Below are 115343 nucleotides of genomic sequence, written 5' to 3'. Positions count from 1 at the left end.
AAGCTGTTGATAATGAAGAACTTCATAGCGAACCTTTATCCTATCCTGCGTCTGAATTTAGTTTTGGCAGTTTCAAACATGTTTACAAGTGTTTTCCCCCAAATCGGGTAATTAATAAACCCCTTACTCGCGGCGGAGTATACGATCTAACACCATTTTTGCTTTCCACGTAGCCAAAAACTCAGCTTTAACTGCTTCTCGATCATAGGGACCATCAATCCATTCCAAGAATGTTAGTGGTGTTTCACCCTCTGGAGTCGCTTGTGCAAAATCAATATATTTTTGAAAAAAGAAGTCCAGCATCCCTGTTTTACCTTCCTTCACGTGTAGATATTTGAAGGAAAGTTGTTCAATCGCATCTTCAATAGATAGGCCTTGTCGAAAATGCATATAGAGCACTGACATAATGCCAGCGCGATCAGCTCCTGATTTACAGTGCATAAAGGCAGGATACTTTATTTTATCGAATAGTTCTTTCGCACCATGAATTTTTTCACGAGTTGGTGTGTCCCGGGAGAACATCTGAAAATCTACCAATTCGATTCCATTTTGTTCACACGCTTCTTTTTCAAGGACATAATAACCCTTGGGACTTGCACCTCGCAAATTTATGATCGTTTTGATTCCCTGCTCACTAGCATAAGCAGCTATCTGTTTAGGCGAAGGTTGATTCCCTCGATACATCTCGTCAGAAATTTTATGCAGATTGCGAAATCTCAACCTTAAGAACCCGTGATCACCCCACATCAGGTCTTTATTGGCCAGTTTTCTACCTTCAGGCGTTGAAATATCGCGTGGTTCTTTTAATTTTTTGCCCAAAGTAAGCCCTCACAGGTGTATTTTAGTTATTCCTACGCAAATACGCTCACCCTTAAGAGGAGTAAAGACTTGTATCTGAAGACAAACTAGATGATTGTCTCTTCCACTCTACGCAACCCAATAGCGACGAGCTGATATTTAAACCATGCTGAAGTCCATTTTTCGATCTCAAATCCTGCAGACCATTCTTGGCTGGATCTTATGGGCATACATGGCGTTGATGGTTAGAACTTCAAAATGGGAAATCGAAGGCGAAGAGATTTTAAAAGAGCATTTTGAAAACAATAAAGGTGCTATCCTAGCCGCATGGCATTCTCGTATTTTTGTCATGTCTGTTCTGCCAGCCAAAATCACATCTCGCTGGAAGAAAGCTGAAAATCCGATCTCTATGATTATCTCTCAATCTCGAGATGGAGCATTCATCACCCAAGCTGCTATTCATCTACACCTAAACCCAATTCGTGGGTCAGCAGCAAATAAGAAGAAAAAAGATAAAGATAAGGGTGGAACAGAAGCTCTTCGTCTGGCCACAAGAGCACTAAAAAAAGGTGGAGTCGTCTGCATGACCCCCGACGGCCCCCGCGGCCCACGCGAAGAAGCAGGCCTTGGTCCAATAAGGATAGCTCAACTCACAAACACTCCAATCATTCTTTGGGGCGTTTCAGCGGCCCCTTCAAAACGCGCCAAAACTTGGGATCGATTGGTGTTGCCTGGGTTATTCTCTAAAGGCGCTGTTGTTTTTGCAGGACCGATGGAAGTCCCTCGTTCTGCTAACGCAGACGAACTTCGGGCTGAACTTGAAAGACGACTTAGAGAAGCCACCCGACGCGCTGACGAATTGGCTGGTCTAAAGATTCTACCCTATCCTGAGCAACTAGATGAAGCTACACCTCAGCTACCCTCTTCATCTTCTCAACCAGCAACAGAATAATAGATATATGACACTCAGTCTTTTTGCATATTCTGCCGCGACTTGGATGCTGGAACCCTTTGCTGGAATTCTGCTAAAAAAGAGATTGAAAGCAGGCAAAGAACGCAAACAAAGACTACCTGAAAGATACGGTAGAACTAACAATAACCGTCCACCAGGAAAACTAATCTGGATGCATGGTGCCAGCGTTGGCGAAACATCCATGCTTTTGAATTTGTTTGATAAATTAAAGTCATCTTATGACGACCACCATTTATTGATTACCAGTCAAACACTAACGTCCGCAGACATGATATCTGTTAAAGCCGGAAAAAACGTCATCCATCAAATGGCTCCGATGGACGGCCCGCGGTCGGTGGATCGATTTCTATCTCATTGGCAACCTGATATCGCGATATTTGCTGAAGGTGAAATTTGGCCCAACCTCATTCGCAAAACAAACAAACGAAACACGCCTCTGTTTCTGATAAATGCTCGAATGACTCAAAAGACCCTAAACAATTGGAAGAGACGTTCAAACGCAGCAAAAAAAATCTTCAATTGCTTTTACTTTACCGGCGCTGCCGATGAACAAACAGCTCAAGGCATTAAAGATATTTTGGGTTATCCGCCCGATGCGATTGGAAATTTGAAGCGAGCGATAGAGCCCCCCAAGTGTGATCCTGCGGAACTTGAAAAGTGGCAAACCTCACTCGCGAATAGACAGTGCTTGCTCGCTGCTTCAACGCACGCTGGAGAAGAAGTTTTAGCGCTTTCAGCATTTCAAATTTTCAAACGAAAATATCCAGATGCATTATTAATTTTGGTACCACGTCACCCAGAACGCGCGCCGGAAATTATTGACCATATCAAATCATATAATTTGTCTTTTGAACAACGTTCATATGATAAACAAACAGCATGTGCTGCTTCTGTGTTATTTGCCGATACCATCGGCGAAATGGGGTTGTGGTTAAGATTAGCCAATTCAGTCTATCTTGGTGGAGCCAATAAACCTGATGTTGGCGGACATAATCCGATAGAACCACTGAAGTTACGAAAAACTGTTTTTTCTGGTCCCCACACCTTCAACTTTCAAGACTTAGTCACCGCACTTGCACCCAGTGCATCGATAACCATCGGAGACACCCCCGACGAACTCGCAGCATTCTGGATGCATGCACTTGATGGAAACAACAAACCTTCCGCAACGGAACCTGATTGGAATTATGTTGATTCTGTTTTTTCTACTGTTGATGAACCCCTAGCAGTCACGTTAAATGCGATCCGAACTAAGTTAGAGGAGTAGAGTATGCAAGAACCAACCTTCTGGCAGGAGAGAGACCGGACAAGCAAACATGCTGCTCCCCTTGTCAGATCCCTTCTTACTCCATTTTCAATGCTCTATGAATGGGTCGGAAAATACAAGCTAGACAAAACAGATCCCGAAACTGTTGGTATTCCAGTTGTTTGCGTAGGCAATCTAACAGTTGGAGGTGCTGGAAAAACACCTTTGACCACCTACATTCGAGACGTTTTGCTGGCAGATGAAAACATTCGAGCTGCCGTTCTGTCACGTGGATATGGAGGTAACCTCAAGGACCCTGTTCGTGTAGATACCGACCAACACTCTGCCCAAAACGTGGGTGACGAGCCGCTCATGATGGCACAAACAGGTGAAAACTGGATTGGAAAAGACCGTGTTTCAGCAGCAGAAGCAATGGAACATGCGGGCGTTGATTTAATTTTACTGGATGATGGATACCAAAACCCTTCCTTATCAAAGTCCACCTCTATTCTGGTTATAGATTCCTCAGCACCCTTTGGAAATGCATACGTTTTTCCTAAAGGGCCACTTAGAGAGCCTGTAGAACAAGGCATTCAAAGAGCAGACATTGTTGTCTTACTAGGTGATGGTCCAGTTCCAACAGAAATTGGTGGATTTGTAGGTCCCATAATGCGGGCCCGCATCGTCCCTCAATCTTCCCCTGCGCCTGGAAAATACATTGCGTTTGCAGGTATCGGTCGACCACAAAAATTCTTTGATACACTGGCTGCGTTTCCTGATGTAGAAATCATCGAAGAAATCCCGTTTCCAGATCACCACGTCTATTCCGACGGAGACCTCTCTTATCTTCGCCAGCTCGCAAGAACACGCGTTGCGACTCTAATAACAACGGACAAAGATTACATACGTCTCCCTGAAGCTCAGCGCGGTAAAATCAATACACTACCTGTGACCATATCATTCGACTCTTCGGAAGATGAAGCACGTCTCAAGGCGGCATTACTTGCGCACCTGCCCTCACAGAAATAATGAATAAATCCGCTTCCAATTCAGATGATGAAGTCGCTTACAAACGACGAACATTTATAGATAGCAGGGCTTCCCTCTTGGAGCGCATACAATGGCGCGTGGAAGCTTTTGGTTGGGACCATCTTTACTGGAACCGTTTCTCAAAAATGGACATAGACGAAGCTTCAGATAAAGGTGCAAAACTCGTCCGCCGTATAGGACCAATAATAGGAAAAAGCTCAGAGCGTACAGCTAGACGCAACATTTCTATGGTTTTCCCAGAATGGACAGAAGAACAAGTTCAAAACTGTATTCATAAAACTTGGGAAAATTTTGGTCGCATCGCTGGTGAAATGCCACACGTCCACAAAATTCGTACTGATGGACAAGACCCAAGACTGACTGTTATTGGTAGCGAGTACGTTGATGAAATCAATGATATGGGCATTCCTTGCGTCATTATCTCATGCCACATGGCAAATTGGGAAGTACTTGCTTATCCAATAACGTCTAAATTCAAAGATCCGGTGATAACCTACAGGTCAGCCAACAACCCATACATTGATAAGCGAATGGCCGATGTCAGAATCAAAAACTCAATTGGGACATTGGCGGCCAAAGGAACTGGAACTCGTGATTTAATGCGAGCTTTATCCTCAAAACGCTCCATCGGCTTAATGAATGATCAAAAATTCAACGAGGGAATAGCAGTTCCATTTTTTGGATATGATGCGATGACCGCACCTGGGCCAACGCGCATGGCACATCGATACAAAATCCCACTTCTTCCAATGTCAGTGAGACGCACCGGCCCGGCCCGCTATACCGTAACTTTTCATAAACCGATCTGGACTGACCCTGATACGGAAACGGATGTAGCGGTTCAAACCACTCTTCCAAAAATCAATCAATGGGTTGAGGACTGTATCAGACAAGCTCCCGAACAATGGTTTTGGCAGCATAATCGTTGGCCCAAAGAAGCTTGGCAAAAAGCTGGCGTAATGGAACTGAAGTAATTTTTCGTAAAAGCTCAAAATCTCAACAATAGACAAAAACAAAGCATAGACGACCAACAAACAAGCAATTAGGCGGAATATATAGCTTAGATTTTACAATTCACGAGATTTTTCTATTTACAAATTGGAAAATTTTGAACAAAGATACAGTCACGTGGTGACGCCTTGCTTTATTCAAGTAAGCCGAGACCGCATCGATATCGTTTGTTTTGTCCGAGGGGTCAGATGAAGCAAGTACACGATTATCGGGGATGATGTTGAGGTGTGTGTCATAATACCTTCAGCTTTTCGCGAGAAGTTTGGCTGGGCTGGCCGAGCTTCTCGCATACCTCTTTCGTTAAAATCAATTTTACGTCGAAATCGGATATTTTTCTTCCATAACCTGCAAACTTTCGACGCATATCTCTTCTAGTACAGCCAAATCCACATCCGATAATTTATTGATATATAAGCAAGATTTACCAATTTTGTGCTTACCTAATCTAGACAATGGTTCGCTCATGTCGCGATAACCCGGCATAATGTAGAGCACCATATTGGCTTTGCGAGGTGAGAAACCAATGCGCAAGGCATCTCCTTCTCTCCCACTTTCATATTTGTAGTGATACTGCCCAAAGCCAATTATACTGCCGCCCCACATAACGGGTGGATAACCGGAAATCCTGCTCATAAATTCCAGAAGAAACTCAGCATCAGCTTTCCGCGTCTTGTGCTCCAACGCGGCAATAAAGTCCTTTGGAGTGGTGTCATTGTTTGGAACAGTTTTATTCATGACAAATTCCTACTTGCTAGCTTCCCACTCGGGCAATTCTAGCACGATTGCAGGATCAATATAGAAATCCCCTTTGCGATCCTCTCGTGCAAGGTTCTGCCATTTGACGGACCAATGCAAATGCGGACCAGTGGTACGTCCGGTATTACCAGTTGCACCTAATCTTTCACCCGATTGAACAATCTGACCGGCTTTCACATCCACTTCAGACAAATGCATGAAAACAGATACCAAACCATATCCATGATCCAAAAAGATCGCACCACCTTCATAATATAAATCGGGGTCAGCTAAAGTCACCGTTCCTGCCATTGGTGCAAGCAACTCAGTTCCCACAGGTACAGCCATATCCAAACCGCGATGAACGCTCATTGACTCACACGGTTTACCAGTAACCTTGGATACACCGATATATTTGCGTGTTGGACCAAACGGGCTGGAATAAGGCCCATCAGACGGCTTAGAAAAGGCAATTATCGAAGACTTTGGAGAGTTCAAATTAGCGAAGGCTTCCACCTTTTTTACCCAAGATTCACCAGCATGTTTTTTTTGTTCTGGCGTTCGTGCATCAACCTTATCGCAATTAAAACCTTGGATTTCGCGATATTCATCCTTGCGCGGAAGCACGGGAACTTCGATCGTTCCCTTCTTACCAATACCATCGTCCCATGTGATGATCGCAGGTGTCGATTGTTGTTGCTTTAAACCAATTGTAGCAATTCCAGCTTCACCAACAATAGCAACTTTTACTCCCTCTAAAGATACTTCTGTTCCTACAGGTAGTTGGCAGATGATTAAGCCTCCCTGCTGGGCTTCTTTTGAACATTTAGGCTCAGGCGCTACATGTGTCGGAATGTCTTCTTCCACTATTACAACATCGACTTGTTCAACAATTGGCTGAACAGGTTGTGCTTCAATCACTTCAGCAGGTTCGTCGACCGTCTTCACATCATCAATTAAAATCTGTTCATCAGCGTCAGACACTGGGGCGCAAGCAATCAAAGCGGCCAAACAAGCCACATTGGATAGTAAAGAAAACTTTTTGAAATTCGTCACAATGTCATCTCGCAGATACAATAGTTGAGGCGTTTACAACCTTCATATTGCACAGCGATGAATTCAAAATTAAGGCGAGGCGCTAAGAGGTTGGGTGTTTTTCTTTCCAACGCTTCACTGCCGCTTCAGCGTCCACATATGGCTCTTGCAAGTCCACACTCCAGTATTTCAGGTCTTCAATCTCAATTTTTTCATTCGTTACCGCACAAATAACAAACTGACCCATTTTGATTATTTCAAAATCAGCATCGAGATATTTGATTTTCGCTTCGCCCGGCAATCCTGAAGACAACATAATACTTCCTTACAAACCTCTTTCATCGCGAGGCATTCATTTTTTATTGTGTAAAACAAGGCAATGCCAAGACACAATAGCTTATTAGAACAAATCACCCTGCCCACCATCTGAAGGCGGCGGCTTAATTACCTTTTTGGGAGGGGCGCTCGTAATTCCTCCCAATTTTACTGGTTGTTGTGGTTCTGCGTCGCGGCCTACAATACGAGGCACTTCAGCTGGTGCTTTAGTATCACTAGTGACCCTCACTTCATCATCGATAAATTGGAGCCTCAATCTTTCAGCGGATGTCACATCTGATGCATGCCGCACCAATTCTCCATTCATGCGCTGAACCAAAACAAATCCACGCGCCAATACATTTTCATGGGAAACGGACGACAGAAGACGATTTATTGATTCAAGATTGTCATGCTTTTTGCGAATAACACGTTCAACCGCAACAGTGGCCCTGTTGAATGCATTTTCAATAAGTATCTGACGTCGCCCCAGAGTATTTCTGGGGTCACGCGCTAGAAAACGTCCATATACGCCGTGAAGTCTCTGTGATCGATCACTAACATCTCGACGAAGCGCAAACTTAGCACGAGAGCCAAGCGTCTCGACTGCTGTTTGTCTTCTCAATAGTTCGCGTTGCAGTGCTATGGGTTGCAATCCACCAGCGGCTTTTTGAAAACGGCTACGCAATCGCGCTGCTACATCTTTCAAAGCAAATCCAAGTTTCTCACCTGCAAAATCCAGACGTTGCCTCGCGTTTTGAACCAAACTATCCGCACGCGGCAGACGCGCAGCAACAGCCTTTAATTCAACCCGATTACCTTCCAAACCTCTTTGTAAGGCGCGTAGATTTCGCGCGCCCAAAGCATCATTTGTCGCTATGAGTTCTGCGCGTACAGGAAGAGCAATTTCTGCTGCACCTGTGGGTGTTGGTGCACGCCTATCAGAAACAAAGTCTATTAGCGTCGTATCAGTTTCATGTCCCACCGCTGAGATAACAGGAATCTCACTTTCAAATACAGCCCGCACGATAGCTTCGTCGTTGAAAGGCCAAAGGTCTTCAACAGATCCACCTCCACGCGCAACAATAATCAAATCTGGACGCTTATATTTTCTTGAGTTCGGGCTAATTGCATTGAAACCACGAACTCCACCGGCCACTTGTTCTGCAGCATACTCTCCTTGCACTAGCGCCGGCCAAATCACCACATGAGTTGGAAACCGCTCTTTAACCCGATGTAAAATATCGCGTATCACAGCACCAGTTGGACTGGTAACAACCCCGATAGTCTCTGGGATAAAGGGAAGATCTTTTTTGTGTTCAGGATTGAACAAACCTTCTGCCGCCAGCTTTTTCTTGCGCTCTTCTAACAATTGCATCAGCGCACCAACTCCGGCGGGACGCATAGATTCAGCAATCATCTGATAGTTTGACCGGCCGGGGTATGTAGACAAACGCCCTTCCGCGATGACTTCTAAACCTTCTTCAGGTTTGAAAGGAAGTTTTGAAACCTGCCCTTTCCACATGATTGTGTTTAGAACTGCTTTGTCATCCTTCAGATCAACATAAAGATGACCTGATTTTGCTAGAGTGACACGCCCCATTTCACCTCTGACGCGCACGAAAGAATATGCATCTTCAACAGTGCGTTTCAAACGGTTGGATAGTTCAGATACTGATAATTCAGGAGAGTTTGAACCTCCCGCATTGTTATCAGAATTTTCTGATGTCGGGTTTGCAGAATTTCTTTGCGGATCGAATAGGTCAGCCATACAGAACTAGATAAAGAAAGCCTGCCTAGGGGTCAAACCTTGAATTGTTCAATTCACAGCTCAATAGACGTATTTTTTTGTAATTTTAATGCGGTAGACACACGAGCCAATTCAAAACCACCATCCAACAATATGGATTCGGTTGTTACATTCCATGTTCCAGTAATTCTCGTGTCGTTCTCTTCAATAACGCCTGAGTAACAAACTTCATAATCTGATAACCCAGGAATTTCATTGAAATGCTTATCAAAGGCGATTTGATCGCCCTTTCGTTTCCCATCAATGTCGCCAGCTAATTCTGCAAATTCAGACAGAACAAAAGTATTTGGTTCAAGGGTTATCCCTGAGACCACTTCCTGCTCTTCCAAGAAATGAGCAGAAAACGCAACAGTCGAAGGGATTTGCATACAAGATTTACTGTACCAGTATTTCCCCGACCAAAGGCCAGACACACCTTTTCCTGATACATGATTATCTGAATTATTTTCCGCCACAATTTCCCCCATCAAGCCGATTTTCATTATCTTTTTGATTTTGGTATTAAACCACATATTGCGTGGGCTGGAAATCGACATCTCCAACAAAGTTAGACACTTGTTCAAAACTCAAAGTATTTTCGAACATATCCAGCTTGTCTTCGAATTTTTGGTAAATCTTCTCTTGACGGTTGGGCGGCCAAGCGCCAATGAATTTTTCCCATGAAAATACTTATCGTCGGCGGCGGCGGCCGCGAACATGCGCTAGCTTGGAGACTTTCTCAAAGTCCCAAAGTCACATCAATCGTTTGTGCCCCAGGAAACCCTGGAATGGCCAATGTTGCTCGATGCATTCCTATAAAAGCGGAAGACATTGAAGGACAACTTCGTCTCGCAAAGGATGAACGCCCCCACCTTGTAATCGTTGGCCCTGAAGCACCTCTCGCGATGGGATTGGCAGACAAATTGAGATTGGCCGATATCCCTGTGTTTGGCCCCTCTCAAGCTGCGGCGCAATTAGAAAGCTCTAAAGGTTTTTCTAAAGACCTGATGAAAGCCTGCAATGTACCGACTGCTGAATACGGTCGTTTCACGAACGCCGACGAAGCAAAAGCATTCTTGGACAAGTTCTCTGCCCCATACGTCCTCAAGGCGGATGGCCTTGCTGCAGGTAAAGGTGTTGTCATCGCTGAAACCCGCGAGGAAGCTGAAACCTCCGTCGATGAAATGCTCGGTGGACAATTTGGCGATGCATCTGCAGAACTCGTCATCGAAGAATTCATGCAAGGCGAAGAAGCATCTTTCTTCGTTATGACAGACGGAAACACTGCTGTACCATTAGCCGGTGCACAGGATCATAAACGCGTCGGTGACGGAGATACAGGTCCAAACACTGGAGGCATGGGAGCCTACTCACCCGCTCCAATCCTTGACGAAGCGATGCAAGAACGCGTCATGGATGAGATCGTTAATCCCACGATCAAGGGAATGCGGGATATGGGAATGCCATATACAGGCGTCCTCTACGTAGGTTTGATGATTGGTCCCGAAGGTAATCCGCGAGTTGTTGAATACAATTGTCGCTTTGGTGACCCTGAATGCCAAGTCATTATGGCCCGCATGAAAGGTGAAATTTTGCCCCTTATGCTAGCGTGTGCCACTGGTTTTGACCTCGCTGACTGCAAGCGCCCAGAACGCTTTGAGGATGCTGCAGTTTGTGTTGTGATGGCGACTGAAGGCTATCCTGGGTCTTATGAAAAAGGATCAGTCATTAAAGGCTTCAAAGAAGCTGAAGCATCCAGTGATGGTGTTGTGGTTTTCCACGCTGGAACCAGCGAGAAAAATGGCGAAATAATCGCCAGCGGCGGACGAGTTTTGGGTGTTACAGCTCTTGCAGATACTGTTACTCATGCAATCGATAATGCTTATAAAGCTGTAAATGAAATCGATTGGCCTGAGGGCTTCAACCGAACAGATATTGGTTGGCGAGCAAAAGGCCGAGGTTAACAAAAGTTAACAAAAAGACATATTGAGTTAACGCTAAGGTAATGTCGTTAACCTTCCTATAGAGGCAGTCATATGACTGTCTCTATTCATTTACCATCTATAAAAGATGGAACTATTGGGAGGAAATCATGAAAAAATTCATTATGGCGACGGCAGTAGCAACTTTTATGTCAGCACCAGCTTTTGCAGCAAGCATGACAATCGAATTTGCCACTGAAGGCGAAGACAAAGTTACTCTAACATTGAACAAAGAAGATGGTTCTGTCACAGCTGGAGACAAAACAGGTTCTTACACTTGGGATGAAGCATCTAAGACATTGTGTGGCGACGAGCTAGTAGACAATGCTTGCGTAACATTTGATGAAATCGTCAAAACCGCAGGAAGCTCTACAGGTTACACTCGCAATGACGGTGCAAAAGGTACTGCAACGATCGTAAATGTAACAGAATAATTTCTCTGACATCCCGTACAAATGTAAGGCTCTGGATCTCCAGAGCCTTTTTTATTTAACGTCGACCACGCGGTTTGTTTGCTCTATCCGTTTTGGAGCTCGATCCACCCCGTCGTGCTGGCTTCACCCCTTGAGGTTTAGATGATTTACGTTTGGATGCAGATCTTTCTCTCCACGGCAGACCGCCATCATCCCGTTCCGTTCGTTCGGTCTTGATTACCGGTGCTTCAACCTGCTCCTTAGTTGGATGAACTTTATTCCCTTTGGCACGCGCTCGATCACGCCTAGACCCAGCGGTTTTAGCGCGCTGAGGCAATTCCTTTTTGGTTCCATCCGCATTTCGAACCCAAATTGAATCCATCTCATTAGCTGAAGGTTTTCGCCCCTTCTTTGCCATGCTGCTAGGTACTTTAGCTTCACCTGGGGATGCTGGTTTACTGAAATCGCGCTCCTCTGCCCCCTCTCTCAATGCAGCATATCTATGGGGTGAATTTCGTTTAAAGTTCCGATTTTCAGGTTCTTTAGTAACGCGTTTGTTTGAATTTTTTTCACCACGCAATGGTTTCAACTTACCAGTCGCTTTCTTGGCAGCAGACTTGTCTTCATCGCTGTCATTACGACCTTTGGGTTTGCGACGATTGTCAACAAACTCATAGGATTGCGGTAAACTGGATGGGTCTGGACGGCGCTTCCTTGAAATACTATCGCCAAACTCAGCCAACAATTCGCCTGCAGGAATTTCAGCTACGCCGCCTTCAGGTAACTCACCCAATTCAAACGGTCCGTAAGAAACACGAATTAATCGGTTTACGATCAGGCCGACACTTTCAAGAGCGCGACGCGCTTCCCGTTTCTTGCCTTCAGTCAGGATCATATCGATCCAGTTATTATCGCCCGTCGTCTTATCCAGTGTTGCAATGATTGAACGATAGACAATTCCTTCAAACATTACACCTTCTTGCAGACGGTCCAATTCAGCTTGTGTAATTTTTCCAAACGCACGTGCACGATAGCAACGCTTTAAGCCTGTTGTTGGCAGCTCGAGTGTACGCGCTAATTCACCATCATTTGTTAGAAGCAATAGACCTTCTGTATTAAGGTCCAAACGCCCTATTGTCATAACACGCGGAAGTTTTTTAGGTAGATGCTCAAATACTGTCGGACGGCCTTCAGGGTCCGAATTCGTCGTCACCAAACCTTTTGGCTTGTGAAATTTCCAGAGCCTAGTTTTTTCTGGTCCGCCGACACGACGCCCTTCAACAGTAATCTTTTCGCCGCCTGTCACCTTAAACGCAGCGCTCTTTAGCACTTCACCATTGACCGAGACAAGACCGTCTTCAATCATTCGTTCTGCTTCGCGACGAGAGCAAACACCTGCCGACGCAAGCCATTTGGCAATGCGCTCCCCTTTAGACCAATCCTGGGTCTGTGACGCTTTTGGGGACGTTTTATCTTTTTTGGGCTTGCGGCCCGTCTCGCGACGCTCCGACATGAGCAACTCCAATAGTAACTGAATTTTCAAGAGGAATGCCCATAGCAAATAACATGCATTTGCTCAAGCAAAGGATCATACAGTGCAACTGATAAAGAAATGCGGAGCTCAATCTGCGCCCCGCATCAATCAGTTCTATGACATTACTCGATTTGAGAAAGAAGCTCTGGTGCAGTCACCAATTGACGAACACCGTGTGACTTTGTCTCATTGAAGACATTTCCACTCTCTGCCCATGCATGCAGTGAATTGATGTCCAATTTCGCACACTCAGGGCGAACATTCCAGGTTACTTGTGCTGGAGAACACTTAGCTTGTGTATAGCTTGGGCCAGTTGTTGACCCCAAGAAATTCACAGGAGTACCAGTGTCAGATGGGATAGACTTGGCTTGGTGCAATCCATCTACAACATTTCCACTATAGGTCATGTCCATGAAATTTAGTGCGTTCTCATCATTTACCACGAGGAATGTTTGAGCTTCCACACGTAATACTGGATCAGTACAACCTTCTGGAACACATGCACCTAGGCCCTCACCAGGCGTTGCATCACAACTAGTGTGAACCCAATGCACTTCAATTGTCTGACCAGATTTAACGCCTTTAAACGCGCCTTCAGATGGAGATAGTTCTGCTTCCGTTAAATCTGCTGTGCCATTACATGCGTAACCACCGTGATCGGACGCGTCGACAAAAACACTAAAGCCCGGACCTTTGTGTTCGGCATTTGTGTGAGTGTGAATATTACACAAGTTCATTTCAGACGCAGATGGAGCCTTCGAAAAAGTAACCGTGTTCAAACCAGTAAGAGAAGAAATATCGCGCGGTGTCTGAGGTCCTGCCCCAACACAAAGCTCTTCAGAAGCTGCCACTTCTTCCACGGCTTCTGCTTCGGACTTAACAACGTCTTTTGTCTGATCATTGTCTGTGGCCTGGTTATCATTTTGACAACCAGCAGCCAAACCAGCAGCTAATACCGATACAAATAATATGTTTTTCATATTCTCTCTCCCACAAAACCAACTTGATGAATCAAGTATTTACCTTGTACGATGTTTATCTGACAACAGATCAAAACTAAAATTTTCGTGAGAACCAGAGCTTTAAGTTCGTATCCGGCGCAGCATCCGAAACACCCGTCAGTATTCCTGTATAGACACTCCACTTTTCTTCGAATGGAATATTCGCGAAAATGCCGAATTGATGGTTTTGATCGTTGAAACTACCAAAATTTTCACTCGATCCATAACCGTTATGAAACTCGGCACCAATACCAATTGAATTAGGTAGTTTATATGTCAAGCTGGTTCGCGTTTGTACAAATATGCCATCACGCGCACCTGCTCCAACATCTTTGGAAGTCATAACTATTGCTCGCAGACTTAAATCATCAGAAAGAGCAAACTGATTCATCCAGTGTGCATTAAAGGCATTTGGCCGACTATCTGAACGCGCTCTTGCATCAAAGCGAACTCCCGTTTGCCAATGCGCGGCAATGTTGGGCAATTGCCAAAAAACAATTGCATCAACAAAATTCAAATCTAAATCGCTGTCATTGGTTTTTCTGGTTTGAACTGAGGCCCTTACCAAAATATCATCATTTAGAGACTGTTGATAATGAACACGCGTCGCCATCTGTTCACTATCGGGATCAATACCTAACCGTATTTGAGCAGATTTATGTCCAGCATTTACGACAGGACCAAAAACGCCTCCAACAGATTGAGCAAAAGCCGTGGGTTCCGCTAAACCGAGCAATACAGCCCCGACTATTGACCCTTTGATTACGTTCATTCCATCTTCCAATTTTACATTCTACCATTGAGAGCGCACTAACCGCCCACTCAAATGATATATCTTTTACGCAAGCTTACCATAGGTTAGATCGACAAAAATCTATCTAGTCTTTAACTCATATCCCAACATTCAGCGGAAGGATTCTCGATGGCGCTATCTGTATCACTGATAATTCTTGCAGCAACGCTGATCACCGCCTTCATTTCTGGTATATTCGGAATGGCTGGTGGTATGATTTTAATGGCCGTCTTATTGAGTGTTACAAGCATTGCTCAAGCCATGATCATTCATGGCGTCATCCAAATGGTCTCAAATGGATGGCGTGCTTACCTATTACGGTCACATGTGCATTGGCCTGTTATCAAGCGATACAGTATTGGTGCAATAGCTGCGGTCGGCGCGCTAAGCCTGATTGCTCTCACCCCTGATAAACGCACCATATATTTCATTTTGGGATGCCTTTGCTTTTTGGTCTGGATACCTAAACATTGGTTCCATCTTGATATCACGCGACCAAAGGAATGCTATGTAGCTGGTTTCATCGTTTGTGGTCTAAACACGATTGTTGGTGTGGTCGGGCCTCTTTTTGAGCTTTTCCTCGTACAAACAAAACTATCCAGGCAGGAAATGGTAGCGACAAAATCAGCCACGCAGATGATTGCTCATACTGTGAAAGTCTTCTTCTGGACTGGTCCTGCCCTCATGGCCTTGAACAATCAGTCATTCACTCCGACACTGTGGGTCTTAATCGTTGCCATTCCATGTTCCATGATGGGCACATGGCTAGGTGGCCTTGTACTTCACCGCATGAGTGACGTAAATTTCAAACGCTGGATGAAATGGATCGTCACCACAATTGGTGTCGTTTTCATTCTTCGTGCATTGGGCGTTATGTAATTATTTCTTGCGGCGCGACTTAAAAAAATCCTTGAGCAATTGGCCAGCCTCTTCAGCGCAATCTAAATCCTGCTCCCATTCGGGCCGCCAGTGACATGTGGGCTGTTCAAAGAATTTAGGTCCGTTCTTAATGGCCCCGCCTTTTATATCTTCTGCCGCAAACACCACTTTACCCAATCGCGCAAAACTAATGGCACCCGAGCACATCACACATGGCTCCAAGGTTACATAAAGCTCAAACTCAGGAAGACGATAATTCTCGACAGACGCGCAAGCCGCACGAATAGCAACAATCTCAGCATGCGCAGTTGGATCATGTCCCTCTATCGGGCCATTGCACCCCTCACCAACTATCTGCCCAGATGATGGATCAACCACCACAGCGCCCACAGGCACTTCACCTGCGTCTGCTGCTTGCTTTGCCAATTCCATTGCACGGGCCATAAATGACATTTGTTTAGCCTCTTTCATAAATTGCCCATTTCCAAATCACATCTGACAATGCTAACGCAAGTCTTATGAGAATTGTTAGCGGAAAACTTAAAGGTCGCGCCATCATCACACCGGAAGGTCGCGACACTCGTCCCACGTCTGATAGAGCACGTGAGGCTATTTTCAACATATTAGCACATGCGGAATGGGCCCCCCCAATTGAAGGTCGACGCGTGATAGATCTTTATGCCGGCTCTGGCGCGCTGGGGTTTGAAGCCCTTTCGCGCGGGGCTAGCTATTGCCTATTTGTCGAAACCCATGTGAAAGCACGCGGCGTCATACGTGAAAATATCGACAAATTTTCGCAATTTGGCACCACACGCATTCACCGTCGCTCAGCCGTTGATCTTGGTAAACGCCCTGCCGGCGCGGGTGAAAAATATGACATTGCGTTTATGGACCCGCCATATGGCTATGATCTTGTTGATCCGGCCATATCTGAACTTATAAAAGGAGATTGGCTCACTGATGATGCGATTATCGTGGCCGAAGTCTCCAAAGATGATCCAGAACCAAAATTTACAGGATGTGAAATCCTGCATGAAAAAAGCTATGGAGCCGCCCGTGTATACATGGCACGCATAGAACAATAGGATCGTTAGAAATGTTGAGAAATAGTATTTTTGCGATCATATATATGTTGACGTGTTTCACTCAATTAGCATGCTCTCAACAGTCCAATTCCGAACCTAAACAGAGCAAAGAAGAGCTTCTTAAGGAATACAACACGCAACTAGATGTGCCGGTTGATTTTATTCTTACATACCCTCAAACAGACAGGGAATTAACGCGCTTTTCTATCTCGAGTCAATTTATACGACCTGTAACTCTGGAAACAGTTGAGATGGTCAAATCAAATACATTAGATGCTTCATCTACTATCTACCTTCGAGGCATTTTGTTGGACAAAAAGATAGTCAAACCAATAGAAGCATTTGATGAAATTATTGAGGCGCAATTATCAATCACTCTTCATGCAAATCATGATAAATATGACCATTATATGAAGAGTGATTATGACTATTTATATAATCCAGATGCCAAGAAAAGACCCTCAGGAAAAGAAGTATATGGCTTGGTGGAAGCTCAAGATGAAGCAAATGCGAGCAAGAAAATTTTCTATATAGCCACAGATAGCGATTTTGAATGGCTGTTTTTTGATTGTCGCGGTGTTTCGAAAAATTATGTTGATTATGAATTTGGGAATGGGGCTTGTTTCGCCAAGTTTCGTATTGATGAAAATATAGCTATTAGCTTGGGATTTCCACATGCTTTGCTTGCTGAATGGCGGAACATAACAAAAGAAGTGGCGAATACTGTTAAGGGGTGGGAAAAATAGATGCCCTTCCGCCTGAAACGCTCCCAAGCAGATATAAAGCAAGCTTTGCTGGATCGCGGTGTGTCGGCGGAAGTTGCTGATTATGCACTAGACGAAGTTGAAGCTCCCCAAGCTTATGAGTTTATGACATGGCTTGTGGTTATGCTTTGGTTTGCAGGTATTTTTATCGGCGTACAATTTATTTGGCCAATAATGGTTGAATTCTCTAAAACCGCTGCTCACAACGCCGCAAAAACAACTGACGCCATTTTATTTGATTATAGCTTTGGCCCTGCACTCCTATTGGGAGCTGTTGCATGGGTATTTATCTGTCTTTCCATTCCCGGATTGGTTTTGGCGGCCAAACCAGAGCTCAGAAAGTCGCTCTTCACAGGATTAGTATCAGATAAAACAAATGGGTTCGTAGCCAAGCACTTCTTGAAGAAAGTAAATACCGAGGATGGTTCACGCCAACTTTCTCCCGAAGGCTTCATCAAAAGCTTTTTCTCGAAGGTCACCAGCTTTATGGAATGGCAAGCAATTTTACTGTCCCTGCTGACCGCTGGATTTGTTTATCTAGAGTTTCAAGCGCATACATTTGTATCCACCAAAGCTATCATTGAAGAAAACATCTTACCGTTTTTTCCTGCACAAACTCACAGTCTATCAAACGTATCTCATGTGGAATTGGGGTGCAATTACACCGATGAAGACATGAGCCATTTGAACTACACCATTCATTTTGAAGATGGTGCAAAAATAGATCTGGGAACCAATTTCGCAGTCTCTGGGAAATGGATAGATCAGGCCGAGAAGATAGATACAATTCTTGTGTCGCAAAACACTGAGTTTAAACGTTGGACTTGGCCGGGACGCACCTCCCTTCATCCTAAGTGCATTGATCGCTACGCCGCCAAATTTGGTGCCAATGGCTATGACCGCGTCAATCAGTTACTCCGCGTCGATCAACAACTCAAATAATCCTTACAAGCTATTTTCATTCTTCAACTTGCACATTTATATAACATGTTATATTTATATGCGTAAGCATATTTTTGAGGGGATGAATCATGGCACACGACATTCTTGAAGAATCCGGATATCTGGCTTTGGGCAGCCGATTGAAACGCTTAGCTGAACGTCTTCAAGCCGACGCAGCCAAACTCCACGAAATGCACGGTTTCAATATTCAGCCAAGCCAATTTCCTATGGTAAAAGCACTTGATGCTTATGGTTCGCTAACAGTCGCGCAAGCTGTTGATGCATTGGGCGTTAGCCAACCAGCTGTCACACGAACACTCAATTCACTTGTTCAATCAGGCATCGCGCAAACGCGGCCCGATGAACAGGATCAACGCGTAAAATGGATTGAACTCACTCCCAAAGGTGCTGAAGTTCTAGAAAGCATGAGAAACGATTTATGGCCGATGGTTCAAGAAGCGGCAAAAGAAGCAAGCTCATTCCCTACTGGTTCCTCGCCAGCCAGTTTGTTAGATGCGCTATCACGCTTGGAACAAAACCTTTCAGAATCATCCCTTGAACAACGCGTCACTGACAAACTAAACGGTCAGAATGTCGAGATTTTAGATTTCTCCGGCGAATTGGCTCAAGACTTCTACGACATCACTCAAGAATGGGTGTCGGATATGTTCAAGCTTGAAAAGAACGACATAGAGATTATCGAAAACCCTCAAAAACTGATTATTGATCGAGGTGGCATCATCCTGTTTGCCAAGACACCAAAACTTGGTGTTGTTGGTACATGTGCACTTATCAAAATAGAAGAAGGTGTTTTCGAACTCACAAAAATGGGCGTGAGGGATTCTGCACGCGGGCTTAAAATCGGTGAAAAACTACTTCAGGCAACTATTGCACGCGCACGCGAAATGAAAATTCGCAGTATGTATTTGCTTACAAATAAAAAATGTGAAGCAGCAATCCACCTTTACGAAAAGAATGGCTTTATTCACGACAGATATATTTTGAATAAGTACGCAGCCCGATATGAACGTTGTAACGTAGCTATGTCTTACCGTTTCTAGTTCAGTTTTATAGAATTTGGCATTCTTTCATGACGCCAAATATTCCCAACTAAAACGCCAGTTTCACTTGTGAAACTGGCGTCTTTTTCGACTAGGTTTATGCTTTCGTAGGTAGAGCAGGTATTCGCAAAACCTGGCCTGGGTAAATTTTGTCAGGATGTGTAAGCATTGGTTTATTCGCCTCAAAGATCATTGGGTACGTCATGGCATCGCCATACATTTCTTTGGCAATTTTGCTCAGCGTATCGCCTCTTTCAACGGTATATGTACGGGTCGAAGATACTTCCATTTTATCTTCAACGGCGTCCACACCTTCAACATTTCCAGCGACAAGAATTAGTTTTTCTTTTTCTTCTTGAGACAATGCCTTACCAGTTAGAACAACTTTATCGCCTTCAACCGCAACTTCAACTTCATCTGTCTTGAAGCCATGTTGTTCCATCTCATTTTTCAGATTTTTAGCGTCTTCGTCTTTGTCTTTACCAAAGCCAATTTTCGCACCAGCATCTTTAGCAAATTTTACAATACTTCCGAACATAGAAAAGCCCCTTCATTCTATAATACACATTCCTATTTACCATAGGGAATATGAATATAGCAAAACAACTTATTGCACTCACAAGGCGACTCATTTCATGCAATCCAAATGGAAAAACATCAGATCATTTGCGGCATAGACGAAGCAGGACGAGGCCCTTGGGCAGGTCCGGTATGTGCAGGTGCTGTCATCCTTGATCTAAACAATCCCATCGATGGATTGAATGATTCTAAGAAGCTCTCAGAAAAAAAACGCAACGCCCTACTTCCGCTAATAAAGGAAAAAGCTCTCGCTTGGTCTATTGGTTGGGCAAGCCCTCAAGAAATTGACGAATTGAATATTCGTCAGGCAAATCATCTTGCGATGAAACGCGCTTTTGACGGCTTATCGATTGCCCCATCATTGGCGCTAGTCGATGGAAATGATGCACCTCCGCTAGCTTGCAAAGTAGAAACGCTCATAGGCGGAGATGGCATTGAGGCTTGTATATCCGCTGCTTCAATTTTAGCTAAAACAGCTCGTGATGCTAAAATGATTGAGTATGATGAGGCATTTCCAGAATATGGTTTTGCCAAACACAAAGGATATGGCGTCAAAGCCCATTCAGAAGCTCTCAACAGATTAGGCCCCTGCTCGATACATCGTATGAGCTTTAAACCAGTTGCCAAAGCTGTTCACCAACATCGAGACAAAGCCCCCCTATAAACTGTGACGCAAAAAACACTACGTTTGGGTACATCAAACACAAACGGCAAGTGTCATTGTCAGTTCACAAAAGCGTTATCTCATCGTCACAAAAAATCGGCATGCCGTGCGGGAGTAAAATTCTGGAGCTGAATCATCAGCCCTCCAATACCTCTCCAAGGAGATTACGGGATCATGTCGAACCGTTTGAAAAACACTTTAATGCGTACAAGTTTGATTACAGCTGTACTGGGTTTAGCTACACCATCAGCCATTGCTGCAGTGGTCGAAGGAAAAGTCACAGCAGGTGGAGCTCCTGTTGAAGGCGCAATAATCACAACACAAAACGGTTTTTCAACTGCAACTGATTCAGATGGCACATACCGCTTTGATCGCCTATCCGAAGGTGAGCACACTCTAACTGTGACTTATGTTGGTACCGAGAGCAAATCAGCTACAATCACAACTTTCGACGCCACTCCAACGACATTCAACTTCACACTTGGTGACGACGAACGTGTGATGGAGAAAACACTTGTTGTAGGTCAACGCGGCTCTCTATTTGCAGGAATCAACCAGCAACGCGCTGCAGACAATCTTATCTCAGTTCTTTCAGCTGACGCTCTTGGCCAATTTCCAGACCAAAATGTTGCTGAAAGCGCTCGCCGCATCGCTGGTATCTCTGTTGCAAACGACCAAGGTGAAGGTCGCTTTGTCAACATTCGTGGACTTGATTCAGGTTTGAACCTAACATCCGTTAATGGCGTAAACATCCCTGCTCCTGAAGCTGAAACACGCGCAGTTGCACTTGATGTCATTGACGCGGACATCCTTGAAAGCATCACAATCTCCAAGTCTAAAACGCCAGACATGGATGGTGAAGGTCTTGGTGGAACTATCGACATCAAGACAATGTCTGCTTTTGATAAAGATGGACTATTCATTAAAGCCAAAGTTGACGGAATTTACTCTGAAAGCTCAGAAGAACTTACACCGAAAGTCTCTCTTACGGCTTCCCAAACGTTCCTAAACGACATATTGGGTGTGGCTGGTTCTATCGCATACAACAAGCGTGACTTCATCACAAACAATGTTGAAGGTGATGGTTGGGTATTCGACGATGGCGTTCTTTACCCAGAAGAATTAGAACTTCGTTTCTACGAAATCGAACGCGAGCGCATCTCGGGTGCACTAAACTTTGACTACCGCTTAGGCAACAACACTGAGCTTTACCTTCGTACTTTGTATAACACGTTTGACGACCAAGAAATTCGTCACCGTACAGAACTAAAAGCAAATGATGGTGATGTTGACACCCAATTATTATTCGCAAACGGCATTGCAACTTTCTCTGCTGGTCCAGAAGACTTCGACGCAGTAGAGGATGAAGAAGCGGTAATCGAAATCGACCGCGACATCAAAAACCGCCAAGAGACTCAACAAATTTGGTCAACTCAGCTTGGTGGTTCTACAGTTTGGGATAGATACACATTTGATTATCAAGTCGCCTACTCTCATGCTGAAGAAGAAGAGCCAGGTCGTTTGGACATAGACTTCCGCGAAAAGCTGAAAGGTGGAGACGACGAAACTTTCTCACTTGCTTATGACCTAAGTGATACTTCACTTCCAACTATCGCTTCCGCAAGCTCTGAAATCTATGATGCATCTAATTTCGAATTTGATGGTGCAGAAACAACTGATGGTTTGTCTGAAGAGAGCGAGTTTGCTGCACGTTTAGATCTTCGTCGTGATGGAAATGTGTTCGGCGTACCTGGCTTTGTTAAAGGTGGAGCTAAAGTTCGTATTCGCGACAAACAGACAAATGTTGCTTTCAAAGCATTTGATGGGTTTGACGATGGAAGCGACGAAGACCTAACACTTGCTCAATTTGAATCTGCTCCGGCTCACACACTTGAAAACTTTGGCCCATCTGGACAGCCAGGTCTTCTTAGAAACTTCTTCGATGCAAACTTCGCTAGCTTTGAAGAGGATGCTGAAGGCACAGCTATCGGATCGTTCGCTGGTCGGTTTAAAGCATTTGAGAACATTTATGCTGGCTACCTAATGGCTCAAATGGATTTCGGTAGCGCGCTGGTAACTTATGGTGCGCGTGTAGAAGCGACCGACTTTAACGGTAAAGGCTTCTTCACTGGTGTTGGACACGATGGGGAGTTTAATCTGGGTGGCGGTGTTGAAGCCGACTACTTATCAGATCGCAACACTTACGTTGATTTCCTACCAAGCTTGAACGCCAAATTTGACATCAACAAAAACCTCGTTGCTCGTGCAGCGTATTATGCTTCGATTGCTCGTCCAAGCTTAAAGCAAGCAACACCCGCAACAGAGTTTGAAAATGATGATGGCGAGCTAAAAGCTGACTTTATCGGCAATCCAGACTTAGACCGTCAACAAGCTCACAATTTCGACGCCGCTCTTGAGTTCTATCCTTCAAATACTGGTGTACTTTCTGTTGGTTTCTTCATGAAAGACATTGAAAAGCCAATCGCTGAAATCGTATCTGAAAACTACACAGCTTTTGGTTTGACTTTTGAAGAAGCTACACGCCGTGAAAACCTAGATGATGCTTCTGTTGTTGGTCTGGAGTTTAACTACCAACAATCATTTGAAGACATTCTTCCAGGTGCGCTTAGTGGTTTAATTCTTGGTGCGAACTACACACTATTGGACAGCCAAACAACTTACACCAACGAAGATGGAACAACTCGTTCAATTCCTCTTCCAAAAACTTCCGACAACATCGGAAACATAGTCATTGGTTATGACAAATACGGCTTAGATCTTCGTGCTGCGGTATCGTACCGCAGTGAATACTTAGACGAGATTTTCTCCGATGGCGCTGACCGCTACTACAAAGGTCGCTACCAACTTGATCTGACTGGTAAATATGCCGTGACAGATAACTTCAAAATTGTTGGTGAAGTCAGCAACATCACAGATGAGCCAGAGCACGCAGTGTTCAAAACACCTTATGGTGCAGCTCTTTCTCAATATGATGAGTATGGTTACACAGCCAAGCTTGGTGTGCGTTACACATACTAGTCTTACCTAAGTATTGCCAAATCTGGCCCACTAGTCACATTGGCTGGTGGGTCATTTTACTTTTCCATCTCGTCAAAATCGTATCGGAAAATCAAATGAAAATGAGAACTTCAATTCTTGCAGGTTCAGCTCTTCTGGCTATCGCGAGCTGTGCCACTGCTCCCCAATATGCATCTAATGAGGAACTGGGTGTCGCGTCCGTTTCAGCATTTGCTGAGACACCAGCTGTAGAAACAAATGAAGATGCAGCCGATGATCCTGCCATATGGGTGAACCCAAATGATCCCTCTAAATCGCTCATTCTTGGCACGAACAAACAATCAGGCATTTATGTTTACGACTTATCAGGCGCACAAAAACAGTTCTTGCCAGTTGGGCGTGTCAATAATGTTGATGTGCGCTCCGTCAATATAAATGGGGACGAGCGTCACATTGCAGCTGCCTCAAACCGGACTGCTAACACAATTACTGTCATGGAAATTGATGCAGAAACGACCGAGGTTAAAACCATTGGTGAGTTCCCCGTCAACGACCCGGAAGTGTATGGCTATTGTCTAGGTTTAGGTCAGGACGGCTCTCTTCTATCCTTTGTAAACACAAAATCTGCAAAGGTCTTCGTCCACCGCATTCATCTAGACACCTTCCGCGCGGAAGAAGTCGCAATTTGGTCATTTGGCAGCCAAATGGAAGGATGCGCCAATGATGATGACACCAACATCCTTTTCTTAGGTGAAGAAGAGCACGGCCTATGGCGTGTCATTCATGAAAACGGCGTTGAAATCAAACGAGAAATCATGGACACAATCGCAGACAATCAGGGTCTTGTTGCGGATGTTGAGGGTGTCGATATATGGGTTGGGCCGAATGATGAAGGCTATGTGATTGTGTCAGCTCAAGCTGCTGATCGCTATGTTGTATACAGCCGCACAGCACCGTATGAAAAAGTCGGCATCATCAACATCAAACCCAACGCAGACGGTACAGTTGATGGTGTTTCCCACACAGATGGTCTCACCGTTTCATCAGCATATCTAGGTGACAACCTTCCATCAGGCTTGTTGGTTGTTCAGGACGATGCCAACACAGAACCACGCGCAAATCAAAACTTCAAACTTGTTGATTGGCGCGAAGTAGAAAAAGCACTTGGATCAGCTCAATAACCAATTGAAAATATATTAAAAAGTCACGTAGGTATCGACCTGCGTGACTTAAAATTACTCTGTTTTGGGTATGATTTCAGGCTTAACCGGCACCCAAATATCAATCTCGCCTTCTGCTGTCTGTGCATTGTAGCGCTGATCATAAACTTCAAACTCAGGAGTCATTGCGAAAACTTCTACGATTTCCAGGCCCAAGCTTTTGGGATATTCAGCAAAAATCCAATTCCACGTATTTGCAATGTTGGCGACATCGCCTTCATGGGTCACAACAAGATAATTCTGATCGGGCACGACCATGCGATCAAAATCTTTATCCAAACCATCAAAACTCGTCACAGCGATACCAGCAAGATAATCGACGTCTCCGTCCGGATTACTTGCGCCTATCATACCGTAGCAAGCGTCTGTCACAGCATTTGAAACTTCGGATATCTGAGGACCAAATGCTCGCCAAAGTGCTGGAATACCTTCTATTTTTTCATTCCCGTCAAACTGTTTTCTAAGGCCAGCAACCTTAAAACCATCACGGCGTTCAAATCGGATCTTCGGTGTCATTATCTTCTTCCAAATAAGCGCTCAATGTCGGCGAGTTTAAGCTCCACATAAGTCGGTCGCCCATGATTACACTGTCCTGAATGGGGAGTATCTTCCATTTGCCGAAGAAGAGAATTCATTTCTTCTCCAGTTAAACGGCGCCCTGCTCGCACTGATCCGCGACACGCCATATTACCCATGACCTCTTCGAAATGCTCTTTCAAAGCAAGGCCCGCATCATATTCGACTAAATCATCAGCCAAATCTTTGATCAATCCCTGTGCATCCATTTCACCAAACAATGCAGGTGTTGCACGTACTGCAATGCAACCAACACCAAAAGGTTCTATCTCCAATCCCAACTCTTGCAATTCTTCTGCACGCGCTAGAACTCGCATTGCTTCATCTTCAGAAAGTTCAACAATTTCAGGTATTAACAAAGCTTGGCGTTTTACACCATCAAACTTCATTTGCTTCTTCATGCGTTCATAAACAAGACGCTCATGCGCTGCATGTTGATCAACAATGACGATGCCATCATCAGTTTGGGATACAATGTAGGTTTCATGCAATTGCGCCCGCGCGACGCCCAACGGAAAGCGGCTCAGCTCCCGTGCTTGCGGCGTTTCCATCTCATTGGGTTCGATGCGAGCAGACATATCTGCCGTGGCTTCAAAGGCACCTGACTGCCCCTCATAATGCGGCACTCCGCTTTCCTGAAAGCCAGCTCGTTGAGTTTCATTAATAGGCGGCCTCCAAGTTTCAGAACCAGAAGATCGTCCCATGGTAGATTGCAAAACACTTGTTCCAGCTTGATAAGCTGTAGCTTGAGAGGGTCCCGCCCCCTCGCTGCCTTCCATATGCAATTCTGCCTGTCGGGCTTGCGTTTCAGTTATGACACGGCCCAGAGCATCGCCTGCAACAGTAGTGGAAGCCCTATGCCCAGCAGCCGCCAAAGTGTGACGTAATGAGCCAATCAATAGACCGCGCACATTACCAGCATCTCGAAAACGTACTTCCGTTTTCGCTGGATGAACGTTCACATCCACCATCTCTGGATGCAAATCGACAAACAAGGCCGCCATTGGATGACGATCTCGCGCGAGGAAATCTTGATAGGCTGCACGGATCACACCTGTCAGCAATCTATCCTTCACCGGACGTCCATTTACAAACAAATATTGGTGCTGAGCATTCCCTCGATTGAGCGTTGGGAGTCCAGCAAAACCTGTAACGAAAACACCATCGCGCTCAGCATCAATCTCACATGCATTTTCGCGAAATTCTTTCCCCATAATTGCGCCAAGGCGCTTCAAGCGTGCTTCTTCAAAGGCACCTTGCTCAGGCGCAAGATTTATGACCTTCCTGCCATTAGATTCCAGCACAAAACCAATATCAGCATTCGCCATAGCCAGACGCTTCACAGTGTCGGTTAGCGCCATTGTTTCGGCACGCTCGGATTTCATAAATTTGAGACGCGCCGGAGTAGCGTAAAATAAGTCCCGAACTTCAATGCGGGTCCCACTTTCTGAAAGTCCTGTCCACGCTGCGGGCATTGGCCCTTCAACTACCCCTCCTTCAATGCGCAATTCATTTGCTTCATCAGCACCTTTTGCGCGGGACGTAATTGTCATCCGCGACACGGATCCGATGGATGGCAGCGCCTCTCCACGAAAACCCAAAGTGTGAATGTTTAAAAGGTCGATATGCCCTTCATCATCAGGTTGGAGCTTTGAAGTTGCATGACGCTCAATCGCGATTGGAAGTTCTTCAACTGTCATTCCTTTCCCGTCATCTTCAATGACCATTCGGGAAAGCCCGCCGCCCTCAATTAAAATACGAACATGCTTGGCACCTGCATCCAGTGCATTTTCTATCAGCTCTTTGGCCGCAGCTGCGGGCCGCTCAACTACTTCACCTGCCGCAATGCGATTCACGGCATCAGCTGGCAAACGACGAATGCAGGAAATTGGAGTATCTTTAATTAATTCAGACATAGCTAGAGCTTAACGCGCTAGATGATTCGCACCTAGCCCATAAGCTTCATTCAATAAGAGTAATTCTTAGTCTCGGCTGAATTCTCAATAATCCGACAATTTCATATCGGACTCATATTCGACGCCGGCGACTTCTTTTGTAATTGCCTGCGCACAAACAACAGTGCCATCAGGTTTACAGGTAACAGAAGGAGCTCCATTCAGCTCCCAGCCTTTATTCAATGCGGCTGTAATACGGTGGCAAAAAGCGCTGTCATCACCACCTGTAATCAATCGATAAAGCTTCACTGATTGATTCCTTTTAAAGTGCGAATGCTTTTAACTAGAGACAGAAAATAAGACTCTAAATAACAAACCATCAAATGACTGAAGATCAATTACAGAAATCCATCAGAACTCTTTACAGCCCTGGCAGTTTGCTCTCACCAGTTTTGCGTTCGATAACAACATCTCCACCGCCTGTAGCATTATCTATCAATTCTTTTTCAAGACGTTCTGCTTCATTTGTTGGGTTCAAAATTGTTGCTTTTTTGTCGTCGTTGAAAAACAAGATTTTGTCAGTCAGACTTTTGCTCTTCCGCAGTGTTCCAGTTGCATCAAAATCAACCTGAGCACGGATTTGAGGGTCAATCGCTTCAGCACCAGCTTTGCGAACTAATAGACGTTCACCCTCTGAAGCCTCAGATCCAATGCGCTCACCAAACAAAATAGCGCGCGCTTGATCATCAGACTGAAGTTCAATTGGAACCGCTTCACCTACAGCAGGTGGACGTAGATTGTATTCCGGAGGAACACTCAAAGGCGCTTTACGAACAACGCGAAATTCATCTGGAGCATTCGAACCGCCCGATGCACACCCTACGGCTGTCATCGCTGCCAAGCTAGCTGCAGTCATACCCAATACTGATTTTTTCATCTGTCACGCCTTTTAATACACGTCGTTTTCTAAGACCGAACCTAAACTTGATAGCTTTGGTTTCAAGCCTCAAATACACTTATATGCAGGTTAGCATTAATGCTAGCCCGATCAATCCTCTTTCGTGAGCAATTGATCAGCAATCAACAAAATTGCACCTAATGAAATTGCCATATCAGCAACATTGAACACATACGGGAACCCAAGCCCTAGCAATCCATCGCCATTGTAGAGGGTTTTATCTAGCCAAGCGAATGGTCCAGATTCTGCTCCGAAACGAATGCCAAACCATGGACCAGAGAAATCTAAAAAATCGACCACTGCTCCAAAACGCGCGCGGTCAATCATATTTCCAACGGCCCCGCCGATTACAAAAGCAAGAGACAATGCAGTCAACCAACGTTCGGCTTTCAACAACCAATTGGTAAAAGCAATGACGATCGCAAAGGTCACAGCAAACAGTATCCAACGGCCAATGCCTTCAGATTGCATCAATCCAAAGCTCATTCCATAATTCCACACCATGGAAAGATCAAAGCTTTGAGAAATCTCTATTTTTCCGCACTGAGGAATAGGTTGAAAGAGGCACCCTCGCGCATTGAAAACATCGTTTGCAAGGACCAATCCTTTAGTGATTTGATCCACAACGATTGAGAAAAGAGCAATTGGTCCTGCCCAGATCCAATATCTATTTTGCACCTGTATCATGCTCTTCCCTCAGATATTCCAACGCTTAAGCGCTTTTGTTCAGTTTTTCCCAAGCCATCACAGCTTTTGCGTCTCTTGGCGTAATGCCCGGGAAATCAGGCATAGCTGTGGCAGGATCGAAAATCTTCCATGATCTTGCACACTTAACACCTTCAGCCAATGCAGGAACAACCCCGACACCTTCAACTTCTTCCATTGTGAAGGCGTTTTCTGGTGCCGCATCAGATTTCAATACAACATCGGATGTGATGAAAATATCAGCTGCATTTTCACCATCAAAGGCGGCTAACAGATTTGCATCAGACACATAAACTTCTGGCGCAGCTTCCAATGAAGATCCAATACGCTTTTCGCGGCGCTCAATTTCAAGTGCACCAAGCACAACACGGCGAACCTTGAAAAGCTTTGCCCACTTCTCGGCCACTGCGGCATTTTTCCATGCCTCAGGAACTTCAGGGAATTGGCGCAAGTGAACCGAACCAGCTTCAGGGAAGCGAAGTCTCCACGCCTCTTCACATGTGAACACCATAATAGGTGCATACCAAGCAGTTAGGCACTTAAACAATTCATCCATCACAGTGCGGCAGGCGCGGCGACGAATATCATCTGGCGCATCACAATAAAGTGCATCTTTACGGATATCGAAATATACCGCCGATACATCATTATTTGTGAACACCTGAAGCTCTTTAAAAGCAGCTTGAAAATCATAAGCATCAAATGCCGCACGGATTTTAGCATCAACTTCGGTAAGTCGGTGCAACATCCATTGTTCTAGGCTTGGCATATCTTCAACAGCGACACGTTCATTATCTTCAAAGCCATGAAGCGCGCCAAGCAAATAACGCAATGTGTTGCGAAGCTTGCGATAGCTTTCAACATTGGCTGCTTGGACTTCTTTTCCGTAAGTTGGATCATCCGTACAGTCAGATGAAGCTACCCAGATGCGGATAATTTCAGCACCAACTGATTTGCTGATCTCTTCTGGCTCAATACCATTGCCTGATGATTTGGACATTTTCGTTCCATCATCAGCCAGTGTGAAGCCGTGTGTCAGAATGCCTTCATAAGGAGCACGTCCACGAGTCGCACAGCTCTCAAGCAAGGATGATTGGAACCAACCACGGTGCTGATCTGAACCTTCAAGATAAAGATCAGCTGGCCATTTTTTACCACGTTTTTCTAATGTGAATGAGTGAGTTGTTCCTGAGTCAAACCAGACATCCAAAATGTCGACGATTTTCTCATACTCTTCAGCATTGTATTTATCACCAAGGAAATCAGCGGCATCCGTGACAAACCAAGCGTCAGCTCCACCCTGCTCAACAGCTGCAACAACGCGGTCATTCACATCGCTATCGTTGAGAATTTCACCTGTTTCTTTGTTGACGAACAAAGTCAAAGGTACACCCCAAGCGCGTTGACGAGAGATCAACCAATCCGGACGTCCTTCCACCATGGACACAAGGCGCGCACGGCCTCGTTCTGGTGTAAACTGGGTTTCAGCAATCGCAGCCATTGCTTTATCGCGCAGCGTTTTGCCATTCTCATCCGCCTTATCCATCGGGATAAACCATTGCGGGGTCGCGCGGCGAATAACTGGTGCTTTTGAGCGCCAAGAGTGCGCATCACGCAAAGTCGTCATTCCACGGGCAAGTAGATTGCCCGCTTCAATAAGCTTATCCATCACGGCTTTGTTGGCTTTTCCATCCTGACCACGCTTTTTGCCGTCAATACGGATAACATCTAATCCTTCAAAGCCCGGGCATTCTTTTGTGTAGCAGCCAAAATCATCCAATGTTTCAGGAATGTCGGATGTGGAATACCCATTCGCCAACCAGACATTATAGTCGTCTTCACCATGAGATGGAGCCGTGTGTACAAAGCCTGTACCCGCGTCATCAGTTACATGATCACCAGCTATCAAAGGTACTGAGAAATCATAGCCACCTAAGTTAGCTTTTTCTAAAGGGTGCCTACAAGCAATTAATGCAAATGGGTCGATCTCTCTGACCTTTTTCCACTCTGCTGCTTTTGCCGCTTTAAACACGCTCTCTGCAAGTTTTTCTGCTAGAACCAACCTATCTCCTGGTGCGACCCAAGGAGTAAATGGCAAGTCCTCTTCCAGTGAAACACATTCATACAACCCGTATTCTATGTTTGGGTTATATGAAATTGCTCTATTGGCTGGGATTGTCCATGGAGTAGTTGTCCAAATGACTACGCTGGCATTTTTAAGATCATTTCGGAGATCCGTATCCAATTTCGGACCATCACCAATATTGACACCAGCCCAAGGAAACTTCACCCAAATAACATTCGCTTTGCGATCGTGATATTCCACTTCAGCTTCAGCAAGTGCAGTCTGCTCTACTGGAGACCACATAACCGGCTTTGACCCACGGCGCATTTGGCCGGACATGGCGACTTTCAGGAATTCTTCAACGATTGTCGCTTCAGAACCGTAATCCATTGTCAGGTATGGGTTATCCCAATCCCCGATTACACCTAGGCGTTTAAATTCATCACGCTGAATGCCGACCCATTTTTGGGCATATTCACGACAGGCCACACGGAAATCAGATGGATCAACATCGCGCTTTGCTTTGCCCTTTTGACGGAACTGTTCTTCAACTTTCCATTCAATGGGCAGACCGTGGCAATCCCAACCGGGAATGTAATCCGCATCAAACCCTGTCATTTGTTTTGTGCGGACAACAAGGTCTTTCAAAATCTTATTGAGTGCATGCCCTAAGTGAAGATGACCATTTGCATAAGGGGGCCCATCATGCAGCATAAATTCAGGACGACCTTTGGCATCTTCTCGTAGCGCTTCATAGAGGTTTTCACTGTCCCATTTTTCAAGCCATTTTGGCTCTGCTTTTGGCAACCCAGCCCGCATTGGGAAATCAGTTGTCGGTAAGAAAAGCGTTTCGCGGTAATCGCGGCCTTCAGGAGAATTTGTGTCGTTGGACATATTTTTTATCTTTTGAGAATTTAAAAGCAGAAGTTTGGTTAGCGAAATAACCCGGAACCGCTGTGTCGCACTTAAAACTGCGCCGTCTAGCGGACCGGGCCGATAATTCGACCTATAATGGCACCATCAATAAAAGCGCCTGCGCCTATGCGTATTATGTTCTGCATCATCATGCGCATTTCCATATCAGGCTAAATAGAATGAGGAAAGAGATAAGCTCTTCTCTCCTATCTTATTTTCGCGCGTTTTCTTAGATTAAAGGCTTATCGGCAACTGAAAGAATTTGTTTGGCTAAATCTGCGTCTTTGTTCATCTGCTCAACCAGAGCATTCATGTCGTCAAATTTTTCTTCTGGACGAAGATATTCAACAAAAGCAACTTCCAACTCTTTGTCATAAACATCATCATCGAAATCGAAGATATAGACTTCCAACAAAGGATCCCGCTCACCAGTTGTTGGAGTACGACCAAAATTTGCAACACCTTTACGCCAATCGCTTTCTCCAGCAATTTTTGTCCAGACAGCATAGATTCCATGTTTAGGGTGCTGATAATCAATCAGCTTCATATTGGCAGTTGGAAAACCAAGAGTGCGGCCTCGCTTTTCGCCATGTTCAACTATTGCTTCAATCACCCAATAGTCCTGCTTCAATAATTTGGCAGTCTTCATGTCACCTGCCGCAATTAATTCACGAATTTGCGTCGAAGAAGTCTTCAACACCTCCCCCTCGACATCAATCGCGGCACCTTGAGAAATTATTTTTTGGGCAACAAAAACATCGAAGCCGAATTTGTCGCCCAGAGCCTGAAGCGTATCAGTGTTCCCCATTCTCTTTTTACCAAAGCAAAAATCAAATCCAACAGAAACTGCTGAAACACCTAATCCCTTAACCAGAACTTGCTCGACGAACTCTGAATCCGTTCTATTTGCCATTTCTGCGTCGAAAGGTAGCGCCCAAACTATGTCTACACCGGCATTTTTTAAAATTTTAATGCGCCTTTTTAGGCTCATGATTCGTTTTGATGGTGAATCAGGTCTAAAAAAATTAAACGGAGTAGGGTCAAACATTAACACTCCAAGAGGTGTGTTTCTGGCGTTACACTCCTCTTTCAACTGCCGAATGACTCCAAGATGGCCTAAATGTAGGCCATCGAAATTTCCAATTGCAATGCCCGCTCCCCGAACATCATCGGGCAGATTTTCAAAGGTATGAAACAATTTCATTACGGGCTGCCAATCATCTTTATACGAATGATCTAGAAATTTATTTTTTTTCTGAAGATGGGACCATGACTTTGGCTTCACCCTGAATGACAGCTTTGCCATCCACAGAACATTTCACTGCCAAAGTCACACGATTACCACGCGGTTGCATTTCAGAAACTTCCGCTCTTACCAATACCTTAGAGCCGATTTTAACTGGTCGCTTAAAACGCATATTCATATCTGTGAAGATAGCGCCCGGCCCTGGCAAATCATTTCCAAGGATCGCAGAAATGTATGAAGCAGTCAGCGCACCATGCGCGACACGCGTTCCAAAAACTGTCGTTTTTGCATATTCCTCATCGACGTGAAGCGGATTAAAATCACCAGATATTTTGGCAAAATCCATAACATCCTGCTCTGTAACAGTGTGTTCCGTTTCGTGACTCATGCCGATTTCAAGTTCTTCGTAAGTCTTACCTGGTTTCATCTCAATTACTCCAATTCACCCCGCTAACCTACTTCCAAGAAGGTTAACGTAAATTCGTGAAATCTCTATTTCCTTTCACGGTTTATTTGCCTTGTTTGGATATGACTAGTCCCAACAGACAAAGTTTAGCCGCCCTAAAGGAGATTCCCATGGCTGTCGATATGTCGATGCCCGTTCTGGTCGTGGACGACTATAAAACGATGATTCGCATCATCACTAACCTTCTCAAGCAACTTGGCTTCGAGAACATTGAAGATGCTGCAGACGGCAAAGAAGCTTTTGCCAAAATGCAAAACAACAATTATGGCCTCGTCATCTCAGACTGGAACATGGAACCCATGACCGGCTATGAGCTGCTACGCGAAGTTCGCGCAGACGACAAGCTAAAAGCGACACCATTTATTATGGTTACCGCAGAATCTAAGACGGAAAACGTGATTGCCGCAAAAAAAGCCGGTGTAAACAACTACATTGTTAAGCCATTTAATGCTGCAACTCTAAAAGGCAAAATCACAGCTGTTCTTGGTGAGTTTTGATTTCCCTAGCGGGCAATAACCGATCTGGGAGGATTAGAATATGGTAGCCGCACCTACAGAAGTTGCTGATAAAGTTAAGGGCGCAATTACGTCTCTAAAAGAAAGCAATGTACGCGACCGCCCTTTGGTAGAAGTTCTCGAACTATCTCACCAATTGGCAGATGCAATGAAATTTTTCTTCGGGTCGCTCGATCAGACGATCCAAGGTGAATTTAAATATATCGCTGACTTCATTTCAAAGGCCAAAGATGAAATTTCAGACCTTTGTCCAAATGAAATCAGTGGTGAGCGCATCCCTGGTGCATCTCTAGAACTTGACGCAGTTGTTAAGGATACAGAGGAAGCGACAGAGACAATCATGACTGAAGCAGAAACTCTTATGTGTGCAGAGATCGATGATCCAGCCGCATATAAAGAGCAAGTTGATGCAGCCATGATGCGCATGATCGAAGCGTGTTCATTCCAAGACCTTACAGGTCAACGTGTGAACAAGGTTGTGACAACTCTTCGTCACATCGAAGAACGCGTTTCAGCATTCTCCGAAGCATTAGGGGTACAAGACAATGCTAGAGAAGAAACTGCTGAAGAGAAACGTGATCGTGAACAACTGCTAAATGGCCCCGCTATTGATGGCCCTGAAGTTGCTCAAGATGACATCGATGCTCTATTTGGTGACGCCGGAGACGACGTAAACCAAGACGACATCGACGCTCTGTTCGACTAAATCAAACCAAATTTATCTGAGTGTTCCAGTCATCTCTATTTTGCAGCGGCGAGCTGATATAGGGCTGGAATACCATTTTCATGACCAGACCTCACCAGATGAGTGCAGGCGCTGCATAAGCTGCGTCTGCATCGTCATTGGCAAGCAATTGCGCTGCATCTTCTAGAAAGCTCTCGCTTTCTTCTATTATTGCGCCGTGAATACCACCACCAATAAATAAACAGTCCAGTCCCTCTCGTACGGCTCCTCGAGCATCGGTGGCTGGTCCATCTCCAATTGCCAAAATAGCATCTGAAACCGGCTTATAGCCTAATATTTCAGTCAGTTTTTTGTATGCCAACTCATAAATTGGTGCACCGGGCTTTCCCGGACGAATAACGCGCCCACCTAGCTCTTCATAAATCTTGGCCAACGCCCCTGCTGATGGAATTAATTCGTCCCCATATTTAAAGACGAGATCAGGGTTTGCGCACAACATATCCAATTCACGTGCTGCAAGCTTGGATAATTCATCACGATAATTTTCAGGTTGGTCTTTTGGTATTTCTCTCAAACCTGTGCAGGAAATAAACGCTGCTTCTTCAATCTTGGTCGTGTATTCCATTGCAAGACCTTGATAGAGCGGATCATCATAATCTGGACCGATACAGTAAACGGGACCCGGCATTCGTTTTTCCAGCTCCGCACGTGTTGCATCACCTGAGGTCACGACTGCATCATAGCAATCATCCGGCACGCCTACCCGCTCTAAACTCATAAGAACACGCTCTTCAGGGACTGGTGCATTCGTTATCAGTACAACAGGACCATGGACTTCTCTGTATCGGCGCAACGCATCTACAGCTTCCCAAAAGACCTCTCGTCCATTGTGAATCACCCCCCACACATCACATAATATTGCCTCATACTCATCTGCGATTTGGTTCAAATGGACTAGGCTAGGAAGTGAGGTCATTTTCATACTCTTCAATTTTCAGAATCGTGCAGACGATAAGCACATCGATGAGACAAATCCATCAAAAAGAAAGGCTGGACAATTCTTCGCCCAGCCTGTTCCAATCAATTTTTTGCATATCTATTGGCTATGCACTCATATTTGAACCAACATTCACACGGCGTATAAATTCCGGTGGAGGAGCTGTTTCTTCAAGCAATGAACCTTTGATAGGACGCGGCGCACCAAACACATGCCCTTGTCCAAATGGAATCTCAAAGTCCAGCAATTCGATGACGGATTTTTCGTCCTCAACTTTTTCAACGATCAAATCTACACCATATCGCATAAAGACAGCGGAAACATCTTCAGGAGCAATCGAACGCACAATACCGGATACTGGTCTCTGACCGCCAGGAACTAACTCTGAAAGTAAACGGTCTCCGGATACTTTCACAAAGCGAACACCTGATGACTGTAATTCTGGAAGGTCGAAATCTAACCCTTCCCCTTTATCAAGGGAGAAACGGAAACCAAGTTCAGCAAGACGGCTCATATTCCGCGCTGCAATGTTCGAACGATTATTGAAGTTTCGAACACCGATTTCAAAAATCATGGCTCCGGCTAAGTCTTGGTTCTCTCGCATAAATTCTAAGAATTGCGGGAAATAGGTTTCATCTTCCAAAGAAGACATAGCCACGTTACAAAAAACACCTACTCGGCGATCACGCTCGGATAATCTGCGAACGATTTGTACACAGCGGAATAGAAGCATATTGTCCACAACACCGAGCAACCCTGCGCTTTCAGCCTCAGCCAAAAATTCACCCGGCATGATAACTTCACCGTCTGCACGTCTAAGCCTTGTGAAGCCTTCATAAAACCTTACACGGCGCTGTGGCAGCGTGACGATCGGTTGAAGGTGCAAATCAACACGGTTTTGACGAAGCGCATCTCTTACAGCTTCCAATGCGGAAGAACCAGTTGCATTCGCCATGTCACCACTTTGGCGTACATTACTTAATCGTGTCTCGAAACTATCTGACATTCGGGAAATCATGGACTCTAGGCCACGCATTTCAGTAACGAGTGTTTCTCTGCGATCAGCAATTTCGCGTTCGAATTCTTCGCGCAATTCATCCCCTCTGCGCTCAGTCTCTTCAACACGTTTAATCAGATTTTTGAGTTCATTTCTGAGGGTATCAAAGCGTTCTTCACGGTCTTTGACCGAGCTGCTACGCGTTAATACTGCGTGAAATTGCGTACAGGCTAAACCCGCTGCAGCAGCTATCAATCCAGCAATAGTCAGATCAATGCCTACATAACGATGCAGTGCAGCTCCCCCGACAATACATGCGGTGATATAAGTCAATGATAGCATGACATGCGCAAATATTGGCATGATCGCGTCCTAATTTCTTAACTGGCGGTGCATAACATCTGCTAGAATGAAGCCGACGCGTTTACAATCCGCTAACTTTACTACATTGAGGCTAAACTTATTAAAAAGAAAAGCTTTATCTACACTCAAGACCAAACTTTCCTCGTTTTAAAAGCCCCATATCTTCCCCAATTGCATTCGCTCACATGAATGTGCTTTGAACGCAACACTATTCCATCGAAATAGCACTGAAGCATTCCTAGGGCTAGACTCTCAATTGTAACCTAAGCTTAACTATCTCCAGCTGCTTGCAGGGGTGCATGCCAGCGATCCTTGTGGGCTTGATGAGAGAAGCGTCGCCTACAAGCTTTTGCGGGGGCAAAAGGGGAGCGCGGGGACTTGCTGGTGGGGATCAGCACGTCCCCGCAGCGCTTTCTATCAAAGTACTAGAAGGCCTTAATTGGCCAAGATTCGCTGTTTAAATTGCGAAAATCTTTCTTGTGAGTATTTATTGGGGATATGAATTAGACTGCCACATCTCACCAAACATCAAAGTCATCTGACTTTCTTCAGAATATTGTCTAGCTTCTGATTCCCATATTTTTTCTTCAGCGAGAGACAAAGGATATGGATAGAGTGGTGAAGCTATTACATTTTCAATACCCGTCGCGACAGCTAGATTTTGCAAGCCGCCTACCGTCAAGCATCGTTCAATCGGTGCAGTCGTAAATCTACTTTCCTTGTCAAACCCAGCATTTCTCGCTTGCTTGCGGATAATCTCTAACTGATTTTTTGAAGTAACTGGCAAAACCATAATTTTGTTGTTTGCAGCGCCCTCTTCTGCACTGACAATATCAGCTCTACGAACACCACAACCACCCACTATCAATGACTGGTCTTCATAATCAAAACGATAAAGAACCTCAGCCCCCATCAAAGTCGATTGAACCTGGAAAGCTGAAACTTGCAACACACCGGAATCAAATATTCCAACTTCATCTGGTTGCTCATCAACAATAAAAGCTTCTGCTTGAGCAATATCAAAGGGTAAAACGCCCTGCCCGTATCGAACAGAGCGATCTACATCTGACGTTTCCAACATCGCGTTTAGACCTTCAACAACCCGTTCAACACCAGAAGGTCCGTATATTTTCAACTTGGTACGACGACCAACTTCTAACGAGCGGTCTCTTAAACCTATCAAACCTTGAATTTGCGATGACCCCAAATCTGTCAGTAACACACCATCCAAATTCTCAGTAAGCAATCCACGTCTTAACAACCCCTCTGCAGAACTTGCGGACGCTCCAACCACGAATTCACGCCCCCCCGCTTGAATGAGCAAGCAAGTGTCGGGAGCACAAGGTGTAACCTGGATTTTGTTTAGTGGAGCCGCCTCGGGTTTTGTGCCTTGGAAATAACTAGCTTGAGCTTGTTCAAACTTTGACAATCTCACACCGGGTTGCCCTAGAATTAGCATTCCCAATCCCAGCAGGATTGCAGCCACAAATACGCTTATAATTACAAATCGACCCACAAATTGACTCACTGCTCAATCCTTCGCCAATGCCCGTTAAGCATGTTTTCAAGATGAAATAACACACTCTCCAGATTCGCGCATTATTTCTGCTGACATTGACCCAATTTTATCGATTTCCACCCGTACTCTGTCACCAACCTTCAAATATTTTGGAGGGCTGTACCCCTGCCCAACTCCTGCTGGTGTACCGGTGAAAACAATATCTCCCGGTTCAAGTGTCATTGCGGCTGTAAGATGCGCGATTTGTTTGTGGATAGAAAAAATCATATCGCCAACAACGCCGTCTTGTCGCTTTTCATCATTTACGAAACAACGAATACCCAATTGTGATACATCTTCAATCTCATCAGGAGTTACGACATAAGGCCCGATTGGCGCGTGGGTATCAAACCCTTTTCCCATAGTGAAATTGGAAACCGCCTTTTGCCAATCTCGAATAGTATAGTCGCATCCGCACATATACCCACCAATGATTTCATGAGCTCTTTCTTCGGGTACATGTCGACCATATTTTCCAATGACAACGACTAATTCAGCTTCATAATCCAATTGTTCAGACACGGTCGGCATCATAACTGGAGAGTTCGGAGAATTTATGGATGTAGGCTGTTTGCAAAACCAATTTTGCACCTCGCTCACTTCTCCTTTCATCTCAGCAGCATGAGCTGCATAATTTTTTGCAATTGCTAGAACTTTTGACGGTTTAGGTATTGGCGCATGCAACTCTACCGTGTTTACATCATAAGTCGGTGCCTCTTTTATAGCACGCAATAAAATTGTCCGTGTCTCATCCCAATTTCTTATGAGATCAATGATTGACGTAGACAAAAAAGGAGCGTTTTGTCTCACGTCTATAATCGTGTCGTTAACCACAACGCCAAGACGAATAGAACGGTCAGTTAAAGATGGGATTGAAAATAGAGCTAGCTTCATTGGGGGCCCTCTAAAGAAGTTCCTAGAATATTTGATACTTCTCTGCTTTGAGATTGTATCGATTGAGTTTGAGTCGCGTACGAGTGAGGTGAATAATGTCTCTTGGATTTAAAGCACAGGATATTACTGTGCGGGAATTATTTTCCGATTCCGATAGTCTTTTAATGCCTCCTTATCAACGAGGATACTCATGGACTGAAAAAGAAGCGCTTGAACTCATAGGCGACCTCCAAGATGCAATGGAACGCAATCGCCCCTATTTTCTAGGTGCTATTGTCGTCGTGCAAAACTCTGCAAAAGATCCTGTCGAAGTTGTCGACGGTCAGCAACGTTTGGCAACTCTTTCTATCTTATTCGCGATTTTACGTGATCTATCTCCTGCCAGAGACGAAGCAAACAAGCTCCATGAAATGTTGGAAACGAAAAGGACACTGACGCGTCCCTCACAATGGCGACTGACATTGAACAATGTTGATTCCCCTATATTTCGACAGGTCATCCAAAAACGCGGTGCAACCGAAGAAGCAGAACAATACGTCACCTCCAGTGGCACGCCTCAACACATTCTCAGCAACACCCAAGCGATGCGTGAAATGCTGAATGAAATGTCGACCAAAGAACGCTCTGCCCTTTCTCAATACATACTCAAAAGATGCGGGCTAGTCAGAGTAAAGGTTGAAGATCGCGATATGGGATATACTGTTTTCCGTGTTCTCAACACGCGCGGAAAGCAGATCAGCGCAAACGATATTCTGAAATCAGAGCTATTTGAGTTGGCAGGTTTCTCTGTCGATGAAGCCGCCACGCACTCGATCGCTTGGAACCAATTTGGTCGCCGCTTAAATGCAACTGGATTTGACGAACTTCTAAAATACATTTGGACCATTCACGGCAAACCCGGAGAAGATATTCTTTCTGGGTATCGAGACCATATTGTCCCTATCATGACCGCACGTGTCTTTTTGGAAGAATTACTTCCACGATATGTGGATGCTTATGAACTTATTTTAGGGCTGCGTGCACCAAGCCAAGGATTCCCGAAATTAGCATGGCATCACCTAATACACTTAAGAAGTCTGGAGCACTCTAGCTGGAGGATTCCAGTTCTTAAATACATGATTTCTGGTGATCTTGCTGAGGCACCGCTTACTCTATTCTTTAAGAGAATAGAGCGCTTGGCGTTTGCAATGCAATTTACGAAACCCGACAATAATTTCCGACTACGGCGCTATAATCGTATTTCAAAATCAATCGAAAATGGCGACGATTTATATACACCTGATGGTGATCTAGAACTAAACGCTGATGAAAGAGAAACATTGAGCGAAAGACTTGAGGGCCGTTTCGCAACCTATCGCCAAAGACGGGCTTTAAGCTTGCGGATTAACTCAATTCTCAATGAGGGAATTGCAACACCAGCTGAATTTGATGTTACTCTAGAGCATATTTTACCGAGAAATATGCCCGCAAAATCAGATTGGGCAAAACAATGGCCTTCAACCAATCAACACAGAGAACTTGTTGATAGTGTTGGAAATTTCACGTTATTGAACAACAAAGAAAACCAAGAAGCAGATCGCAAAGACTTTCATTCCAAAAAGGAACTAATCTTTCGCGAAGGTGAACCGAGCTTTGCAATGAGTTACGACATTAAAGAAATCGATCAATGGACACCAGAAACGGTAAAACAACGAGGAAAAAAACTCGCTGATTTACTCCGTATGGAATGGGAATTGAGCTAATCGTCTAAGATCTATTGATTTCAATCTGATTGCGAATGTTGTCGATGACAGCGTCAAAAATTCCAATATCTTCACATACCAGACTTGTAATCATTGAACCTTCGAGCATTGAGAAACTGGCTTTCGCCATACCAATAGAGTTTGAAAAGTTAAGCGCAGCGTATCGTTTCTCCAACCATATTATGCTCTGATCAAAAAAGATCCTCACTTCATCCACAACACTTGATGGTAATCCAGGTGCTTCCGCCCCCAACATTGCACATAGGCACACTAGCTTTTCGTCCACTAATTCTTCACGCAGCACATTAGTTAGCGCCAATATCTCCTCTGCCGGTGAAGCCCCCTGATCTAATTTGACCTCAAGCTTTTCAGAAAATTTTTCAGAATATCGTTTAACCAGAGCTGTTCCCAAGTCTTCTTTTTTAGGGAAATGATAATGTAGGCTCGCGCTCTTAATTCCCATTTCGCCTGCAATATCCCGAAAACTAACTGAGTTGTATCCAGCTATGCGCATGCGGCGCTCTGCTATATCGAGAATTTGGGAAACACTATCCATACTGCCGCTTATCAACTTTCTTTTATCTGATCAATCCTGAGTATTTTCATATTGCAATTATCATTCGATATGATATCTACCTATCAGTAGATAGATTATCATTAGGGTTTCTTTCAATGCGGATCAATGCAGATTTTTCAAAGAAAATTGCGATAGATACAAATAGGCTCCCTTGGGAGCCATCACCCATGCAAGGCGTTTACAGACGCAAACTCGACCGGATAGGTGACGAAGTTGCGCGCGCAACCACTCTCGTAAAATATGATCCTGACTCTTATTTTTCTTCGCATACTCACAATGGTGGAGAAGAGTTTCTTGTCCTTGAAGGCACATTTTCCGACGAGCATGGAGACTATCCAGCAGGAACATATGTTCGCAACCCTATCGGCACTTCACATAAGCCATTCACAAAAGATGGGTGTACGATTTTCGTTAAACTTCAGCAATTTGATGGATCTGACACGAATCAATTTTCTGTTGATACAAAGAAAGAAATCTTCCAACCGGGTTTAGTTGACGGATTAGCTGTCCTTCCCCTTCACACTTTTGGAACTGAAAATGTGGCGCTGGTTAGATGGGCACCTGACACATATTTCAATCCACACACTCATTTTGGTGGCGAAGAGATATTGGTTTTAGAAGGCGTATTTTCTGATGAATATGGCGACTACCCCGCTGGTAGTTGGATACGCAGCCCTCACATGTCACAGCACAAACCCTTCTCCAAAGAAGGCTGCTTGATTTACGTCAAAACAGGCCACCTTCCCATTGCAAACAACTAACCTTTAATTGCTCAACCTAAAAGGAAACTCCCATGATCGGATACTCAACAATCGGCGTGAAGGACATGAATGCCGCTAAGGATTTTTACTGCAAGCTTTTTGATGCCCAAGTGCAGATTGATGCCGGTCGCATAGCTTTTCTCGGCAAAGACAAAGAGCAACCAATGATTGCCATTTGTGAGCCATACAACAAAGAAGCTCCCCACCCAGGCAATGGAACAATGCTCGCTTTTCCAGGTGGCTCCAGAGATGGTGCTGCAGCGTTGTATGATAAAGCAATTAAATTAGGCGCAACATGCGATGGAGCACCAGGACAGCGCATAGAAGACATGTTTTATGGCGCATATGTTCGTGATGCAGACGGAAACAAACTTTGCTTCTACGACTTCAGCTAAGATAGTTTTTTTTCTAATTGGAAACCCACAATCATTAGCTGATTGTGGGTTTTTCATTCAGCAAAGCTATTTCAATAAGTATCTTGATGGACTTCGCTATGGAAGCGACATAAAAAGCACACCAAGGAGAACATCATGGACGCACAAACCAAACTTGAAATCGAAGCCGCTGCATTCCGCCGCCTTCAGCAACACCTGATGGAAGACCGCAAAGATGTTCAGAATATCGACATGATGAACCTTGCTGGTTTTTGTCGCAATTGCCTCAGCCGTTGGTATCAAGAGGCAGCGAATGAACGCGGAATTGATATGGATAAAGCCCAAGGTCGTGAAGCTTTCTATGGAATGCCGTTTGATGAATGGAAATCCAAGCACCAAACCGAAGCCACACCAGAACAAAAAGCCGCTTTTGAAAAGTCTCACAAAAACTGATTGAGCCATTCGAAAATATAGTTAAAAATCGCCACAACTTATCTGCGAATTGGAGCCTTCATGAAAACGCGCGCGGCAGTTGCTTTTGAAGCAAAGAAACCTCTTGAAATTGTTGAGCTTGATCTTGAAGGCCCAAAGGCTGGCGAAGTTCTCATCGAGGTTATGGCGACAGGCATCTGCCACACAGATGCTTACACCTTAGATGGGTTGGATTCGGAAGGAATCTTCCCTTCTATCCTTGGGCATGAAGGCGCAGGAATTGTCCGCGAAGTTGGCGCTGGCGTAACCACCGTTCAACCTGGCGATCATGTTATTCCGCTTTACACACCAGAATGTCGCCAGTGTAAGTCATGCCTTTCTGGGAAAACCAATTTATGTACGGCCATCCGCAATACTCAAGGCCAAGGCCTCATGCCTGATGGAACGTCGCGTTTCTCTTATAAAGGCCAAACAGTCTACCACTATATGGGCTGCTCCACTTTCTCAAACTACACAGTATTGCCAGAGATCGCTGTCGCTAAAATCCGCGATGACGCGCCATTTGATAAGGCCTGCTATATCGGATGTGGCGTGACGACCGGTGTGGGAGCAGTCACTAACACAGCCAAAGTTCAAGTTGGCGATAATGTTGTTGTCTTCGGCCTTGGTGGTATCGGCCTCAACGTGATCCAAGGCGCGCGTATGGTAGGGGCTGATAAAATCATTGGGGTCGACATAAATAACGACAAAGAGGAATGGGGCCGAAAATTCGGCATGACCCATTTTGTAAACCCCAAAGAAATTGAAGGCGACATTGTTCCTCATCTCGTAGACCTGACAGATGGCGGTGCAGATTACACATTCGACTGTACAGGTAATACTGAAGTGATGCGCCAAGCGCTGGAAGCCTGTCATCGTGGCTGGGGTGAAAGCATCATCATCGGTGTTGCAGAAGCTGGAAAAGAGATATCCACCCGCCCTTTCCAACTCGTCACAGGCCGTGTCTGGAAAGGTACCGCCTTTGGTGGTGCCAAAGGCCGTACGGATGTGCCAAAAATCGTTGATTGGTATATGGACGGCAAGATCGAGATCGACCCAATGATCACCCACACTTTTGGCCTCGAAGACATCAATAAAGCCTTTGACCTAATGCATGAAGGCAAGTCTATCCGGTCTGTAGTGGTGTTTTAGGTGACATCAGATAGCTATGCTTGGTTTCGTACTGATAGTTACATAGAATTACATGATGCCATTGAATTCACTCACGAGCATATAAGCCGCTTCCCAAATGATAGTGCATCTGTTCGATGGGCGATCATCGGGTCAGTTCTGGCCTTGCAATCAGCATGCATTTATCAACTAGACGGTCACGATTCGACAGGAACCAGTGTTCTAGACAATAAATCACAAATGAAAGTCTGTGATTGGCATAACTCAGATTGGTCCGAAAATTACCCTAAAAAGCGACTAGCTAGCTCGAAAGACCTGTTGGAACGCGTCCAAAAAACGAAAGAAACCACAACTGACTTTAGCCAATCTTGGACTAATGAAGATCATAAAAATTGCTTTTACTTAATCGATTTGAGGAATGAATTCATACACTTCATACCTCAAGGCTGGAGTCATGCCCTCAACGGTTTACCTGCCCAACTGTTATCTTGTTGGTCTATAATTGATCTACTAATCTCATCTCCAATTCTATATCAACATAGGATCTCTGCAGCTGTGTTATCTAAATCAAAAATGCGTGCAATCGCTACAGTAAACATACTACGGGACATGGATTTATAAATGTCACTTCAAACAATCTCCACAAACCGTGCACATAGTGGCACGCAACATGTTGTCTCCCATGCATCATCCAGCACGGGCACGGAGATGACATTCTCTGTGTTTGTGCCCGATCATGAAGACGGTACAAAACTGCCTGTCATCTGGTATCTATCTGGGCTCACATGCACACATGCCAACGTCACTGAGAAAGGCGAGTTTCGTAAAGCTTGCGCCAAACTGGGCGTCATCTTTGTAGCACCAGATACCTCTCCGCGTGGTGAAGGTGTGTCTGATGATACAGATGCCGCATATGATTTTGGTCTGGGTGCTGGTTTTTACGTCAACGCGACGCAAACCCCTTTTGATCAGCATTATAAAATGCGGGATTATATTGAAAAAGAATTGCCTGAGCTCGTCGCTACCAATTTCCCGGTCGACCTAAATCGTCAAGGCATAATGGGTCATTCAATGGGTGGTCATGGCGCGCTGACAATCGGCTTACGCAATCCAAGCATATATAAAGCTGTGTCGGCATTCTCGCCTATCGTTTCGCCGCTAAATTGCCCTTGGGGTGAGAAAGCCCTGACAGGTTATATTGGACCAAACCGCGATGCGTGGCGCGAATATGATGCTTGTGCATTGATAGAAGATGGTGCCCGATTGCCCGATATGCTGATTGATCAGGGTATTGCAGATAACTTCCTACAAGACCAACTCAAGCCGGAACTATTGCAGACAGCCTGTGAAAAAGTTGGCCAGAAACTCACGCTGCGGATGCATGCTGGATATGATCATTCCTATTATTTCATTTCCAGTTTCATGGAAGACCATCTGCGCTGGCATGCTGAGCGATTATAGTCGCTCGCTCCGCTTTTAAATTCTCCTTTCCGAAATGGAATTTTCAATTGCACATTCAGTTTTTAAATCCAGACGACCGCAATCAATGGCAAATTTTGTGGAACGGATATCTTGAGTTTTACAAATCAGAATTACCTGATGATATCACCAACCTCACGTGGAACAGACTACATGATCCGCTAGAGCCGATGTATGCTTTCGGCGCTTATGAAAACGGGAAGCTGATCGGATTTGCGCATGTCCTTCTCCAAAGATCTACATGGGCAAAAAATGGATATGCATATCTGGAAGACCTGTTTGTTGATCCAAATATTCGCGGCAAAGGCACAGGCTCAGAGTTGATAAAAGCCGTCTATGATTTTGCTGATGAAAAACAATTGGATCGCGTTTATTGGGCCACCCAAGCAGACAATCCAGCACGCAGACTGTATGATAAATACGCCAATGAAAGCGGATTTGTTCAATACCGCCGAAAATAAGATTTCAGTATCTTCACATTTTTTTTTGAAGTGTCCTTCTTGACGTTAGCACTCATAGCTCTTAACTGCCAAACATCGTTAGCAGCCACTCGTGCTGAGTGCTAAAATCAGCACAAGTGGTCAGCCTGACGAATTTAGAATTTGCAACCTTAATTGAAAGAGGTCTCATTATGGCATTTCGTCCACTTCACGACCGCGTTCTTGTACGTCGCGTAGAAGAAGAAGCTAAGACTAAAGGCGGGATCATCATCCCAGACACAGCAAAAGAAAAGCCTCAAGAAGGTGAAATCGTTGCTGTTGGTAACGGTGCTATCGGTGACGACAACGAGCGTGTAGCTCTTGAAGTTAAGCCTGGTGACCGCGTTCTTTTCGCTAAATGGGGCGGTACAGAAGTTACTGTTGATGGCGAAGAGCTAATCATCATGAAAGAATCTGACATCATGGGAATCGTTGAGTAAGACGCGCAGCCATTTGGCTCCCTACTCTCTTTTTCTACTTTCAGATTTTCCAATTTTTCAAATTAAAGGAATACGAACATGGCTGCTAAGCTAGTACACTTCGGTTCAGAAGCTCGCAACGAAATGCTCGAAGGTGTCGACATTCTTGCTAACGCTGTAAAAGTAACACTTGGTCCTAAAGGCCGTAACGTTGTTATCGATAAGTCTTTCGGCGCACCTCGCACAACAAAAGATGGTGTGACTGTTGCTAAAGAAATCGAACTAGAAAACAAGTTCCAGAACATGGGTGCTCAAATGGTGCGCGAAGTTGCATCTAAAGCAAACGATGTAGCTGGTGACGGTACAACAACAGCAACAGTTCTTGCTCAAGCAATCGTTCGCGAAGGCATGAAGCGCGTTGCTGCTGGCATGAACCCAATGGATCTTAAGCGCGGTATCGACAAAGCAGTTGCTGAAGTTGTTGCTACACTTGAGAAGAACTCTAAGAAAGTGAAAACTAACCAAGAGATCGCTCAAGTTGGTTCTATCTCAGCAAACGGTGAGAACGAAATTGGTGACATGATCGCTCAAGCGATGGAAAAAGTTGGCAATGAAGGTGTTATCACTGTTGAAGAAGCTAAAGCTTTGGACACAGAGCTAGACGTTGTTGAAGGTATGCAGTTTGACCGTGGTTACCTATCACCATACTTCATCACTGACGCTGAAAAAATGACAACTCAACTAGAAGACCCATTCATTCTTCTTCACGAGTCAAAACTTACTTCACTACAGCCAATGCTTCCAATTCTTGAAGCTGTTGTTCAATCTGGTAAGCCTCTTCTTATCATCGCTGAAGACATCGAAGGTGAAGCTCTTGCAACACTTGTTGTAAACAAACTTCGCGGTGGCTTGAAAATCGCTGCTGTTAAAGCTCCTGGTTTCGGTGACCGTCGTAAAGCAATGCTTGAAGACATCTCTGTTCTAACTGGTGGTACAGTGATTTCTGAAGACCTAGGCATCAAGCTGGAGAACGTTTCTCTTGAAATGCTTGGTACAGCTAAGCGCGTTTCTATCACTAAAGACGACACAGTGATCGTTGATGGTGCTGGCGCTAAAACAGACATCGAAGGCCGCGTAGCTCAAATCCGCGCGCAAATCGAAAACACATCTTCTGAGTACGACAAAGAGAAACTACAAGAGCGCCTAGCTAAGCTAGCTGGTGGTGTTGCAGTGATCAAAGTTGGTGGTGCAACTGAAGTTGAAGTTAAAGAACGTAAAGACCGTGTTGATGATGCACTAAACGCGACACGTGCTGCTGTTGAAGAAGGTATCGTCCCAGGTGGTGGTACAGCTCTTCTTCGTGCTTCTTCTTCATTGAAAGTAAAAGGCGCGAACGATGACGAACAAGCTGGTATCGACATCGTAACAAAAGCTCTTCAAGCTCCTCTACGTCAGATCGTTGAAAACGCTGGTGTTGAAGGTTCTGTTGTTGTGAACTCAATTCTTTCTGAAAAAGCAATCTCTTACGGATTTGACGCTCAGAAAGAAGAGTACACAGACCTAGTTGAGTCAGGTATCATCGACCCTGCGAAAGTTGTTCGTTCTTCACTACAGAACGCTGCTTCTATCGCTTCTTTGATCATCACAACTGAAGCGGCTATCACAGATGCACCAACTGAAGCATCTGCTGCTCCTGCAATGCCTGACATGGGCGGCATGGGTGGAATGGGCGGCATGGGCGGCGGAATGGGCTTCTAAGCTCAACGCTAACCAACGTCTAACCAGACAAAAAGAAACCGGTCTCCTTAATTGGAGGCCGGTTTTTTGATTATTTGCATTCGAAAGCTTCAACTGAGAAATGTTTTCTAACATACTTAATGTAATTGTCCCCTGTTTCTGGAAGCCTCTTTAGAAAATGTGTTTTTTCTATAATTTCAATCAAATGCTCATTTTTATCCCATAATGCGTATAGCCCAAACAACACCAATTTGTTTTGACTTGCAGTTGCACTGCATAAATCAACAAACTTGGTATTTCCTTTGAAATTTTCATCCGCATATAATACCGAACTCGCCAAAATCTGCATTAATGGCAAGATATCAATTTCTCCGCTAATCTTCCAATCAAACGTATTCAAATTTATCGAGTGACAACTCGAACGATCATAGACATTGTCTAATGCATTAGCACCTTCAACTTGTGTTAAATCACCACCAAACCTCGTATGAAATTTTAATCCCGCCTCTATTGTATCAATAGTGGACAACATTTGAAAAAATGTACTTTCGGCATCTCTCTTCAACGCTAATTCATTCTGTTTCCGAATATGATCAGATTGCTCTTGTGAAAGACTTTTAGTGCGCTCTAAATCTTCTCTAGCAATGCTCAATTGCTCTTGCTGTTGAATGATCGCGTAAATCAAACCAGCAAGCGCTAGCCCGGAGAAAATAGCATTGGACACACCAAACATATCTCCAAATGTTCCACGGTTCTCGTCGCCATTTTGTAGAAAATACCAATTCAATCCACAGACCAGCAAAACAATAAACACAGCACAAATCGCCCATATAATTGGCCAATTCTTGCTCTCTGATTTGGAATTTTCTTCAGTCATAATCCCCCCCCTTCGCCTAGATTAGGCTAAACCACAACATACTCCGTTGTCATCCCGAGCTCGACTCGGGATCCACTCATCAATTGAGACTAGCTTGTAGGATATTGCAAAATCGATGGAAACGGCACCCATTTCTTTTCTATCTAAAAGCCAGCCCTAAATGCAAAGTAGATCCCAAATCAAGTTTGGGATGACTCAGTCTCTGATTTGAAACGCAGCTAACCAATCTCCTACCTGTCATCCCCGATGAGCTTGCTCATCAGGGGATCCAACTCCCAAAATTGCAACACGGCATCGCTTTGAAACAATTGGAGATGGATCCCCTGACGCCCTTTGGTCGTCGGGTATGACCAACAGGACTGAACTAAGCCCCCTTCACATTCGCGTTAGCAGTCTTGTTTCATCTTGCCTTCCCTGAAAGCAATTGCTTTGCTGTTTGTATCAGCTGTTGAATGCGCAAAACGGGAGCACCACCATGTGCGATGAACACACGAGTAAAGAGTTTACCGAACATCAAAAACGAAATGGCATAAGCCGCCGAATATTTACAACAAGTAGCGCTGCCGCTTTTGTTGCTCTTGCAGCTTGTTCATCTGTCGCTGATGATGCCACAAATAGCACAGCAACAAGCCTGGATGTGACAGAGCGAGACATCACCATTAAAACTACCGACGGTGAAGCAGATTGTTATTGGGTCCACCCTACACAAGGCTCTCACGCTGCTGTTATCATGTGGCCAGACATTGTCGGGCTTCGTCCTGCATTTCGTGCAATGGGAAAACGCTTGGCTAAATCGGGTTATTCCGTGCTCGTGGTCAACCCATATTACCGCAACCTCAAAGGCCAACCTCTTCCCGAAGGCATGACGCTACAAAGCGATGGTGTTTGGGATATTTTACGTCCGCTCGCGCGCTCATTGAGCCCTGATACGGTGAGAACAGACAGCAAAGCTTTTGTCTCGTGGTTGGATGAACAAAGCGCTGTGGATACCAGCAAAGGTATCGGCACGGTTGGCTATTGTATGAGTGGTCCATTCACGCTGTTTACTGCTGCAACTGCACCAGAGCGTATCCGCGCTGTAGGAACATTCCACAGCGGTGCACTCATTACTGAGAAAGAAACGAGTGCACACTTGGTTATCCCTAAAATCAAAGCTGATGTATTGATAGCAACTGCGGCGGATGATCATGAAAAACGCCCTGAAGAGCAAGGCAAACTGATCGAGCTATTTTCCGCGAATAAACTAGATGCTGAAGTCAAAGTTTATGAAGGCGCAATGCATGGGTGGGTTCCGCCTGACATGCCGAGCTATGACAAAGAAAAGTCTGAAGCCGCATGGGCGCAGATGCTCTCCTTGTTTGAAAAGAGTCTCGTATAGAAAGCGTACTCCTAAATACAAAAAAGACGTGCAATCTCTTGCACGTCTTTTTTCATTCTAAATTTCATAAAAACCTAAGCTGAACGAACTTTTTTCAAGAAGTTCTCTACCTCGGCATTCAATACCGTTGTTTGGGATGCCATCTCATCAGTTGCATCTCGCACTCGATCTGCAGCCTGTCCAGTTTCAGTAGCTGCAACACTCACTTCACCAATATTTCCAGACACCATTTGCGTACCGCTTGAGGCTTCCTGAATGCTCTTGGCAATTTCTAATGTTGCACTGGATTGTTCTTCAATAGCTGCGGAAATGCTATTTGAAATATCAAACATTTTTTGGATTGTTTTCCCAATGCCATCAATCCTCGCAACAGATTGATCAGTTGCAGTTTGAATTGTGTTAATTTGGTTTGAAATGTCTTCAGTTGCTTTTGCTGTCTGGTCGGCGAGAATTTTTACTTCTGATGCCACAACTGCGAAGCCTTTTCCTGCTTCACCCGCACGCGCGGCCTCAATAGTAGCGTTCAGCGCCAATAGATTTGTTTGGTTGGCAATGTCTTGAATAATGAGAACAACATTCCCAATAGCAGTAGCAGCCTCAGCCAAACCTTTAACATCATTGTTCGTCGCCTGAGCTTCATGAACTGAATGCTGTGCAATTTCACTCGATTCATCTACCTGACGACGAATTTCACTCACAGAAGCATTCAACTCTTCAGCAGCAGCGGCAACAGTCTGCACATTAGAAGCAGCCTGTTCAGAAGCGGAAGACACTGAAATTGCTTTCTGTTTGGTTCTCTCTGTATTTTGAGACATCAACAATGAAGCTTCACTCAAACCATTACTGGCGGACGCAACCACACGCACAACATCCCCAACAGCACTTTCAAATTGATCTGCTAAATCACGCATTGTTGCAGCCTTTTCAGCAGCTGCTCTTTTTTCTGCTTGTCTTTGCCTTTTGCGGAGTTTATCGGACTCAATCATGTTTTCTTTAAACACCTGAAGACTACGCGCTATAGCCCCCACTTCTTCTTTGCGTTCTGTGCCCGGGATTTTTGTATCCATCTCATTGTCAGCAAGTTTTGTCATCGCAGACGTAATTGCTGATAATGGCACGGAAACACTACGTGCCGCTAGGAAGCCAATTGCACATACAACACCCAGCACAACAAGGCCAAACAACAGCACTTGATTTCTCAATGCGATGACGGGTCTGTTGATTTCAGCGATGTCTTTTTCACCCAAAATTGCCCAAGTTGTGTTTTCAAATACAAATGGACGATATGAAGATAACACTGGAACACCGCGGTAATCTTTGATTGTTTCAACACCTGATCTTCCAGCCAACGCTGCTTTTGCTGTTGCAGATTCAATCTTAACTTCAAGAATCGAAGATTCTTCCGTAAAACGAGAATCACTTCTCATCAGGTGATCCATACCTACAAGGTAAGTTTCTCCGGACTCTCCCATTCCTGCTGTTGATTGCATAATACCATTCAAGCGTGCGATAGGCATTTGGAATACTAACACACCGCGAACAGCACCATTCTCGATTATCGGAGTTGAAATGAAGCTAGCGGGAACATTATTACTAGGTGCATAAGGCGCAAAGTCTTTAAATGCTATACTTCCATTGCTAGGTTCGCGAACAGCGCTTGTGAACACGGCAGCTAAATCAGTGTTTTTCCACTCACCTGTATACATATTGGTTGCGAAGTCATTTTCCTTAAATACAGAATAAACTAGGTCACCTTTGGGAGAGAATAAAAAGACATCATAATAATCACGTGCTTCAAGAAATTGTTTAAACCAAGGGTGAAAACGAGCGTGCAACTCATTATATGAAGTTTGCGAAGATCCGCGCATCAGTTCTAATTTCTCACCTAATGGGTAAGGATTTGAATCGATGTATTCGTCTTTCAATCTGGCTTCGGCACCAGCACCTAATTCATCGAATGCAACAGTAAATTCTTTTACAGCACTGACAGCTTGTTCTGAAGCGGCCACAGTTACAAGGTCTTCCTTGATACCATTCAAATACCCCTCAAGCTGAGATTGGCGCGCTTCGGTCAGAGCACTCAATGAGTCTCCATTAGCTGCCCTCAATTCCTCTGCAATTTTTAAATAACTCATCATCCCTACAGAAATGATAGACACTGCAGCAGTAAAAGCGACGAGTATTGGGATTTTCTTTGAAATCGACCAGTTCGCAAAAATTTTCACAATATTTCCTCAAAAACACACCAAATATCGTAAGGAATAGATCAAATTGGTTAATCAATGCTATCGGCTTACCAAAAAACACATGGTCGACTAGTCAAGAATTAACACCTCCAACAAGCCTGTTAACCTTGCATAAGTTTTAATCATTGAATTTTGCACAAAAAAAGGGCGGTGAGTACTATGCTCACCGCCTTTGTCAGGGTCTTCTAAGAACGTTTCCTCCCCGAAACGCAACCGCATTGCGGTTATGCATACTTTATTGTTCAAAATTGCATGGGCGTCAACATAATTTGACCTTTTTTATTAAAAAAACTTTGGAATTCAGTCTTCCCCTACGTGATACCCTTAAAAAAACTATCAAAAACAACGTTTTCAGGTTCAAATATATAATCTAATTTTTGAACACTAACAGGCGCTGCTCCCGCCTGGGCAAGCCTTCGCGACACATTCTGAACATCTTGTTGAGGGCAATACGCCTCCCCATTCGGAAAAACTCGAGCTCCTCTCATACTGAAAATGTCTTGCAATGCAGATTCGCCGATACTGCCGTGAAATTTTACAGAGCATAGCTCCTTTGCACGCTGCCTTGCTTCGATATTGTCTAACAGTGCTCTTAAAGTACCCAATGTCTCTTCATTCCAGTCAGCGTTTTTGCTCGCTGCCAATTGAGCTTCCGATGCCAAGATCTGACCGTCTGCAATGATTTTCAATCCATTGGCCACCAAGGTCGATCCAGTGGAAGTAATATCAACAATAAGTTCGGCACTTCCAGCGGCAGGAGCTCCTTCAGTTGCCCCCGCACTTTCAACAATGCGATAGTGACCAACCCCTTTTTGCGTAAAAAACTCTCGAGCGAGCCTTAAATACTTTGTTGCCACTCGCATCCTGCGGCCATTTTTTTCCTGATACTGAGCACCGACCTCATCAAGATCAGCCATAGTCTCAACATCAATCCAGCTTTGGGGAGCAGCAACAATCAAATTGGCGTGCCCAAAACCTAGTGCTTTTAGAAGATGCACATCATCTTCCATTTTGCGGGGAGCTTTCTCCCGCAGCAAATCTTCCCCTGTTACACCAAGGTGGATTTCGCCATTCAAAACTCCGCGGGCAATTTCACTTGCCGACATGAGGCGCATTTCCACACCTTCCACGCCTTTTAGCTCTGCTTTGTAGGCGCGATCACCACCGATTTGCTTTAATTTGAAACCAGCTTCCGCAAAGTATTTATCAGTTTGCTCCTTCAAGCGGCCTTTAGAAGGAATTGCGAGGACTAATTTACTCATTAATTCCCCTCCCCATCTAATACGTTGCAAACACGATCGGCACGAAGTGCAACACCAAATGCTTTGGTTGAAACCTTCCCACCGGATAAACTCGCCACCAATCCGTCATAACGACCACCAGTCGCCAATGGGAGTGATTTACCTAACTTTTCATGGGTAACTTTGAACACCAGCCCATCGTAATAATCAAATCGACGACCAAACTCTGCATCAAATACTGCGCTGCTCGCCATTGGCGCACCAAGCCCCTCAAGCATATCCAAACGTTCTGCATAAGCGCTCAAAGCATCATCCAATTTTATACCCGCCAATTTTGCAATATTCGCGATTTCATCAATAGCTTTTCGTGCAGGCATTTTGATATCTAAAAATGCATTGATCGCAGTTTTTGCTTTATCATTTATCTCTTCACCATCAAATTTAGATAGTGAACGTAAACGGCGCGCAACATCATCAGCGGTTCGTCCACCAACTGCAGAAATTCCAGAAACGGCGAACACTTCCTCAACAGCTTCACACGCTTCCTTTTCGCTTAAGCCGCTCAACGCAGATGCAAGGGGTGAACGTTGCGCAGCTCCTTCAGCAGATTGCATGAGTTCCCGAGGCCCTCGTTTACGATTAAATGCCTTACGCAATCGATCGGGCCACGGAGCCTTCAATTTTAGAGCATCGATGAGTGCGAAAAACAAAGCACTATCACCAAAACGCAGCTCAGCATCTGACACGCCAGTTGATGCTAAAGTATCGAGCGTTAATGCAACTCCCTCAGCCTCTTCTTTCGAACCACCCTTTTTAGCAAACCACTCAAAGCCGATTTGATCAAATTCAATCTCGTCGCCCGATCCAGCTTGAGGAAATCGATACACAGCGCCGGAATACAAATACCGCTTTGCATCTAAATTACCCCGCGCAACCTCCAAAGCGATTGGCGCAGTCATGTCTGGGCGCATACAATATTCTTCTCCGTCTGGAGCTGTGAAGCTGCACAAGCGTCCCCTTACGCTTTCCCCTGTCAGTTCCAGCAATATTGATGCTGGCAAAATATTTGCCGGCTGAATTAACTGCGCCCCTTTATTGGACGCAGCTTTTGATAAGCTAGCTTCAATCGCACTAGCCATTTCTATGACTCGTCTCGTCTTCATGCGTTGTTAGCCTCCACTACGGCCTTAATTTTGGCAGCGAAATCATCGCGAGTTGCTTCAAACTGACCCGGACGTGTTTCACGCCATTCCGCATTATCTGAAATGTTTTCTGCAGCTTTTGCGCCCGCCACTAGGTCTTTTACAGTGACCTTGCCGCTTTCGCGTTCTTGATTGCCTACGATGACAACTGCAGGCGCTTTACGACGATTTGCATATTTCATCTGAGCTTTCATGCCTGAAGTACCAAGATAAACTTCCGCTTTCACACCGATTGCGCGCAATTGTGCCGCAAGCGAGCAATAGTCTGCCATGTGTTCACGTTGCAAAGCTAACACGACAACGGGACCGTCTGCTTTGTTTTCACTCTCGTTTTCGGCGGCCAAAACTGCAGCAAGACGTGAAATCCCAACTGAAAAACCAGTTGCTGGTACTAAATCACCGGTAAAACGTGCGATAAGATCGTCATAACGACCACCGCCGCCTACAGATCCAAAGCGCATCAAACGCCCTTTTTCATCTTTAAACTCTTTAAGCAGCTCAGCTTCAAAAACAGGGCCGGTATAGTACTCCAATCCACGAACAATTGCAGGATCAAAAGTTGCCATTTGATCTGTCACACCCAGCCCGTTTAGTATGCTGTGAATGGCAGCAAGATCTTCTAAACCTTGAGTTCCAACTTCATTTTTGTTGGCAATTGCGGCAAGAGCTTCGAGTGTTTCAGAACGCGTATCGCGGCCTGCCTGCGCGAATTGAAGTAATGTATCAATGGATGCAGAACTTAGCCCTGCGCCTTCAGTGAAATCTCCGCTTTCATCTTTGCGGCCACCGCCCAATAACTCACTCACCCCCTCAACGCCGAGACGATCCATCTTATCAAGCGCACGTAAAACTATCAGACGTTTATTTGGGTCTGTCACATCTGCGGCTTGCATAACACCATCAAGCAATTGGCGGGTATTCACACGAATGGCATAATCCCCTACAGCCGCACCACATGCTTGCATCGCCTCAGAAGCAATCGCAATCATTTCGGCATCCGCTGCTGGACCAGATGCACCAACGGCATCAGCGTCACATTGAATAAACTCACGGAACCGGAACGGCCCCGGCTTTTCATTGCGGTATACTGGACCTGCTGAATAACGACGAAATGGTTTTGGAATATTGTTCCAATTCTCAGCTACAAAGCGCGCCAATGGCGCAGTGTGATCATAGCGAAGCGCCATCCACTGATCGTCGTCATCTTCTAGTGCAAACACACCTTCATTCGGACGATCTGTATCAGGCAAAAACTTTCCGAGCGCATCCACATACTCAAATGGACCAGTATCAAGGGCTTCAAAGCCCCATTTTGAATAGACTTCAGATACCTTGTCGACCAAATGGCGCTCAGTTGCAATCAAATGTGCGCGCTTGTCTTGAAAGCCGCGTGGTTTGCGAGCTTCTGGACGAACGGTTTCAGTTGATGCAATTGCAGCGTTTTCTGGTGTGTTTTCTTTTGTCGACATAGGTTTTAAGTAGCCATTTCTATTAAACGTGATTTCTTCATGAAAATCATGTAGAGGTGGCCTAACCTAATGATTGCTGCAGGGCAACTCAATGGGCAAGAATCCTGCGTATTTGCGTAATATTCATATTCATTGTGGCAAGAAGATTTCGTTACTGTAAATCAAACCACAACATTAAGCTCATGAAACTATATTCACCGCTAAAAGCCTTTAAACCAATGCTAGCCGCAATTGCCATGGCGATGACTTCTGTTCCAGCATTTGCAGATGCACATGAAGCTCGTGTTTTTGGAGTGTCTGCCGCTGAACTTCTGCAGTCAGCAAAAGATGAACAAGCTAAAGCTCTACACTACCCCAATTTAAATGCGCCTGAGATATCTGACCAATTTGTGAATGAACTACAGCGTTTCGGTATTAGTGCAGCAAGACTTTCTCGCGAAATAAAAGAGATCAATGGCCCGGAAGATTTTCAGTGTATTTTCAGAGGAATGGCAAAAGAGACCGGCGATCAACTTTCCGCAATCTCAATAGCTGAAACAGGCGCAGATCAGGCAAATGCTCTGAAACGATTAATCACAATGTTAGATGATGCCATCATGGTTTCTGAAGCGACCGCACGTACATTTGAAGGGCACGCACCAGCTGTCACGCATAATTCTACAATTGGATCCTGTTCGATCGAATAACGAACAAGTACAAAATTAGGCTACACCTAATCCCGCGAATATAGCTCCCAACGTCAACGACGAGGCTGCAAATAAGCCTACCCAGCGGCTTAGACCGACAGTTAGTAAGTCCATTTTTAAAATACCCATTGATCGTACTCTACGGTGCCATTCCAAAATTCGAACGACGCTCATACACTAGTTCAAAAAAATGAAAATAGGCTGAGCATCGTCTCGCTAATTTGTCGCATTCTTATCTTGAGACAGTTTTTGCGACCAATCCCGCAGAGAGAATTTGAGGTAGAATCTCTACATCCCCTACTGGCGGATAATAAAGATACAATGGAACTCCGGCACGTTTATGGCGAGCTAACTCATCGGCGATAAGTTTATTCCGATTTGTCCAATCTGCGGTCAGAAAAACAACACCATGCTCAGCAAATGCGCTTCGTACTTTATCAGTATTGAGTGCAGTTCGTTTGTTCACCTGACAAGTCACACACCATCGCGCAGTGAAATCAACAAATATTGGCGTGCCTGCTGCGCGGAGTTCTTCAACATAATCTGGTGACCAATCACCTGTTTTGACTTCAATACCAGACTTAGTCGTCACAGTGCTTGTCGCGCTTTCATACGCCGCTGCTGATCCGCTCGTCATGAAAAATGGAGCAACAAAAGATACCAACAATAATGCCCCAGCAATTCCTTTCACCGTTCCATTTGCATTGGGACGCGCAAACATCCAAAGAGCAAACCCAATAACAACGGCTGCTGTCAGAACAAGAATAGCTGCGTCAACACCTTTTTGTCCGGCAAATACCCATAGCAACCAAATAGCTGTCAGGAACATTGGGAAAGCTAGCACCTGCTTCACTAAATCCATCCAGCCACCTGGCTTAGGCATGGATTTCGCCAACCCTGGAATGAAAGAAAGCAGTACAAAGGGCGCTGCAAGACCCGCGCCCATTACAAGCAAGAACAACATTACAATCCATGCTGGTTGGCTCACCACAGCACCTAATGATGCTGCCAACAAAGGCCCCACACACGGTGCACCAACCACTGCGGCGAGTAATCCAGTGAAAAATGCCCCCGCCATGCCCGTTTTATTTGCTAGTCCTGACCCAACACCCATCACAGATGATCCGATCTCGAACACGCCAAGAAGGTTCAATCCAACGATATACATAAGCAGTGACAAACCAAGAACCATTGGGGGGTATTGCAGTTGAAAGCCCAACCCAGCCTGTTCACCAGCTGCACGCAATATTAGAAGTGCGATACCAATTCCGATGAAACACACCAACACACCGGCAAGATAAGCAAGCCCGTGAGACTTTAGATGCCCTTCTCCCTGTTGAGCCGCATGAGCCAGTCCATTGGCTTTAATAGTCAACACAGGCAGCACGCATGGCATCAAATTCAGAATCAATCCGCCTAAAAAAGCCAATGCTAACCACGTTAGAATTTGTCCAAACCCAGCTTGAACAACCACTTCTTCTGCTTTTTGCATGAGCGCAGGCGCGCTATCAGTTCCCGCAAGAACATCACCGGCTACCGCTTCAATTTTAAAAGCTTTAGTTGGCGCATTCTTGTATTCAACTGCGATTATTCCCGCGATTGGCATGGGCTTTTTCTCGGTCAGAGATGACAGTGTCAAATCAAATACAGCCCCATTTTCACCAACTCGAATTGGTTGCTCTGGGAAATGTTCAATCTCATGTTCGTATGGATAAAAGCGCGCTTTTTTTGCATCTTCCAATGCAGAACGCAGTGCATCATCAGCAACAGACAAACGAAGTACATCACCGTCTACAACAGTTGATGCAGAACCTGAAATTTCAACAGCGCTTGTTTCAATTGCGCCTGCGATAAGAGAACCATTATCGACATTTGGCTCGGGCATTTCAGTTACTGGAATAGTCAATTCGATATCTGCGTTTTCCCAAATACAAACATCTAAACAGATTTGATACTCAGTCTTCCCAGCCATGATTAAGCTATCACCAACTTCCAGATTATCTGGCGCAATAACCTCAAACGGCAATATGAGTTGATCCTCATACCCATAATTCATCAATGTTTCTAAAGGGATTGTATGCGGCGCAGGCCAAATAAATTCGCCAGTCGTCGCCCCACTCGTAAATTCCCAATTTATACTTGGAGCAATACCCGCGTCTCCGGCATTTCGCCAATAGACATGCCAACCTTCATCGATATCTAGCTTCAATGCAGCGAGAAACCTGTCTCCGGGGGCGATGCTTTCTCTTTCCGAAATAACATCCACTACAGCATTTCCTGCATCCACCGGTGCAGCTTTCGCCATTTGAGCAAGACCCAAGCTTGTAAACAAAGCTAAGATTATCAGAAATACGCGCATTAATGACTTCCATCTGTTTTTATTCAGGAATGAATATCCCGAATTTGATATACTTTAGGCTTCAATATGCCAAAGAAGTCCTACCGACTAGCTACCTAACAAAGACGTGAACTCAAATTGCTTAGATGTGAGACAAAAAAAGCCGGACACACCAACGGTATCCGGCTTTCTGTATTCACATTTCAGTTTCGGTTTAAGAAACTGGTGTTTGAGAAGCTTGCGCTTGAGCTGTTTGAAGACGACGCATTGCACGCTGAATGACACGTGGCCAGTTCAACAAGGACACCATGTGTGCGTAAACAGCTGGAAGAGCACCAGCATCTTTAAGCTCCATGAATTTCGCAGGATCCAAAGCATTCAATTTTTCTTCAGATACAGCAAAGTAATCAGCGATTTTCTGCGGCTCACCTTCTTGTCCGTTTGCATCACGCGGTGTGAAAGAAACTGACTTTTGTTCTAGAAGGCCTGCATCATCCATCATTTTCACGAATTCTGCAGTAGCACGGCGTTGACGCTCAAACTCTTTACAGAACTCCATAGCATCTTGAGTGAATTTTGATGGTTGATCACCTTCGAAGAAAGGTACGTCTGGCTGATCAGAAACCATTGGTGCTGTTGTGTCTACACAAAGAAGCAAACGGTCTGCTTGATTGTCTGAAGCAAATACGAATGGGTAACGACGTGCGAAAGCTGGCACGTAGTGGTCTGGGTCAGGAATTCCTTGATCGTCGACAAATTCGTTTTCACCTTGACGAACACCTGTCACAGCAACTGGTGTTTTATCTTCACCCACAAAAATCACTGGGTAAGAGGCAGACGCTATACCAAATTCACTTACTGTTACTGGAATTGCGTGTGCGGAACGCAAGAAAGTGAATGGGTTTGAAACCTGCTTAACACCAAGGTTTTTGTGTGCCTCAAGTGTTAGTGGCTCTGGCTTGTTATAAAAAAGCACGTTACCAGAAAGTTCCGGTTGTTGGGGCTGACCGCCACCTGCATTGTTATCCATAATTGTAGCTCCTGCCTTGATGATTAGACGCTATTAACGGAAAAGTGATTTGTTCACAACCAGCCTTTGAGATCCCAGCACAGGAATTCGTCAAAAATGCACAGACTTCTGAACCACATGACTGTTTTATGTCTGTTTTGCATGGTTTTCCTCAATGCATGCCAACCTAATCACAAAGACACGACTGAGGTGTTCGACGACCTTCTGATTAGCATCATTCAAGATGAAATGATCCATTCGCCTGAATTGAGAAGCAAATTAGATCAACAGAAAATTTCTTTTGCTATCTCTTCAAACCATCAACTAACCGATCGCTCTTTTGCCTCAATGAGCAAAATGCAGGTCACGCGGCTTGAAAAACTGCATTCTTTATCCGCGATCAATCCAGCTCATTTACCGCCCGATCAGCGCAATTCACATGCTGTTCTTTCTCACCTTTTGAAAGCCTCAACCGACTTTAGCAATTACCAATTTGGGAACACAGACTTATTCTCCAATAGACCATATATCATAACCCATTTGGATGGTGCCTATCTCGAAATTCCTGCTTTTTTGGCACACCACCACCCCATCAATGATTTAAGAGATGCGCAAGAATATGTGGAGCGGTTATCGCAAGTATCTCAAGCAATTGATGACGAAATTTCACATTTCATTGCTGACAAAAAAAATGGAGTTATTCCCTCCAGTTTCATTCTTGATAAAATCATAGCAAACGCTCAAGCGATATATGATCAATCTCCGGATCAAAGCCCTTTCACAACAACGCTTCAATATGGGTTAGAATATTTAGAAAATCTCGACATCCAATCAGGACAGTCATTATTGAATCAAGCTCATTCGATTTTGGAGAATGATATTCGTCCTGCTTATTTGCGATTAATCGAAGAAATGGAAACTTCTAAAACAGATACTCCCACCTTCCATGGAATTTCAATTATTCCTGATGGTGCAGAATATTATCAAACTATCTTGGACAGTTTTTCTCTTTCACCTCAAACACCTGAAGATCTACATCAGTTGGGATTGGATTTGGTATCCGATATTTCAGCCCAACTAGATCTCATGTTGTCTGAACAAAACCTATCGGAAAACAGTGTAGGCATTCGGCTAACAGAACTTTCGGCTAACACTGAATATCTTTACGAAGACTCACTTGAGGGACGAAACCAACTATTGGCTGATGTACAAAACCACATCGCTTTGATGGATCCAATTGTCGCTAACACTTTCAATATCGGCGCGCTGCCACCATTATTGGTTCAACAAACACCAGAGAAATCTGCCTATTTGGCGCTAGGCAGTTTTTATGATGCGGGTCCTTTGGGACAGTTCCAAATAGCTAATTTTTACATTAATCTTCAGAATATCGTCGATTGGCCGAGTTGGACCCTTAAAACTCTCAGCTTTCATGAAACAATCCCAGGTCATCATCTACAACAAGCTATTCAACGCAGAACTGACCTGCCTCTTGTGCAACGCATTGCTCACTTCCCTGCTTTCATTGAAGGATGGGGAGTATATGCAGAAGACTTAGCTGATGAAACGGGAATATATGCTGATGATCCGCTCGGCCGGATTGGATATCTGCAATCATTATTATTTAGATCTGCACGTCTAGTCGTCGATACTGGCATCCATTCACAAAGTTGGACGCGCGATCAAGCAGTTCAATACTTAGTGGACACGACAGGATATTCTAATAGCGCCATGCAAGATGAAGTAGACCGCTATTCGGTTTGGCCGGGGCAAGCTTGCGTCTATATGGTTGGTCGAAATGAATTTAGGGCCATGAGAGATGAAGCTGATTTAAAACTGGGAAATGCGTTCAATTTGAAAGAATTTCACGCTGTCATTCTAGATGCTGGAGCACGCCCTTTAACCTTAGTGAAACAAGATGTCACAAAATGGCTAGAACAAAAAACAGAAGAAAAGTCAGTCGCTGAATAAAAGACGCCCGCAGCGTAGGCGAACACTGCGGGCGCAATCAATATGTAGATCCGAATGATGGAATATCGGAAAGTATTCTCGGGCGATGGGGCGTATGAGATACCTAGCTTCACTATAGATCGAAACGGGGAATCTGTTGTGAATATGCCATCTACGTATTGAATTCTTTCAAACGAATTAGAGAGTGGCTGATGTTCTTCCTTTCTAGAAGAACGTAAACCCTTAAGCCGCCAAAGGCATTACAACACGGGCACTTTCGGATGCTGTTTCATATGCGTCACTTGGAGCATCACACACAGGGTTCAAGCCAGCGCGCAAATCATCAATTTCAGCCAATCGTACTCCCCTGTCTTTTTGGTGACGGATATACATGTGTGTCGCGCCAAACCGTTGTGCTTCGCGCCAGCGCCAAATTGCTGTGATATCTTCTACTTTACCAAATTGCTCATCTAATTTTACAACGCGCCCATCGGCGGTTGTAAACAGAATAATTCCTGCTTGGCTTGTCCACGCATTGTCACGCAATTTAATAGCTTCGAATTTATATGATTGACCGCTAACACCGCAAAAGTTGATTGACTGAAACATGTTCTCTCTCCGTTCTGTTGAGATATACATATTCCACTTTTGTTCTCATTTTCAAGTACTTTTATTCTCTTTGGCGTTAACTTAGTTTTTACCTTTAGGAGTCCGCTAAATCATTCTGTTAGCTCGAAATCAGAATAATCTAAAAGATTCAAAGCGTCAGCACAGAACAAGAACATCGCAACTTTCGTTGCGATACCGAAACATTATGTAGAACTTTTTTTCTTTTATTAAATTGCTGGAACAGAACAAGCGTTCATCAATGGAATTTGTTCTGCATATTGCAGCTCGTGGCAGCTTATAATTCGTCACTTAATAGATTCAGTTCAATGCCATTATTCCAAATAGAACAAAATCCATGCGTCAACTCGCCACGCGTCAAACCGCCATCTATTCCACATTTATTTAGGGGCTATATATCCATATACAAACTAAGGATAAAGAGAAAAAGCAAATCACTCTTTATTTTGCCTCCCCCATCGAATTTAAAAGGGATATATTATGGGTCGCATTTCAAAATCATTCGTTGCAGCATCATTGATGTGTATCGGTGCTGGTACAGCTGTAGCTGAAGCAGATAACCCATGGATGGTTCGCGTTCGTGCATTGAACGTAATCCCTGATGAAGCAGCTAACCTTTCAGTTGGCGGAACCGAACTTGTTGGAGATGTAGATATCAACACAAGTATCGTTCCTGAATTGGATATTTCCTATTTTCTGAATGACAACATTGCATTTGAGCTGATCTTGGGGGTCACACCACATGATGTGGACACTAAGGGATTGGTCGTTCCTGTTGTCGGCGAGCTTGGCAGTGTTGATCTAGGTGATGTGTGGCTACTTCCACCAACTCTGACTGCACAATACCACTTTACTCAATTAGGTTCTTTCAAGCCATATGTTGGTGCAGGCATTAACTACACTCTCTTCTTCAACGAAGATGAAGGCTCAGTGGCAGACTCTATTGATTATGACCCAAGCTTTGGACCTGCTCTTCAAGCTGGGTTTGACTACGACCTTGATGGCCAAAAAGGTGGTTGGGCAGTCAATGTCGATGTTAAAAAGATCTGGATGAATACAGATGTGAAAGTTGACCTAACAACTGCTTTAGGTGCCGCTCTGGGCGCTGAATCTGTAATTGTAGATGCAGATGTTGATATTGACCCCGTCATCCTGGGAGTCGGTATGGGCTACAAATTTTAGTTTTTCTCAGATTACCCACGCCAATGGGTAAAACTTGGCACTGACTATTTCTTCTTCCTCACACGCCAGAGTAGTCAGTGCCGCCCTCCTCTTTAAAGAATTCATGCGCCCTCGCGTGAAGGACCTGAACTTAACGCTAACTCCACCTGCAAAGGAAAGTTAGCGTTTTTTTTGATTAATTTCCAAATTGGAGCTTGTCGTTCTTTGTTGAAAAGCCGAAAGTGTCGGCATGACAGAGACTCACCTTTCCTGCTCGAGCAGCAATATAGATGACGCCTTGGCAACTGCCGAACGTATCTGCCAATCAAATGGTGCAAGGCTAACACCGTTGAGGCAACGCGTGTTGGAATTATTGTTAAAAGCAAATGGTCCCGCCAAAGCATATGATTTGCTACAACAAATCAGCGATGGGGACACGTCTCCAGCAAAACCACCTACAGTTTATCGTGCACTAGACTTTCTACTCGAACAGGGTTTGGCGCATAAGATCGAAAGCCTCAATGCATATGTTGCGTGTGGTCATTCTGACCACCACCACTCTGCAGCTTTTTTGATTTGTGAAAAATGTGAACTCGCCTTGGAAATGTCTTCAGATTCTACTCTGCAGGCATTGAAACAAGAGACAAGTAAAATGTCTTTCCAATTCTCAAGTGCAGTTATTGAAGTTCGCGGCCTTTGCAAAAACTGTCAAAGCTAATTAAGACATCACCTAAAATACATATTCCATAAAAATTCTGGGAAAAATCACCAATGATAGAAGTGTATCGCGGATCACCAAATGCATGGGAATGCGATGAAATGGGGCACATGAATGTGCGTTTCTATCTTGCCAAATTAATGGAAGGTGTCGGTGTTTTCTGTCACGAAATGGGAATGCCGCAAGCTTTTAAAATTAATGCGCCATCTACGGTAAAACTCAAAGACTTACACATTCGTTTTCTGAGAGAGGCACATGCAGGCCTGCCTTTCTATATGAAAGCCGGCGTCGTTGGGACTTTAGATACATCAGTCAAAGTTTACTTTCAGCTCAACCATTTGGATGATACGCCCTGCGCGGTCTTCAGATGCGAATTAGAACATATAGACATTCATACAGATCAAGCCTTTTTATGGTCTCCTAAAACGATTGAATTTTTCAATTCCATTCCGGCTGAGATGCCTGATCAACTTGGTCCGCGGTCCATTTCAGTCGATACACCACCGCTTAATCAGCCAACAATGCAGGATGTTGAAAAGATCCATCCTATTAGAGTTGGTACTGGCCTAATCCTTCCTGATCAGTGTGATGTATTTGGCAATATGAAGACCGAATTTTTCATTGGTCGACTTTCTGATTCAGCGCCTCATCTGGCAGATACTTTGGATGTTGGTATGACGCGAAGCCCCACTCCCGACGATACAGAACAAAGGATTGGAACAGCTGCGCTGGAATATCGATTTGCATTCCATAACCTTCCCAGCGCCGGCGATAGTTTTCACATCTATGCAGGCCTTGGCGAACAACAGGGAAAAACTTGGGGAGTTCACTATTGGATAATGGACCCCAACACCCAATTGGCTTACGCAACTGCGCAAGCCACACTGGTCCGCTTTGATTTAGATAAACGCAAAGCCGTCATGCCACCTGAAGGGTCTTTTGAAACGATGCAAAAAGTCATTCCTAAAGGATTGTGGTTTTAAGGTGATTACTCAATACTCTGATGCGACGCTTCCATAGATGCGCTATCGAATGTTTGATTTTCGGCAAACTTGATTTCACTTAAACTTGACTGATGGTGCATCGTTAACACGTTCATCCCAACACCATTGATTGCTTGTTCCAACAAGTCCGCTCTACACGCTAATACGAGCTTATATGGATAGAAATATGGTGTGCGATTGCAAGCCCGTTTTGCTGTGCTTTTGAAATCTTCATAATTCTGCTCCACTGAAGAAGATGGATCAAACTGAAAAGTCACCTCTTCCTGAGCAAGAGCGGAAGTGCCGCCAATTAAAACGACAGAACTCAGCACCAAAAAAGAACGCTTTATTATTCTGAACATAACCTGTCTCCACTAAAAAATTTGAACAGGCTTCAGATATGGATACTCATTATTGAATTGATAACTGCCAAATAATGAATTAAACTATTCATATTTGGATGGAAGAATGAAAAACCTAGATTGGTCTTTGTTGCAATCATTTGTCACCGTCTGCGAACACGGTTCTTTCTCAGCTGCAGCGCGAGAAACAGGCAGTAGCCAAGCATCATTGAGTCGTCATATTTCTCTATTGGAACAACAACTAGACACACGTCTTTTTGAACGTACCGTAAACGGTGTCGAGCTAACCAAACCTGGTTTGAGTGTTTATAAATATGCAAATGACATGGCGAATTCGGTCGGCCACTTATCAATGGCCGTCGATGGAACAAACCAAACTATTAGCGGCACAGTTCGAGTTACAGCTGCAACAATGATGGCAACTTATATTTTGCCAAACATAATTTCTTCACTTCGATTAGAAGAACCTCTAATCGACATCGAACTTGTTGCCTCCAACAAGACTGAAAATTTAGTTCGGCGAGAGGCCGACATAGCGGTAAGGCTAGTCACTCCTACTCAATCTAATTTATACGCAAAAAAACTTGGAGATATGGAATTTTCTTTATACGCATCAAACACATATCTCGATCGACATGGTCCACCTGAAACTGCGAATGATCTGTGGGAACACGATGTAATCGGCTTTGACACAAGTGACCTAATTATTACAGGAATGCATCGTTACGGCATTGAGGTCGATAGAGACTTCTTTGCTTTTCGAAGTGACGACCACATTGTTTGTTGGCAAATGGTGCAAGCCGGAATGGGTATAGGGATAGTCCAAAAAGAAATTGGTGATTCAACCCCAAATGTAACAAGGATCGACCTTCCGAATACATTATCAACCTATCCCATCTGGCTAATTGCTCATTCAGAATTAAAATCAAACTTGAGAGTGCGACGAGTATTTGACTACTTAGCAGACGGCATAATTCGTCAAATCAAATAGTCAAATAAATGCACTTCACGAACAATGTACTCATCGCCTCGGTTCAAAAGTAAGGCGCTAATATATCTGCCCAATTGAATCATTGATGGTTCGTTTTACGGCACCAAGATAATCGGTACCGTCATTTAAGCCAGCAGCCGTCTCGATCAAAATTCTGATAGCATCGCGAACAACATAAGGCCGCTCCATCGGCAGGAAATGCGTCGTTCCAGGCACACGCGTTACTGCAGCATCAGGACGTACGGAATGAATGCGCTGATCAATATCAGAAACGCTTGTTGACTTCTTCTCACCTTGCAAAAGAATAAAAGGAAAACGTTTCTTTTTCATCGAATAAATTGCAGCCCAAGGACGATTTTTCTGCGCACGATATCCAGCTGCTTCCCAAGCTGGTTCACAAGCTAATTTACCCGCTGTTCCCTCTGTGGGCGTCAAGCCATCACTCAGATAATCAGTGAGAAATGGTGCACGCCAAGTCGCGAAAGCTCCTCTTCCCTTCAGATTTTCTTCTGCTTCTTCAACACTGTCAAAATGAACTTTCCGTTTCAAAGTTCCTTTAACTTCAGGAATTTGCGAACCGATGAGCGATGACACCAATGGTATATGCATCGCAAAATATAAGGGCGCAGACAAAATAACGGGATCGGCCAAAACCAAACCTTTAACAAGATCAGGTCGTTTGCGAGCAACAAGCAGAGAAACTGTCGCTCCCATAGAATGGCCCGATAGCACCAATCCTTCGGGTGCTATCTTTTCAATCACCTCGATCACATCATCGCGATATTGATTCCAGCTCTTCAGCTTTCTTGGATCTGCGTGCAAGGTCGTGCGACCATGCCCGCGCAAATCAATTGCAGCGACATGCCACAAATTACCAAGCGGCTCCAATATCGACTGATACGTCATGGCGTTAAAGCCATTCGCATGAAGAAATAATGCTTGTGTGGGCTGAGTCGGCTCACCAAAAGATATACCGGCAACCTCACCAGCATCCAATTCTACACGAAATCTACGAAGCAAGAGAAGCTAGCCTCCAAATACCCTTTTCAGGAGTTTAGTTGTCTGTTTACCAGGATCATTTCGTATAGCCTGCTCTTCTTCAGCAAGATAGTGGAATAATCCATCTAGCGCCCCATCAACCGCATAATTTACGAGTTCGGTGCGCATGCTCGACACCATATTCGATGGCAGATATTTGCCAATCACCGTTTCAGCCTGATCCAATGCACCAACTTGCGCTAGAGATGAAACCACGATTGGTTTAAATTCCTGACGTAAATTTGCTTCGGTCTTAGTTCTCAAAAATTCGGTTGCCGCTGTATCACCACCGTTCAATAACCCCATTGCATCATCAATCGTCATAGACGTTACAGCTGAGATAAATAATTGTTTGGCTTTAGGCGCAGCTTCCTCAGCAGCGCGATTCATCTTTAATTCCAGTTCGTTCAACGAACCATCCATGCCTATACGACCCAGTGATTTTTGAACTTTTCCCAACTCTCCAGGAAGACCAATCTTGATGGCTGAATCTTCAAAATATCCATTGGGCATTGAAACGTTGTCAATAACACGCCCCGTTCCAACTGAGAGTGCCTCCTTAAGACCCAGACCAACTTCCTGAGTTGTCACGGGGCCTGCTAATTCAGCAACTCCTCCCAGAATATTCACAATATCTTGGTTACCATCAGTTACACATCCCGTTGTTCCAGCACTTAGAAACAATGCGCATGCAGTCAAAACCTTTTTCATCTGTTTCCCCTTCTGCATTTAGCGAGCTACCCCTCACCTAAATGCACTATGAGTTCAATTTGATTTTATAAGCTTTCCTTCAAACTCTGGAATGCGCAAGTACCGATAGCATATGTGATGCTTGTCTCAAATTTTAGATTCTCTCCACATATTAATCATGAGAAAGCAAAATTTACCAATTATCTTTATGTTTTTTAGTACATAGTCTCGAAGTTCAATCTTAGGAAAACAGAAGAATTACGCATGAATACAAATTGCACACGCGCTTTGCTCGCAAGTTTAGGCATTGTTTCTGCTGTATATCTACAGGCAAACGTCACTCCCGCGTATTCACAAAACGTGTTTTCTCATAATCACAATGATTTTCAATCTGCAAAGATTATCGACATTGTTGCAGATGCTGATGGCCATTCTCTAAAACTACTCATAAAGCTAAACGCTCAGCCTGATATTGCAGCAAGTCAGTTGCAATCCGGTGGCTTCACCGTGTCCGTAAATGGGCTTGCACTCAGCAATGCTATAATCGACCCACCTCCATATAAATATGTTTCAGCGGCAACAATCAGTCAGGATTCATCAACTCGTACAAGCTTGTTGAAATTTCAGACTGCGCCAATCAGCGATATCAAGACCGAAATATTCCAAAATGCTATTTTGATCACTACCCGTCTGATTTCCCCCGCACCCAAGAAACGCAAAATCGATCAACCATCTCCAAATAACCCAACACCTTCAACTAGCGACCATGCCGGCAAAAAACCACCCTCGCTATCATTGCTTCAACCAACGAACGAAACCTGTGACGCTGCACTTACGAAAATTGACGTCAATCCTTGGGATATTGAAGCTCTAGCAGACCAAACTCTCTGTTTGATCAAATATGGAAACACTGCTGAATCTTTGAAATTGGCGAAACAAGTAGAAAGCTTTGCCCCCGACAATTGGAAAGCAGCTTTTGCACAAGCAGAAATATATCGACAAAACGGAGAGACAAGCCAAGCGGCTATATATTTTTCATACGCGCAGCAATATGCCGATGACGAACAAACAAAACTCTCAATCCAACATTGGAAAAATACACCAAAATAACAGATGAAATATTCTCTGACTTCTGGGAATGGGACTAGAGGGTGTTAAATAACCCAGAAGCCAGAGAACTTCTAAAACGCAAATCGAGATCGTATGGGGGGCTCGATCTCTAACTTTATGCTTAGGGATAAGCTATAAGCTGCTAGGCCATTACGTTTGATATTGTTTATGCAGTTTTCTTCATCACACAGCAATTAACTCATCATCACAGAATTGAGAGACCGGTGTGAAAAGAGGCTCAAACAAAAAGCGGACCCGCGACATGTGTCACAGATCCGCCTTTCGAGGAGAAAACCTTGTCAGCGCTTAAGCGACTTTGACTTTTTCTACTGCTTCTCCAGCACCCAAGAAGTCACCAATGTGACCTACGCCTTGATACCCTAATTCCGCTCTTGCAAAATCTGCAATCGTCGGCAGCAATTTGGAAATCTGCTCATTTCCCAGACCCGCAGTTTGAAGATCACGGACCATTTGAAAAGCAACCGCAGAACGGCCACCAGGTGTTTGTTCAATCAAACGCGCAATAATTCCTGTTGCAGCGCCAACTTCCACTCCCGATGTAGCAGATAATGTTCTTGCACCTGGGACATTCTCAAACACTAATGCTGCAAACTGAGAACCTTGACGGTCTGCAGCGTTAAGAACGACTCCAAGAGCTGAGCGTGCCATGTCTGAATTCAGTTCAGTTTCAGTGGCAATGTAACTTACGAATTTCTTCAACATATACAGCTCTCCTGGCATTTATTATTATAGAAAGCTTCTTCACCTCAATTATTGAGGCACCCACCGCTCTCTTATCCATGCTGAGGATTGTGCGCTTGGTATCTTAACAAAAAACGAATCACTTCGCGATTCAGTCAATTTTACAAATAATATTTTCTTATTTAATTACAAACGATTAAGAGCGGCAAAAACACCCCACCCGACTAGGAAATTCTTGCCCACAATGAGGATAAAACTGCCTAGTCAAATTCAAAAAACTAATGAACTATCAACAAAAACCTATAAATTTGAATAAAATTTGTTTTTGCGTTCAATGACGAAAAGCGTGGAACAAAATTTGGGTAAACAATCACCCAGCGAAAACGTAAAACGAGATCTTGTTGTTATCTAAATCTCTTGCATAAGCTGAGAAAACTGGCCCTCTTTGACCCGGCTCGCCATCGCAAACTCCACCAAGCTCTATAACCTTGTGATGAAGTCTTTTCACTTCATCTTGAGACTCAACACCAAACCCGAACATTGTACCGTTTCCATGTGTCGCCGATTGTCCATCAAAAGGCTTGGCAACTGCAAACGCAAAACTTTCATCCTGCCAATACGTCATTCGTTCATTAGCAAGCGTTTGTTTTGGACCTGTTTCTCCAAACAAAGCATCATAAAACCTGACGGCTGCATCCATATCATTGGTGCCAACAACAAAATAATTCAATTTCATATCTTGAAATCCCTTCCTCTAATTAAGGTTAGGATTCATATACTGAATGAATGTCAGTTTATGTCAGCAGGACACCAACCTATGGTGAAACACCCCCAAACAATGCAGCAGGCTTCTGTTTTAATCTTGCCCACATTTGATCACCATAAGAAAAATGCCACCATTCAGTTGGGTTGTGACAAAAACCGGCTTCGTCCATCACCCAATATAACAACCGTCTATTCGAACGCGCCTCCGTATCCGACATGGATTGAGGTTCCGAACGTTCAAACCAATCAGCGTGAGCATTCTCCGTTAGATCATCAAAAATTCCTCCCATATAGAGAGGCTGAAGTGTATCTTTAAAACGAAGCGTAAGATCTGTAGCCCCCCCCGTTGAGTGCGGAGAAGGAGAATTTTCACCTTCACTCGGCGGAGACCAATATTTCTCCACTTCCTCCATCAAGTTTTGCTCAGGAATGTCTGGCCGGTGTTCTCTCAGCCAATCAGGAAACCAAACTCCATGAAAATGCTTTTGGATCGACTGAGGACGCCAACCATCAAACAAGTATAGCTCAAGTCCGTATTCACTGAGGCCAGCATTGGCTTGCACTAATTTGTTCGCAACACTCTCACGTAAATATAACTCCTCAATCGCTCCGGGAACCTTTTGAAAGTATGGAGGGTTGGAAACAGTGAAGTAATGGTTATCGCCAGCAATTCCAAGCGAACGCACATCAACCATCTGTTCGTCAAAAAGCGCATTGCTTCGATCAATATCGACTTCTTGTCGAAAGCCCTGCTTCAATTTATTTACCGGACCAAACGCTGGAATCGGACGTTTCTTAAGTTCATTGATATCAATCTTTAGCATGAACACTCTTCCATAAAGTCCAAAATAAGAGCTCTGGTATTTAATGCTCTTCAAGTTTTCTGATTTCATAGCCGCTTATTGGAAAATGACAGATCACACCACCTGTTTCATCTGTTTCTCGTCCAACAATGATTTGATCAGCTGACATGGCGAGCAATTCTCCCACTACCGAAACACACCCATAGTCCACGGGGGTGACCTTCACATAGTCTCCGATCTGGAAACCTGGCAGCAATAACGTCGTTACAAAAGGAAGCTCAGGAAAAGTATCAAAAGCATGATCTATGGCTTCCTGAGCATCCGAATCTTCAAACAAACCATGCCCAAACGCATGCACGCGCTCCATCCAATCACACACATTTGCGTAAGGATAAAGAAGCGTTGAATTTAATGGACTCTGAGCCAAAGACCACAAACAATGATACACAGAAAAGTCTGCAATTGAGGGTAACTTTCCAAACATAAAAGCATTGTCTAACCAGTTATTGAGCTGATTGAGATAAGTTGTCAGAAAAGCCAATGCAGTTTCGGGACTGAGTTTTTGTTTGGATGACCCCTTAAATAATGCTGCTCGATCTTTTTTAAATGCTGCAACTTTGCCCGGTGCTATTCGTTCAATTGTATCCGATATGGCTTCGGGACGCATGTTTAAAGTTCTGCAGACATCAATCAATTGATGGTCTGCCCATTCAGAAATACGTTCAGCTACAAAACCATGCGCAAATAAGGTTTCATCAAAGGCATGATCAGCCAAAGTACGCGCAATCAGATGTGTGTCGCAATAAATATTGGAATCGATCTGCAAAACAGGCGTTCGACGATAACCACCTGTGAGCAAATCCAAGTCTGGACGTGGTGCAATAGGTTCTATCGGCACTGATTGCCACTCAAGCTTCAGATACCCTAATAACACCCTCACCTTTTCAGCAAAAGAAGAGGCTGGATAATGATGAAGAAATATGGTCATCCCCATTCCTTCGTACCGCTTATAAAGTTACGGCCAATATCGTTTCAACAACAAGATCGGAAATCCGAATCTCTCCCCAAAAGGTAATGTGACACACAATTTTAGACATGGTCTAGAAAAAACAATCCTTACCGACACCATAAACTAGTTTAAAAGCGCACATTTTTATCAGATTCGAGATTCTGCCACATAATTGCAATAATGATGATATCATACGTATTCATCGCCACACGAATGAAAGGACAAACAATGAAATATCTGAATTTCTTCTTCCGCGAAGGATCTTCGATTATGTTTTCCATCTATCTGGCGATGTTCGCACTAACAAACATAACAATTATTCCATTAGGGACCGAAGCTGCTGGAATGTTCTCAGTTGCAATGGTGTGCCTCGTCTACCTTTCTTTGCAAAGTGGAATGGCGGCCTATTCAAATGTTGGGAATGATCGTCCAATATTCGATTTCTTTTTCTCTTTGGCTCCACTATTTACGCTTCTAATGATCGCTATTCTTTCGATCGTTGGTGTCGCTCAACTTACTATGTTTGAATCGCTTTCCATGTGGTTGGCATTCGCCGTCACAATTATGGATGTAGTATTCAACACCCAAGTGATCTTCAAAATGAACCGCTTGGCCACTGATATGGTGCAGATGCGCTAATCTAGTTTGATGGATATGAACTCAATAGATATTCAAAAATGATTTCCAAAAAAATTATACTCTCTCTCGCGCTCACAGGAATCTGTACGAGTGGCTGTTACGAAGAAGAAGCAAGTGCGCCTGCTGCTCACACTCCTACGGAACTCATAAGCGATGCAAAAGACGACGCGCCAGCAATCTCTGAGCCCATAGAAGTTACATTTGACGATTATGGTCGCCCACGATCTCACGCTCTACTTGGACAAAAAGCGCCCGAATTTAATACAGAATATAGTGACGGCACACCATTTTCGCAAAACGATCTAATGGGCAAATGGACGGTGCTAAATTTTTGGGGATTGTATTGTCACGATAGCCTTCATGATGCCAAATATGCCAACGCTCTAAAAACCGCTATTGAACAAGATCCAGATCTCAATTTCGTATCTTTCCATACAGCTCCCAAAGATCAAGTTTTATCCAAGCCTTTTGGCAAATATGGTTCGTTATCAAAATTCTTCAAAGACAAAGAATTTGAAGAATATCCAGTTGCTTTGGATCTGGAAGCTGAAATACGCAAGAAATTCGCAGTTGAATGGACCCCTACCTATCTACTAATTGGACCAGATCTGACCATAGAGTTTTTTCGTTCTGATCTTTCCACAGACGAAGAAGGTGTAAAACAATTCATTCAGGATATCCAAAAATCCAAACTTAAAGCATCTCAAAGAACATCCATTCCTTCCCAATCGCAATTTGCTGTAAACTCAGCCCCGGCGGCTACGATATCAAGTGCGGGAGTTGCTGGGCTAGCAGGCCAAACGCCTTTTGATATGTGGGCGATAAAACAGGCTTTTGACGGTTATGATGTCAGGTCTGTAATCCAAGAAAATGAAGACGGAAATTCTGAATCCTATGAGGTATATGATGGTGGCGATCTCGTCATGCTTATATCTCCTGATGAAACCGGCGATTGGGTAGGTAGTGCTACAGCTATCAATCCCATCTTCAAAGGCCCCTTTGGAGAGACAATAGGAAGATCGAGGTTGAGTGAGGTTTCTCAAGAAATTCTTGGAAATTGTATTCCTGCATCTGGGTTATTTGAAAATATGCTATCCTGCCAAACAGACACTGATGCTCGATTTGCGCGGCTGTATTCACTTCCGACCAATTATACAAACACCATGACGGAATTGCCGGAAGAAGTTCGAAAAAACGCCCTCCTGGCTGGCCTTAGCTTTATTCCTTCCAACAGAGCATTCTAGAGAAGTTATTTTTTCAATGGCTGCAGCAGCAATTTATCCAACCGTTGATTATTCACCTCACCAAACCGCGTATATCCGATATGGACTGATGCAGGATCAATGAAATCTCTTTTGTAGGTATTGAACATCCGATCCCACATAGAAAGAAAGAAACCATAATTGGAATTACATTCTTCTTTTCTAACGGAATGATGCACACGATGCATTGCGGGCGTTACGACAAAAATACGAACAATACTATCGAGCCATTTCGGGAGCTTGATATTAGCATGATTGAACTGAGCGCCTGCATTTAACAGGACTTGAAACCAAAACACAGCTAAAACAGGTGCGCCCAACATACAGACAATGACAACCTTCCACCCAAGCGAAAGAATAATTTCTAGGGGGTGAAACCGAAACGCCGTTGTAACATCTACTTCTGGATCAGAATGATGCACACGATGTAGTTTCCATAAAAATGGTATATTATGACTAGCTACATGTTGGGCCCATATTGCTAAATCCAACAAAATTACGCTCAAAAAAAACTGCACTAGAAATGGCAAAGCCAGAACTGAATTAAATAAACCAAATTCATTTTGAGTAGCCCAAACTGCAATGGCCGCTAAACCAGCAGGTAAAACAAGCTTCGCCAAAACGCCGCTAACGACAAGCAATCCAAAACTTCCCGTCCACCGCTTGAATCTAGGCAACTGACGTTTTCTATCCGGATAGAAAAATTCAAGCAGTCCAAATAGAGTGAATGCTCCCAAGAAACTTATAAATCGAATAATTGTTTCAAAATTTTCCATCACAATAGGTTAAAGACATCAGCGACAAAGAACAATAAAGCTTTTGTGAGTTTCAAAATTCAGACATTCTGACGAAATGGAATTATTTGATTCGCTCCGAAAATCAGAACTCCCGCGCATGCTGGAATTTTTCGCCGGTGGCGGCTTCGCCAACATTGGGTTGGACGATGATTTTCAATGCGTTTTTGCAAATGACAACAACCAGTTGAAAGCTCAAACCTACCAACGTAATTTTGGAACTACCAAGTTTAATTCAGGTGATGTCTGGGAATTGAACCCAGAGAACATTCCCAATGCGGAATTGGCTTGGGCCTCCTTCCCCTGTCAGGATATTTCCATAGCTGGTGCACGCAAAGGACTGAACGCACCTCGCTCAAGTGCCTTTTGGGGTTTTTGGCGTCTTATTGAGGCAATGGCAGATGATGAACGCGCACCAGATACTTTAGCGTTAGAAAATGTTTCTGGTCTGATTTCATCACGACGAGGCCGTGACTTTATCGCTGTAACCGAAACGCTCGCAGATGCTGGATATCGCGTGGGTGCTATGGTGCTCGACGCTGCTCTTTTCAGCCCGCAATCCCGGCAGCGCTTGTTTATTATTGCTCACAAAGGGAAAATCCCAAAAGAATTAGAAGTCGCAAATCCAAATCCAGTATTTCACCCACCCAATTTGCAAAAAGTAGTAGGACGCCTAGACCCATCTAGTCGCATGGCATGGGTGTGGTGGAATTTACCCGAACCTTCTGCACGCAATGCTAACCTAGAAGATATTTTAGATCGTAAAGTCCCGGAAAACCAATGGCGCTCAGATGAAGCTACACAAAAACTGATAGGTCAAATGTCCCCTCTTCACCGGACAAAATTTGAGGCAGCATTGAAAGAAAAAAAATGGCGCGCTGGAGCGGTCTATCGACGGATCCGCTTGGAAGATGGCGCAAAGGTTCAGCGTGCTGAAATCCGGTATGATGGGTTAGCCGGTTGCTTGCGTACACCTGCTGGCGGGTCATCCAAGCAATTGTTGATGGTGACGCATAACGGCCAAGCAAGGCTGCGAACATTAAACACAAAAGAAGCCGGGCGGCTAATGGGGCTAACAGAAGACTATCTTTTACCAGAGAAAGAAACACCCGCCCTCCAAATCATCGGAGATGCGGTAAGCATTCCGGTGGTAAAATGGTTATCAAATAACTTGTTGAGAAAACTCTCTCAGTCTCCTATTCATTCATAATCAAAAAAACTAAACACACTTCCAGGGCCATTTGGCCTTATTTATGCATAACAATTATCGTCCAAATACTGAGAATATTTCAGCTTTCGGCCAAAATAGAACACTTAACGTCTTTCAGCATACGCCTAACGGGCTTATATCAGTCTAAAAGCACACTATTTAAGAGAATAACCTAACCATGCTTCACATCTCGACACAAAAACTCATCGAGAAACTCCTTGAACGCACCCAAAAAGGTACGATCGATTGGAAAGAACGTGAGCCTGAGGGCGTCATTCTCGAGACTGAAGGCTATGTAGTCGAACTAACTGGTTCACCAGCAACTGTGAAGCTGTCTCATGTAAATGGCCGATTGCTAGAGGATGTCACGACTGAAGTACTCGAAAGTGCTCAAGATTCAACTGGTCGCACCTTTGCTTCCATCGTCACTGAACTAGCAGGTGAAGCCAATAGATTCGCAAAGGGAACTGAGCAAGCTATCGCTTCAATCCTAGACGCAGTTGAAGCAAGCACAACGCCAATCAAAAAATCTGGCCCAGCTTTCCCAGGCCAACCTCACACTGATGCATCTCCTTCTGTTTCCGAAGAACAAACGGAAAGTTCGATCAAAACAAATTCTGATCCAGCAACCGAAGCTGGGATGAGTGCAGCAGTCGTAAAAATGGTTGCCGAAATAAATGGCTCAACCCCCGTTTCAGGCGATGAGTTAGATCATCTCGCCGAAGAAACTTCCTCTGTTGAGGAAACAGTTGAACAAGTGGAACCTGAAAATCTTTCTATTGAAACAATCACAGAACCAGAATTAACAGACTTCGACGCAGAAGCATTGCTATCTGCTGAACTTCCGCCGGAGCCGGTGCCAGAACTTCCTGAAGCACCGCAAGAACTGGCAATGGACTCAGCAGTCGAAGAAACATCACAAGAACTCGAAGAGTCGGCAGAAGAAGAAGTTCCGGAATTTAAAACTCATGTAGTTGATACTCCCGCTATTGGTGGGTTCGCTGCTGGAAGCATGGCCGCTGCAGCCGCAGCTGCAGCATCGGCCACCCTACCAAAAGCTTCAGATGAAGAAGTATCCGATTTAGTCTCTGAAGCGCCAACTCCTTCAGACATCGAACCGTTCAATGAAGAGATTGAAATACCTGAGGCGCTCGATAACTCTTTGGAAATTCCCCCAATTCCTTCAACACCGGAATTGGAAACGGCATTTGATGAACCGCCTCAAACGGATGGTCCGAGCCCATCCAACGATTTAAAGTTAGATACAGAGGAAGTTTTACCACCTCCTCCTCCGCCTATGAGTGCACCGGATTTTCCTGAAGACACAGCCATGGAAATTGAGGAAGAACTGGTCCCACCTGCTTCTTTGGAAGGTTTAGAGCTCCCTATTGAAGCGCCTATCGAATCTTCATCAGAGATGCATTTCCAACCTTTTGCCAAAAGAACTGCGGAGTTGGCTGCTGCCGAGCAAGAATTAGAAACTGCGATTGAAGAAACGCCGCCATTACCCTCTTTAGACGAGGAAGTTCTTCCACCCGTTGCTGAAGCCGCCGCAATTGCAGAAGAACCCGCTCTACCTTCTTTACCCGTTGAAGAGCCCGCTATTGAGACATCACCTGAACCAATTATTGAACCGGTTCAAGAAACCCCGCCTAGCATCGGCTTTTCCTTTAAAAACAAAGTCACAGCTACAGGACTGACAATCGCTGGAAACATCGGAACTCTTATTCCTGGTGTGCCCGATGATATTCGCCAACGCGCTGATGACCACGAAAGAATAGCACGCTTACAAAAAGAAAAAGCTGAAGCTGAGGAAAGAGCTGCAAAAGCTAAAAAAGCTGCCGATGAAGCTGCCAGTGCAAGAAAATCCACTATAGGGTTTAAGTCGTGGTCGTAATCTTTGACCGAATCTCAAATGAATTGGGCTTCGAATTCAAAACCAGATAGAACCGACGCGCCTACGGACGACAGTTTCTAGGCAGTAGATACCCTGTAAGATGCCCATCAACCATCACTGCTTCGGCATCCAGACAGGCTCTCGGTGGCGGTCCGCTTTCAACGCGCATGAAGCGACCCGACACATTCATCCAATCCTCGCGTTTTGAATTTGCTAGAGGTTCAATAGATTCAACACCGCCAGCAGTCAGCGCAAGACAAAGATAGTCATTTCCTTTGCGTGTTCTAAGCACAAATGCGGTCTTCCCATCATTTTGCGCATTCATTGCAGACACATACGATCGTGCAGAAGCACCCGCTTGAATACCATCTAAAGCCTTCAAACATTCATCAACTTCTATCGCATAGATACCGATTTCATTAGTCCACTTTGAAGATGAAGAGGTTTCAACAGCTTCGGCGGCTTCACCATCTTGCGTCGCACCTCTGTAGACACATCCTTGATAACTCACTTCATCATGCACAAGCGTAATCGAACCTCGCACAGGCTCATTGGCTTGCGCATTAGGGCAAGCCCCTGCTTTGATAGAAATTTTCACTCCATCAAGATCAAACTCATCTACGCCATCAACACGATTTGGAGCACTTATTTGAGCTTCAATTTCTGGAAGCCCCAAACGTTGGAAAATAAACCACCCATCATTTAGCTCCAACCGCCAAAATGGTTCCTGACCCGCAGCGTAAAAAGGAGGTTTAATTGCCCAACTAGATGTATCCAATTCCACACTTGAGGGCGCAGCTGGAGTTTCTAAAACAATTGTTTCGGGAATAACATATTGAGGCGCTTCAGCAGTTGGCTCGGCAGCTTCAGGTGTTTCGTCTTTATTCTTGGAATTATCCAAGAGATCACATGACGACACTGACAAAACTAGCGGTAAAATCCCCGCCAATACGATAGACCGATTTAATTGCATACGCCTCATCGACTAATCCCGAACTTCCAATCTTAGCCCGCCCCATTAAAAGCACAGCCAATGTATTAACCATCTCCCGGCATTGGGCAAATGATTATTGAAAAATCTCAGCTTTATTCGTTAAAGACCTGCGCATTCAGGTAACTCAAAGCCAAAATTCATTGCGACCACCCGAGAATCGAATAGCCGCAAAATGATAGTCAGCTCGCATGTACTGAAAGTGAAGAGGCTGGAACCTTAAAAACAATTTAGCTTTCACTTAAGGTTCCATCCCCAGCTAAACGGGAGAAACTTCCGAAATAATGTAAGTCAACGCTTCCTCCGCATGGTGGCGCACGGACATATACTCTCCTTGGATAAACACATGGTCTCCCAATCTATGCGCCGCTTCATCGGGCCCTTCGCTTTCCTCATCATAGTGAAAGAACCAGTGAGAGCCGCGGTGAGTTAGAAGGCCGTCTGCTTTTTCTGCATCATCCGGGTGAAAACGAAGAACTGTACAATCAGTTTTCTTTTCTCTCCACTCTTCGATATCCAAGTGGTTCTCTCCATTTAATGGAGCGATAATTGTGTATCCCTGGTGCATGTCTCCATCTGGAAATCCGGGATTTCTAGCGAGACGCAAAATGATGCGGTTTAGTGCCATGGAAATTCTCCTAAGATGTATTTCAGATTTGTGTATTGAGAACCTAATCCTCAATGAAATCGTTCAGTGAGCTATTGCGAGTGCTGGCCCGTGGTCTGCTCGCAATAGAGTTCGGCTCACTCCACCAAATATCATTTCTTCGACGCGAGAATGTCCAAATGCACCTGCTACCAAAATTCCCGCATTTTCTTCCTCAGCGAGCTTCAATAACCCGTCTGCAATTCCACCCGAAAACTCTCTAACCGTTGTTGGAATATTCCGGACTTCAAGCCATTGACGAACCACGCTCGTATCCTCTGGACCGTTTTGGTCTTGAGGGTCAATTCGCTCTGAGTTTTGAGCAATGATCACGCGATCCGCACTACAAATTACTCTCTCATGCAATGCTATTGCTCTGGCTGCTTCAGGGCTTCCATCCCATGCTATGACAACTGTTGAAAGATCTGGGTCTTTGTTAGTGCCAGCTATGATAACTGGCTGACGCCTAGACATGAGCGTATACTCAAATGCAGAACCATACGGACCACTTGCCCGCCCACAATCATGCGGAAAAACTAAGGCGGCAGATAAAATCGCAGCAGCTCCAAATTCCTGCTCAGGCAATCCCTCAATATGACGCACTTCTGCTTTGTCTGAATTTATACTCTCATCATTACAGACTGTATTAAACTCTGCTTCCAGCTTTTCTCTTGTCTGTTTTTGCGCATCAGCAACACCTCGAATAACTTGAGAGCTGCTTGGCATGTACAGCCCAACACCAGCCCCCGTCATAAGCAGCGATCCAGCAGGATCAGGCATTGCTGAGACGCCCACAATTTTTGTATCCAATCTCTTGCTTAATCGGCAAGCGAATACAGTGGCTTCCGCCATTGATTCAGCGCCTTCGGTTAGGGTTAAAAATACACTCATGATACACCCTCCAGTTCTGCAATTTGGATCTAATTAAACAATATCCCTTGTTTAATTGTGGATTAAACCACACATATCACCCAATGAAAAACTGGCGCATTGTCGCATTAAACTCAGAAACAAAAAAACCGAGTGATCCAACAGGACCACTCGGCTCTTTGATACTCTGAGAAGAGTATGCGGGGATGCTGGAAACTAACTAGTGACCAGCGGGAGGAAACCTTTGGTAGAATGTCTCACCCTTTTCAGCCATTTCACGAAGCATGGCACCCGGGCGGAAACGCTCACCATAAGCATCTGCCAAACGGTCTGCTTCAGCAACAAATGCGGCAACACCCCATTTCAGATCGATGTATGAAACTGTTCCACCTGTGTAAGGCGCAAAGCCCCAAGCGAGGATAGAACCAACATCACCATCACGCGCATCTGTGATCACGCCTTCTTCGAAACAGCGAGCCACTTCGATACCCTGACGAATAAGAAGACGCTTGATAAGCTCTTCACGTTCTTCAAGTGAAACCTCAGTTGTTTTCACTTCGATACGCTCAGACAAACCTTTCCAAATTTCTGACGGCTTACCTTTTTCGTTGTAATCGTAATAACCTTGACCAGCTTTACGACCAACACGGCCTTTTTCTTCAACGATCCATGCTGTTAGCGCGCCAAGAGGGTCTGCCTCATAATCAACACCTTCAGCGGCAGCCATTTGGCGACCAATCTTCAGACCAGTATCAAGACCAACACTATCAGAAACTTCCAATGGCCCCATTGGCATTCCAGACTGACGACCGAGGTTTTCAATGATAGCAGGTGCAATACCCTCGCTTAACATTGTAATACCTTCATGCGTGTATGTACTGAAACAGCGTGATGTATAGAAACCACGGAAGTCATTTACAGCGATAGGTGTTTTTCTAATCTTCAACACATAGTCCATCGCCTTAGCGAGTGTCTCTTGAGACGTCTTCTCTCCCATAATGATTTCAACAAGACCCATTTTCTCAACTGGAGAGAAGAAGTGGATACCGATGAAATTGTCTGGACGATCAGAAGCTTCAGCAAGACCTGTGATTGGAAGCGTAGAAGTGTTTGACCCCATTACAGCTGTATCAGCTATTTGAGCTTCACATTTCTTTGTGATTTCAGCTTTCAATTCCGGGTTCTCGAATACCGCTTCGATAATCAAGTCAGAACCATTGAGCTGATCATAATCTGTTGTAGGTGTAATCAATCCAAGAAGAGCATCTGCTTTTTCTTGTGTCATCTTACCGCGCTTAACAGCTTTATCGACGATGCGCTTAGAATAATCCTTACCGCGATCAGCTGACTCTTGGCTTACGTCTACAAGAACTGTCGGAATACCCGCAGCAGCTTGTACATAAGCAATACCAGCCCCCATCAATCCAGCACCCACGACACCAACTTTGTTGATTTCGTACTTTGGGACACCTTCAGGACGTGATGCACCTTTAGAAAGATCCTGCAGAGATTGGAACAATGTGCGTACCATGCCCTGCGCTTCAGGTGTTGCTACCGTTTTTGCGAAATAGCGACTTTCAACCTTTAGACCTAAATCAAGCGGAAGCTGAAGCCCTTCATACACACAAGAAAGAATGTTCTTTTGTGCTGGGTAGTTACCGTGTGTCTCTTTCACGATCATGGCATTACCCATCATCAATACTTGAGTCGCACCCGGGTGCTGGTTTGGCACTCCACCAGGAACTCTGAATTTATCTTGGTCCCATGGCGCTTTTGCATTCGGGTTAGCAAGCACCCATTCAGTTGCTTTTTCAACAAGCTCAGCAGTTGGTGCAGTCGCGTGACATACTCCCATTGCCACTGCTTCTTGAGCTTTCATTCCCTTACCTTGTAATAGGTATGGAGCAGCGGCTTGAATACCCATCAAACGAGGCAGACGCTGTGTACCACCACCACCAGGTAGAAGACCGATTTTACCTTCAGGAAGCGCAAGACGAAGCTTTGGCTGATCATCTGCAACAATGCGGTAGTGACAAGCTAGTGCAAGCTCCAATCCACCACCCATGGCAAGACCATTGATTGCAATAGCAACCGGCTTACCGCATGTTTCCATTTCACGGAAAAGCTTGTTGATGCCGAATGCGAGGTTGAAGACCTCTTCTTTTTCAGCAGGAGTTTCAGCCTTTTGTGCCAACGCCAAAAGACCTGTCATTTCACCAAGATCTGCTCCGGCACAGAAACCGGATTTCTTACCCGAAGTGAAAACCAAACCTTTAATAGCTTCGTTTTCAATTACTTCTTTTACAATAGCTGCAATATCTTCATTTGCAGCTTTTGTAAGTGTGTTCATGGAACGCTCTGGTGCATCAAATTTAGCTAGAGCTACGCCGTTATCGCCTACTTCAAAGGAGAATTGTGTAAGGTTCATATCGTGTCCTCCCTTATACGCGTTCAATTAGTGTAGCAGTACCCATTCCGGCACCGATACATAGAGTTACTAGAGCAGTTTCTTTGTCAGAACGCTCAAGCTCATCAACCATTGTTCCAAGGATCATCGCACCAGTCGCACCTAGTGGGTGGCCCATTGCGATCGCACCACCGTTCACATTCATTTTGTCGTGTGGAATGTCAAAGTGCTGCATCATACGCAGAACAACAGCAGCAAATGCTTCATTCAACTCGATAAGATCGATGTCTTTAATGTCCATCTTCATCTTACCAAGAAGCTTTTCAGTCACATCTACAGGACCAGTCAGCATAATTGTTGGCTCAGAACCGACAGAACAGAAACCTTTAATGCGCGCACGTGGTTTTAGACCCAGGCGCTCACCCATTTCTTTGTTACCAATTAGAACACCAGCTGCACCATCCACAATACCGGAAGAGTTACCAGCGTGGTGAACATGGTTCATTTTTTCAATTTCTGGATAACGAGTTAGTGCAACTGCATCAAAGCCCATCTCACCCATCATTTGGAAACTTGGGTTCAATCCAGCTAATGCTTGCATGTCTGCGCTTGGACGCATGTGCTCATCGTGATCAAGCAAGATGCCGCCCATTTGGTCTTTTACTGGAATAATAGACTTGGAGAAACGTCCCTCTTCCCATGATTTTGCTGCACGTTTCTGACTTTCAACAGCATATGCGTCACAGTCATCACGAGAGAAGCCGTGCTTCGTTGCAATGATATCTGCGGATACACCTTGTGGTACGAAACGCGTGTTGATGGCAGAAGTAGGATCCACCGGCCAAGCACCACCATTTGATCCCATAGGGACACGTGACATGGCTTCAACACCACCACCAATGGCCATTTCAGCTTCACCTGTCATAACCTTTGCAGCGGCCATGTTACAAGCTTCTAGGCCAGATGCACAGAAACGGTCGATTTGTACACCAGCAACCTTTTGGTCATATCCAGCATTCATCACCGCGATACGTGCAATATCAGATCCTTGCTCACCAATAGGTGCAACACACCCAAGGATAGCATCATCAACTTTTGAAGTGTCCAAGTTATTACGGTCACGAAGTGCTTCTAGAACCTGCGTTGCTAGAGAAAGAGATGTTGTCTCATGAAGAGAACCATTCTTGCCCTTGCCACGCGGCGTTCTCACCGCATCAAATATATATGCATCATGCATTCTTGTTTTCTCCCGTGTGTGGCGGCAGGTCCGCCACGAATTAGAAGTCTAAAATCGGTAGACGTTTATTATTTTATTCTTCAATTAGAACTGTGCTTCATCCAAAAGGAATAATGGCTCAGCACCTGTTTTAACTTTTACAAGATGTGCAGCTACGTCAGGCAACATACGCTCTACAAAATAACGGCCGGTAGCCAATTTTTCTGTGTAAAAGTCGTCGCCTGAATCTTTCTTGGCAAGTGCAACCTTAGCCATGCGTGCCCACATGTATGCAAATGTTGTGTAACCAAAAATGTGCAAGAAATCGTGAGAAGCTGCGGCAGCATTATCTGGGTTTGTCATACCATTCTGCATCAACCACATAGTCGCTTCCTGAAGCTGACCTTTAGTTATTTTCAAAGCGTCAATAAATAGCTTCATTTCTTCAGTGTCATTCTCTGCGATAAATGCATCCATTTCCGCATTGAATGTCATAATTGCGCGTCCGCCTTTAGACGGCAATTTACGACCGACAAGATCAAGCGCCTGAACACCATTCGTGCCTTCATAAATCAGGGCGATACGACAATCGCGAACAAATTGCTCCATGCCCCACTCTTTTGTGAAGCCTGAGCCACCGTGAATTTGCATCGCGTCGATACATCCCTTTAGACCTTTGTCTGTAAGGAAGGCTTTCACAACAGGTGTTAGGAGCCCCATGTAATCTGACGCTTTTTCGCGTGTTTTTTCATCTTCAGCGCGGTGCTCAAGATCGTTGTACAAAGACGTCCACAATGAGAATGCACGAGCGCCCTCATTGAAAGCTTTCTGATCCATCAACATACGGCGCACGTCTGGGTGCACAATCACGGGATCAGCTACCTTTTCAGGTGCTTTTGGGCCGGACACTGAACGACTTTGCAAACGGTCTTTCGCGAAATCTACGGCGTTTTGGTAAGATATTTCTGACTGGGCGAGACCTTGAACACCAACTCCTAAACGCGCTGCGTTCATCATAACGAACATTGTGCGCATACCTTTGTTAGGTTCACCAACAAGGTAACCTGTTGCGCCATCATAGTTCATTACACATGTTGCGTTTCCGTGGATACCCATCTTCTCTTCAAGACCACCACAGCCACATGCATTGCGTTCACCTGGATTGCCATCTTCATCCAAAACGAATTTTGGAACGATGAACAAGGACACGCCCTTAATACCTTCAGGCGCACCTTCTATTTTCGCAAGAACAAGATGAATGATGTTGTCGGTGAAGTCATTCTCTCCACCAGAAATCCAAATTTTCTGACCAGAAATTTTATATGTTCCATCAGCTTGAGGAACAGCTTTGGTTTTCATCAAACCAAGATCAGTACCACAGTGTGGTTCTGTCAGGTTCATTGTTCCTGCCCACTCGCCGGATACCATTTTAGGAACGTAAGTTTCTTTTTGCTCCTGAGAAGCTCCAGCCAAAATTGCTGAGTAAGCTCCGTGAGTTAGCCCCGGGTACATTGCAAAAGCCATGTTGGCGGATGACATCATCTCACTAATGGCAGAATCCAATACGTGAGGAAGGCCCTGTCCGCCAAATTCGGTGTCTGCAGACAACCCTGTCCACCCACCTTCTGCCATAGCTTTATATGCTTCTGGGAATCCATCAGGCGTCTTCACACTTCCATCTGAATGACGAACTACACCTTGCTGATCACCTACCATGTTAAGCGGGTGAAGAACCTCTTTGGCAAACTTTGCACCTTCATTCAAAATGGCATCTACCAAATCTTCAGATAGCTCTGAAAATCCTGACAAATTATTGTATGAATTAATATCCAAAACTTCATTTAGAATAAAGCGCATGTCGCGCACGGGGGCATCATAACGAGGCATATTGGGTCACCTGTATTAGAAAAAAATTTCTGGTTAATCTACTATTTTGACTGACTATTCAGCAGCTTTAGGCGCTGAATTGGACGAATTGAAAATTCTATCACGCTCTTGTCTCAATGTTTCTTGGCTAGGTTTTGCCAAATGATCATCGATAACTTTCATGTGATCTTTTATTTGCGCCAAAGCACCATCAATATCGCTACGTTGCTTTTCCAATTTCACAACCTGAGCCTGATATCTCTCTAACATACGTTCCATCTGAACGCGAGGACCTTCGAGGTTATATACATCTAACAACTCTCGAATTTCGGCTAAAGAAAATCCGATATTTTTACCTTGCAGGATAAGCTGTAAACGCCCACGGTCTTTGTAGGAATAAACGCGATGCATGCCATTTCTTGTAGGATGCAAAAGATCTTTATCTTCATAAAAACGAAGTGCCCGCGGAGTAACTTCGAACTCTTTCGCCAGCTCACCAATACTGTAAGAACGCATGATTTTTCTCCCGATAAAATACCACTTTTATTGTTGGCTTTTGATCATGAATACACCTTACCCTTACGTCAACGTCAAGTATTTTTTGTTTATATGCGAAATAAATTTAATAAACATACGAAACAAAACTATTTCACCCACGAAATAGTTTTATCAAAAAAACACCTATGTCGAAGTGAACACTGAAATTTTTGCCTAGTTAAGAATTCTATTAACCACCCTTTAAGCAAAAACACCGCATTGAATAGATTGGGTATAATTTGTCGGAGTACATTAACTCCGCGTTAGTAAAAGAGACTGGAGCCAAGGATGGGGCATGCACCTTGGAGCGTTAAAGGGATAGATCCTAAAGCTCGCGCAAAAGCACGCGAACACGCTCAACGAGACGGCATTACTCTAGGAAGTTATTTGAACCGCCTTCTATTAGAAGATAGCGGCTCTAAAGACGAACCGTCTAACTCTCCTCTCAACCCAATTCTTCGCGGTGAAGCTCAACCAGAGCGCGTCAGTGAAGTTGCAAATACCCTTGAAGAAATATCTCGCCGCATGAATGCTGGTGAAAACCGTTCCACACAGGCGCTGGCTGGTGTGGATCAATCCATGCTGACCCTTTTGAACCGCTTGGAATCAAACGAACGTTCGACCGCAGGTATAGCAAACCGCTTTGATGGTGCACTGAATGACATGCGTGCAACTCAGGCGTCTTTAGAAGAACGCTTGGACTCAGTTAGTCGCAAAGACAATTCCCGTCGTATGCTAGATGCAATGCGCGCGTTGGAAGGTGCCCTCACCAAGCTAGCCAAACAAGTTCACGACACCAAAGACGAAGTTGCTGAAGATCAAGACAATCTCAGAAATGAATTAAGTCGCGGTGTTACGCATTTATCAAATGAAGTAGATGGCATTTCGCGCCGTATGGATGATGCTGTCACCAACGCAACAAACAGAATAGACCGCGATGTAAAAGATCGCTTTGGCTCTATCGAGAACCGTCTCAATGAGAGCAATCGTAAAAGCGATGACACTTCTTCGCGACTTGATCGTTTCGAACGTTCAACAGAAGACCGTCTACGAGATGCATTGGGTCGCACAGAAAATGCACTTGATTTAGCACGTACACAATCACGTAAAGCAGAAGAACGCTTCAACACAATTGAAGATAAGATCAGCGACACGCAGCGCAAAGCCGATTCAGCCCTGCAAACCTCGCAAAATTCTTTTAATGATCTTCGTGACAGCTTAAAGTCATTTGCTTCTCACACAGACAACAAACTGGATGAAGCGCTTTCAACTGCCGACGCAGCTTTATCAGCTAGCAAACAATCTTCAGCGGACATTGCAGAAGAAGTTGCCAAGCGTAACAAAGAGCTATCAGACAAATTATTTGGCAGCATTAATGACGTCGAAGAACGCATCAACACCGCGCAACAAAACGTTACGTCCATGTTTGCCAAAGTGTCGGATGTAGATGCACGTATTGAAAAAACGGCTCGTTCAACCCAAAACTCAGATGAAGCACTAGCGACACTACAAGCAGCTGTTGAGCGTATCAATGAACGCTTTACAGAAGCGGAAACCAACAAAGTTTCTGCGATTTCTGATTTAGAAAAATCATACTCTTCTTTAGACGAACGTTTAGAAGAAGTTCAGCAGAAGGTCGGCGAATCCACTGATATTCGCAAGGAGTTCGAAGAAAAACTCTCTGAGATTGCCAGTGACTTTTCAAAAACTATAGAAGACACGAATTCAGCTGTAGACCAACGCATCGAAGCCGCCACAAAAGGCGTTGAAGCCGGTGCAGTCGATGCATTGCAAAAGCAAATTGATTCAATGCAGTCAGATATTGCTGCGGCTGAAGAACGCCAATTAAATGCTGTTGAACTTATCTCTGGACAGTTTGAACGTTTATCCGAAGCACTAGATCAACGTCTTCAGGGTGTAGAAGATCGAGGTGCCTCTGATGGCGCAGTGGAAGACTTACGTGAAGAATTAGAACGCACGACTTCTCTGATCAGCGAACGTTTGAACGCTGTCGAAGAAACAAAATCTTCTCAAATGGGGACCCTTGCAGAGCAAGTTGGTAAAATCGCAGCGCACATGGAAGAGCGCCTAGAAGAAACCAACGCCAAAATCGACGACACTGAACGTCGTAGCGCCGAAGCCATTGAGCAAGTAGGCGAGCACGTTGCCCGCGCCACCGAACGACTACAGGCACGCAATGAAGAAGCCTTTGAAAACATCAATAATAAGATTGATGAAGTTTCTTCTTCAACTCGCCAACATCTTTCTTCTACGATGGAAGAGATCGAACAGCGTTTGAAAGCAGCTAGAGAAGAAGCTGCTCACATTGTATCTCCGGTTCAAAACACGGTGTCTTCATTGGCGCAAAAAGTAGATAATTTGTCTGCCACAGAAATCATCTCTGATGACGAAGACCTAGCAACAGACATTGCACCTCCTCCTCTGCCTCAATCGGAACAAGAAGATATCTTTGCGACTGATGATGGCATAGTTGATGATTTCATTGAACCGCAACAGCAAGAAACAGATGAAACGCCAAGCCTTCTTGATGAATTTGTTGAAGACATAGTATCCCCTCCTGTATTTGAGACAGAAACTCCTGCGGAAGAAGATATTGATGTTTCAGAAGTTCAATCAGATGAAGAAGAGATCAACGATTCAGATATTGCTGACATAGCATTCAATGCACGCAAAGAGTTTGCTGCTGAGCTAGCCGAGCAACGCGCAGAATTAGAAGCCGAAGCTGAACTATTCAAACAGAATGACGAAGCAATTGCCGAAATCATCAACAAAGCAGATGGCCCTCAAATTGATGAAAGCGTTGAAGATAGTCTGTTTGAGAGTGATGCAGAAACAGACGCATTCACGTCTTCACTCGAACTAGAATATGAAACAGAATTACCTGCTGAAAACGCATTTAATCCTAGACGCTCGGATGTTGGATTGGACGATGATCCATTTGCCCGGGCGAGCACTAACAATTCAGAATTTCTGGTTGGTGCAAGACAAGCTGCAAAAGAACGCGGTGCTGATAACAGAATAAAATTAAAAAGTGCCGATGACCGGAAAAACGGCAAGCTTCCGATGGTTGCCGCCGGTGTGTTAGCGGCTGCTGTTGTCGGTGGCGCAGGCATGGTCGCTATGCGTGGCAAACATGTCAGTGCAGATGATGGCATGTCAGTTACACCTCCAAAGTTTAATCCTGATGCCACACAGGCTGGCGCAACTAATGAAGATGAAGACACTCTCTTCGATGCAAAGGAAGAAGCTGCAGAGTTGCACACTTCCAATGAACGAGGTCAGCAAATGGGCAATGCAAATGCGCACGTCGACGAACAAGTTCTCTTTCCAGAAGATGCAAGGATCCTAACGTCTGAGAATTTCAAAGCTGCCGAAACAACTTCCGGTGTTGTAGAAGCGGGCTCAATTGAAACACCGAAAAGAGTTTCTGCACTGGATGCTTTCGCCTCTTCACGATCAACTCCACCAGAAACATCAGCTGCACCTCAAGAACCTAAAATTTCACTTGAAGCAGCAGCAGAAAATGGTTCTGCGATTGCCCAACACGAACTCGCAATCAAGCAATTGGCGTCTGGCGAAAAGCGTGTGGCAGCTGAAACAATGCGTAAAGCTGCTGATCAAGGATTGGCCGCCGCACAATATCGTATGGGTAAACTTTATGAACGCGGCGAAGGTGTTCCGCGCTCGATCAAAGAAAGCCGTAAATGGACCACGCTTGCAGCTGAAAATGGCAATGTGAAAGCAATGCACGATTTAGCTGTGTTTTATGCTGAAGGTGAAGGCGGCGATCAATCATTCCTAGCTGGTGTCGAATGGTTCACACGCGCCGCAGACTATGGCTTGATCGACAGTCAATACAATCTTGGTGTCCTCTATGAACAAGGTCTAGGCGTTTCACAAGATTTGGCAAAAGCAGCTTATTGGTTTGAGATTTCGGGTAAAAATGGTGATGCAGACGGCAACCGCCGCGCCCGTGATATTCTCAACAAACTTCCAACAGCTGAAGCAAACAAAATCAGTGCAGAGGCTAACGCGTTTTCACCAAGACAAGTAAGCGGTGCTGCAAATGGGAAATTTGGTCAACAACCATGGAGCGCTTCGCTGAAAACACAGATCAGTGAAGTTCAGAGTCTGCTTGCTCAAATTTCTGGTGCATCACTAACAGCAGATGGTGTAATGGGCCCCAATACACGCAACGCGATTCGTGAATTTGAACGCAGCAATGGCCTAATTCCTACTGGTGAAGTCTCCGAAGCGCTGCTTCGCAAACTACGCTCTGCGGCACGAAATGGCTCTTAACGGCAAAATTCCAGTCGTTAATTGGAAACCAAGTACAAATATTTCCATTATTGGATGGAAGCTTGCCTCCCATGGGGTTTTCATTCGGAGCTGCAAGTTCTATCCATAGAATAGAAGTTTTTATGTAACGCTCCTTATCGGAGGACCAATGCAGATACACCTGCCCATTGCAGAATTAGCCGTTGATCCCTTTGTGATCATCGCCATTGGAACGGGTGTCGGGTTTGTATCAGGTCTCTTTGGAGTTGGTGGCGGCTTCTTGCTTACTCCATTATTGATGTTTGCAGGCGTACCTGCTGCTATTGCAGTGTCCACTCAAGCCAACCAGGTTCTGGCCACCTCAATCGCCGGCGCATCCTCTCATTGGAAAAACCGTGCAGTTGATATGCGCTTGGGATACTTCATGATGGGTGGCGGACTTGCTGGCTCAGCTCTAGGTGTCTGGGTATTCAAGCTGTTACGCGCAGCTGGAAATATCGATGAATTTATCGCTATTTCATATGTTGTGTTTCTCGGCATTGTTGGCGGACTTATGTTCTGGGAAAGCATAGGCCCTGCACTTGGTAAAAATGGTGATGGCAATAAAGACCCCAAACGCCGCAGTGCAATGCGTGCTTGGACGCGTGTTATGCCTTTCAAAAGACGTTTTCCGCGGTCTGGCCTGTATATCAGCATGCTTCCCCCGATTATCATCGGTTTTGTAGTTGGATTTCTTGCTGCAGTATTGGGCGTTGGTGGAGGGTTTATCCTTGCGCCCGCCATGGTGTATTTATTGGGCGTACCTACCCGCGTCATGATTGGGACATCGCTTTTCCAAATCATCTTCCTGACAGCATTTGTGACCTTCCTCCAAGCAGCTGTAAACCAAACGGTTGATTTAGTGCTAGCGGCTGTTCTGATGTCTGGCGGCGTTATCGGCGCAAAGCTTGGAGCCGCAACAGGGCAATACCTTAACGCAGCTCAATTGCGTTTCCTTCTTGCGCTTGTGGTGCTCGCGATGGGCGGTAAACTTGCGTATGATCTGATATTCGGAACAAGCGCCGAATTTGCACTGGAGGCACTGAAATAATGCGTGCCTTCACTCTCTTTATTTTAATATCCCTCATGAGCTTGAACGGATACACCCAAAGTCCCTCTCCTCCATCTGAGCGCCCGCATTTATCCGCAGCATTAGCAGAAGCTGAAATCGAAGTTGACGTTGATTTTTCAGGAACCCGTATCACGCTCTTTGCAGTTTCAGATCAATGGGAAAACCCTGATATTGGGTTTGCGGTGGCATTGGTTGGTCCGCACCGCCCCTATGCGGTAACTCGTACCGTAAAGAAAGAAAAAGAACGCTTTGAGTTTATCTCTGCACCTGCAGTACTTGCTGTGGCTGCAGAAAAATCACTGGATGAAATTGGGTCCGCAGAAGCATTAATTCTAGCAGGTATCAACCCCCGCTATAGTGCAATGCCCCGACCAGAAAACATCAATGACCCCAAGCTGGATTTATGGCGACAGGCTTTTGCTGAACTCAAAGCACAGGATGGATTATTCCATACACATGAATCCGGTTTGGAACGTTTAGATGGTGGCCTAATCCGCGCCGATATTGATCTTCCCGCCGCCGCCCCACCCGGCGAATATGACGTCCGGATATTCCTATTTAAAGAAGGTGTTCTCCTGGCAGAAGCTGAAACTCCACTAGAATTGAGACGAGAAGGGATGGAATACACACTCTTCAACATGTCTCGCAACCACCCTATTCTATATGGTTTACTAGCGGTGCTTCTAGGTTGCTGTGTGGGTATTGGGGCTGCGGTATTTGGTGGTCGCCGTTAGACGTTATCCAATCGCTTTGACGGTCGAGCCAATGTAATTATGGACTCACCGATTTGAGGCGAAGCTTTAGGAAACATAGCAATCACTCCATCTTGATCTAGTGAAAAATCCTTTCCACCAACCTTCAAGATAGGTTCCCCTTTTGGCAGCACATCAAAGTTCTCAATTGTATCATTGATAAGACCATCATCCTCATGGGATTTTATGATCACTTGATAAAGCTCATAACAATCAAACCCACCTTCAACTTTTGGAATCTCTCCTTCGATCATTCCAAGCCCGACAAGCGCTCCCTCGATCGCACTAACTCCATTCGAAATGCAATCTTCCGCTTCATGCTGCCCACACTCGACGGTGCATGCATAACCTCCCGCATTACGCATGTACTCCGTCATGCCAACGCTTTTTTCCAGCGCAGGGAAAGGGTCATCCGTTTTACCATTTGATGCATTGAAAGCCGAAAGCGCACAATTGTATGAACCAAGCCAGCCATGCAGCACGCGCTTAATACCAACTGAGGCACCAAAGGCTGTCTCAGCAATTTCATGAGAGAACGGCTCCAAACCGCCTGAATTATCTTTTGGCCCCAAAAGAGCAAACGCACCATCACCCTTTCTGAAGCTATGAAGGTCAAGCAATACATCATGCGCTTCAAGCAAAGCTCTAACCTCTGGCACAATCTTATGCTCACTTAATTCGCCTAACTCTTCGGCTCCCATGCAACGATTAAGATCAACATCGACAAAGCGCGTATTTTGAGCACGCGCGGCTTCATTTACGACAGGAACAAAAGTGACCCGTCCTTTTTTCAATATTCGATCCCAATTTTCCAAAAAGCTTCCTATGGAGTCTGGTCCGGCACGTTCATCTCCATGCACTGCCCCAGTCACAACTAACGCTGGACCATCAATGCCGGAATCAAACTCAAACTTTTCCATAACTTGCCTTACTTAAACATCATTTTTATCATTCGGCGGGACGTTATTTTCTCAAGCAGAAAAAGGCAATGCAGCGATACTTAGAAGTCAGGAAACTAGTTCACTTATTAATGCGTGCTTTATCGCTTTAAAGAGTTTATTTCACAAGAAGCCTCAATTCCCGCCTTATTTTTGTCTGAATTTGGAAGATATTTATCGATAAACGAAAAAAACAATCTCTCCGCTTATATTACCGTGCGGTCTAATAATATTATACAATTTCGAGGTCTTTTATGTCAGCCAAACGCGCAAATCTCATATTGCTTTCCGCTGTTTCAGCCGCATGTCTAATTCCCACAACAGCGCTTGCTGACCCTTCATGGCCCGAATTGTTTCGGGAAGCAGCTATTCCCAATGAAACGTCTCAATTAACTTCGATGAGTTATGATGTTCAGGCAACTCAGGCAGATGGAGAGGAACAACATGTTCTCAAATACAAAATTGATATCCCTGCCGAAGCAAAGCCGTCAGTTACAGTCAATGAATACCCAGCAGGAATTGACGAGTCAGACAAAAAAGAACTGCTAGAAGATCTACAAGCCGACATTGATGGAGATATCTGGTGCGATGACCACAAGGATAATGTCGGTGGACCTGTCACCTTAGTTTCAGAAAACGACAAAGAAGCGATTTATACATTCCCGGCAAATCCGGAATCTGCTGAAGATAAAGTGGAACGTAAAATGCTCGAACGCAGCGTTGTCACAATTACAGTTGATAAAGCTAGAAAAGAAGTTTCGAAATTTCAGTATGATCTTCAGAAACCTTTTAAGCCAGCTGTAATCGCCAAGATCAACGAATTCACAATGGAAGGTAGTTGTACTTCGCATGAATTTGGTCGCCCTGTCCTATCTGATGTAACTGTCAGAGTTGCAGGAAAAGCTATGGGGCAATCCTTCAATCAAAGTACCGTTCAATCCTTCACAAGCATCCAGATTAACTAGCCTGATTTGAAGGAAGCTGCGGGCTGTAAACGATTCAGCAAACAAATAGTTGGACATTATCCTTAACTGAAAGACAGAGCTGTTTAACCAACGCTCTATCCTTTCGATAAACCTTGAGGATAATGTCCATGCGCATTCGTCTATTAGCTTCTGCAATTTTTGCCGCTTCAGTGCTGGGACTGTCCGCGCATGCACTTGCTCCACCTAAAAACAATTCAGGGCACAAAGAAGCATACGATAAAAAAGAGCATCACGACAAAGATCGAAATTCGGACCAGTACAACAAAAAACACAAAAGCACGCACTGGGCTTACTCTGGCCCAAGAGGCCCGCAATATTGGGGCGATAAAGATCCAGCAAATGCAGCGTGCAAAGTAGGCTCTCAACAATCGCCTATTGATTTTAATAGAACCACACCAGCTTTTGCTTCAGCACCTCAAATCGACTGGAAACCAATCACCAATGGTGATGTTGTCAATAATGGCCACACTCTTCAGTTAAACGTCGAGAAGGCTGGAGGCATGGTTCTGGACGGAAAGCCATATAAGCTTGTCCAATTCCATTTCCACACACCGTCAGAACACACAATTCACGGTCGACATTTCCCGATGGAAGCACATTTTGTGCACAAAGCTGCAGACGGCACATTGGCAGTTGTCGGTGTTATGTTTGCTGAAGGCTCTAACAATGAACACCTAGACCCAATCTGGTGGTCAGCCCCCTCACAACCCGGTAGCGCCTCTGTCGCTTTTAATCTTGATATGAAGAAGTTATTGCCTACAAACCGTGCATCTTACAGATACCAAGGATCTTTAACGACACCTCCTTGTACCGAGATTGTGGACTGGACTGTTTTGCAAACTCCTATGAGCGTATCAAAAACTCAAATTGCGGCATTCCGAGCGCTATTTGGCGACAATGCACGGCCGACACAACCGCTATACCGCCGCTATGTTTTAGAAACTCCATAAACTCACTGACAGATCATTTTCATTAAAAGGTGTATGAATTTTCATGCGCCTTTTTTGTGCGAATTGCTCAACCAATTCTCCTAACCGCTGAATCTTGTTGGGCTTCTCACAAAAATTGGCTAGAAAGCACGCTAGGATTTTATGTTTCTCGCTCTAGAGGCGGCGGCATGGCAATAATTGAATTCCAAATTGTCAGCTGTCGATTAATGCACATGACTATCAGAAATATTCTGTTTGCCGGATTGGCAAGTTTATCATTGGTCGGCTGCGACGCCCTTCTGATGCCTGAAGGAACACCTCCGCCGCCGCCCGATCAGCCTCCACCTCCTCCTTTAGACGATGACTATGAGGAAATTTCTGAAACTGATGAGAACGCTCTTCCGCCAGCAGGAACAGACTTAGAAAATTCGATTGTTTACACAGACCTTGCCGCAATCAATGCAACAGCATGTGCAGCCGTAAGCACTGACACGCAAACAATTGCACAAATTGCAAATGCTCAGGAGCCGTCTACTCCAATTAATTCAGCTCTTTCCAGCAGTGTTGTTCAGCCCTCTGTTGTTGGGTCTGTAGGTGGAGCACTTGCGCTATCAGTCTTGCGAGCAGATTTCCCAGGAATAGCAAAGCTAGAGCCGCGCAAAGCTATTTCAGATACATCTTTCTCAAGTGGTCACTGTGGTGCAACCCGTATTTCAAACAACTGGTTTGTTACAGCTGCACACTGTTTAGATGAAAATTATGATGTGACTGTTTTGAAAGTTGGTCACGAAAAACTTGATGGTCCTGTTGTTCGTGAGGTTGAAGCTGAATGGTCTGCTTGCCACGCAGCGTATGCAGGACAAGAAGGTGGATTGGCAAATGATATTGCCCTCGTAAAAGTTTCTGAGGAAACAGCCTCTAGTTTAACGGATATACCAGTAGCCACGGTGTTGGCTGCGGATGATACTATGAGCCCTACAACAACGCGTTTTGCGAAAATGGCCGGATGGGGCATGACTTCGCCCGGAGGTAATCTATCAACGACATTGCTGGGCACAAACGTTGAAGTAAAATCAATTGGCCCAGCACTCATCAAGGTTGGCTCCATCAACGGAGCTGGTCCATGTGTTGGCGATTCAGGTGGCCCTCTTTTTGTTGAAGGCTCCCAAGGACAACCCGTTTTATGGGGGGTACTCTCAGGTGTTGAAAAATCATCCGATCAAGCATGCTCTGGTGATTATGTTGCGCGCTACACAAACCTGCAAGGCTATTCCAGCTGGATCAATAATGTGATTGCGGCATGTGCTTCTTCTCCGACATTGTGCTCAAAACAAACAGACGTTTTCTAAGTGTGTTAATCGCGTAAATCACAACCAAAATTACCGCGCAAACACTCTTGGTTTCTGCTAGTGTGTCGCCAACGATTCTAATTAGTGGTGAATTCATGTTAGCGGACCTGTTAAACAAAATATCGAATATTGATTTTCAAGAGATTTGGACTTCCTACCAAGACCCGATTTTAGCCTTTGGTTTTAAAGTTCTTGGTGCTCTCGTCGTATTGATCATAGGACTAAGTGTTTCTGGCTGGCTATCAAAACTCGTTCGCAAATGGGTCAATAAAAGTGCCAATATAGACGACACCCTAGGTAATTTCTTTGCCTCTCTTGTAAGATGGGGAATTACTGCAGCAGTGTTCATTGCTGCCCTACAGGTCTTTGGCGTCCAAGCAACCTCTCTTGTTGCCATTTTAGGTGCTCTTACATTAGCAATCGGCCTGTCTCTGCAAGGCGCGCTAGGAAACATCGCATCCGGTGTGATGATTATGATTTTTCGCCCATATAAATTGGGAGATTACATCACAACAGCAAGCGTGTCTGGAACCGTGAAAGACATCAATCTCTTCCAAACTGTTCTTGCCACACCCGACAATGTAAAAATTATGGTCCCCAATGCCCAAGCAATTGACGGTGCTATCACAAACTATTCTGGTTATACTGAACGCCGCGTGGATGTGACGTTCGGGATTGATTACTCTGATGATATGGATAAAGCCATTGCGCTTATTAATGCAGTCATCGAAGCTGATCAGCGCATTTTGTCTGAACCAGCTGAGCCATTCGTAAAAGTAGTTAACCTTGGAGATAGCTCAGTCGACATTGCTTCACGAAGTTGGGTGATGGCTGACGACTATTGGGATGTGAAATTTGACATCACCAAAAAGGTAAAAGAAGCTTTCGACGCGAATGGTATTTCAATTCCATACCCTCACACGACTATCGAACAGAAAGTCACCAAATAGGATTTCAGCAATCGGAGTGTTTAAATGAAAATTTCTGCATTTCGTTTGCCTAAGATCAGCGTTAATTGGGAGGATGAGCCACCACCTCCCAATAATGAAGCTGCGCTAGCGTCTTCTGATACTCAAATGAGTGACAATGCTGACGTGGCCAGCCCCGTTGCGAAAAAGAAACGTGGCCTAACTAGCATTATTCTTGGGCTGGACCGCCCTCCTAAACCGCCCAGATCCGTTTGGGCGCGCTTGTTCGGTTTGAAAATTGGTCAATTCCTAAATTTGTTTATCTGGTCAGCACTCATTGGTGTTGTCATGCATCTCACCAATTTCAATCCATTAAACCCGCAATTTAATGCAACCGAAACAGCAGGCAATGTTTGGCAACAAGGGATATCGGCGATCGTTTGGGCTTTTCAAGCAAGTTGGAAGCCTGCACTAACTGGCGCTACAGTGATACTTCCTATTTGGTTTTGTTGGCGCGTTATCACCCTACCATTCCGTCGATAAAACTTAATCAATCCTTAATCGCAAAGGATAGATTTTAATCTCAAACATCAATTCCTCTAAACCTTAATCGGCTAGCTTCGTGTTTTAAGGAAGTTGGGATTTTGAGGTAGACTATGTACGGCGATAGCATTCATATTGAAGATGTACGCAAAAAACGTCGATATGATCCCCGTAATATAAGAGCAACCATCGCATGTTCCAACAGATTTAACCGTAATCTGATGTTAGAGATAATGCGTACTCTCGGTGCACTGCAAGTGGATGGCGCTAAGTGCAACAACACTCTGTTTCGTACAATTGAAGATCAACGGTCCACAGTCTTGGTGATTGATTGGAACGATGAAGACGAAATGAATGTTGTAGATGCTGTAAAGCGCGTACGCAGATATCATGATGACAATATTCGTCGTATCCCCATTATTGCAACTTCATCTCAGCTTACTAAGGAAATGGTGCTTGAGGGTAGAAATGCTGGGATTGATGAATTTTTACGTCGCCCCTGCTCACCTACGGACGTCGAAAAACGTCTAAAAATGGTGATAGAAACGCCACGACCTTTCGTGGATTCCAAAGTATATATTGGCCCATGTCGTCGTCGCAAAAACCCTGCTGACTATCATGGCCCGCGCCGCAGAGACCGCGATCAATCGAACATAAAAGATATCAGCGATGCGGAAAAACAACTAATAGATAAGAAGGCCCCGCTTTCTGTTGCGCTTTCTGGCCTCAGAATGGCGTGTGAATTGCTGAGTTCGGATCCTAAAGGTGCCCCCAAGCGAATTAGGGCTGCACTCAACAAAGCCAAGCAAATTGCAGTACAAGAAAATGATCAAGCCTTTGTCAAAACTTTGAACTCATTCGAAGCGTTCATGGAAATAGTCATCCACTCTCCGAGCGCTCAAAAGAATGCAAGCTTCATCATCACAACAGGAATAACAACACTCGAACAATTGCTCGTGCTGCCTCGAGAATTTGGAAGCGCTAGAGAAACCGTTTCAAATGCGTTTGCTGATGCAATCCAGAGACGTATGGCTGCATGATAAGAGGATGATACGATTTGACTGAAAAATCTTCTCCTCCTCAAAAACGCTCTTTGTCTATAGCGGATACAAGAGCGTTAAAGGTATTGGTTGTAGACCCTAACTCCTATATGCGCGGTATCGTTGCCGATGCCTTGAGACGATTGAATGTCGGCGAACTGAGCTCTACTTCATCAACAGATGAAGCCAATGATATTTGCCTGAGTTTTCGTCCCAATATCGTCATAACAGATTGGGAAGCAGGCAGAGTGTCTGGTTTAGAATTCACGCGTTCGATTCGGCGGAGCGAAAAAAACATCCCCCGAGATATCCCCGTTATCCTATTGGCTTCTTCAGTCGCAAGAGATCAGTTAATTGCCGCAAGACAAGCTGGGATAAATGAATTCTTGTTAAAACCTGTATCCGTGCGCGCATTAAAATCGCGTATTGAAGAAGTCGTTCTTCGTCCAAGAAAGTTCATTGATAGTCGTCACTACATCGGTCCTTGTCGTCGGCGAAAAACTGATTCAGACTTCGGTGGACCATGGAGACGCTTGACCGATGAACCGCCAATCGGTGCGATAGAAGAAGCGTCATCAGACCAGGTAGATAAACTGCGTGCCATCGTAGCGCAACTCTCTGGATATGCTCTACGAGATGCCACAGACACCAAAGGCATTGTGCGCGGACTTTACAAATTACTGTCTTCGCAATCCAAAGAAATCGATCTATTTGGTGATAAAACAGTCTCTGAAGTTTGGCGTTCAGCGCAGCGCTATATCGAAGGCGTAGGGATGACCCCCTATTACGATGCAAAAGTTATTCTCAGGCATTTTGAAGCCATTGCAGTTGTTATGGATATTCCAAAATCAAATGTAGCTCACAGACAATCTTTGGTGAAAGACCTCAACCGATTGGTCACCAAGAAAATACACTCCGTGGAAGCAGATGTGCGTGGCGTGGCTGGCGCTTAAATTAATTAAATTGTTCAACGTTCTTGCGTGACCTTCTGTTACGCAGAAAGCTGTTCACTACAATTCCAATTACGACACGAAACAAAATAAGCGCCAATACACCCATCATAGGCTCACCATATTTTGCCATTGCAAATGCACCGGCAAAAACACCTAGATGTAGCACGATGATCCTACCATATGGAGCAAACATTTCCTTTTGAGCATCTGCTTCCAAATACTCTTCACGTCTAACAAATTCAAATACATTTATGTAGAACTGCCACACTATGATGGCACCCAAAATGACCGGCAACCCCACAAAACTGTGACTGGACATCGTTGCTTCAATTCCTGCATTCGTGAGCCCTTCGGAGGAAGGACTTCCTAACATAGAAACAAGAGCTATGCCGTGAGCAAGACAAAAACCTCCATAGTGAACTGTAAAAAACGTCCCTGTAAAAACAGCTCTCAAGGTTGATGTAACCTGCCCTTTTCCTAAGCCTGACATCAAAATTCGAACTAATGTAACGACACCCAGGATTAAATTTTCAATCCAATAAAGAAACACAAGCTCAAAAGCGCCCCAACCAAACGAGAGCACTGCAAACAATGGCAGAAAGTCAACAATCATCCCGCTCAAAATAATTGGATCACGCACTGCACGCTGCCAATATGCAAGTTCAAACATTGCTTTCTCCCAGTGTCAGAGACTTTGTTCGAGCTTAATGCATTTAAAACTGGACACAATCATCAACTGGATTTGAGTTAAACACCTCGAGCAGCTTTATTGTTTTCGTATAAATATTGATCTTGCTATTGAATTAAACCAAGGCTCTGACCAGCAACGTGAAAGATTTCATTCTGCTCCATGACGCCTGAGACAAGATTTGCACCCGGACCACTTGCCATTAGCGCAACATCTTCACCGCCATGCGTCTCGGACGCCATCGGTATAGCAGCTTGCTGCTGGAAATCTTTGTCCAAAGTATCACGTTTTGTCAGATCAGAACGAGCACAAATGCCTTCAGCATCTCCCTCACCTTCACCGCAAATTGCTCCTGGACCATTTATGTATCCAAGTGTTGTGTACGGCTTTCCATCGGCGGCTTTATTGGGTGTGAAACCCATGGAGGATAGCCCGAGTATCGGGTTATTCCGCGCGGAATATCCTGCGATCGTCATTGTGTGAGCATGGTCAGCTGTCACCATGATGAGCGTCTCATCTGCAGATGTCATCTCCAATGCTTTAGCGACGGCCCTGTCCAGCGCTACTGCATCTCCAAGTGCGCGTGCAGCATTCCCACCATGATGAGCATGATCAACGCGACCGCCTTCTACCATCAACACAAAACCGTCTTCATCCTGACTTAGGCGCGTAATTGCAGCCTCAGTCATCTCTGCAAGGCTTGGTTCACCAGCTTCATCATCCGCTCGATCAAGCTCATATTGCATGTGAGATGGTTCAAACAACCCTAGAACTCTGCGATCAGACGTGAAATCAACTGCTTCAAAACCAGCTTGATCAAATACAAATTCATGATTTGAAGATTTTGCTGTCCACTCTTCAATCAAATTACGATCATCTGTTCGGCGTCCAGCTTTATCAGCATATTCAGGATCTTGCTTAGTCACGGGCAACAAATGACGACGACCACCACCAAGCACAATTTCAAAACCATCCCCATGATCCCACTCAATTAGCTGGCGAGCGATATCTGCACAGTCACTACCATCATCATCTATTTCAGTATCATCTTCCCAATTACGCGAAGCAGATTCGGCATAAGTTGATGCTGGAGTAGCGTGCGTAATCCTTGCTGTGGATATCACACCAGTCGCTAGGCCTTGTGCTTCAGCCAGCTCCCAAAGCGAATTTGTTCCATTGCCTTCAATAGATGCACAATTGCTATAAATTGCTTCTTGAGAAATTCCCAGAGTACGCGCAGGAACCTTAATTCCTGTTGTCATAGCGGTAGCTGTTGCAGCTGAATCAGGGATTTGAGCATCGTGAGAGTAAGTTTTTGAAAGCGCAGACCATGGCAACGTATCCATTGCGAGCTTATAACTTTCACCATCAACGCCAGCTTGTTGGCCCGCATAAATACGTGCAGCAGTAATCGTTGAAATACTCATACCATCGCCTACGAATAGTATAAAATTCTTTGCCTGTTTTGTTTCTCGTAGGCTCTGTTTATCCGAAATCGCTTCTGCGGCTGAGAGATAATATGAATCATTCGCTTGAGCAGGTTTTATTGCGTCACGAGTATACTGAACAACAACATTTTCTACAGCTGAGTCGGTTTCAAACATAGGCTGAAAGTGTGCACACCCCGCCGTTCCCAACAATGCTGTTGCACCTACCAATGCTCTAAAAAGGACTGAATTCAACATCACACACTCTCCAACAACCGAATACCTTTACATCGGTCCCACATCTATCGGAGATTTACGTCAGTTTCATCGCAATAAACACAAAAATTATATCACTTTATTCGCTTTTATTGAAATAAAGCAAACACCTGACGTTATACTGTAACACTTCATTGCTAAAACTGCTAAAACAAGCAAACAACCCAGTAGCTTGTAGTGATTCAACCCTATTCCAATCTGAGGCAGTTACAATGATTGATGATTCAGAAAACACCACATCCAACCCGAGAGTATCCAACGGTGTTGCAACCATATCTGACATTGTGAATGCGAGACTCAGCCGTAGAGGATTTTTAAGTGGCTTAACAACGCTAACCGCTCTTTCAGCAGCGGCATGTGCGTCTACTGAGGGATCTCAATCGGTAACAGATATTTCTAAAGCAGAGAATTTAAACGCTCCCCTATTCACATTTGAAGAAATTTCACGCGGGTCAGATAGTACGCACCATCTTCCAAGCGGTTACACCGGTGACATTCTTTTGAAGTGGGGAGATGCTCTATTCCCCGACAGCCCTGAATTTGATCCTCACAATCAGTCTGAACAAGCACAGCTAAAACAGTTTGGCTATAATAATGATTATCTGGGTTACATACCGATCAAACCCGAGCAAAATGAATCTAATCGCGGTCTATTGTGTGTAAATCACGAGTACACCTCCACAAACCTTATGCTTCCTAACGTAGCTGGGAATTATCCCGACAGCATGACAAAAGAACTATGTGAGATAGAATTAGCTGGACATGGTGGAAGTGTTGTTGAAATTTCCGAACAAGACGGACAATGGCATGTAGACCGCAATTCGAAATTTAATCGACGCATTACTGCGCATAAAACTCCGATGGAAATCACAGGTCCAGCAGCTGGTTCAGCCCGCCTTAAAACGAACGAAGACCCAAAAGGTCGCCTCGTTGCGGGTACTATGAATAATTGCGCGGGAGGCATCACACCATGGGGCACTTGGTTGATGTCCGAAGAAAATTTCAATGGTAATTTCCTTGGGCAACTCCCAGAAGAGCATTCCGAATCTCAAAATCACAAACGCTATGGTGTACCTGGAGGATGGTATCAGTGGGGAAAATTCATCGACAGATATGATGTCTCCAAAGAACCAAATGAACCAAACCGCTTTGGATGGATTGTAGAAGTAAACCCATTTGACCCAACTTCCAAGCCTAAAAAACGTACCGCACTTGGCCGCTTCAAACACGAAGGTGCTGAAAACATAATCGCGCCGAATGGCCGCGTCGTTGTATATATGGGTGATGATCAACGCTTTGATTATGTGTACAAATTTGTATCCGATAAAGCGTATGACGCCAGCAATAAGGCTGCAAATTTCAACTTGCTCGATTCTGGGGTGTTGTATGTTGCTCGTTTTGATGAAGATGGCTCTGTTGAGTGGATGCCACTAATTTATGGCACTGGTCCCCTAACAGAAGAAAACGGTTTTGCCTCTCAGGCTGATGTCCTGATTGAAACGCGCCGCGCCGCCGATTTATTGGAAGCAACACCAATGGATCGTCCCGAGGATGTAGAACCAGACCCAAATAGTGGTAAAGTTTTCGTCATGCTTACGAACAACCACAAGCGTGTAGATAGCCAAGTAAATGCCGCAAACCCTCGCGCTGACAACCAATTTGGGCACATCATAGAAATTACAGAACCCGACGGTGATTTTACCTCGACGAAATCAAAATGGGAAATTCTGATCAAGTGTGGTGATCCATCAAGCCCTGCACACGGAAGTACTTGGAATCCATTAACGAGCCCTGATGGATGGTTTGGGAGCCCTGATAATTGCGCAATAGATCCTTCTGGTCGATTATGGGTCTCCACTGATGGCAACAATAAAACTGGCGCAGCGGACGGGCTATGGGCTGTGGAGACACAAGGTCCACGCCGGGGAACAAGTAGAGCTTTCTTCCGCACTCCGGTTGGCGCTGAAATGTGTGGCCCCCAATTTACACCAGATAGAAAAACACTGTTTTTAGCTGTTCAACATCCAGGTGATGAAGATGATGCAACTTTTGAAAATCCAGCGACGAGATGGCCAGATTTTGAAGCATCCACTCCTCCTCGACCAAGTGTCATTGCTATACGCAACAATACTGGGAAACCGATAGGTTCATAGTCGTTTTTAGGGCAGCAACACTTCAGTTTTTGTTAGTCTCTGCAATTTTTAGCAGGGCGTAGTCTGGCTTTATCAATTAGTTAACTATAAAATGCAGCACGAAGGTTAAACCTCTGGAGGGGAAGTTATGGAAAAAACAAACAATCGCCCAACCGTTACAATGTCTCGTCGTGACCTAATCAACGGCTTGGCATCAGGTTCCGTTGTTGCATTTTCAGGTGCTGCTGCATCAGGGTGTGCAACCAATGAAGCGCTTGGTCGTAGTCAATTGCTTCTCGTTTCAGATGGACAATTAGCTCAATTAGCTGCTCAATCTTGGACAAGTGCACTTCAACAAAACAAGCAAACAACTGATTCATCCCTACGTCGCCGCGTAGAAAGAGTCGGTGACAAAATTGTTCAGTCGGCAGACAGACGTTTTCCAGGTCAAAACCTAACTCAAAACAATTGGGAATTTGCTGTATTTGACGACCCAACTGTAAACGCTTGGGTTATGCCCGGCGGTAAGGTTGGCTTCTACACTGGACTGCTCGACATCATGGACAATGATGATCAAGTTGCAACAGTCATGGGCCACGAAGCTGGTCACGTCGTAGGGAAACACTCAGCAGAGCGTTATTCTCAACAAATGGCCGCTCAAGGTGGATTGGCTCTTGCCAATGTAGCACTTGAAGCTGGCGACGTTGAAAACAGTGCTTTAATCGCAGGTATTCTAGGTGCTGGTGTCACTTTTGGCCTTATATTGCCATATTCTCGCAAGCACGAATACGAAGCTGACCGCCTAGGGGCTGACTTCATGGTTGGTGCAGATTATCAAGCAAATGAGGCTGTACGTTTCTGGGAAACAATGACGAAAAGTTCTGGCCAAAAGCCAATGGAATTTATGTCAACACACCCATCTGATACAAACCGCATCAGCGCTATGCAATCTTACATCTCCCAGCAAGGGTATGCATAGATAAGCATTGAACGGTGCTCACTTCAGTTGGTTAAGCGATTGAAGTGAGCACCGTTTTATTAGGTTAGGCAGAGACTCGTCTTCGCACTGATGTCTTGCCCAAAAACTTTTCAACATTTTCAAACACCGAGATTTCATCTTCCCGATGAGGAAAATGTCCTCTTCCTTTGAGCACAACCTTTTCCGCTCTACGCCCTACTTTCTTGCAAATTTCTTCTGGAAAAGCTTCAGAACTATATTCATCCTTGCTTCCGTAAATTGCTAAAACCGGGCAGGATACATGTTTTAAAGCATTGAAAATATTCCAATCTTTAAAAAACGGTGACAACCAAATATCTGTTCGAGCTGATAAAACCCATTCCGCTTTTTCCCCATGATATTTTCTCAACCGATCAAGTTGATCGCGATCCTCAAAAACCGTTTGCGCAGCACGAATGCCCTCCAAAGTTTTTGATTCAACAAATACCGGTGCAGCTTCTAAAAACAAAGTTCGACATTGTTTAGGATGACGCGCAGCAATTTCAGCAGCTATCGCGCCTCCCATACTGTGTCCAAATAGAATGAAATTTTGAATGTTCAATGCATTTTTTAAAACCGGAAATGTTGATTCAGCTTCATTTGTCACAAAATTGATGGAAGGCAGATCTTTCAATTCACTCGAACGACCATACCCCACTCGGTCATACGCAATGATTTTTCGGTTTAACCGCTTGCATAGATTGGCCGGAAAATCTCGCCATTGCTCTACTGACCCCAATGAATCATGCAACAAAACAATTGGCACCTCGCATACTTTTTCAGCGGGTTCCCATATTTTCACAAATATCTTCCGTCCAATCATATCGATATTCTTTGTATCGATTTTGATTTGGGTCATGGCTAATACCCTTTCACCTAACTTGTCACATGCGAATTGCTCCGCATTGCAGCCTATTAGATGTAAGACTTAAGGAGTAAAGCAAAATAACACAACAATGTTTCTCTAATTAGATATTTTTTGAACTAACGTTCCAAAACATCCAATTATGTAGATAGTGCTTCTTCGACAATACGTGACACATCATCGACGTAGCGCTCTGCTTTTTTCTGCCCTACTCCGGCGACACGCAGCAGATCATATTTGCTAATCGGTTTCGCTTCTGCGATTCCACGAAGAGTTTTATCGTTGAAAATCACATAAGGTGGTACGCCCGTTTCCGCCGCTAGTTCACGTCGCCAATCACGTAAATCTTCAAACAAATCTATATCCTCGCGGCTCAAGCCATCTCGAATATTAGTACTGCTAGTTCTTGTTTTCTCACGTCTGCGGATTTTTGTTGGGTCTTCCCGCATGGAAATAGAAACATCTCCGCTGAACAAATCACGCGTCATTTCTTTATCTGGAGCATATAAAGTTGGACGATTATCATTGTCGTCTTCGGCCAAATACCCGTCAAATAGCAATTGATCGATAACCGAACGCCAACCAACAGGGCCAAGTTCAGACCCCACACCAAATGTCGTTAGTTTGGATAAGTCTTCATCAATTTGGTCTTTTGCATCGCCGCGCAAATGGGAAATAACCCGCCCTCGTCCGAAGCGCTGCCCCATTCTTAAAACAGCGGAAACCGCCATCTGGGCCCAAACAATTGCATCATATCCTTCTGTACGCGGATTTAGACAATTATCGCATTCACCACAGTTTTCTACATCTTGTTCAGCAAAATACCGACGTACGCCCGCGCGACGGCAGGCCATGCCATCAAGAAAACCAAACAATTGCCTCGTCTTACGAATCTGTACCTGTCGTACATCTTCCTTGGCATCGGATTGTTCAGCCCATCTCACCAATCGCCGCATGTCTGATGGAGAATAGAGGCAATACCCTTCTGCGATTTCTCCGTCACGGCCCGCGCGGCCCACCTCTTGCCAATAAGCTTCAATAGACTTTGGAGGATCTGCATGCACCACAAACCGAACATCCGGTTTATCTACGCCCATGCCGAAAGCTACCGTAGCACACATCACCAAGCCATCATCTAGCAAAAAGCGACGTTGACGCTCTTCTCTTATATTAGCCTCTAATCCTGCATGATATGCCAATGCCGGAATGCCGGCTTTCTCAAGTGCCTGAGCCAGTCTCTCTGTTCCGTCTCTAGAGCTTGTATAGACGATACCCGATTTTCCTGCCTGTGCCCTCACAAGCTGAATAACTCGGTCTGTCCCTTTTCCATCTTTACGCTCGGCATGCAGAATAAGATTTGTGCGATCAAAACTGTCGACAAGCTCTACAGCCTTTTCCAGCTGTAATTGTTCTCTTATATCAGTTCGCGTACGAGGGTCAGCAGTGGCAGTGACGGCTATGCGAGGAACATTTGGAAACAATTCCTTTAATTCACCTAAAGCGCGATAATCCGGCCGAAAATCATGCCCCCACTGACTCACACAGTGCGCTTCATCCACAGCAATTAAAGACAAATTCAACGTTTGCAAACGAGCACGAAGCCCATTGCTCATCAATCCCTCGGGAGAGACATATAATAAATCCACTTGTCCATTTACGGCTCTATCCAAAGCAACCATGCGATCTTCATAGTCTAATGATGAATCTAGACGCTCAGCCCTTACACCTGCGGTACGTAATGCATCTACCTGATCTGCCATAAGCGCGATCAAAGGCGATACGACCAATCCAACCCCCTCTCGGACAAGGGCAGGTATTTGATAGCAAAGAGACTTCCCACCTCCTGTTGGCAAGATTGCAATCACATCTTCTCCAACCAATGCGTGGGAAATCACGTCAGCCTGCAACCCTCGAAAAGCATCATACCCATAAACTTGCTCGAGCACGCGCAGAGCCTCCCCCATAACTTCTGTTTGGGAAGACATTTCTTCTGAAAGTGGAGATTGCACCAAGGCCGACTCAGTAGACATGCAAAGAGTTTACAGCGTGCATGCACCCAAAGCGACACACTATCCGCATAAACATCACAATTTTCTATTTTACAACAAAAACAAATATGCTACACATGTAACAACACGGCGGTATTGGTAGTACATCTGTGATATTGGAAAGGAAAATTAAAAATCTTTGGTGCTGAAATTTTGAAAAAAGCCATAATTTCCAAGCTTCTAATCCAAATCGGTCATCATTGCCACAATATTTCCTTATTGTTTTACTTGCAATGTTTATCGAAAAACAGTAAATATTAATCGTCTTTCGAGATGACCCCCGAGAAAGACACCGTGTATAGCGGAGTAGCATGCCCAAGCTACTCCGCACCTCAAAAAAAGAACAATAACGTAAAGGAACAGCCCATGAAAAACCCAACTTCAAACATGATCCCCGCTGGTTTAATTGCAGCTTCAATCGCAGTTGCGGGCCTGATGGCTCCGGTAGCCGCTGCTCAAGATGTCGTGACTTTTGATGTCTCATACTCAGATTCTGAGCTCGCGACTAAGGCCGGAAATCAAGCCGTACTTGAACGCATTGAGAAAAAAGCAAAACGCGCTTGTGGCAGTGCTCACCAACGTTTGACTTTGCAAAACCAAATTGCTCAGAACAAATGTGTATCCATAGCTGTAGAAAACGCTGTGAAGTCTATATCTGCACCTGAGCTAGTTGCTCAATACAAGCAGAATGCTGCTGGCTAAAACAGCAGAATAATTTGCCTGACGCCCCGCTCATCCCCCCTTACGCGGTCAGGCAGGTAAAAAAGGCCGAAGCTCCCACAGCTTCGGCCTTTGCTTGTTTAGAATGGTGTTCACACGCAAACGTCCCTCAGTGCTCGAAACATGCCGACATGTCTGTGAACAACCTCGAATGGATCTTTACTATATCCTCCGCCAAGTACTCCAACTAAAGGATAGTCATGACCAAAACATCTTTCAGCAACGATACGATCTCGTTCTTGAAGCCCTTCATCTGACAAATTGAGCAACCCCAACCGATCTTCTTCGTGGGGATCCACACCTGCATTATAAAACACAATATCAGGTTCAATCTTTGAAAAAACGCGATCAAGCGCTGATCTAAGGTTTTCGATATACTCCAGATCCCCCACGCCACGCGGAAGACCAATATCCAAACTAGATGCTGGCTTTTCACGCGGCCAATTATCTTCACAATGCATAGAAAATGTGAATACGCGTTTCTCATCAGCAAAAATGCGCGCAGTGCCGTCACCGTGATGCACATCCAAATCGATGATCAAAATACGCTGCACTAAATTTTCTCTAAGCAAATTGCTTGCAGCCACTGCAACATCATTGAACACGCAAAATCCCGCACCAAAATCATATGAAGCATGATGAGACCCACCAGCAGTATTGGCAGCAACTCCATGTTTGAGCGCTAACTTTGCGGCCATCAACGTGCCTGCTGATGACGCTCGCGCACGATTTGCGACATCAATTGTCCATTCAAAACCCAACTTTCGTTGAGCTTGTCTATCCAAACCACCTGTGAGAACCGCATCTACATAATCTGCACAGTGAGCAGCGACTAATTGCTCTCTACTTGCAAGTTCCGGTTCATAGAAACTATTAGGATATGCGATTCCTGCTTTCATCAATTCGACCGGCAGCAACGTATATTTACGCATTGGAAAGCGATGCGTGTCCGCCACTGTAGCTGCATCATATAAAGGGTGGTGAACAATTTTTAGCATGTCTATCGCTACCCCCTTTCCACTGGATATGACAATCCTCACAATAAAAAAGGCTCCTGAGAAAACAATCTCTGGAGCCTCTTATTGATTTAGATTCCTGTAAAATTACTTCGCATTAAGTGTTTGAATCAATGCAGTGATATCACCACCCGATTTGTCCAAAGTCGCTGAAAATTGTGCTCTTTGTTCGATAGCAAACCAAAACCCCAATGCTTCAACATCAACTACGTTCCATTGGTTTTCTCGTTTGAGCAATCTCCAATTCACTTTCTGGATATTTCCATTTTCTGTGCGAATTTCGGTTTTCACGACTGTATCCGTGGGTTTTAATTCCACTGTATCGACAATACTTAAATTAGCGCCAGCAAAGGCAGACAGATGTGTTTGAAATTGCTTGGATGCATAATTTTCAAATGCAACAGTGAAACGTTCAATCTCAGCTGCTGATAATGCTCTTCCATGACGCCCAAGTGTAAAACGCGCAACTCGTTCAATGTCCAAAAAACCTAAAAGCGCTTGAGCCTCAGAATCACTCAAATTGCCGTCATTTAAAAATTCGATCGCAGAGTTTCCAGCCAAGCTTACAACACTTTTTGCATCATGCTTGGAGATATCTTTTTGAGAAGTTGTAGCGAGCCCCGTTTTTATCAATTGAGATGGAGCCTCTGCCCATGCGGTTGAAGCTGACAATAGTAGTAAAGTCGATAAAACAAGTTTTTTCATTTTATTTATCCTCGACGCTTTTATTTATGGGAAACGCGTCGTCCTGTTCCTGTTCAATATATTGAGCAGATAAGCACGCATGTGACATGAACAAGACCTATTGCTTCACGGATTGGTCAGCCGTCATTCAACAAAATGTGAGAATTTTTCTTGAGGCATTGGACTTGAAAAACAAACGTCTAATACACCCAACTTGATCATTGCTATTTTTGTATAAAAGCCACAAAGCATAGATAGCTCACATTCTACACTTTCGGCATTTTTTCTCATGCAAACGATTCTTCCCCTCACACGAAAAGGTGTCTTATCTCAAGCATGGCCAGTTCTTCTCTCACAAGCTTCTATTCCACTGGTCGGACTTGTTGATACCATCATAATCGGACGCACAGGCCAAACACTCGAACTTGCTGGCGTCGCATTAGGTGTAACTGTGATGAGCTTCATTTTCTGGAGTTTTGGCTTCTTGCGCATGGGAGTTACTGGCCTAACTGCCCGAGCCGTAGGTGAAGAAGATCCAAAAGAAACACAGTCAATTCTTCTTCGTTCAGTGGTCGCTGGCACAGCAATCGGTGCTTTGCTATTCGCGTTACAATTATTCTTAATCCCCACCGCACTCAAATTCATGCAGGCAAGTCAAGATATTGAAGGAATTTCATCACAATACATGGCTGCAAGAATGTGGGGAGCTCCTGCAATCCTTGCCTGTTATGCGATCAATGGTTGGCTGCTGGGGCAAGGTAAAACTGCTTGCGCTCTTATTCTTCAGATAATCACGAATTCAATGAATATCGGATTGGATATCTACTTTGTGCAAGAATTGGGAATGGGAGCTAAAGGCGTTGGCTTAGGAACCGCAATCGCCGAATGGACGTCTCTCCTAACCGGCATAATTATTTGCAGTATTTTGATTGTTTTAAAAGGCGGCCCGGCTTCAGGTCTCCTCCACAAAAACAATCTGTTTGCATTAGATCGGCTCAAACACATGTTTGCAGTCAATGCAAACATCATGATCCGAACAATTGCCCTATTGGGACTGATGACCTGGTTTGCCAATTCAGGTGCGCGCCAAGGCGGTGTTGCGTTAGCCGCAAATCATGTACTCTTACAGATCATAACCGTATCAGCGTTTATCCTTGATGCTTTTGCCGTCACTGCAGAGGCTCGCGTAGGTGCAGCGATAGGTGCCAAGTCAAGAATTAATTTCTGGCGAGCCGTCAGACTTACAACAGAGTTTGCTGTTGTGAGCGCAATTGTAACTTCAATTCTTATCGCACTTTTAGGTCCAATTTTCGTTGATTATGCTGTTGCGGATAACGCCGTAGCAGAACTAGCAAAACAATTCATTCCTATTGTCGCCCTCGCACCGATATTGGGTGTCGCGAGTTGGCAATTAGATGGGATTTTCATTGGGGCAACAAACTCTTCAGCGATGAGAAACAGCACAATCATTGCACTGATTGGGTATATTGCCCTTGATGTTTTATTGCGACCATTGGGGAATTGGGGCGTATGGATAGCCTTTATTGCTTCATATGTTCTAAGAGCTGTAACGCTTGGAGTTTATTTCCCCTCTGTAGCAAAGCAAATTGAAACAAATGATATTTCTTAGCGAGGCGATGAATGCACGACACACAGCAATCAGACAGTGAACAAAAAGAATCCAACCATGTGTCTGATGTAGAAGCGCTCGCACGCCTCCTAGATTCAAGGTTCAATATTCCCGGTTTCAACATGAAATTTGGAATAGATAGCCTGATTGGACTTATACCGGTTGTTGGAGATATTTTTACAGCCTTGCTCGGCCTTTATATAATCGGCCGTGCTATTTTACTGGGTGGATCGGCTACGCTAATCGTGCGGATGTTCATCAATCTAATTATTGATGCTGTGCTCGGTGCTTTTCCATTTCTTGGCGATGTCTTTGATCTCGCTTTCAGATCAAATTCCATGAACATTAATATGTTGATCAAGCATTTGGAGAAAAAAGGAAAACTCACGGATGCAAAGCATAATGCTTAGAACCTATAAATCCGCTCCTACAGCATCACTTATTTGAGAAAACCCATCAGCTTTCAATAA

The 115343-nt window shown here is 44.7% G+C and carries 109 protein-coding genes (2 of these 109 cut by a window edge); 53 read left to right on the top strand and 56 right to left on the bottom strand.

Going from position 1 to position 115343, the window contains the following annotated elements:
* Positions 1-26 carry the start of a hypothetical protein gene (locus F551_RS0114055; RefSeq protein WP_018998160.1) on the bottom strand. Its footprint begins 262 nt before the window's first position, so only the first 26 of its 288 coding nucleotides appear in the window; it begins with the start codon at positions 24-26; its stop codon lies beyond the left edge, outside the window.
* A 97-nt stretch (positions 27-123) separates the two neighbouring features.
* The gene (locus F551_RS0114050; RefSeq protein WP_018998159.1) at positions 124-819 is read right to left on the bottom strand and encodes a fused DSP-PTPase phosphatase/NAD kinase-like protein; all 696 of its coding nucleotides are present in this window, start codon (positions 817-819) and stop codon (positions 124-126) included.
* 145 nt (positions 820-964) lie between these two features.
* Between F551_RS0114050 and F551_RS0114045 the strand changes: the two genes are divergently transcribed.
* Genes F551_RS0114045 through F551_RS0114030 form a run of 4 tightly spaced genes read left to right on the top strand, consistent with a single transcriptional unit; the run spans position 965 to position 5041 of the window.
* Complete coding sequence (locus tag F551_RS0114045; protein WP_026296846.1) at positions 965-1750, top strand: lysophospholipid acyltransferase family protein; 786 nt, start codon at positions 965-967, stop codon at positions 1748-1750.
* 7 nt (positions 1751-1757) lie between these two features.
* On the top strand, positions 1758-3038 hold the full coding sequence (locus tag F551_RS0114040) for a 3-deoxy-D-manno-octulosonic acid transferase (protein ID WP_018998156.1): 1281 nt from the start codon (positions 1758-1760) through the stop codon (positions 3036-3038).
* A 3-nt stretch (positions 3039-3041) separates the two neighbouring features.
* Positions 3042-4046, top strand: a complete 1005-nt coding sequence (gene lpxK / locus F551_RS0114035; RefSeq protein WP_018998155.1) for a tetraacyldisaccharide 4'-kinase — start codon at positions 3042-3044, stop codon at positions 4044-4046.
* Positions 4046-5041: a lysophospholipid acyltransferase family protein gene (locus F551_RS0114030; protein ID WP_018998154.1), complete on the top strand. Its 996-nt coding sequence runs from the start codon at positions 4046-4048 to the stop codon at positions 5039-5041. The genes lpxK and F551_RS0114030 overlap by 1 nt, the downstream gene beginning before the upstream one ends.
* A 349-nt stretch (positions 5042-5390) precedes the next feature.
* Here the strand turns inward: F551_RS0114030 and F551_RS0114025 are convergent, their stop codons facing one another.
* The 5 genes from F551_RS0114025 to F551_RS0114005 all read right to left on the bottom strand — a co-directional run bounded on the left by F551_RS0114025 (position 5391) and on the right by F551_RS0114005 (position 9428).
* Entirely contained in the window at positions 5391-5813 is a 423-nt protein-coding gene (locus F551_RS0114025; RefSeq protein WP_018998153.1) for a DUF1801 domain-containing protein, read from the bottom strand.
* 9 nt (positions 5814-5822) lie between these two features.
* Complete coding sequence (locus tag F551_RS0114020) at positions 5823-6869, bottom strand: M23 family metallopeptidase (RefSeq protein ID WP_233355262.1); 1047 nt, start codon at positions 6867-6869, stop codon at positions 5823-5825.
* An 82-nt stretch (positions 6870-6951) separates the two neighbouring features.
* Positions 6952-7164 (bottom strand): DUF2093 domain-containing protein, encoded by a 213-nt coding sequence (locus tag F551_RS0114015; protein ID WP_018998151.1) that lies wholly within the window; start codon positions 7162-7164, stop codon positions 6952-6954.
* A gap of 84 nt (positions 7165-7248) precedes the next feature.
* Positions 7249-8934: an exodeoxyribonuclease VII large subunit gene (xseA, locus tag F551_RS0114010; protein WP_018998150.1), complete on the bottom strand. Its 1686-nt coding sequence runs from the start codon at positions 8932-8934 to the stop codon at positions 7249-7251.
* 53 nt (positions 8935-8987) lie between these two features.
* Entirely contained in the window at positions 8988-9428 is a 441-nt protein-coding gene (locus F551_RS0114005) for a hypothetical protein (RefSeq protein WP_155826056.1), read from the bottom strand.
* Between the two features lie 204 nt (positions 9429-9632).
* Here F551_RS0114005 and purD point away from each other — a divergent pair, with 204 nt between their 5' ends.
* Positions 9633-10916: a phosphoribosylamine--glycine ligase gene (gene purD, locus F551_RS0114000; protein WP_018998148.1), complete on the top strand. Its 1284-nt coding sequence runs from the start codon at positions 9633-9635 to the stop codon at positions 10914-10916.
* A gap of 128 nt (positions 10917-11044) precedes the next feature.
* Positions 11045-11368: a hypothetical protein gene (locus F551_RS0113995; RefSeq protein ID WP_018998147.1), complete on the top strand. Its 324-nt coding sequence runs from the start codon at positions 11045-11047 to the stop codon at positions 11366-11368.
* A gap of 55 nt (positions 11369-11423) precedes the next feature.
* On the opposite strand, the gene F551_RS0113990 is transcribed toward F551_RS0113995, so the two are convergent.
* The 3 genes from F551_RS0113990 to F551_RS0113980 form a co-directional block, all read right to left on the bottom strand.
* Positions 11424-12860: a pseudouridine synthase gene (locus F551_RS0113990; RefSeq protein WP_018998146.1), complete on the bottom strand. Its 1437-nt coding sequence runs from the start codon at positions 12858-12860 to the stop codon at positions 11424-11426.
* Positions 12861-13003: 143 nt separating this feature from the next.
* Complete coding sequence (locus F551_RS0113985) at positions 13004-13861, bottom strand: delta-class carbonic anhydrase (protein WP_018998145.1); 858 nt, start codon at positions 13859-13861, stop codon at positions 13004-13006.
* 76 nt (positions 13862-13937) lie between these two features.
* Positions 13938-14654: a hypothetical protein gene (locus F551_RS0113980; protein ID WP_018998144.1), complete on the bottom strand. Its 717-nt coding sequence runs from the start codon at positions 14652-14654 to the stop codon at positions 13938-13940.
* 150 nt (positions 14655-14804) lie between these two features.
* Here F551_RS0113980 and F551_RS0113975 point away from each other — a divergent pair, with 150 nt between their 5' ends.
* Entirely contained in the window at positions 14805-15554 is a 750-nt protein-coding gene (locus F551_RS0113975) for a sulfite exporter TauE/SafE family protein (protein ID WP_018998143.1), read from the top strand.
* Here F551_RS0113975 and F551_RS0113970 read toward each other — a convergent pair whose 3' ends face one another.
* Positions 15555-15998 carry a nucleoside deaminase gene (locus F551_RS0113970; protein WP_169334144.1) on the bottom strand — a complete coding sequence of 148 codons (444 nt, stop codon included), beginning with the start codon at positions 15996-15998 and terminating at the stop codon, positions 15555-15557. It lies immediately after the preceding gene.
* Positions 15999-16072: 74 nt separating this feature from the next.
* Here F551_RS0113970 and rsmD point away from each other — a divergent pair, with 74 nt between their 5' ends.
* The 4 genes from rsmD (at position 16073) to F551_RS0113950 (ending at position 19406) form a co-directional block, all read left to right on the top strand.
* Entirely contained in the window at positions 16073-16639 is a 567-nt protein-coding gene (gene rsmD / locus F551_RS0113965) for a 16S rRNA (guanine(966)-N(2))-methyltransferase RsmD (RefSeq protein ID WP_018998141.1), read from the top strand.
* A gap of 251 nt (positions 16640-16890) precedes the next feature.
* On the top strand, positions 16891-17385 hold the full coding sequence (locus F551_RS0113960; RefSeq protein WP_155826054.1) for a hypothetical protein: 495 nt from the start codon (positions 16891-16893) through the stop codon (positions 17383-17385).
* Entirely contained in the window at positions 17386-18345 is a 960-nt protein-coding gene (locus F551_RS0113955; RefSeq protein ID WP_018998139.1) for a hypothetical protein, read from the top strand.
* Between the two features lie 89 nt (positions 18346-18434).
* The gene (locus tag F551_RS0113950; RefSeq protein WP_018998138.1) at positions 18435-19406 is read left to right on the top strand and encodes a bifunctional helix-turn-helix transcriptional regulator/GNAT family N-acetyltransferase; all 972 of its coding nucleotides are present in this window, start codon (positions 18435-18437) and stop codon (positions 19404-19406) included.
* Positions 19407-19503: 97 nt separating this feature from the next.
* Here F551_RS0113950 and lysM read toward each other — a convergent pair whose 3' ends face one another.
* Positions 19504-19944: a peptidoglycan-binding protein LysM gene (gene lysM / locus F551_RS0113945; RefSeq protein ID WP_018998137.1), complete on the bottom strand. Its 441-nt coding sequence runs from the start codon at positions 19942-19944 to the stop codon at positions 19504-19506.
* A gap of 108 nt (positions 19945-20052) precedes the next feature.
* Between lysM and rnhB the strand changes: the two genes are divergently transcribed.
* The 3 genes from rnhB to F551_RS0113930 all read left to right on the top strand — a co-directional run bounded on the left by rnhB (position 20053) and on the right by F551_RS0113930 (position 24848).
* Positions 20053-20649, top strand: a complete 597-nt coding sequence (rnhB, locus tag F551_RS0113940; protein WP_018998136.1) for a ribonuclease HII — start codon at positions 20053-20055, stop codon at positions 20647-20649.
* Positions 20650-20823: 174 nt separating this feature from the next.
* Positions 20824-23688 (top strand): TonB-dependent receptor, encoded by a 2865-nt coding sequence (locus F551_RS0113935; protein ID WP_081621194.1) that lies wholly within the window; start codon positions 20824-20826, stop codon positions 23686-23688.
* 95 nt (positions 23689-23783) lie between these two features.
* A complete protein-coding gene (locus tag F551_RS0113930; protein ID WP_018998134.1) occupies positions 23784-24848 on the top strand; it encodes a phytase in 1065 nt (354 codons plus the stop codon).
* Between the two features lie 54 nt (positions 24849-24902).
* On the opposite strand, the gene F551_RS0113925 is transcribed toward F551_RS0113930, so the two are convergent.
* From F551_RS0113925 to F551_RS0113890, 8 genes are all read right to left on the bottom strand, one after another.
* The gene (locus F551_RS0113925) at positions 24903-25403 is read right to left on the bottom strand and encodes a GyrI-like domain-containing protein (protein ID WP_018998133.1); all 501 of its coding nucleotides are present in this window, start codon (positions 25401-25403) and stop codon (positions 24903-24905) included.
* Entirely contained in the window at positions 25403-27379 is a 1977-nt protein-coding gene (gene mutL / locus F551_RS0113920) for a DNA mismatch repair endonuclease MutL (protein WP_018998132.1), read from the bottom strand. Before mutL ends, F551_RS0113925 begins: the two co-directional genes overlap by 1 nt.
* Before the next feature lie 84 nt (positions 27380-27463).
* Positions 27464-27667, bottom strand: coding sequence for a DUF1737 domain-containing protein (locus tag F551_RS0113915; RefSeq protein ID WP_018998131.1), 204 nt, complete (start codon positions 27665-27667; stop codon positions 27464-27466).
* Between the two features lie 112 nt (positions 27668-27779).
* Positions 27780-28295 (bottom strand): DUF3035 domain-containing protein, encoded by a 516-nt coding sequence (locus tag F551_RS0113910; protein WP_018998130.1) that lies wholly within the window; start codon positions 28293-28295, stop codon positions 27780-27782.
* A gap of 111 nt (positions 28296-28406) precedes the next feature.
* Positions 28407-29003, bottom strand: coding sequence for a signal peptidase II (locus F551_RS0113905; protein ID WP_018998129.1), 597 nt, complete (start codon positions 29001-29003; stop codon positions 28407-28409).
* A gap of 25 nt (positions 29004-29028) precedes the next feature.
* A complete protein-coding gene (gene ileS, locus F551_RS0113900; protein ID WP_018998128.1) occupies positions 29029-31980 on the bottom strand; it encodes an isoleucine--tRNA ligase in 2952 nt (983 codons plus the stop codon).
* Between the two features lie 250 nt (positions 31981-32230).
* Positions 32231-33205, bottom strand: coding sequence for a bifunctional riboflavin kinase/FAD synthetase (locus F551_RS0113895; protein WP_018998127.1), 975 nt, complete (start codon positions 33203-33205; stop codon positions 32231-32233).
* Between the two features lie 40 nt (positions 33206-33245).
* The gene (locus F551_RS0113890; RefSeq protein ID WP_018998126.1) at positions 33246-33674 is read right to left on the bottom strand and encodes a MaoC family dehydratase; all 429 of its coding nucleotides are present in this window, start codon (positions 33672-33674) and stop codon (positions 33246-33248) included.
* A 149-nt stretch (positions 33675-33823) separates the two neighbouring features.
* Here F551_RS0113890 and F551_RS0113885 point away from each other — a divergent pair, with 149 nt between their 5' ends.
* Entirely contained in the window at positions 33824-34210 is a 387-nt protein-coding gene (locus F551_RS0113885; RefSeq protein ID WP_018998125.1) for a response regulator, read from the top strand.
* A gap of 40 nt (positions 34211-34250) precedes the next feature.
* Entirely contained in the window at positions 34251-34934 is a 684-nt protein-coding gene (locus F551_RS0113880; protein WP_018998124.1) for a protein phosphatase CheZ, read from the top strand.
* 91 nt (positions 34935-35025) lie between these two features.
* On the opposite strand, the gene F551_RS0113875 is transcribed toward F551_RS0113880, so the two are convergent.
* The 4 genes from F551_RS0113875 to F551_RS0113855 form a co-directional block, all read right to left on the bottom strand.
* Positions 35026-35889, bottom strand: coding sequence for a TIGR01459 family HAD-type hydrolase (locus F551_RS0113875; protein ID WP_018998123.1), 864 nt, complete (start codon positions 35887-35889; stop codon positions 35026-35028).
* Between the two features lie 127 nt (positions 35890-36016).
* Entirely contained in the window at positions 36017-37270 is a 1254-nt protein-coding gene (locus tag F551_RS0113870; protein ID WP_018998122.1) for an EAL domain-containing protein, read from the bottom strand.
* Between the two features lie 487 nt (positions 37271-37757).
* Positions 37758-38798: an MBL fold metallo-hydrolase gene (locus tag F551_RS0113860; protein ID WP_018998120.1), complete on the bottom strand. Its 1041-nt coding sequence runs from the start codon at positions 38796-38798 to the stop codon at positions 37758-37760.
* A gap of 36 nt (positions 38799-38834) precedes the next feature.
* The gene (locus tag F551_RS0113855) at positions 38835-39722 is read right to left on the bottom strand and encodes a fumarylacetoacetate hydrolase family protein (protein WP_018998119.1); all 888 of its coding nucleotides are present in this window, start codon (positions 39720-39722) and stop codon (positions 38835-38837) included.
* A gap of 95 nt (positions 39723-39817) precedes the next feature.
* Between F551_RS0113855 and F551_RS0113850 the strand changes: the two genes are divergently transcribed.
* Positions 39818-41464: a DUF262 domain-containing protein gene (locus tag F551_RS0113850; protein ID WP_018998118.1), complete on the top strand. Its 1647-nt coding sequence runs from the start codon at positions 39818-39820 to the stop codon at positions 41462-41464.
* Between the two features lie 4 nt (positions 41465-41468).
* On the opposite strand, the gene F551_RS0113845 is transcribed toward F551_RS0113850, so the two are convergent.
* The gene (locus F551_RS0113845; RefSeq protein WP_018998117.1) at positions 41469-42020 is read right to left on the bottom strand and encodes a TetR/AcrR family transcriptional regulator; all 552 of its coding nucleotides are present in this window, start codon (positions 42018-42020) and stop codon (positions 41469-41471) included.
* 116 nt (positions 42021-42136) lie between these two features.
* Between F551_RS0113845 and F551_RS0113840 the strand changes: the two genes are divergently transcribed.
* From F551_RS0113840 to groL, 9 genes are all read left to right on the top strand, one after another.
* Entirely contained in the window at positions 42137-42802 is a 666-nt protein-coding gene (locus F551_RS0113840; protein ID WP_018998116.1) for a cupin domain-containing protein, read from the top strand.
* 32 nt (positions 42803-42834) lie between these two features.
* A complete protein-coding gene (locus tag F551_RS0113835) occupies positions 42835-43197 on the top strand; it encodes a VOC family protein (RefSeq protein WP_018998115.1) in 363 nt (120 codons plus the stop codon).
* A gap of 135 nt (positions 43198-43332) precedes the next feature.
* Positions 43333-43629 (top strand): DUF1244 domain-containing protein, encoded by a 297-nt coding sequence (locus F551_RS0113830; protein ID WP_018998114.1) that lies wholly within the window; start codon positions 43333-43335, stop codon positions 43627-43629.
* A 60-nt stretch (positions 43630-43689) separates the two neighbouring features.
* Positions 43690-44799, top strand: coding sequence for an S-(hydroxymethyl)glutathione dehydrogenase/class III alcohol dehydrogenase (locus tag F551_RS0113825; protein ID WP_018998113.1), 1110 nt, complete (start codon positions 43690-43692; stop codon positions 44797-44799).
* Positions 44800-45399, top strand: coding sequence for a hypothetical protein (locus F551_RS0113820; RefSeq protein WP_018998112.1), 600 nt, complete (start codon positions 44800-44802; stop codon positions 45397-45399).
* On the top strand, positions 45400-46239 hold the full coding sequence (fghA, locus tag F551_RS0113815) for an S-formylglutathione hydrolase (protein ID WP_018998111.1): 840 nt from the start codon (positions 45400-45402) through the stop codon (positions 46237-46239).
* 47 nt (positions 46240-46286) lie between these two features.
* Positions 46287-46718, top strand: a complete 432-nt coding sequence (locus F551_RS0113810) for a GNAT family N-acetyltransferase (RefSeq protein WP_018998110.1) — start codon at positions 46287-46289, stop codon at positions 46716-46718.
* A 170-nt stretch (positions 46719-46888) separates the two neighbouring features.
* Complete coding sequence (groES, locus tag F551_RS0113805) at positions 46889-47176, top strand: co-chaperone GroES (protein WP_018998109.1); 288 nt, start codon at positions 46889-46891, stop codon at positions 47174-47176.
* A gap of 78 nt (positions 47177-47254) precedes the next feature.
* Positions 47255-48913, top strand: a complete 1659-nt coding sequence (gene groL, locus F551_RS0113800) for a chaperonin GroEL (RefSeq protein ID WP_018998108.1) — start codon at positions 47255-47257, stop codon at positions 48911-48913.
* A 70-nt stretch (positions 48914-48983) separates the two neighbouring features.
* On the opposite strand, the gene F551_RS17210 is transcribed toward groL, so the two are convergent.
* Positions 48984-49769: a hypothetical protein gene (locus F551_RS17210; protein ID WP_018998107.1), complete on the bottom strand. Its 786-nt coding sequence runs from the start codon at positions 49767-49769 to the stop codon at positions 48984-48986.
* Positions 49770-50244: 475 nt separating this feature from the next.
* Here F551_RS17210 and F551_RS0113790 point away from each other — a divergent pair, with 475 nt between their 5' ends.
* On the top strand, positions 50245-51147 hold the full coding sequence (locus F551_RS0113790) for a dienelactone hydrolase family protein (protein WP_018998106.1): 903 nt from the start codon (positions 50245-50247) through the stop codon (positions 51145-51147).
* 74 nt (positions 51148-51221) lie between these two features.
* Here F551_RS0113790 and F551_RS0113785 read toward each other — a convergent pair whose 3' ends face one another.
* The 4 genes from F551_RS0113785 to hisS all read right to left on the bottom strand — a co-directional run bounded on the left by F551_RS0113785 (position 51222) and on the right by hisS (position 57305).
* Positions 51222-53372, bottom strand: coding sequence for a methyl-accepting chemotaxis protein (locus F551_RS0113785; RefSeq protein WP_018998105.1), 2151 nt, complete (start codon positions 53370-53372; stop codon positions 51222-51224).
* Positions 53373-53704: 332 nt separating this feature from the next.
* On the bottom strand, positions 53705-54655 hold the full coding sequence (gene hisG / locus F551_RS0113775; protein ID WP_018998103.1) for an ATP phosphoribosyltransferase: 951 nt from the start codon (positions 54653-54655) through the stop codon (positions 53705-53707).
* The gene (locus F551_RS0113770) at positions 54655-55797 is read right to left on the bottom strand and encodes an ATP phosphoribosyltransferase regulatory subunit (RefSeq protein WP_018998102.1); all 1143 of its coding nucleotides are present in this window, start codon (positions 55795-55797) and stop codon (positions 54655-54657) included. The genes hisG and F551_RS0113770 overlap by 1 nt, the downstream gene beginning before the upstream one ends.
* Entirely contained in the window at positions 55794-57305 is a 1512-nt protein-coding gene (gene hisS / locus F551_RS0113765) for a histidine--tRNA ligase (protein ID WP_018998101.1), read from the bottom strand. Before hisS ends, F551_RS0113770 begins: the two co-directional genes overlap by 4 nt.
* 182 nt (positions 57306-57487) lie before the next feature.
* Here hisS and F551_RS0113760 point away from each other — a divergent pair, with 182 nt between their 5' ends.
* A complete protein-coding gene (locus F551_RS0113760; protein WP_018998100.1) occupies positions 57488-57991 on the top strand; it encodes a hypothetical protein in 504 nt (167 codons plus the stop codon).
* Between the two features lie 232 nt (positions 57992-58223).
* On the opposite strand, the gene F551_RS0113755 is transcribed toward F551_RS0113760, so the two are convergent.
* Both F551_RS0113755 and F551_RS0113750 read right to left on the bottom strand, forming a co-directional pair.
* A complete protein-coding gene (locus tag F551_RS0113755; protein WP_018998099.1) occupies positions 58224-60350 on the bottom strand; it encodes a protein-disulfide reductase DsbD family protein in 2127 nt (708 codons plus the stop codon).
* 193 nt (positions 60351-60543) lie between these two features.
* Complete coding sequence (locus tag F551_RS0113750) at positions 60544-61359, bottom strand: SapC family protein (protein WP_018998098.1); 816 nt, start codon at positions 61357-61359, stop codon at positions 60544-60546.
* 96 nt (positions 61360-61455) lie between these two features.
* Here F551_RS0113750 and F551_RS0113745 point away from each other — a divergent pair, with 96 nt between their 5' ends.
* Positions 61456-63309, top strand: a complete 1854-nt coding sequence (locus F551_RS0113745; RefSeq protein ID WP_018998097.1) for a DUF885 domain-containing protein — start codon at positions 61456-61458, stop codon at positions 63307-63309.
* A 222-nt stretch (positions 63310-63531) separates the two neighbouring features.
* Here the strand turns inward: F551_RS0113745 and F551_RS0113740 are convergent, their stop codons facing one another.
* A complete protein-coding gene (locus F551_RS0113740; RefSeq protein ID WP_155826052.1) occupies positions 63532-63897 on the bottom strand; it encodes a hypothetical protein in 366 nt (121 codons plus the stop codon).
* A gap of 498 nt (positions 63898-64395) precedes the next feature.
* Between F551_RS0113740 and F551_RS0113735 the strand changes: the two genes are divergently transcribed.
* The 3 genes from F551_RS0113735 to F551_RS0113725 all read left to right on the top strand — a co-directional run bounded on the left by F551_RS0113735 (position 64396) and on the right by F551_RS0113725 (position 66777).
* Positions 64396-65097 (top strand): OmpW/AlkL family protein, encoded by a 702-nt coding sequence (locus F551_RS0113735; RefSeq protein WP_018998095.1) that lies wholly within the window; start codon positions 64396-64398, stop codon positions 65095-65097.
* 229 nt (positions 65098-65326) lie between these two features.
* Positions 65327-65794, top strand: a complete 468-nt coding sequence (locus F551_RS0113730; RefSeq protein ID WP_026296842.1) for a transcriptional repressor — start codon at positions 65327-65329, stop codon at positions 65792-65794.
* Between the two features lie 53 nt (positions 65795-65847).
* Positions 65848-66777, top strand: a complete 930-nt coding sequence (locus F551_RS0113725) for an acyl-ACP thioesterase (RefSeq protein WP_018998093.1) — start codon at positions 65848-65850, stop codon at positions 66775-66777.
* A 5-nt stretch (positions 66778-66782) separates the two neighbouring features.
* Here the strand turns inward: F551_RS0113725 and F551_RS0113720 are convergent, their stop codons facing one another.
* Complete coding sequence (locus F551_RS0113720; RefSeq protein WP_018998092.1) at positions 66783-67139, bottom strand: hypothetical protein; 357 nt, start codon at positions 67137-67139, stop codon at positions 66783-66785.
* 106 nt (positions 67140-67245) lie between these two features.
* On the opposite strand from F551_RS0113720, the gene F551_RS0113715 reads away from it, so the two are divergent.
* A complete protein-coding gene (locus F551_RS0113715) occupies positions 67246-68130 on the top strand; it encodes a LysR family transcriptional regulator (protein WP_018998091.1) in 885 nt (294 codons plus the stop codon).
* Positions 68131-68187: 57 nt separating this feature from the next.
* Here F551_RS0113715 and F551_RS0113710 read toward each other — a convergent pair whose 3' ends face one another.
* Positions 68188-69150: an alpha/beta fold hydrolase gene (locus F551_RS0113710; RefSeq protein WP_018998090.1), complete on the bottom strand. Its 963-nt coding sequence runs from the start codon at positions 69148-69150 to the stop codon at positions 68188-68190.
* Positions 69151-69156: 6 nt separating this feature from the next.
* A complete protein-coding gene (locus F551_RS0113705; RefSeq protein WP_018998089.1) occupies positions 69157-69879 on the bottom strand; it encodes a DUF4197 domain-containing protein in 723 nt (240 codons plus the stop codon).
* Positions 69880-70122: 243 nt separating this feature from the next.
* Here F551_RS0113705 and F551_RS0113700 point away from each other — a divergent pair, with 243 nt between their 5' ends.
* Entirely contained in the window at positions 70123-70968 is an 846-nt protein-coding gene (locus F551_RS0113700; protein WP_018998088.1) for a tetratricopeptide repeat protein, read from the top strand.
* Between the two features lie 306 nt (positions 70969-71274).
* Here the strand turns inward: F551_RS0113700 and F551_RS0113695 are convergent, their stop codons facing one another.
* The 4 genes from F551_RS0113695 to F551_RS0113680 form a co-directional block, all read right to left on the bottom strand.
* Complete coding sequence (locus tag F551_RS0113695) at positions 71275-71691, bottom strand: hypothetical protein (protein ID WP_155826050.1); 417 nt, start codon at positions 71689-71691, stop codon at positions 71275-71277.
* A 349-nt stretch (positions 71692-72040) separates the two neighbouring features.
* Complete coding sequence (locus tag F551_RS0113690; protein WP_018998086.1) at positions 72041-72406, bottom strand: VOC family protein; 366 nt, start codon at positions 72404-72406, stop codon at positions 72041-72043.
* 79 nt (positions 72407-72485) lie between these two features.
* Positions 72486-73259, bottom strand: coding sequence for a M15 family metallopeptidase (locus F551_RS0113685; protein ID WP_018998085.1), 774 nt, complete (start codon positions 73257-73259; stop codon positions 72486-72488).
* Positions 73260-73299: 40 nt separating this feature from the next.
* The gene (locus F551_RS0113680) at positions 73300-74226 is read right to left on the bottom strand and encodes a glutathione S-transferase family protein (protein WP_018998084.1); all 927 of its coding nucleotides are present in this window, start codon (positions 74224-74226) and stop codon (positions 73300-73302) included.
* 249 nt (positions 74227-74475) lie between these two features.
* Between F551_RS0113680 and F551_RS0113675 the strand changes: the two genes are divergently transcribed.
* Positions 74476-74886 carry a hypothetical protein gene (locus tag F551_RS0113675; protein ID WP_233355260.1) on the top strand — a complete coding sequence of 137 codons (411 nt, stop codon included), beginning with the start codon at positions 74476-74478 and terminating at the stop codon, positions 74884-74886.
* A 38-nt stretch (positions 74887-74924) separates the two neighbouring features.
* Positions 74925-76130, top strand: a complete 1206-nt coding sequence (locus F551_RS0113670; RefSeq protein ID WP_018998082.1) for a DUF1131 family protein — start codon at positions 74925-74927, stop codon at positions 76128-76130.
* Positions 76131-76135: 5 nt separating this feature from the next.
* Here the strand turns inward: F551_RS0113670 and F551_RS0113665 are convergent, their stop codons facing one another.
* Positions 76136-76825 carry a sterol desaturase family protein gene (locus tag F551_RS0113665; RefSeq protein WP_233355259.1) on the bottom strand — a complete coding sequence of 230 codons (690 nt, stop codon included), beginning with the start codon at positions 76823-76825 and terminating at the stop codon, positions 76136-76138.
* A gap of 217 nt (positions 76826-77042) precedes the next feature.
* Between F551_RS0113665 and F551_RS0113660 the strand changes: the two genes are divergently transcribed.
* Together F551_RS0113660 and F551_RS0113655 are read left to right on the top strand one after the other, a co-directional pair.
* Positions 77043-78152 (top strand): DNA cytosine methyltransferase, encoded by a 1110-nt coding sequence (locus F551_RS0113660; RefSeq protein ID WP_233355258.1) that lies wholly within the window; start codon positions 77043-77045, stop codon positions 78150-78152.
* 178 nt (positions 78153-78330) lie between these two features.
* Positions 78331-80049: a hypothetical protein gene (locus tag F551_RS0113655; protein WP_018998079.1), complete on the top strand. Its 1719-nt coding sequence runs from the start codon at positions 78331-78333 to the stop codon at positions 80047-80049.
* A 61-nt stretch (positions 80050-80110) separates the two neighbouring features.
* Here the strand turns inward: F551_RS0113655 and F551_RS0113650 are convergent, their stop codons facing one another.
* The 7 genes from F551_RS0113650 to F551_RS16755 all read right to left on the bottom strand — a co-directional run bounded on the left by F551_RS0113650 (position 80111) and on the right by F551_RS16755 (position 88561).
* On the bottom strand, positions 80111-81031 hold the full coding sequence (locus F551_RS0113650; protein ID WP_018998078.1) for a hypothetical protein: 921 nt from the start codon (positions 81029-81031) through the stop codon (positions 80111-80113).
* 268 nt (positions 81032-81299) lie between these two features.
* The gene (locus F551_RS0113645; RefSeq protein ID WP_018998077.1) at positions 81300-81668 is read right to left on the bottom strand and encodes a hypothetical protein; all 369 of its coding nucleotides are present in this window, start codon (positions 81666-81668) and stop codon (positions 81300-81302) included.
* Between the two features lie 63 nt (positions 81669-81731).
* Complete coding sequence (locus F551_RS0113640) at positions 81732-82577, bottom strand: universal stress protein (RefSeq protein ID WP_018998076.1); 846 nt, start codon at positions 82575-82577, stop codon at positions 81732-81734.
* Between the two features lie 199 nt (positions 82578-82776).
* Positions 82777-84984, bottom strand: a complete 2208-nt coding sequence (locus F551_RS0113635; RefSeq protein ID WP_018998075.1) for a 3-hydroxyacyl-CoA dehydrogenase NAD-binding domain-containing protein — start codon at positions 84982-84984, stop codon at positions 82777-82779.
* 13 nt (positions 84985-84997) lie between these two features.
* Complete coding sequence (locus tag F551_RS0113630) at positions 84998-86200, bottom strand: acetyl-CoA C-acetyltransferase (RefSeq protein WP_018998074.1); 1203 nt, start codon at positions 86198-86200, stop codon at positions 84998-85000.
* An 84-nt stretch (positions 86201-86284) separates the two neighbouring features.
* A complete protein-coding gene (locus tag F551_RS0113625) occupies positions 86285-88066 on the bottom strand; it encodes an acyl-CoA dehydrogenase C-terminal domain-containing protein (RefSeq protein ID WP_018998073.1) in 1782 nt (593 codons plus the stop codon).
* 54 nt (positions 88067-88120) lie between these two features.
* Positions 88121-88561 carry a MerR family transcriptional regulator gene (locus tag F551_RS16755; RefSeq protein ID WP_018998072.1) on the bottom strand — a complete coding sequence of 147 codons (441 nt, stop codon included), beginning with the start codon at positions 88559-88561 and terminating at the stop codon, positions 88121-88123.
* Between the two features lie 309 nt (positions 88562-88870).
* On the opposite strand from F551_RS16755, the gene F551_RS0113615 reads away from it, so the two are divergent.
* The 3 genes from F551_RS0113615 to F551_RS0113605 all read left to right on the top strand — a co-directional run bounded on the left by F551_RS0113615 (position 88871) and on the right by F551_RS0113605 (position 94726).
* Positions 88871-92902: a peptidoglycan-binding protein gene (locus F551_RS0113615; protein ID WP_018998071.1), complete on the top strand. Its 4032-nt coding sequence runs from the start codon at positions 88871-88873 to the stop codon at positions 92900-92902.
* 148 nt (positions 92903-93050) lie between these two features.
* Positions 93051-93971, top strand: a complete 921-nt coding sequence (locus tag F551_RS0113610) for a sulfite exporter TauE/SafE family protein (RefSeq protein ID WP_018998070.1) — start codon at positions 93051-93053, stop codon at positions 93969-93971.
* Positions 93971-94726, top strand: a complete 756-nt coding sequence (locus F551_RS0113605) for a TIGR02186 family protein (protein WP_018998069.1) — start codon at positions 93971-93973, stop codon at positions 94724-94726. Before F551_RS0113610 ends, F551_RS0113605 begins: the two co-directional genes overlap by 1 nt.
* On the opposite strand, the gene F551_RS0113600 is transcribed toward F551_RS0113605, so the two are convergent.
* Complete coding sequence (locus F551_RS0113600) at positions 94723-95664, bottom strand: succinylglutamate desuccinylase/aspartoacylase family protein (protein ID WP_018998068.1); 942 nt, start codon at positions 95662-95664, stop codon at positions 94723-94725. The genes F551_RS0113605 and F551_RS0113600 overlap by 4 nt on opposite strands.
* Positions 95665-95936: 272 nt before the next feature.
* On the opposite strand from F551_RS0113600, the gene F551_RS0113595 reads away from it, so the two are divergent.
* The 7 genes from F551_RS0113595 to F551_RS0113565 all read left to right on the top strand — a co-directional run bounded on the left by F551_RS0113595 (position 95937) and on the right by F551_RS0113565 (position 102390).
* Positions 95937-96647 carry a hypothetical protein gene (locus F551_RS0113595; RefSeq protein ID WP_018998067.1) on the top strand — a complete coding sequence of 237 codons (711 nt, stop codon included), beginning with the start codon at positions 95937-95939 and terminating at the stop codon, positions 96645-96647.
* A gap of 128 nt (positions 96648-96775) precedes the next feature.
* Positions 96776-97618 (top strand): carbonic anhydrase, encoded by an 843-nt coding sequence (locus tag F551_RS0113590; protein WP_018998066.1) that lies wholly within the window; start codon positions 96776-96778, stop codon positions 97616-97618.
* 167 nt (positions 97619-97785) lie between these two features.
* Positions 97786-98946 (top strand): S1 family peptidase, encoded by a 1161-nt coding sequence (locus tag F551_RS0113585; RefSeq protein ID WP_233355257.1) that lies wholly within the window; start codon positions 97786-97788, stop codon positions 98944-98946.
* Positions 98947-99041: 95 nt separating this feature from the next.
* Positions 99042-99896, top strand: a complete 855-nt coding sequence (locus tag F551_RS0113580) for a mechanosensitive ion channel family protein (protein WP_081621196.1) — start codon at positions 99042-99044, stop codon at positions 99894-99896.
* 24 nt (positions 99897-99920) lie between these two features.
* Entirely contained in the window at positions 99921-100397 is a 477-nt protein-coding gene (locus F551_RS0113575) for a hypothetical protein (RefSeq protein ID WP_018998063.1), read from the top strand.
* 113 nt (positions 100398-100510) lie between these two features.
* The gene (locus F551_RS0113570; protein WP_018998062.1) at positions 100511-101437 is read left to right on the top strand and encodes a response regulator; all 927 of its coding nucleotides are present in this window, start codon (positions 100511-100513) and stop codon (positions 101435-101437) included.
* A gap of 17 nt (positions 101438-101454) precedes the next feature.
* Positions 101455-102390 carry a response regulator gene (locus F551_RS0113565; RefSeq protein ID WP_018998061.1) on the top strand — a complete coding sequence of 312 codons (936 nt, stop codon included), beginning with the start codon at positions 101455-101457 and terminating at the stop codon, positions 102388-102390.
* 1 nt (position 102391) lies between these two features.
* On the opposite strand, the gene F551_RS0113560 is transcribed toward F551_RS0113565, so the two are convergent.
* Both F551_RS0113560 and F551_RS0113555 read right to left on the bottom strand, forming a co-directional pair.
* Positions 102392-103060, bottom strand: coding sequence for a DUF6498-containing protein (locus F551_RS0113560; RefSeq protein ID WP_018998060.1), 669 nt, complete (start codon positions 103058-103060; stop codon positions 102392-102394).
* 125 nt (positions 103061-103185) lie between these two features.
* Positions 103186-104763, bottom strand: a complete 1578-nt coding sequence (locus F551_RS0113555; RefSeq protein ID WP_018998059.1) for an alkaline phosphatase — start codon at positions 104761-104763, stop codon at positions 103186-103188.
* A 230-nt stretch (positions 104764-104993) separates the two neighbouring features.
* On the opposite strand from F551_RS0113555, the gene F551_RS16750 reads away from it, so the two are divergent.
* Both F551_RS16750 and F551_RS0113545 read left to right on the top strand, forming a co-directional pair.
* Positions 104994-106934 (top strand): PhoX family protein, encoded by a 1941-nt coding sequence (locus tag F551_RS16750; RefSeq protein ID WP_018998058.1) that lies wholly within the window; start codon positions 104994-104996, stop codon positions 106932-106934.
* A 127-nt stretch (positions 106935-107061) separates the two neighbouring features.
* Complete coding sequence (locus F551_RS0113545) at positions 107062-107892, top strand: M48 family metallopeptidase (protein WP_018998057.1); 831 nt, start codon at positions 107062-107064, stop codon at positions 107890-107892.
* Positions 107893-107956: 64 nt separating this feature from the next.
* Here F551_RS0113545 and F551_RS0113540 read toward each other — a convergent pair whose 3' ends face one another.
* Complete coding sequence (locus F551_RS0113540; protein WP_018998056.1) at positions 107957-108769, bottom strand: alpha/beta fold hydrolase; 813 nt, start codon at positions 108767-108769, stop codon at positions 107957-107959.
* Between the two features lie 146 nt (positions 108770-108915).
* Positions 108916-110805 (bottom strand): DNA helicase RecQ, encoded by a 1890-nt coding sequence (gene recQ / locus F551_RS0113535; RefSeq protein ID WP_018998055.1) that lies wholly within the window; start codon positions 110803-110805, stop codon positions 108916-108918.
* Positions 110806-111189: 384 nt separating this feature from the next.
* On the opposite strand from recQ, the gene F551_RS0113530 reads away from it, so the two are divergent.
* Positions 111190-111525 carry a UrcA family protein gene (locus F551_RS0113530; RefSeq protein WP_018998054.1) on the top strand — a complete coding sequence of 112 codons (336 nt, stop codon included), beginning with the start codon at positions 111190-111192 and terminating at the stop codon, positions 111523-111525.
* A gap of 110 nt (positions 111526-111635) precedes the next feature.
* Here the strand turns inward: F551_RS0113530 and F551_RS0113525 are convergent, their stop codons facing one another.
* Positions 111636-112541: a histone deacetylase family protein gene (locus F551_RS0113525; RefSeq protein WP_018998053.1), complete on the bottom strand. Its 906-nt coding sequence runs from the start codon at positions 112539-112541 to the stop codon at positions 111636-111638.
* A gap of 105 nt (positions 112542-112646) precedes the next feature.
* A complete protein-coding gene (locus F551_RS0113520; protein WP_018998052.1) occupies positions 112647-113264 on the bottom strand; it encodes an MlaC/ttg2D family ABC transporter substrate-binding protein in 618 nt (205 codons plus the stop codon).
* Between the two features lie 268 nt (positions 113265-113532).
* Between F551_RS0113520 and F551_RS0113510 the strand changes: the two genes are divergently transcribed.
* The gene (locus tag F551_RS0113510) at positions 113533-114873 is read left to right on the top strand and encodes an MATE family efflux transporter (RefSeq protein WP_018998050.1); all 1341 of its coding nucleotides are present in this window, start codon (positions 113533-113535) and stop codon (positions 114871-114873) included.
* A gap of 11 nt (positions 114874-114884) precedes the next feature.
* Positions 114885-115283 (top strand): DUF4112 domain-containing protein, encoded by a 399-nt coding sequence (locus F551_RS0113505; RefSeq protein ID WP_018998049.1) that lies wholly within the window; start codon positions 114885-114887, stop codon positions 115281-115283.
* Positions 115284-115286: 3 nt separating this feature from the next.
* Here F551_RS0113505 and F551_RS0113500 read toward each other — a convergent pair whose 3' ends face one another.
* A protein-coding gene (locus tag F551_RS0113500; protein ID WP_018998048.1) for a quinone-dependent dihydroorotate dehydrogenase crosses the window boundary here: on the bottom strand, positions 115287-115343 show its final stretch. 1032 nt of this gene lie beyond the right edge of the window; only the last 57 of its 1089 coding nucleotides appear in the window; the start codon falls outside the window, past its right edge; the stop codon is at positions 115287-115289.

The organism is Hirschia maritima DSM 19733 (assembly GCF_000378345.1).
Taxonomy (GTDB): Bacteria; Pseudomonadota; Alphaproteobacteria; order Caulobacterales; family Hyphomonadaceae; genus Hirschia; species Hirschia maritima.
This window is presented reverse-complemented; position numbering and strand designations above follow the sequence as displayed.

Bases quoted from the DNA above. Each gene is read 5' to 3' on its own strand.
- F551_RS0114045 (WP_026296846.1), top strand. From the start codon at position 965: ATGCTGAAGTCCATTTTTCGATCTCAAATCCTGCAGACCATTCTTGGC.
- F551_RS0114040 (WP_018998156.1), top strand. From the start codon at position 1,758: ATGACACTCAGTCTTTTTGCATATTCTGCCGCGACTTGGATGCTGGAA.
- lpxK (WP_018998155.1), top strand. From the start codon at position 3,042: ATGCAAGAACCAACCTTCTGGCAGGAGAGAGACCGGACAAGCAAACAT.
- F551_RS0114030 (WP_018998154.1), top strand. From the start codon at position 4,046: ATGAATAAATCCGCTTCCAATTCAGATGATGAAGTCGCTTACAAACGA.
- F551_RS0114025 (WP_018998153.1), bottom strand. From the start codon at position 5,813: ATGAATAAAACTGTTCCAAACAATGACACCACTCCAAAGGACTTTATT.
- F551_RS0114015 (WP_018998151.1), bottom strand. From the start codon at position 7,164: ATGTTGTCTTCAGGATTGCCGGGCGAAGCGAAAATCAAATATCTCGAT.
- xseA (WP_018998150.1), bottom strand. From the start codon at position 8,934: ATGGCTGACCTATTCGATCCGCAAAGAAATTCTGCAAACCCGACATCA.
- purD (WP_018998148.1), top strand. From the start codon at position 9,633: ATGAAAATACTTATCGTCGGCGGCGGCGGCCGCGAACATGCGCTAGCT.
- F551_RS0113995 (WP_018998147.1), top strand. From the start codon at position 11,045: ATGAAAAAATTCATTATGGCGACGGCAGTAGCAACTTTTATGTCAGCA.
- F551_RS0113990 (WP_018998146.1), bottom strand. From the start codon at position 12,860: ATGTCGGAGCGTCGCGAGACGGGCCGCAAGCCCAAAAAAGATAAAACG.
- F551_RS0113985 (WP_018998145.1), bottom strand. From the start codon at position 13,861: ATGAAAAACATATTATTTGTATCGGTATTAGCTGCTGGTTTGGCTGCT.
- F551_RS0113980 (WP_018998144.1), bottom strand. From the start codon at position 14,654: ATGAACGTAATCAAAGGGTCAATAGTCGGGGCTGTATTGCTCGGTTTA.
- F551_RS0113975 (WP_018998143.1), top strand. From the start codon at position 14,805: ATGGCGCTATCTGTATCACTGATAATTCTTGCAGCAACGCTGATCACC.
- F551_RS0113970 (WP_169334144.1), bottom strand. From the start codon at position 15,998: ATGGCCCGTGCAATGGAATTGGCAAAGCAAGCAGCAGACGCAGGTGAA.
- rsmD (WP_018998141.1), top strand. From the start codon at position 16,073: ATGAGAATTGTTAGCGGAAAACTTAAAGGTCGCGCCATCATCACACCG.
- F551_RS0113960 (WP_155826054.1), top strand. From the start codon at position 16,891: ATGGTCAAATCAAATACATTAGATGCTTCATCTACTATCTACCTTCGA.
- F551_RS0113955 (WP_018998139.1), top strand. From the start codon at position 17,386: ATGCCCTTCCGCCTGAAACGCTCCCAAGCAGATATAAAGCAAGCTTTG.
- F551_RS0113950 (WP_018998138.1), top strand. From the start codon at position 18,435: ATGGCACACGACATTCTTGAAGAATCCGGATATCTGGCTTTGGGCAGC.
- lysM (WP_018998137.1), bottom strand. From the start codon at position 19,944: ATGTTCGGAAGTATTGTAAAATTTGCTAAAGATGCTGGTGCGAAAATT.
- rnhB (WP_018998136.1), top strand. From the start codon at position 20,053: ATGGAAAAACATCAGATCATTTGCGGCATAGACGAAGCAGGACGAGGC.
- F551_RS0113935 (WP_081621194.1), top strand. From the start codon at position 20,824: ATGTCGAACCGTTTGAAAAACACTTTAATGCGTACAAGTTTGATTACA.
- F551_RS0113930 (WP_018998134.1), top strand. From the start codon at position 23,784: ATGAAAATGAGAACTTCAATTCTTGCAGGTTCAGCTCTTCTGGCTATC.
- F551_RS0113925 (WP_018998133.1), bottom strand. From the start codon at position 25,403: ATGACACCGAAGATCCGATTTGAACGCCGTGATGGTTTTAAGGTTGCT.
- mutL (WP_018998132.1), bottom strand. From the start codon at position 27,379: ATGTCTGAATTAATTAAAGATACTCCAATTTCCTGCATTCGTCGTTTG.
- F551_RS0113910 (WP_018998130.1), bottom strand. From the start codon at position 28,295: ATGAAAAAATCAGTATTGGGTATGACTGCAGCTAGCTTGGCAGCGATG.
- F551_RS0113905 (WP_018998129.1), bottom strand. From the start codon at position 29,003: ATGATACAGGTGCAAAATAGATATTGGATCTGGGCAGGACCAATTGCT.
- ileS (WP_018998128.1), bottom strand. From the start codon at position 31,980: ATGTCCAACGACACAAATTCTCCTGAAGGCCGCGATTACCGCGAAACG.
- F551_RS0113895 (WP_018998127.1), bottom strand. From the start codon at position 33,205: ATGAAATTGTTTCATACCTTTGAAAATCTGCCCGATGATGTTCGGGGA.
- F551_RS0113890 (WP_018998126.1), bottom strand. From the start codon at position 33,674: ATGAAACCAGGTAAGACTTACGAAGAACTTGAAATCGGCATGAGTCAC.
- F551_RS0113885 (WP_018998125.1), top strand. From the start codon at position 33,824: ATGGCTGTCGATATGTCGATGCCCGTTCTGGTCGTGGACGACTATAAA.
- F551_RS0113880 (WP_018998124.1), top strand. From the start codon at position 34,251: ATGGTAGCCGCACCTACAGAAGTTGCTGATAAAGTTAAGGGCGCAATT.
- F551_RS0113875 (WP_018998123.1), bottom strand. From the start codon at position 35,889: ATGACCTCACTTCCTAGCCTAGTCCATTTGAACCAAATCGCAGATGAG.
- F551_RS0113870 (WP_018998122.1), bottom strand. From the start codon at position 37,270: ATGCCAATATTTGCGCATGTCATGCTATCATTGACTTATATCACCGCA.
- F551_RS0113855 (WP_018998119.1), bottom strand. From the start codon at position 39,722: ATGAAGCTAGCTCTATTTTCAATCCCATCTTTAACTGACCGTTCTATT.
- F551_RS0113850 (WP_018998118.1), top strand. From the start codon at position 39,818: ATGTCTCTTGGATTTAAAGCACAGGATATTACTGTGCGGGAATTATTT.
- F551_RS0113845 (WP_018998117.1), bottom strand. From the start codon at position 42,020: ATGGATAGTGTTTCCCAAATTCTCGATATAGCAGAGCGCCGCATGCGC.
- F551_RS0113840 (WP_018998116.1), top strand. From the start codon at position 42,137: ATGCGGATCAATGCAGATTTTTCAAAGAAAATTGCGATAGATACAAAT.
- F551_RS0113835 (WP_018998115.1), top strand. From the start codon at position 42,835: ATGATCGGATACTCAACAATCGGCGTGAAGGACATGAATGCCGCTAAG.
- F551_RS0113830 (WP_018998114.1), top strand. From the start codon at position 43,333: ATGGACGCACAAACCAAACTTGAAATCGAAGCCGCTGCATTCCGCCGC.
- F551_RS0113825 (WP_018998113.1), top strand. From the start codon at position 43,690: ATGAAAACGCGCGCGGCAGTTGCTTTTGAAGCAAAGAAACCTCTTGAA.
- fghA (WP_018998111.1), top strand. From the start codon at position 45,400: ATGTCACTTCAAACAATCTCCACAAACCGTGCACATAGTGGCACGCAA.
- groES (WP_018998109.1), top strand. From the start codon at position 46,889: ATGGCATTTCGTCCACTTCACGACCGCGTTCTTGTACGTCGCGTAGAA.
- groL (WP_018998108.1), top strand. From the start codon at position 47,255: ATGGCTGCTAAGCTAGTACACTTCGGTTCAGAAGCTCGCAACGAAATG.
- F551_RS17210 (WP_018998107.1), bottom strand. From the start codon at position 49,769: ATGACTGAAGAAAATTCCAAATCAGAGAGCAAGAATTGGCCAATTATA.
- F551_RS0113790 (WP_018998106.1), top strand. From the start codon at position 50,245: ATGTGCGATGAACACACGAGTAAAGAGTTTACCGAACATCAAAAACGA.
- hisG (WP_018998103.1), bottom strand. From the start codon at position 54,655: ATGAGTAAATTAGTCCTCGCAATTCCTTCTAAAGGCCGCTTGAAGGAG.
- F551_RS0113770 (WP_018998102.1), bottom strand. From the start codon at position 55,797: ATGAAGACGAGACGAGTCATAGAAATGGCTAGTGCGATTGAAGCTAGC.
- hisS (WP_018998101.1), bottom strand. From the start codon at position 57,305: ATGTCGACAAAAGAAAACACACCAGAAAACGCTGCAATTGCATCAACT.
- F551_RS0113760 (WP_018998100.1), top strand. From the start codon at position 57,488: ATGAAACTATATTCACCGCTAAAAGCCTTTAAACCAATGCTAGCCGCA.
- F551_RS0113755 (WP_018998099.1), bottom strand. From the start codon at position 60,350: ATGCGCGTATTTCTGATAATCTTAGCTTTGTTTACAAGCTTGGGTCTT.
- F551_RS0113750 (WP_018998098.1), bottom strand. From the start codon at position 61,359: ATGGATAACAATGCAGGTGGCGGTCAGCCCCAACAACCGGAACTTTCT.
- F551_RS0113745 (WP_018998097.1), top strand. From the start codon at position 61,456: ATGCACAGACTTCTGAACCACATGACTGTTTTATGTCTGTTTTGCATG.
- F551_RS0113740 (WP_155826052.1), bottom strand. From the start codon at position 63,897: ATGTTTCAGTCAATCAACTTTTGCGGTGTTAGCGGTCAATCATATAAA.
- F551_RS0113735 (WP_018998095.1), top strand. From the start codon at position 64,396: ATGGGTCGCATTTCAAAATCATTCGTTGCAGCATCATTGATGTGTATC.
- F551_RS0113730 (WP_026296842.1), top strand. From the start codon at position 65,327: ATGACAGAGACTCACCTTTCCTGCTCGAGCAGCAATATAGATGACGCC.
- F551_RS0113725 (WP_018998093.1), top strand. From the start codon at position 65,848: ATGATAGAAGTGTATCGCGGATCACCAAATGCATGGGAATGCGATGAA.
- F551_RS0113720 (WP_018998092.1), bottom strand. From the start codon at position 67,139: ATGTTCAGAATAATAAAGCGTTCTTTTTTGGTGCTGAGTTCTGTCGTT.
- F551_RS0113715 (WP_018998091.1), top strand. From the start codon at position 67,246: ATGAAAAACCTAGATTGGTCTTTGTTGCAATCATTTGTCACCGTCTGC.
- F551_RS0113705 (WP_018998089.1), bottom strand. From the start codon at position 69,879: ATGAAAAAGGTTTTGACTGCATGCGCATTGTTTCTAAGTGCTGGAACA.
- F551_RS0113700 (WP_018998088.1), top strand. From the start codon at position 70,123: ATGAATACAAATTGCACACGCGCTTTGCTCGCAAGTTTAGGCATTGTT.
- F551_RS0113695 (WP_155826050.1), bottom strand. From the start codon at position 71,691: ATGTTGAAGAAATTCGTAAGTTACATTGCCACTGAAACTGAACTGAAT.
- F551_RS0113690 (WP_018998086.1), bottom strand. From the start codon at position 72,406: ATGAAATTGAATTATTTTGTTGTTGGCACCAATGATATGGATGCAGCC.
- F551_RS0113685 (WP_018998085.1), bottom strand. From the start codon at position 73,259: ATGCTAAAGATTGATATCAATGAACTTAAGAAACGTCCGATTCCAGCG.
- F551_RS0113680 (WP_018998084.1), bottom strand. From the start codon at position 74,226: ATGACCATATTTCTTCATCATTATCCAGCCTCTTCTTTTGCTGAAAAG.
- F551_RS0113675 (WP_233355260.1), top strand. From the start codon at position 74,476: ATGAAATATCTGAATTTCTTCTTCCGCGAAGGATCTTCGATTATGTTT.
- F551_RS0113670 (WP_018998082.1), top strand. From the start codon at position 74,925: ATGATTTCCAAAAAAATTATACTCTCTCTCGCGCTCACAGGAATCTGT.
- F551_RS0113660 (WP_233355258.1), top strand. From the start codon at position 77,043: ATGCTGGAATTTTTCGCCGGTGGCGGCTTCGCCAACATTGGGTTGGAC.
- F551_RS0113655 (WP_018998079.1), top strand. From the start codon at position 78,331: ATGCTTCACATCTCGACACAAAAACTCATCGAGAAACTCCTTGAACGC.
- F551_RS0113650 (WP_018998078.1), bottom strand. From the start codon at position 81,031: ATGAGGCGTATGCAATTAAATCGGTCTATCGTATTGGCGGGGATTTTA.
- F551_RS0113645 (WP_018998077.1), bottom strand. From the start codon at position 81,668: ATGGCACTAAACCGCATCATTTTGCGTCTCGCTAGAAATCCCGGATTT.
- F551_RS0113640 (WP_018998076.1), bottom strand. From the start codon at position 82,577: ATGAGTGTATTTTTAACCCTAACCGAAGGCGCTGAATCAATGGCGGAA.
- F551_RS0113635 (WP_018998075.1), bottom strand. From the start codon at position 84,984: ATGAACCTTACACAATTCTCCTTTGAAGTAGGCGATAACGGCGTAGCT.
- F551_RS0113630 (WP_018998074.1), bottom strand. From the start codon at position 86,200: ATGCATGATGCATATATATTTGATGCGGTGAGAACGCCGCGTGGCAAG.
- F551_RS0113625 (WP_018998073.1), bottom strand. From the start codon at position 88,066: ATGCCTCGTTATGATGCCCCCGTGCGCGACATGCGCTTTATTCTAAAT.
- F551_RS16755 (WP_018998072.1), bottom strand. From the start codon at position 88,561: ATGCGTTCTTACAGTATTGGTGAGCTGGCGAAAGAGTTCGAAGTTACT.
- F551_RS0113615 (WP_018998071.1), top strand. From the start codon at position 88,871: ATGGGGCATGCACCTTGGAGCGTTAAAGGGATAGATCCTAAAGCTCGC.
- F551_RS0113610 (WP_018998070.1), top strand. From the start codon at position 93,051: ATGCAGATACACCTGCCCATTGCAGAATTAGCCGTTGATCCCTTTGTG.
- F551_RS0113605 (WP_018998069.1), top strand. From the start codon at position 93,971: ATGCGTGCCTTCACTCTCTTTATTTTAATATCCCTCATGAGCTTGAAC.
- F551_RS0113600 (WP_018998068.1), bottom strand. From the start codon at position 95,664: ATGGAAAAGTTTGAGTTTGATTCCGGCATTGATGGTCCAGCGTTAGTT.
- F551_RS0113595 (WP_018998067.1), top strand. From the start codon at position 95,937: ATGTCAGCCAAACGCGCAAATCTCATATTGCTTTCCGCTGTTTCAGCC.
- F551_RS0113590 (WP_018998066.1), top strand. From the start codon at position 96,776: ATGCGCATTCGTCTATTAGCTTCTGCAATTTTTGCCGCTTCAGTGCTG.
- F551_RS0113585 (WP_233355257.1), top strand. From the start codon at position 97,786: ATGGCAATAATTGAATTCCAAATTGTCAGCTGTCGATTAATGCACATG.
- F551_RS0113580 (WP_081621196.1), top strand. From the start codon at position 99,042: ATGTTAGCGGACCTGTTAAACAAAATATCGAATATTGATTTTCAAGAG.
- F551_RS0113575 (WP_018998063.1), top strand. From the start codon at position 99,921: ATGAAAATTTCTGCATTTCGTTTGCCTAAGATCAGCGTTAATTGGGAG.
- F551_RS0113570 (WP_018998062.1), top strand. From the start codon at position 100,511: ATGTACGGCGATAGCATTCATATTGAAGATGTACGCAAAAAACGTCGA.
- F551_RS0113560 (WP_018998060.1), bottom strand. From the start codon at position 103,060: ATGTTTGAACTTGCATATTGGCAGCGTGCAGTGCGTGATCCAATTATT.
- F551_RS0113555 (WP_018998059.1), bottom strand. From the start codon at position 104,763: ATGTTGAATTCAGTCCTTTTTAGAGCATTGGTAGGTGCAACAGCATTG.
- F551_RS16750 (WP_018998058.1), top strand. From the start codon at position 104,994: ATGATTGATGATTCAGAAAACACCACATCCAACCCGAGAGTATCCAAC.
- F551_RS0113545 (WP_018998057.1), top strand. From the start codon at position 107,062: ATGGAAAAAACAAACAATCGCCCAACCGTTACAATGTCTCGTCGTGAC.
- F551_RS0113540 (WP_018998056.1), bottom strand. From the start codon at position 108,769: ATGACCCAAATCAAAATCGATACAAAGAATATCGATATGATTGGACGG.
- recQ (WP_018998055.1), bottom strand. From the start codon at position 110,805: ATGTCTACTGAGTCGGCCTTGGTGCAATCTCCACTTTCAGAAGAAATG.
- F551_RS0113530 (WP_018998054.1), top strand. From the start codon at position 111,190: ATGAAAAACCCAACTTCAAACATGATCCCCGCTGGTTTAATTGCAGCT.
- F551_RS0113525 (WP_018998053.1), bottom strand. From the start codon at position 112,541: ATGCTAAAAATTGTTCACCACCCTTTATATGATGCAGCTACAGTGGCG.
- F551_RS0113520 (WP_018998052.1), bottom strand. From the start codon at position 113,264: ATGAAAAAACTTGTTTTATCGACTTTACTACTATTGTCAGCTTCAACC.
- F551_RS0113510 (WP_018998050.1), top strand. From the start codon at position 113,533: ATGCAAACGATTCTTCCCCTCACACGAAAAGGTGTCTTATCTCAAGCA.
- F551_RS0113505 (WP_018998049.1), top strand. From the start codon at position 114,885: ATGCACGACACACAGCAATCAGACAGTGAACAAAAAGAATCCAACCAT.